The sequence below is a fragment of the Bradyrhizobium sp. Arg816 genome (assembly GCF_029989365.1).
Taxonomy (GTDB): Bacteria; Pseudomonadota; Alphaproteobacteria; order Rhizobiales; family Xanthobacteraceae; genus Bradyrhizobium.
In genome coordinates this window covers 1-110560 of the sequence record NZ_JAPRAQ010000007.1, presented here as the reverse complement: position 1 = coordinate 110560, position 110560 = coordinate 1, and the positions used below count along the sequence as shown (strand labels likewise).

The 110560-nt window shown below is 60.6% G+C and carries 116 protein-coding genes and 10 pseudogenes (1 of these 126 cut by a window edge); 67 read left to right on the top strand and 59 right to left on the bottom strand.

Going from position 1 to position 110560, the window contains the following annotated elements:
- Positions 1 to 197: the beginning of a DUF72 domain-containing protein gene (locus OWC48_RS18980; protein ID WP_282521327.1), read on the bottom strand. The gene continues 526 nt to the left of window position 1, outside the view; the window shows 197 of its 723 coding nt (coding positions 1-197); it begins with the start codon at positions 195 to 197; the stop codon falls past the left edge of the window.
- A 158-nt stretch (positions 198 to 355) separates the two neighbouring features.
- Here OWC48_RS18980 and OWC48_RS18975 point away from each other — a divergent pair, with 158 nt between their 5' ends.
- From OWC48_RS18975 to OWC48_RS18965, 3 genes are all read left to right on the top strand, one after another.
- Positions 356 to 2677 carry an FdhF/YdeP family oxidoreductase gene (locus tag OWC48_RS18975; RefSeq protein ID WP_282521326.1) on the top strand — a complete coding sequence of 774 codons (2322 nt, stop codon included), beginning with the start codon at positions 356 to 358 and terminating at the stop codon, positions 2675 to 2677.
- Between the two features lie 130 nt (positions 2678 to 2807).
- Positions 2808 to 3101, top strand: coding sequence for a hypothetical protein (locus tag OWC48_RS18970; protein WP_282521325.1), 294 nt, complete (start codon positions 2808 to 2810; stop codon positions 3099 to 3101).
- Positions 3102 to 3142: 41 nt separating this feature from the next.
- Complete coding sequence (locus OWC48_RS18965) at positions 3143 to 4060, top strand: cytochrome c (RefSeq protein ID WP_282521324.1); 918 nt, start codon at positions 3143 to 3145, stop codon at positions 4058 to 4060.
- 3 nt (positions 4061 to 4063) lie between these two features.
- Here the strand turns inward: OWC48_RS18965 and OWC48_RS18960 are convergent, their stop codons facing one another.
- From OWC48_RS18960 to OWC48_RS18920, 9 genes are all read right to left on the bottom strand, one after another.
- On the bottom strand, positions 4064 to 4453 hold the full coding sequence (locus OWC48_RS18960) for a cytochrome c family protein (RefSeq protein ID WP_282521323.1): 390 nt from the start codon (positions 4451 to 4453) through the stop codon (positions 4064 to 4066).
- Between the two features lies 1 nt (position 4454).
- Entirely contained in the window at positions 4455 to 5351 is an 897-nt protein-coding gene (locus OWC48_RS18955; RefSeq protein ID WP_271604758.1) for a cytochrome c oxidase assembly protein, read from the bottom strand.
- Positions 5339 to 5680: a hypothetical protein gene (locus OWC48_RS18950; protein ID WP_282521322.1), complete on the bottom strand. Its 342-nt coding sequence runs from the start codon at positions 5678 to 5680 to the stop codon at positions 5339 to 5341. The genes OWC48_RS18955 and OWC48_RS18950 overlap by 13 nt, the downstream gene beginning before the upstream one ends.
- Positions 5677 to 6279, bottom strand: coding sequence for a cytochrome c oxidase subunit 3 (locus OWC48_RS18945; RefSeq protein WP_282521321.1), 603 nt, complete (start codon positions 6277 to 6279; stop codon positions 5677 to 5679). The genes OWC48_RS18950 and OWC48_RS18945 overlap by 4 nt, the downstream gene beginning before the upstream one ends.
- Positions 6276 to 8189, bottom strand: a complete 1914-nt coding sequence (gene ctaD, locus OWC48_RS18940) for a cytochrome c oxidase subunit I (RefSeq protein ID WP_404979786.1) — start codon at positions 8187 to 8189, stop codon at positions 6276 to 6278. Before ctaD ends, OWC48_RS18945 begins: the two co-directional genes overlap by 4 nt.
- Positions 8186 to 9160: a cytochrome c oxidase subunit II gene (gene coxB / locus OWC48_RS18935; protein WP_282521580.1), complete on the bottom strand. Its 975-nt coding sequence runs from the start codon at positions 9158 to 9160 to the stop codon at positions 8186 to 8188. Before coxB ends, ctaD begins: the two co-directional genes overlap by 4 nt.
- 32 nt (positions 9161 to 9192) lie before the next feature.
- Complete coding sequence (locus OWC48_RS18930; RefSeq protein WP_282521320.1) at positions 9193 to 9750, bottom strand: c-type cytochrome; 558 nt, start codon at positions 9748 to 9750, stop codon at positions 9193 to 9195.
- 77 nt (positions 9751 to 9827) lie between these two features.
- Entirely contained in the window at positions 9828 to 10646 is an 819-nt protein-coding gene (gene fdhD / locus OWC48_RS18925) for a formate dehydrogenase accessory sulfurtransferase FdhD (RefSeq protein WP_282521319.1), read from the bottom strand.
- Positions 10647 to 10766: 120 nt separating this feature from the next.
- Positions 10767 to 10940, bottom strand: a complete 174-nt coding sequence (locus tag OWC48_RS18920; RefSeq protein WP_282521318.1) for a DUF2934 domain-containing protein — start codon at positions 10938 to 10940, stop codon at positions 10767 to 10769.
- A 3-nt stretch (positions 10941 to 10943) separates the two neighbouring features.
- On the opposite strand from OWC48_RS18920, the gene OWC48_RS18915 reads away from it, so the two are divergent.
- The 6 genes from OWC48_RS18915 (at position 10944) to OWC48_RS18890 (ending at position 15447) form a co-directional block, all read left to right on the top strand.
- Positions 10944 to 11399 carry a low affinity iron permease family protein gene (locus OWC48_RS18915; protein WP_282521317.1) on the top strand — a complete coding sequence of 152 codons (456 nt, stop codon included), beginning with the start codon at positions 10944 to 10946 and terminating at the stop codon, positions 11397 to 11399.
- 187 nt (positions 11400 to 11586) lie between these two features.
- Positions 11587 to 12453, top strand: a complete 867-nt coding sequence (locus OWC48_RS18910; protein ID WP_282521316.1) for an NAD(P)/FAD-dependent oxidoreductase — start codon at positions 11587 to 11589, stop codon at positions 12451 to 12453.
- Positions 12454 to 12709: 256 nt separating this feature from the next.
- Positions 12710 to 13666 (top strand): DUF3618 domain-containing protein, encoded by a 957-nt coding sequence (locus OWC48_RS18905; RefSeq protein WP_306664383.1) that lies wholly within the window; start codon positions 12710 to 12712, stop codon positions 13664 to 13666.
- An 11-nt stretch (positions 13667 to 13677) separates the two neighbouring features.
- Entirely contained in the window at positions 13678 to 14259 is a 582-nt protein-coding gene (locus OWC48_RS18900) for a hypothetical protein (protein WP_282521314.1), read from the top strand.
- 52 nt (positions 14260 to 14311) lie between these two features.
- Positions 14312 to 14728, top strand: a complete 417-nt coding sequence (locus OWC48_RS18895; RefSeq protein ID WP_282521579.1) for a phage holin family protein — start codon at positions 14312 to 14314, stop codon at positions 14726 to 14728.
- Positions 14725 to 15447 (top strand): hypothetical protein, encoded by a 723-nt coding sequence (locus OWC48_RS18890; protein WP_282521313.1) that lies wholly within the window; start codon positions 14725 to 14727, stop codon positions 15445 to 15447. The genes OWC48_RS18895 and OWC48_RS18890 overlap by 4 nt, the downstream gene beginning before the upstream one ends.
- A 183-nt stretch (positions 15448 to 15630) precedes the next feature.
- Here OWC48_RS18890 and OWC48_RS18885 read toward each other — a convergent pair whose 3' ends face one another.
- The 14 genes from OWC48_RS18885 to OWC48_RS18815 form a co-directional block, all read right to left on the bottom strand.
- Entirely contained in the window at positions 15631 to 16518 is an 888-nt protein-coding gene (locus OWC48_RS18885) for a tyrosine-type recombinase/integrase (RefSeq protein ID WP_306664382.1), read from the bottom strand.
- A gap of 392 nt (positions 16519 to 16910) precedes the next feature.
- Positions 16911 to 17261 carry a hypothetical protein gene (locus OWC48_RS18880; protein ID WP_282521312.1) on the bottom strand — a complete coding sequence of 117 codons (351 nt, stop codon included), beginning with the start codon at positions 17259 to 17261 and terminating at the stop codon, positions 16911 to 16913.
- Positions 17258 to 17425, bottom strand: a complete 168-nt coding sequence (locus tag OWC48_RS18875) for a hypothetical protein (protein WP_282521311.1) — start codon at positions 17423 to 17425, stop codon at positions 17258 to 17260. The genes OWC48_RS18880 and OWC48_RS18875 overlap by 4 nt, the downstream gene beginning before the upstream one ends.
- A gap of 253 nt (positions 17426 to 17678) precedes the next feature.
- Positions 17679 to 18014 (bottom strand): hypothetical protein, encoded by a 336-nt coding sequence (locus OWC48_RS18870; protein WP_282521310.1) that lies wholly within the window; start codon positions 18012 to 18014, stop codon positions 17679 to 17681.
- 22 nt (positions 18015 to 18036) lie between these two features.
- Positions 18037 to 18516, bottom strand: a complete 480-nt coding sequence (locus OWC48_RS18865; RefSeq protein WP_282521309.1) for a hypothetical protein — start codon at positions 18514 to 18516, stop codon at positions 18037 to 18039.
- Positions 18506 to 19033: a hypothetical protein gene (locus OWC48_RS18860; protein WP_282521308.1), complete on the bottom strand. Its 528-nt coding sequence runs from the start codon at positions 19031 to 19033 to the stop codon at positions 18506 to 18508. Before OWC48_RS18860 ends, OWC48_RS18865 begins: the two co-directional genes overlap by 11 nt.
- Positions 19034 to 19106: 73 nt before the next feature.
- On the bottom strand, positions 19107 to 19562 hold the full coding sequence (locus OWC48_RS18855) for a hypothetical protein (protein ID WP_282521307.1): 456 nt from the start codon (positions 19560 to 19562) through the stop codon (positions 19107 to 19109).
- A gap of 882 nt (positions 19563 to 20444) precedes the next feature.
- Positions 20445 to 20687: a DUF2934 domain-containing protein gene (locus tag OWC48_RS18850; protein ID WP_282521306.1), complete on the bottom strand. Its 243-nt coding sequence runs from the start codon at positions 20685 to 20687 to the stop codon at positions 20445 to 20447.
- Between the two features lie 328 nt (positions 20688 to 21015).
- Complete coding sequence (locus OWC48_RS18840) at positions 21016 to 21579, bottom strand: recombinase family protein (protein WP_282521305.1); 564 nt, start codon at positions 21577 to 21579, stop codon at positions 21016 to 21018.
- A 1146-nt stretch (positions 21580 to 22725) separates the two neighbouring features.
- On the bottom strand, positions 22726 to 23730 hold the full coding sequence (locus OWC48_RS18835; protein ID WP_282521304.1) for a terminase TerL endonuclease subunit: 1005 nt from the start codon (positions 23728 to 23730) through the stop codon (positions 22726 to 22728).
- A gap of 1314 nt (positions 23731 to 25044) precedes the next feature.
- Positions 25045 to 25725 carry a 3-oxoacyl-ACP reductase FabG gene (gene fabG / locus OWC48_RS18830; protein WP_282521303.1) on the bottom strand — a complete coding sequence of 227 codons (681 nt, stop codon included), beginning with the start codon at positions 25723 to 25725 and terminating at the stop codon, positions 25045 to 25047.
- 69 nt (positions 25726 to 25794) lie between these two features.
- A complete protein-coding gene (locus OWC48_RS18825) occupies positions 25795 to 27240 on the bottom strand; it encodes a coniferyl aldehyde dehydrogenase (RefSeq protein WP_282521302.1) in 1446 nt (481 codons plus the stop codon).
- A gap of 17 nt (positions 27241 to 27257) precedes the next feature.
- Positions 27258 to 27455, bottom strand: a complete 198-nt coding sequence (locus tag OWC48_RS18820) for a bacterioferritin-associated ferredoxin (protein WP_091955290.1) — start codon at positions 27453 to 27455, stop codon at positions 27258 to 27260.
- 203 nt (positions 27456 to 27658) lie between these two features.
- On the bottom strand, positions 27659 to 28555 hold the full coding sequence (locus OWC48_RS18815; protein ID WP_091954626.1) for a sterol desaturase family protein: 897 nt from the start codon (positions 28553 to 28555) through the stop codon (positions 27659 to 27661).
- Positions 28556 to 28666: 111 nt separating this feature from the next.
- Between OWC48_RS18815 and OWC48_RS18810 the strand changes: the two genes are divergently transcribed.
- On the top strand, positions 28667 to 29572 hold the full coding sequence (locus OWC48_RS18810) for a LysR family transcriptional regulator (protein ID WP_091954629.1): 906 nt from the start codon (positions 28667 to 28669) through the stop codon (positions 29570 to 29572).
- 2075 nt (positions 29573 to 31647) lie between these two features.
- On the opposite strand, the gene OWC48_RS18805 is transcribed toward OWC48_RS18810, so the two are convergent.
- Both OWC48_RS18805 and OWC48_RS18800 read right to left on the bottom strand, forming a co-directional pair.
- On the bottom strand, positions 31648 to 32487 hold the full coding sequence (locus tag OWC48_RS18805) for a hypothetical protein (RefSeq protein WP_282521301.1): 840 nt from the start codon (positions 32485 to 32487) through the stop codon (positions 31648 to 31650).
- A gap of 230 nt (positions 32488 to 32717) precedes the next feature.
- Complete coding sequence (locus OWC48_RS18800; protein ID WP_282521300.1) at positions 32718 to 34424, bottom strand: winged helix-turn-helix domain-containing tetratricopeptide repeat protein; 1707 nt, start codon at positions 34422 to 34424, stop codon at positions 32718 to 32720.
- 478 nt (positions 34425 to 34902) lie between these two features.
- On the opposite strand from OWC48_RS18800, the gene OWC48_RS18795 reads away from it, so the two are divergent.
- Entirely contained in the window at positions 34903 to 36759 is a 1857-nt protein-coding gene (locus OWC48_RS18795; protein WP_282521299.1) for a PAS domain-containing protein, read from the top strand.
- Between the two features lie 364 nt (positions 36760 to 37123).
- Here OWC48_RS18795 and OWC48_RS47170 read toward each other — a convergent pair.
- The 3 genes and pseudogenes from OWC48_RS47170 to OWC48_RS18785 all read right to left on the bottom strand — a co-directional run.
- Positions 37124 to 37363 (bottom strand): annotated as a pseudogene (locus OWC48_RS47170) (hypothetical protein); the annotation flags it as partial.
- Positions 37364 to 37635: 272 nt separating this feature from the next.
- The gene (locus tag OWC48_RS18790) at positions 37636 to 37998 is read right to left on the bottom strand and encodes a hypothetical protein (RefSeq protein ID WP_282521298.1); all 363 of its coding nucleotides are present in this window, start codon (positions 37996 to 37998) and stop codon (positions 37636 to 37638) included.
- 978 nt (positions 37999 to 38976) lie between these two features.
- Positions 38977 to 39141: a hypothetical protein gene (locus OWC48_RS18785; RefSeq protein WP_282521297.1), complete on the bottom strand. Its 165-nt coding sequence runs from the start codon at positions 39139 to 39141 to the stop codon at positions 38977 to 38979.
- A gap of 250 nt (positions 39142 to 39391) precedes the next feature.
- Here OWC48_RS18785 and OWC48_RS18780 point away from each other — a divergent pair, with 250 nt between their 5' ends.
- Positions 39392 to 39652, top strand: a complete 261-nt coding sequence (locus OWC48_RS18780) for a hypothetical protein (RefSeq protein WP_282521296.1) — start codon at positions 39392 to 39394, stop codon at positions 39650 to 39652.
- A gap of 35 nt (positions 39653 to 39687) precedes the next feature.
- Here OWC48_RS18780 and OWC48_RS18775 read toward each other — a convergent pair whose 3' ends face one another.
- Entirely contained in the window at positions 39688 to 39909 is a 222-nt protein-coding gene (locus tag OWC48_RS18775) for a hypothetical protein (RefSeq protein ID WP_282521295.1), read from the bottom strand.
- Between OWC48_RS18775 and OWC48_RS18770 the strand changes: the two genes are divergently transcribed.
- The gene (locus OWC48_RS18770) at positions 39908 to 40039 is read left to right on the top strand and encodes a hypothetical protein (RefSeq protein WP_282521294.1); all 132 of its coding nucleotides are present in this window, start codon (positions 39908 to 39910) and stop codon (positions 40037 to 40039) included. The genes OWC48_RS18775 and OWC48_RS18770 overlap by 2 nt on opposite strands.
- Positions 40040 to 40790: 751 nt before the next feature.
- Here the strand turns inward: OWC48_RS18770 and OWC48_RS18765 are convergent.
- The 3 genes from OWC48_RS18765 to OWC48_RS18755 form a co-directional block, all read right to left on the bottom strand.
- Complete coding sequence (locus OWC48_RS18765) at positions 40791 to 40988, bottom strand: hypothetical protein (protein ID WP_282521293.1); 198 nt, start codon at positions 40986 to 40988, stop codon at positions 40791 to 40793.
- Positions 40989 to 41426: 438 nt separating this feature from the next.
- A complete protein-coding gene (locus OWC48_RS18760; protein ID WP_404979785.1) occupies positions 41427 to 41666 on the bottom strand; it encodes a DUF3551 domain-containing protein in 240 nt (79 codons plus the stop codon).
- 364 nt (positions 41667 to 42030) lie between these two features.
- Positions 42031 to 42303 (bottom strand): AlpA family transcriptional regulator, encoded by a 273-nt coding sequence (locus OWC48_RS18755; protein WP_282521292.1) that lies wholly within the window; start codon positions 42301 to 42303, stop codon positions 42031 to 42033.
- Between the two features lie 242 nt (positions 42304 to 42545).
- Here OWC48_RS18755 and OWC48_RS18750 point away from each other — a divergent pair, with 242 nt between their 5' ends.
- From OWC48_RS18750 to OWC48_RS18735, 4 genes are all read left to right on the top strand, one after another.
- Positions 42546 to 42860: a hypothetical protein gene (locus OWC48_RS18750; protein ID WP_282521291.1), complete on the top strand. Its 315-nt coding sequence runs from the start codon at positions 42546 to 42548 to the stop codon at positions 42858 to 42860.
- Positions 42861 to 42979: 119 nt separating this feature from the next.
- Positions 42980 to 43684: a hypothetical protein gene (locus tag OWC48_RS18745; protein ID WP_282521290.1), complete on the top strand. Its 705-nt coding sequence runs from the start codon at positions 42980 to 42982 to the stop codon at positions 43682 to 43684.
- Entirely contained in the window at positions 43681 to 44031 is a 351-nt protein-coding gene (locus OWC48_RS18740) for a hypothetical protein (protein WP_282521289.1), read from the top strand. Before OWC48_RS18745 ends, OWC48_RS18740 begins: the two co-directional genes overlap by 4 nt.
- Positions 44028 to 46046, top strand: coding sequence for an AAA family ATPase (locus tag OWC48_RS18735; protein ID WP_282521288.1), 2019 nt, complete (start codon positions 44028 to 44030; stop codon positions 46044 to 46046). The genes OWC48_RS18740 and OWC48_RS18735 overlap by 4 nt, the downstream gene beginning before the upstream one ends.
- Before the next feature lie 641 nt (positions 46047 to 46687).
- On the opposite strand, the gene OWC48_RS18730 is transcribed toward OWC48_RS18735, so the two are convergent.
- The gene (locus tag OWC48_RS18730; protein WP_282521287.1) at positions 46688 to 47338 is read right to left on the bottom strand and encodes a recombinase family protein; all 651 of its coding nucleotides are present in this window, start codon (positions 47336 to 47338) and stop codon (positions 46688 to 46690) included.
- Between the two features lie 333 nt (positions 47339 to 47671).
- Here OWC48_RS18730 and OWC48_RS18725 point away from each other — a divergent pair, with 333 nt between their 5' ends.
- The 3 genes from OWC48_RS18725 to OWC48_RS18715 all read left to right on the top strand — a co-directional run bounded on the left by OWC48_RS18725 (position 47672) and on the right by OWC48_RS18715 (position 50945).
- On the top strand, positions 47672 to 48196 hold the full coding sequence (locus OWC48_RS18725) for a hypothetical protein (RefSeq protein WP_282521286.1): 525 nt from the start codon (positions 47672 to 47674) through the stop codon (positions 48194 to 48196).
- A 301-nt stretch (positions 48197 to 48497) separates the two neighbouring features.
- On the top strand, positions 48498 to 49094 hold the full coding sequence (locus tag OWC48_RS18720) for a hypothetical protein (protein ID WP_282521285.1): 597 nt from the start codon (positions 48498 to 48500) through the stop codon (positions 49092 to 49094).
- Between the two features lie 660 nt (positions 49095 to 49754).
- Positions 49755 to 50945, top strand: coding sequence for an adenylate/guanylate cyclase domain-containing protein (locus OWC48_RS18715; RefSeq protein WP_282521284.1), 1191 nt, complete (start codon positions 49755 to 49757; stop codon positions 50943 to 50945).
- A 214-nt stretch (positions 50946 to 51159) separates the two neighbouring features.
- Here the strand turns inward: OWC48_RS18715 and OWC48_RS18710 are convergent, their stop codons facing one another.
- The gene (locus tag OWC48_RS18710; RefSeq protein WP_282521283.1) at positions 51160 to 51999 is read right to left on the bottom strand and encodes a Crp/Fnr family transcriptional regulator; all 840 of its coding nucleotides are present in this window, start codon (positions 51997 to 51999) and stop codon (positions 51160 to 51162) included.
- A gap of 1196 nt (positions 52000 to 53195) precedes the next feature.
- Here OWC48_RS18710 and OWC48_RS18705 point away from each other — a divergent pair.
- Entirely contained in the window at positions 53196 to 53462 is a 267-nt protein-coding gene (locus tag OWC48_RS18705; RefSeq protein ID WP_282521282.1) for a hypothetical protein, read from the top strand.
- Here the strand turns inward: OWC48_RS18705 and OWC48_RS47165 are convergent.
- Positions 53352 to 53603: a helix-turn-helix transcriptional regulator gene (locus OWC48_RS47165; protein WP_368860665.1), complete on the bottom strand. Its 252-nt coding sequence runs from the start codon at positions 53601 to 53603 to the stop codon at positions 53352 to 53354. The genes OWC48_RS18705 and OWC48_RS47165 overlap by 111 nt on opposite strands.
- A 355-nt stretch (positions 53604 to 53958) precedes the next feature.
- Here OWC48_RS47165 and OWC48_RS18700 point away from each other — a divergent pair, with 355 nt between their 5' ends.
- Both OWC48_RS18700 and OWC48_RS18695 read left to right on the top strand, forming a co-directional pair.
- A complete protein-coding gene (locus tag OWC48_RS18700) occupies positions 53959 to 54177 on the top strand; it encodes a hypothetical protein (protein ID WP_282521281.1) in 219 nt (72 codons plus the stop codon).
- Between the two features lie 712 nt (positions 54178 to 54889).
- Positions 54890 to 55120 carry a DUF6894 family protein gene (locus OWC48_RS18695; protein ID WP_282521280.1) on the top strand — a complete coding sequence of 77 codons (231 nt, stop codon included), beginning with the start codon at positions 54890 to 54892 and terminating at the stop codon, positions 55118 to 55120.
- A gap of 242 nt (positions 55121 to 55362) precedes the next feature.
- Here the strand turns inward: OWC48_RS18695 and OWC48_RS18690 are convergent, their stop codons facing one another.
- The gene (locus OWC48_RS18690) at positions 55363 to 55692 is read right to left on the bottom strand and encodes a hypothetical protein (RefSeq protein WP_282521279.1); all 330 of its coding nucleotides are present in this window, start codon (positions 55690 to 55692) and stop codon (positions 55363 to 55365) included.
- A 1302-nt stretch (positions 55693 to 56994) separates the two neighbouring features.
- Positions 56995 to 57225 carry a DUF6894 family protein gene (locus tag OWC48_RS18685; protein ID WP_282521278.1) on the bottom strand — a complete coding sequence of 77 codons (231 nt, stop codon included), beginning with the start codon at positions 57223 to 57225 and terminating at the stop codon, positions 56995 to 56997.
- A 168-nt stretch (positions 57226 to 57393) separates the two neighbouring features.
- Between OWC48_RS18685 and OWC48_RS18680 the strand changes: the two genes are divergently transcribed.
- From OWC48_RS18680 to OWC48_RS18670, 3 genes are all read left to right on the top strand, one after another.
- Complete coding sequence (locus tag OWC48_RS18680; protein ID WP_282521277.1) at positions 57394 to 57603, top strand: PRC-barrel domain-containing protein; 210 nt, start codon at positions 57394 to 57396, stop codon at positions 57601 to 57603.
- 51 nt (positions 57604 to 57654) lie between these two features.
- On the top strand, positions 57655 to 57885 hold the full coding sequence (locus OWC48_RS18675; protein WP_282521276.1) for a hypothetical protein: 231 nt from the start codon (positions 57655 to 57657) through the stop codon (positions 57883 to 57885).
- Positions 57886 to 58058: 173 nt separating this feature from the next.
- On the top strand, positions 58059 to 58268 hold the full coding sequence (locus OWC48_RS18670) for a hypothetical protein (RefSeq protein WP_282521275.1): 210 nt from the start codon (positions 58059 to 58061) through the stop codon (positions 58266 to 58268).
- Positions 58269 to 58344: 76 nt separating this feature from the next.
- On the opposite strand, the gene OWC48_RS18665 is transcribed toward OWC48_RS18670, so the two are convergent.
- The 4 genes from OWC48_RS18665 to OWC48_RS18650 form a co-directional block, all read right to left on the bottom strand.
- Positions 58345 to 59151, bottom strand: coding sequence for an ABC transporter permease (locus OWC48_RS18665; protein ID WP_282521274.1), 807 nt, complete (start codon positions 59149 to 59151; stop codon positions 58345 to 58347).
- A complete protein-coding gene (locus OWC48_RS18660) occupies positions 59148 to 59744 on the bottom strand; it encodes an ATP-binding cassette domain-containing protein (protein ID WP_282521577.1) in 597 nt (198 codons plus the stop codon). Before OWC48_RS18660 ends, OWC48_RS18665 begins: the two co-directional genes overlap by 4 nt.
- Positions 59745 to 59748: 4 nt before the next feature.
- Positions 59749 to 60783, bottom strand: coding sequence for a Cj0069 family protein (locus OWC48_RS18655; RefSeq protein ID WP_282521273.1), 1035 nt, complete (start codon positions 60781 to 60783; stop codon positions 59749 to 59751).
- 319 nt (positions 60784 to 61102) lie between these two features.
- The gene (locus OWC48_RS18650) at positions 61103 to 61993 is read right to left on the bottom strand and encodes a sulfite exporter TauE/SafE family protein (protein WP_282521272.1); all 891 of its coding nucleotides are present in this window, start codon (positions 61991 to 61993) and stop codon (positions 61103 to 61105) included.
- Between the two features lie 272 nt (positions 61994 to 62265).
- Between OWC48_RS18650 and OWC48_RS18645 the strand changes: the two genes are divergently transcribed.
- Genes OWC48_RS18645 through chrA form a run of 7 tightly spaced genes read left to right on the top strand, consistent with a single transcriptional unit; the run spans position 62266 to position 66696 of the window.
- On the top strand, positions 62266 to 63084 hold the full coding sequence (locus OWC48_RS18645) for a sulfurtransferase/chromate resistance protein (RefSeq protein WP_282521576.1): 819 nt from the start codon (positions 62266 to 62268) through the stop codon (positions 63082 to 63084).
- A gap of 49 nt (positions 63085 to 63133) precedes the next feature.
- A complete protein-coding gene (locus tag OWC48_RS18640; RefSeq protein WP_282521271.1) occupies positions 63134 to 63367 on the top strand; it encodes a PepSY domain-containing protein in 234 nt (77 codons plus the stop codon).
- 16 nt (positions 63368 to 63383) lie between these two features.
- Positions 63384 to 64292 (top strand): DUF1259 domain-containing protein, encoded by a 909-nt coding sequence (locus OWC48_RS18635; protein ID WP_282521270.1) that lies wholly within the window; start codon positions 63384 to 63386, stop codon positions 64290 to 64292.
- 28 nt (positions 64293 to 64320) lie between these two features.
- Complete coding sequence (locus OWC48_RS18630; RefSeq protein WP_282521269.1) at positions 64321 to 64914, top strand: superoxide dismutase; 594 nt, start codon at positions 64321 to 64323, stop codon at positions 64912 to 64914.
- A 14-nt stretch (positions 64915 to 64928) separates the two neighbouring features.
- Positions 64929 to 65105 carry a hypothetical protein gene (locus tag OWC48_RS18625; RefSeq protein WP_282521268.1) on the top strand — a complete coding sequence of 59 codons (177 nt, stop codon included), beginning with the start codon at positions 64929 to 64931 and terminating at the stop codon, positions 65103 to 65105.
- Positions 65106 to 65107: 2 nt separating this feature from the next.
- Positions 65108 to 65518 (top strand): hypothetical protein, encoded by a 411-nt coding sequence (locus tag OWC48_RS18620; RefSeq protein ID WP_282521267.1) that lies wholly within the window; start codon positions 65108 to 65110, stop codon positions 65516 to 65518.
- The gene (gene chrA / locus OWC48_RS18615; RefSeq protein WP_282521266.1) at positions 65515 to 66696 is read left to right on the top strand and encodes a chromate efflux transporter; all 1182 of its coding nucleotides are present in this window, start codon (positions 65515 to 65517) and stop codon (positions 66694 to 66696) included. Before OWC48_RS18620 ends, chrA begins: the two co-directional genes overlap by 4 nt.
- Positions 66697 to 66801: 105 nt before the next feature.
- Here chrA and OWC48_RS18610 read toward each other — a convergent pair whose 3' ends face one another.
- Entirely contained in the window at positions 66802 to 67200 is a 399-nt protein-coding gene (locus OWC48_RS18610) for a hypothetical protein (protein WP_282521265.1), read from the bottom strand.
- Between the two features lie 46 nt (positions 67201 to 67246).
- On the opposite strand from OWC48_RS18610, the gene OWC48_RS18605 reads away from it, so the two are divergent.
- Positions 67247 to 67870, top strand: coding sequence for a family 16 glycoside hydrolase (locus tag OWC48_RS18605; protein ID WP_282521575.1), 624 nt, complete (start codon positions 67247 to 67249; stop codon positions 67868 to 67870).
- 29 nt (positions 67871 to 67899) lie between these two features.
- Complete coding sequence (locus tag OWC48_RS18600; protein ID WP_282521264.1) at positions 67900 to 68400, top strand: heme-binding protein; 501 nt, start codon at positions 67900 to 67902, stop codon at positions 68398 to 68400.
- Positions 68401 to 68416: 16 nt separating this feature from the next.
- Here the strand turns inward: OWC48_RS18600 and OWC48_RS18595 are convergent, their stop codons facing one another.
- A complete protein-coding gene (locus OWC48_RS18595) occupies positions 68417 to 69109 on the bottom strand; it encodes a glutathione S-transferase family protein (RefSeq protein WP_282521263.1) in 693 nt (230 codons plus the stop codon).
- A 30-nt stretch (positions 69110 to 69139) separates the two neighbouring features.
- On the bottom strand, positions 69140 to 69382 hold the full coding sequence (locus OWC48_RS18590) for a DUF1127 domain-containing protein (RefSeq protein WP_282521262.1): 243 nt from the start codon (positions 69380 to 69382) through the stop codon (positions 69140 to 69142).
- Between the two features lie 118 nt (positions 69383 to 69500).
- Here OWC48_RS18590 and OWC48_RS18585 point away from each other — a divergent pair, with 118 nt between their 5' ends.
- From OWC48_RS18585 to OWC48_RS18575, 3 genes are all read left to right on the top strand, one after another.
- On the top strand, positions 69501 to 70436 hold the full coding sequence (locus OWC48_RS18585; RefSeq protein WP_282521261.1) for a transcriptional regulator GcvA: 936 nt from the start codon (positions 69501 to 69503) through the stop codon (positions 70434 to 70436).
- Positions 70437 to 70577: 141 nt separating this feature from the next.
- On the top strand, positions 70578 to 70997 hold the full coding sequence (locus tag OWC48_RS18580) for a hypothetical protein (RefSeq protein WP_282521260.1): 420 nt from the start codon (positions 70578 to 70580) through the stop codon (positions 70995 to 70997).
- A gap of 519 nt (positions 70998 to 71516) precedes the next feature.
- Positions 71517 to 71690 carry a hypothetical protein gene (locus tag OWC48_RS18575; protein WP_282521259.1) on the top strand — a complete coding sequence of 58 codons (174 nt, stop codon included), beginning with the start codon at positions 71517 to 71519 and terminating at the stop codon, positions 71688 to 71690.
- A 110-nt stretch (positions 71691 to 71800) separates the two neighbouring features.
- Here the strand turns inward: OWC48_RS18575 and OWC48_RS47560 are convergent.
- A pseudogene (locus tag OWC48_RS47560) lies at positions 71801 to 72094 on the bottom strand (hypothetical protein); the annotation flags it as partial.
- Positions 72095 to 72110: 16 nt separating this feature from the next.
- Positions 72111 to 72515: a hypothetical protein gene (locus OWC48_RS18570; RefSeq protein WP_282521574.1), complete on the bottom strand. Its 405-nt coding sequence runs from the start codon at positions 72513 to 72515 to the stop codon at positions 72111 to 72113.
- 140 nt (positions 72516 to 72655) lie between these two features.
- Here OWC48_RS18570 and OWC48_RS18565 point away from each other — a divergent pair.
- From OWC48_RS18565 to OWC48_RS18530, 8 genes and pseudogenes are all read left to right on the top strand, one after another.
- Positions 72656 to 73548: pseudogene (locus OWC48_RS18565) on the top strand (Ku protein).
- Between the two features lie 14 nt (positions 73549 to 73562).
- The gene (locus OWC48_RS18560; protein WP_282521258.1) at positions 73563 to 73808 is read left to right on the top strand and encodes a hypothetical protein; all 246 of its coding nucleotides are present in this window, start codon (positions 73563 to 73565) and stop codon (positions 73806 to 73808) included.
- A 393-nt stretch (positions 73809 to 74201) separates the two neighbouring features.
- A complete protein-coding gene (locus OWC48_RS18555) occupies positions 74202 to 74657 on the top strand; it encodes an Hsp20 family protein (protein ID WP_282521257.1) in 456 nt (151 codons plus the stop codon).
- Between the two features lie 82 nt (positions 74658 to 74739).
- Positions 74740 to 75061: pseudogene (locus tag OWC48_RS18550) on the top strand (hypothetical protein).
- Positions 75062 to 75077: 16 nt separating this feature from the next.
- Positions 75078 to 75302: a hypothetical protein gene (locus OWC48_RS18545; RefSeq protein WP_282521256.1), complete on the top strand. Its 225-nt coding sequence runs from the start codon at positions 75078 to 75080 to the stop codon at positions 75300 to 75302.
- Positions 75299 to 75478 (top strand): hypothetical protein, encoded by a 180-nt coding sequence (locus OWC48_RS18540; RefSeq protein ID WP_282521255.1) that lies wholly within the window; start codon positions 75299 to 75301, stop codon positions 75476 to 75478. The genes OWC48_RS18545 and OWC48_RS18540 overlap by 4 nt, the downstream gene beginning before the upstream one ends.
- A gap of 314 nt (positions 75479 to 75792) precedes the next feature.
- Entirely contained in the window at positions 75793 to 75981 is a 189-nt protein-coding gene (locus OWC48_RS18535; protein ID WP_282521254.1) for a hypothetical protein, read from the top strand.
- A 278-nt stretch (positions 75982 to 76259) separates the two neighbouring features.
- Positions 76260 to 76526 (top strand): hypothetical protein, encoded by a 267-nt coding sequence (locus OWC48_RS18530; RefSeq protein WP_235544833.1) that lies wholly within the window; start codon positions 76260 to 76262, stop codon positions 76524 to 76526.
- Between the two features lie 204 nt (positions 76527 to 76730).
- Here OWC48_RS18530 and OWC48_RS18525 read toward each other — a convergent pair whose 3' ends face one another.
- Together OWC48_RS18525 and OWC48_RS18520 are read right to left on the bottom strand one after the other, a co-directional pair.
- A complete protein-coding gene (locus OWC48_RS18525) occupies positions 76731 to 76898 on the bottom strand; it encodes a hypothetical protein (RefSeq protein ID WP_282521253.1) in 168 nt (55 codons plus the stop codon).
- Positions 76899 to 77388: 490 nt separating this feature from the next.
- Positions 77389 to 78792, bottom strand: coding sequence for a site-specific integrase (locus tag OWC48_RS18520; RefSeq protein WP_282521252.1), 1404 nt, complete (start codon positions 78790 to 78792; stop codon positions 77389 to 77391).
- A 955-nt stretch (positions 78793 to 79747) separates the two neighbouring features.
- Here OWC48_RS18520 and OWC48_RS18515 point away from each other — a divergent pair.
- Entirely contained in the window at positions 79748 to 79915 is a 168-nt protein-coding gene (locus OWC48_RS18515) for a hypothetical protein (RefSeq protein WP_282521251.1), read from the top strand.
- Positions 79916 to 79975: 60 nt separating this feature from the next.
- Here the strand turns inward: OWC48_RS18515 and OWC48_RS18510 are convergent, their stop codons facing one another.
- On the bottom strand, positions 79976 to 80908 hold the full coding sequence (locus OWC48_RS18510) for a LysR family transcriptional regulator (protein WP_282521250.1): 933 nt from the start codon (positions 80906 to 80908) through the stop codon (positions 79976 to 79978).
- A gap of 118 nt (positions 80909 to 81026) precedes the next feature.
- Between OWC48_RS18510 and OWC48_RS18505 the strand changes: the two genes are divergently transcribed.
- The 3 genes and pseudogenes from OWC48_RS18505 (at position 81027) to OWC48_RS18495 (ending at position 84950) form a co-directional block, all read left to right on the top strand.
- Positions 81027 to 82100, top strand: a complete 1074-nt coding sequence (locus tag OWC48_RS18505) for a 4-oxalomesaconate tautomerase (RefSeq protein WP_282521249.1) — start codon at positions 81027 to 81029, stop codon at positions 82098 to 82100.
- 59 nt (positions 82101 to 82159) lie between these two features.
- Positions 82160 to 83545, top strand: a pseudogene (dctA, locus tag OWC48_RS18500) (C4-dicarboxylate transporter DctA).
- A gap of 277 nt (positions 83546 to 83822) precedes the next feature.
- Positions 83823 to 84950: an alpha/beta fold hydrolase gene (locus OWC48_RS18495; RefSeq protein WP_282521248.1), complete on the top strand. Its 1128-nt coding sequence runs from the start codon at positions 83823 to 83825 to the stop codon at positions 84948 to 84950.
- Here the strand turns inward: OWC48_RS18495 and OWC48_RS18490 are convergent.
- Positions 84882 to 85127, bottom strand: a pseudogene (locus OWC48_RS18490) (DNA ligase); the annotation flags it as partial. The gene OWC48_RS18495 and the pseudogene OWC48_RS18490 sit on opposite strands and share 69 nt — an antisense overlap.
- Before the next feature lie 132 nt (positions 85128 to 85259).
- Between OWC48_RS18490 and OWC48_RS18485 the strand changes: the two are divergent.
- The gene (locus OWC48_RS18485) at positions 85260 to 86660 is read left to right on the top strand and encodes a carbohydrate porin (RefSeq protein WP_282521247.1); all 1401 of its coding nucleotides are present in this window, start codon (positions 85260 to 85262) and stop codon (positions 86658 to 86660) included.
- A gap of 12 nt (positions 86661 to 86672) precedes the next feature.
- On the opposite strand, the gene OWC48_RS18480 is transcribed toward OWC48_RS18485, so the two are convergent.
- Positions 86673 to 87134: an inorganic diphosphatase gene (locus OWC48_RS18480; RefSeq protein ID WP_282521246.1), complete on the bottom strand. Its 462-nt coding sequence runs from the start codon at positions 87132 to 87134 to the stop codon at positions 86673 to 86675.
- A 121-nt stretch (positions 87135 to 87255) separates the two neighbouring features.
- Positions 87256 to 87771 carry a ferritin-like domain-containing protein gene (locus OWC48_RS18475; protein WP_282521245.1) on the bottom strand — a complete coding sequence of 172 codons (516 nt, stop codon included), beginning with the start codon at positions 87769 to 87771 and terminating at the stop codon, positions 87256 to 87258.
- Positions 87772 to 87932: 161 nt separating this feature from the next.
- Between OWC48_RS18475 and OWC48_RS18470 the strand changes: the two genes are divergently transcribed.
- On the top strand, positions 87933 to 89438 hold the full coding sequence (locus OWC48_RS18470) for an FAD-dependent oxidoreductase (protein ID WP_282521244.1): 1506 nt from the start codon (positions 87933 to 87935) through the stop codon (positions 89436 to 89438).
- Between the two features lie 137 nt (positions 89439 to 89575).
- Positions 89576 to 90691 (top strand): annotated as a pseudogene (locus OWC48_RS18465) (NAD(P)/FAD-dependent oxidoreductase).
- Here the strand turns inward: OWC48_RS18465 and OWC48_RS18460 are convergent.
- The gene (locus OWC48_RS18460; RefSeq protein ID WP_212454792.1) at positions 90688 to 90888 is read right to left on the bottom strand and encodes a hypothetical protein; all 201 of its coding nucleotides are present in this window, start codon (positions 90886 to 90888) and stop codon (positions 90688 to 90690) included. The pseudogene OWC48_RS18465 and the gene OWC48_RS18460 sit on opposite strands and share 4 nt — an antisense overlap.
- Before the next feature lie 228 nt (positions 90889 to 91116).
- Here OWC48_RS18460 and OWC48_RS18455 point away from each other — a divergent pair, with 228 nt between their 5' ends.
- The 3 genes from OWC48_RS18455 (at position 91117) to OWC48_RS18445 (ending at position 93780) form a co-directional block, all read left to right on the top strand.
- On the top strand, positions 91117 to 92391 hold the full coding sequence (locus OWC48_RS18455; protein WP_282521573.1) for a DUF892 family protein: 1275 nt from the start codon (positions 91117 to 91119) through the stop codon (positions 92389 to 92391).
- 81 nt (positions 92392 to 92472) lie between these two features.
- Positions 92473 to 92820, top strand: coding sequence for a hypothetical protein (locus OWC48_RS18450; RefSeq protein ID WP_282521243.1), 348 nt, complete (start codon positions 92473 to 92475; stop codon positions 92818 to 92820).
- Between the two features lie 93 nt (positions 92821 to 92913).
- Positions 92914 to 93780, top strand: a complete 867-nt coding sequence (locus OWC48_RS18445; RefSeq protein WP_282521242.1) for an arginase family protein — start codon at positions 92914 to 92916, stop codon at positions 93778 to 93780.
- Between the two features lie 15 nt (positions 93781 to 93795).
- Here OWC48_RS18445 and OWC48_RS18440 read toward each other — a convergent pair.
- Positions 93796 to 94585: pseudogene (locus tag OWC48_RS18440) on the bottom strand (SDR family NAD(P)-dependent oxidoreductase).
- A 122-nt stretch (positions 94586 to 94707) separates the two neighbouring features.
- On the opposite strand from OWC48_RS18440, the gene OWC48_RS18435 reads away from it, so the two are divergent.
- From OWC48_RS18435 to OWC48_RS18425, 3 genes are all read left to right on the top strand, one after another.
- Positions 94708 to 95883, top strand: coding sequence for a zinc-dependent alcohol dehydrogenase (locus OWC48_RS18435; RefSeq protein ID WP_282521241.1), 1176 nt, complete (start codon positions 94708 to 94710; stop codon positions 95881 to 95883).
- The gene (locus tag OWC48_RS18430) at positions 95850 to 97001 is read left to right on the top strand and encodes a DUF305 domain-containing protein (RefSeq protein ID WP_282521240.1); all 1152 of its coding nucleotides are present in this window, start codon (positions 95850 to 95852) and stop codon (positions 96999 to 97001) included. The genes OWC48_RS18435 and OWC48_RS18430 overlap by 34 nt, the downstream gene beginning before the upstream one ends.
- A gap of 86 nt (positions 97002 to 97087) precedes the next feature.
- A complete protein-coding gene (locus OWC48_RS18425; protein ID WP_282521239.1) occupies positions 97088 to 97315 on the top strand; it encodes a general stress protein in 228 nt (75 codons plus the stop codon).
- An 89-nt stretch (positions 97316 to 97404) separates the two neighbouring features.
- Here the strand turns inward: OWC48_RS18425 and OWC48_RS18420 are convergent, their stop codons facing one another.
- Positions 97405 to 98424, bottom strand: coding sequence for an ATP-dependent DNA ligase (locus OWC48_RS18420; RefSeq protein WP_282521238.1), 1020 nt, complete (start codon positions 98422 to 98424; stop codon positions 97405 to 97407).
- 1355 nt (positions 98425 to 99779) lie between these two features.
- Here OWC48_RS18420 and OWC48_RS18415 point away from each other — a divergent pair.
- Genes OWC48_RS18415 through OWC48_RS18405 form a run of 3 tightly spaced genes read left to right on the top strand, consistent with a single transcriptional unit; the run spans position 99780 to position 104439 of the window.
- Positions 99780 to 101240 carry an HlyD family efflux transporter periplasmic adaptor subunit gene (locus OWC48_RS18415; RefSeq protein ID WP_282521237.1) on the top strand — a complete coding sequence of 487 codons (1461 nt, stop codon included), beginning with the start codon at positions 99780 to 99782 and terminating at the stop codon, positions 101238 to 101240.
- A complete protein-coding gene (locus OWC48_RS18410; protein WP_282521236.1) occupies positions 101237 to 102463 on the top strand; it encodes a hypothetical protein in 1227 nt (408 codons plus the stop codon). The genes OWC48_RS18415 and OWC48_RS18410 overlap by 4 nt, the downstream gene beginning before the upstream one ends.
- Complete coding sequence (locus OWC48_RS18405) at positions 102463 to 104439, top strand: cellulose synthase catalytic subunit (RefSeq protein ID WP_282521235.1); 1977 nt, start codon at positions 102463 to 102465, stop codon at positions 104437 to 104439. Before OWC48_RS18410 ends, OWC48_RS18405 begins: the two co-directional genes overlap by 1 nt.
- A gap of 300 nt (positions 104440 to 104739) precedes the next feature.
- Here the strand turns inward: OWC48_RS18405 and OWC48_RS18400 are convergent, their stop codons facing one another.
- Positions 104740 to 105270, bottom strand: coding sequence for an isochorismatase family cysteine hydrolase (locus OWC48_RS18400; protein WP_306664380.1), 531 nt, complete (start codon positions 105268 to 105270; stop codon positions 104740 to 104742).
- A 452-nt stretch (positions 105271 to 105722) separates the two neighbouring features.
- Here OWC48_RS18400 and OWC48_RS18395 point away from each other — a divergent pair, with 452 nt between their 5' ends.
- The 4 genes and pseudogenes from OWC48_RS18395 to OWC48_RS18380 all read left to right on the top strand — a co-directional run bounded on the left by OWC48_RS18395 (position 105723) and on the right by OWC48_RS18380 (position 107730).
- Positions 105723 to 105965 carry a hypothetical protein gene (locus OWC48_RS18395; RefSeq protein WP_282521233.1) on the top strand — a complete coding sequence of 81 codons (243 nt, stop codon included), beginning with the start codon at positions 105723 to 105725 and terminating at the stop codon, positions 105963 to 105965.
- A gap of 1 nt (position 105966) precedes the next feature.
- Entirely contained in the window at positions 105967 to 106539 is a 573-nt protein-coding gene (locus OWC48_RS18390) for an alpha-ketoglutarate-dependent dioxygenase AlkB (RefSeq protein WP_308776798.1), read from the top strand.
- A pseudogene (gene ligD, locus OWC48_RS18385) lies at positions 106539 to 107487 on the top strand (non-homologous end-joining DNA ligase). Before OWC48_RS18390 ends, ligD begins: the two are co-directional and overlap by 1 nt.
- 78 nt (positions 107488 to 107565) lie before the next feature.
- Positions 107566 to 107730, top strand: coding sequence for a hypothetical protein (locus tag OWC48_RS18380; RefSeq protein ID WP_282521232.1), 165 nt, complete (start codon positions 107566 to 107568; stop codon positions 107728 to 107730).
- A 1434-nt stretch (positions 107731 to 109164) separates the two neighbouring features.
- Here the strand turns inward: OWC48_RS18380 and OWC48_RS18375 are convergent.
- A complete protein-coding gene (locus tag OWC48_RS18375; RefSeq protein WP_282521231.1) occupies positions 109165 to 109437 on the bottom strand; it encodes a hypothetical protein in 273 nt (90 codons plus the stop codon).
- 129 nt (positions 109438 to 109566) lie between these two features.
- Between OWC48_RS18375 and OWC48_RS18370 the strand changes: the two genes are divergently transcribed.
- Positions 109567 to 109761 carry a hypothetical protein gene (locus OWC48_RS18370; protein ID WP_282521230.1) on the top strand — a complete coding sequence of 65 codons (195 nt, stop codon included), beginning with the start codon at positions 109567 to 109569 and terminating at the stop codon, positions 109759 to 109761.
- 104 nt (positions 109762 to 109865) lie between these two features.
- On the opposite strand, the pseudogene OWC48_RS18365 reads toward OWC48_RS18370, so the two are convergent.
- Positions 109866 to 110560, bottom strand: a pseudogene (locus OWC48_RS18365) (thiamine pyrophosphate-dependent enzyme); the annotation flags it as partial.

The window sequence follows — 110560 nt, the reverse complement described above, 5'->3', positions numbered from 1 at the left end:
TCGCGGCCAGTCTGCTGCCGCCATGCCGTCACTGCCTCCGGCGTCGGCGTGCGGTAGAACACCCCGTTCAGCTCCGTGGTGTCGAACTGATCGGCATAGTAGCTGAGCTGGTCTTTGATCCGAAGCTCCCGGGGAAAGAACGGACCTCGCCAGGATGCGTAGTGCCAGCCCGAGGTGCCGATAAGAATGCGTGCCATTCGGACGTCGTCCAATTTAATCGGCGTTGCCAATAGGCCGTGCATGACGCCTCCAACGATCTATCGACGCTCCGACCAGAGCAATGTTCCTGATCCCGAGGAACTGGCGATGATCTCTCAGGTTTTCCCCTAACAGACTTGATGTTGAGGAACCCGGCATGCGGCAAAAGGCAAAGATTGAAAGTTACGACGCGCCCGCTGGCGGTTGGGGCTCGCTCAGTGCGGTGGCTCACATCCTCACGCAAGAAGAAGTTGCACTTCTCGGCAGCGAGATATTGCTGAAGCAGAACAAGACTGGCGGCTTCATGTGCGTAAGCTGCTCCTGGGCCAAGCCCGCAGAGCCGCGCATGTTCGAGTTCTGCGAGAACGGCGCCAAGGCGACTGCCTGGGAGATAACAGGCAAGACCGTCACGCCGGATTTTTTCGCGCAGCACACGCTCACCGAGCTACGAACCTGGTCTGACCATCAACTGGAGGAGCAGGGGCGCCTGACGACGCCAATGCGCTACGATCCCAGCAGCGACAAATATCTGCCCGTCGACTGGAACGAAGCTTTCCGGCAAATCGGCACAGAATTGAACGCGCTCGATCCGCGCTCGGTCATCATGTACACCTCCGGCCGTGCCTCGCTGGAAGCGAGCTATATGTACCAGCTGTTCGGCCGGATGTACGGCACCAACAATTTCCCTGACAGCTCGAACATGTGCCACGAAACGACATCGGTGGCGTTGCCGGAAGTGATCGGCGTCCCGGTCGGAACGGTGCTGCTGAAGGATTTCGACGAGACCGATTGCATCTTCTTCTTCGGTCACAACACCACGACGAACGCGCCGCGCATGCTGCATCCGCTCCAGGAAGCCGCCCAACGCGGGGTGCCGATCGTCACGTTCAACCCGCTCCGGGAGCGCGGACTGGAGCGCTTCGTCAATCCGCAAAGTCCCGTTCAGATGATTGCGGGCGGCACACGCATCAGCTCGCAATACTATCAGGTGCGGATCGGGGGCGACGCCGCGGCCATCGCCGGCATCTGCAAATGGATTATCGAGTCGGATGATATCGCGCGAACGAACGGTGGTCCACGCGTGATCGACGTCGCGTTCGTCGAACAGCATACCGCCGGCTTCGAGGAATTTGCCGCGTTTTGTCGCGCCCAGGATTGGGACCAGATCGAAAGGGCATCGGGACTTTCGCGAACCGCCATGCTGGACGCGGCCAACACCTATATGGCGGCCAATGCCGTCATCGCCAATTACGGCATGGGCATCACCCAGCACAAGCACGGCGTCGAAACGGCTAAGATGATCGTCAATCTACTGCTATTGGGCGGCAATATCGGCAAGCCCGGCTCGGGGATTTCGCCGATCCGCGGACATTCCAACGTGCAGGGCCAGCGTACCGTCGGCATCTCCGAAAAGTCCAAGCTCGTGCCGCTCGACAAGCTCGCCGACCTCTACGACTTCGAGCCGCCGCGATGGGACGGCCTTTCGACCGTGGATGCCTGCGAAGGCATTTTGAATGGAGACGTGCGCGGCTTCGTCAGCCTTGGCGGCAATTTTGTGCGCGCAATCCCGGAGCGATCGCTGATGGAGCCCGCATGGTCGGGCCTGCGCCTCTCGGTCCAGATCGCGACAAAGCTCAATCGCAGCCACATCGTCCCGGGCGAGGTGACGTATCTGCTGCCGTGTCTCGGTCGGATCGAGATCGACCAGCAGGCAAGCGGCCCGCAGGCCGTGTCGATGGAGGATTCGACAACCTGCGTTCATGGCTCGCGCGGTCAGCGCCAGCCGGTGGCGGACAATCTCTTGTCAGAGCCGGCGATCGTCGCCGCGCTGGCCAAAGCCACGCTGGGGCCTAATCCCGCGGTCGACTGGGATGCCTGGGTCGCTGATTACGCGCAGGTGCGGGACGCCATTGAACGTACCTATCCGGAGCAGTTCAAGGATTTCAACAAACGCATGTTCGAACCCGGCGGCTTCCCTCGGCCGTTGCCGGCCCGAGAGCGCAAGTGGAAGACGCCCAACGGTAAGGCGAACTTCACCGTGCCCAAGGCGGCATTTGCGTCGCCGCGAGAAGGCGACGGCATCTATGAGCTGATGACGATGCGTGCGGATGGCCAATTCAACACGACGATCTACACGGAAGACGATCGATTCAGGGGCATCCAGGGCAGTCGGTATGTCGTCCTGATGAATCCAGCCGATATGGAGGACGGTGGGCTGAAGTCCGGAGATACCGTCACGCTGGTCACCGAAGCGGGCGATGGTGTCGAACGCAGCCTGAGCGAGCTCCAAGTCGTGCCTTACGATATCCCGCGCAGGAGCCTTGCGGGCTACTACCCGGAATGCAATGGGCTGATCCCGCTGTGGCACTATGCCGAAGGCAGCAAGGTGCCCGCGGCGAAGTCCGTCCCGGTGCGCCTGTTCAAGGATATCATTCCGGAGATCATCGAAGGCGGCGAGATTCCGATCTCGACCGACTGAGCCCAACTGCAGAGCGTGGGCCTTTCGTGTTGTCGATAGGCCCGAGCTCTCCATTGGCGCCACAGGTGAATAGAAACTTCGACGGTCCTTCCGAATTGAACCGTCATCGACTTGATGATTGGAGTTTGAGATGAAGAAGATCGGATTAGTTGGAGCCGCTGTCGCCGTGATCGCAACAGTCGCGGTCACCCCCGCGGACGCACATTGGCGCGGCGGCGGATGGGGCGGCCCGGGCATTGGCTTCGGAATCGCAGCCGGAGCACTCGCGGCAGGAGCTTACGGGGCCTACGGTCCTTACGGATTTGGTCCGGGCTATGGCCCCGGCTACGCATATGGCCCCGCTTACGCCTATGGCCCCGGCTATGCTTATGGCGGACCTTACTACGGTCATCGTCGGTACTATCGGCATTATCGACACTGGTGATCTGACCACGGACTTGGCGTCGGCGGCGAACGAGGAGAAAAATGCGCAGACGCCTCTGGGTGATCTCAGCAGCCTCCGCGATCGTGGCCGCCGCTGCGGGGATCTGGTTCCTGACTGCGCCCGTGCGTTTCACTTCGGCAGAGGTAGGCCGTGTCTCTGACACCGCCGGCGATGCCGCACGCGGGAAGCTCATTTTTGCAGCCGGCGACTGCGCCTCCTGCCACGCCTCGCCGGGACAAGCTGATCGCTTGCATCTCGGCGGCGGATTAGCGCTCACCTCGCCCTTTGGCACGTTTCGCGCACCCAATATTTCGATGGATCCGGTAGACGGCATCGCACGCTGGACTGCGAAGGATCTCGCCAACGCGCTGCTGCGCGGTGTTTCTCCCGACGGTCGCCACTACTATCCCGTGTTTCCGTATTCGAGCTTCACGCACATGCGTTCCGAGGACGTCCAAGATCTCATGGCCTATCTGCGCACGCTCCCCGCCGTGAAGGGGCGTGCGCCTGATCACGAGCTCAATCTGGTTTTTGGCATTCGCCGCTTTGTGGGGTTCTGGAAGCTTCTCTACTTCAAGCCTGGACCGATCGTGGTCGATGCCGGACATGACGAGTCCTGGAATCGGGGGCGGTATCTGACCGAGGCGGTGGCTCACTGCGCGGAATGCCATTCATCACGAGATCTGTTCGGCGGCATTAAACCAGGGACCCGCTATGCCGGGGGGCAAGATCCTGAAGGCACCGGCTTCTATCCCAACATCACGCCGGCACGGATCGGTGACTGGTCGGAGCAGCAGGTGGCGGCGATGTTGCAGACCGGAAATACGCCCAATCATGGCCGCGTCGGCTCGTCGATGGCCGATGTCGTCACGAATACGGCGATGTTGCCGGACAGCGATCGCAAGGCGATCGCCGTCTATGTGAAGTCGCTGCCGCCCCGGCCGACGCCTCGTCCCTGATCCTCACTGCGCATAGAGATAGGCCGCGACATCGCGAGCCTCCGCCTCGCTGATCCCCGTGGCCGGCATCGCTGTCCTCGGCGAGAAAGCCTGCGGCGTTACGATCCATCCTATGAGATTGTCGGGCGAGTTGGTCACCACACCAGCGATATAGACGCGTTGACGCAGATCGGCGAGAGAGCTTCCGACCTGACCGTCGCCGCCGGGGATGCCGGAAATGGTATGACATCCGGCGCAGCCATAGCGGCGGATCAGGGCAGGCGCCCGGGCTGGATCGCCGGCGGTCATGGCCCGGGCGGTATTCTCGGTCTGCTTGCGGTAACTTTGGGCGAGCCCGCCTGCCACGGCGGAGGCAGTCAGTACGCCGGCTGCGACGATCAGGGCGATAAGCATTCTACTGCGCGTGAAGGGCATCGGTTCGCTCCGTTTGCTTGGCGGCACGCGTGATCCAAAGCGCAATCAGGGTCAGGGCCGCACCGGCGTAGATCGTTCCCGCCGGCACCCACATGATGATGCCGGCCAGCTGCTGGTCCTCCAGCGGAGTGAGCCCCCACGCCCCCGCAGCCTCCTGTTGCTCCCGGTAGAGCAGATGCGGCGCAAGCGCCATCAAGGCGCCGAGCACGCTGGTGTGCAGCATGGTGATGAAGACATGCCAGGCGGCGGCCCCGGTTTCACTACGCCTGAACACCGACCACCAGAACAGGACGGCCGTCAGGAAGAAGCTGAGATGCTGCGCCCGGTGCAGGAGGAGGTTGGAAACGGCTGCGTCGAACAGGAGCGGCGCGTGCCAGCCCCAGATCGCCATTCCGTGCAGGATCGTTGCGGTGCGACCGGCGCTGAAAAAGCCCCACACGGCGTCGGTGGCAGGCAGCCGCATCCAGCGGCCGATCGACAGGCGAACGCGGCGGGGCAGGGACCACAATAGCGTTCCAACCGGTCGCGCGATCACCAGCAACGGCGCGGCTACGGCCATCAGGATCTCGTGCTCGATCATGTGAAAGCTGAGCAGCCGTTCGCCAAGCCAGTGCAGCGGCGACACCAGCGCTGCGATCAGCGAGAGCCAGCCGGCGGCGCAGGCAACGACTTGCCAGAGTCCGGCACCAGGAACACGAGCCCGTCGCCGGAGCAGAACAAGCGCGCCGACGCCGTACATGAGACCAAAAACCATGAGAGGGAGGACGATCCAGGGATCGAGCGTCCAACGCGCGCCGCTCACGTCCGGGGTCAGCTCGTGGGCATGTGCCGCACCACCCGCCAGCAGGCCAGCCGTGATTGCCGCTATCTTTCGCATCCCGTCAGCACCAGAGAGGCCCCGCCCTGCATCGCAAGAGCAAAGGTGAAGAGGCAGGCGGAAAGGGCGCTGACCGCTCTGGCGAAATCGATCGTATGAGCGGGCGCGCTCGCGACCCCCAGCCTTCTTGCGCAAGACCACGACGCGACGCCCGACAGAGCCGTCAAGATTGCGCCTGCAAGGGAGATGATGGCGGAGACATGCAGCGTTGATCGGCAATCGACATCGGGCGGGATTTGTCCAAGCTGCATATTGACGGCCCAGATCACGGCGGCGAACCAGAGGCCGGCCCAGATCGTGAGATGGGTCAGGAATTTTGATGCGCTCATAGCCGTGCCAGCCAATAGATGCAGCCATAGATCGGAAGCCACGCCGCAACGACAAAGTTCCAATACATGGCGTTGTCCTGGACGTCGCCGAAGCGGCGGGCATTTTGCGCGTGGCGCGTAAACATCAGCGCGGCGAGGACCAGGGTGTCGGCGAGGTCGGTGATGATGTGCGTGGTGTGGAGGCCCAGCAGGAGCCAAACCACGGAGCCGTAGGCATTGGTGTCCCAACTGATCCGCAACGCAGGAAATTCGAAGACGCGCACGATCAGCGGCGCGATTCCCAGGATCGACATGACGACAAGGCCGATCCTGACCTTGCGCAGGTCTTGCTGCTCCGCCCAGCGCGAGATCAGGATGTTGGGCACCAGGCTGACGAGCAGAATGAGCGTCACCAATGTGCCGGGAAGCAGATCGGGTGGGGGAGCGTCGATCGGCCAAGTGGTCGCCAGGCTCATCAGATAGAGGTAGACGGCGATCGCCAGGGCAAAGCCGGTGCCCTCGATCAGCATGAAGGCGAGCGTGCCCCACCAGGTGGCACTCTGTGTCCCCATCCCGTGTAGCGGCAGCTTGCGGAGATCGAGCACGATCCTTTCCCTCATGCCTCGTCCTCCGGCGTTCCCTTGGGCCAGAACCAGCCGATCAGGGCGATCGCGATCGGGATCGAGCCCCACACCACCGCCCAGGGCGTGAATATCGACCAGATCAGCATGATGCTGGTTGCGATCGCCGTCAGCAGTGGCCAGATCGAATTCCGCGGCGAGGCCTCGCGCGCCTGTGGTTCGGCAGTATTGAGCGACGTCACCACCAGCTCGCGCCGATCGGTACGCAGGCCCTTTGCCACAGCAAGCGCATCGCGGCAATCCCAGAGCGGATGCAAACTATTGACGACGGGGATCATCGCAAAATTGAAGCTGGGCGGAGGCGACGAGGTGGCCCACTCCAAAGTGGCTGCATCCCAGGGATTGTCGGAAGCGACGTCGCCGGCCCACGCGCTCCGGATGACATTAATGAAGAACACCAAGAACCCGGCGGTGAGCACGATGGAGCTGAGGCTCGCGAACACATTAAGAGCGTGCCAAGGCAGGTCGGGCTGATAGGTGTAGATTCGCCGCGGCATGCCCTCCAATCCGAGGATATGCATTGGAAAGAAGGTGGCGTTAAAGCCGGTGATGATCAGCCAGAACGACCACTGCCCAAGCGTCTCGCTCATCATCCGTCCGGTGAGCTTGGGAAACCAATAGTGGATGGCGCCCAGTAGCGGGAAAACGGCGCCGCCGACCAGCACATAATGGAAATGCGCGACGACGAAATACGTGTCGTGCACCTGGGTGTCGAACGGGACGGAGGCAACCATCACCCCGGTAAGGCCGCCGATGACAAAGGTGACGAAGAAACCGATGATGAAGAGGAGCGGCGTCTTGAACACCGGCCTGCCGTCCCACAGCGTCGCCAGCCAGCAGAAGATCTGAATGCCGGCAGGGATCGCGATGGCCATGCTGGACGCCGTGAAAAAGCTCTCACCTAGTCGTGGCAGACCCGCCACGAACATGTGGTGCACCCACAGGCCGAAGGCGAGGATGCCGGTTGCAATCAGCGCCATCACCAGACCGAGATAGCCGAAGGCCGGTCGCCTCGCGAACGGTTCGATCATGGTCGAGACCATGCCGGCCGCCGGCAGGAAGATGATGTAGACCTCGGGATGGCCGAAGAACCAGAATAAATGCTGCCAGAGCAGCACGTCACCGCCCTCGGCCGGATTGAAGAAGTGCGTGCCGACGAGGCGGTCGAGGATCAGGCTGGTGCTGGCGACCATGATCGCCGGCATCGCCATGATGATCAGGAAGGACGTCACCAGCATCGCCCACACGAACACGGGGATGCGGTCGAGCGTCATGCCCGGCGCGCGTTGCTTGAAGACGGTGACCACCATCTCCACAGCGACTGCGAGCGCGGAGACTTCGGTAAAGGTGATCATCTGTGCCCAGATGTCGGCGCGCTTGCCGGCGGCATATTGCGGCCCGGATAGCGGCACATAGGCGAACCAGCCGACGTCCGGTCCCATGTCGAGCGCAAAGGCAATCCAGAGCAGCGCGCCGCCGGCAAGATAGATCCAGTAGGAGAATGCGTTGAGGCGAGGGAAGGCGATGTTGCGGGTGCCGACCATCAGCGGCACCAGATAGACCGCCACGGCCTCCATTACAGGCACGGCAAACAGGAACATCATGTTGGCGCCGTGCATGGTGAAGATCTGATTATAGCGGTCGGGACCAAGCAGGCGCGCCTCTGGCTGCGCGAGCTGGATCCGCATCAGCACGGCGAGGACTCCTCCGAGCACGAGGAAGACAAAGGCCGTGAAGATGTAGCGGCGGCCGATGATCTTGTGATCGACGGTGGTGAGCGCGCCCCAGATGCCGGGCGGCGTCTTCCATGTCTCAGTCAACGCCTCTGTCAGGCACGAGCCTTGGATGTCGATGTCGCGCGTGTCGGACGCTTTGGCGGGCATGTTCATTTCAGGCTCGCCAGATAAGCAGAGACATCGCGCAACTCTTCCGGTGCGAGCGGCACCATCGGCATGTTATTGCCCGGCTTGATGGTCTGTGGATCGGCGATCCAGGCTGCGAGCGAGCCGCGCGTGGTTTCGAACAGCCCCGCCGCGATGGTCCGGCGGCTGCCGACATGGGTGAGATCGGGCCCCGTGGTGCCGGCTGCAATGGTGCCACGGATGGTGTGGCAGGCCGCGCACGGCTTCGTCAGGAACGTCTGCATTCCCGCAGCCGCCTCCTCTTCGACAGGCTGGGCCGCCGCATTCCGCTCCGCGTTCGCCCATTTGTCGAAATCGTCCTGCGACTCCGCGATCACCAGCAGCGCCATGTGCGCGTGCTGCATGCCGCAATATTCCGCGCACTGACCGCGATACACGCCAGGCTGCTCCGCCCGGATCGTGAGCTCATTGGAGCGGCCCGGGATCAGGTCTTGCTTGCCGGCGAGGCTCGGGACCCAGAATGAATGGATCACGTCGAGGCCCTCAAGCTTGAGGTGCACGCTGCGGCCAACCGGAATGTGGATCTCGTTGGCGGTCTCGAATCGCCGGGATGGATCCGGGCCGAGATACTCGATGCCCCACCACCATTGCAGGCCGCGCACCCGGATCGTCAGTTCGTCCTGGCCGGCGACGCTGAGACTGCGCGTGGCAAAGAAGCTCATGATGGTGAAGGTGCCGATGATGACGGCGGTGACGATGACGGCGCCGATGACCGCGATGGTCATGCGCCGTTCGCGGCCAGGCTGAGGTGGTGTCGACAGGCCTTCCCGCCGGTGCCACAAAGCCCAGATCAGCGCGACCATTACCAGCATCCAGACGACGGAGCAGACTGCGACGATCAGAAGGATGAGATGCTTCAGGCTGATTGCCGAGGTGCCGTGAACGTCGAGCGCGGATTGCCAATTGCTGCCGCACGCGGCCAGCGGCACGGCGAGCATCGCGCTCAAACAGATCTTGCTCAGGGCGCGGATCACGGCGTCGGTCCCTGATCCAAATGGACCGGCGAGGGGCCCTGATCAAATCGCAGTTTGGCCGGTGCGCGATTTTCGGCAGGTCGCGTCTGCTTCTCGTCGTTCCGGCTCGGCGCAGCGGTCTTGCCTTCATAGGAGCCGATGGTCTGTACATAGCCCGCAAGCTGCCAGATCTGATCCGTCGTCATCTTGTCTCGAAACGACGGCATGCCGTGGGGCCGCCCATCCCGGATCGAGGCGAAGATGGAGACCATCTCGGGGCCGTAGTACCACCAGCCGTCAAGGAAGCTCGGCCCGCTCCCACCCTGACCGTCGCCGTGACAGCTCTTGCAGCCGAACCACGAATACAGTCGTTTGCCTTGGCTCAGATTGTAGGCATTGGCCTCGTAAGGCTTGCCCAGTGCGAAATAGACCCGCGGTGGGGCGCCGGCGATGCCATTCGGCATCAACGCGATCTTGTCGAGCGCATCGGCTGTCGGCGGGTCGAGCCGCAACTGCCGCTGCTCCCGCTGGCAGCCCGCCAGGGCCGCCACAACTGCGAGGAGAATGCTGGTCATCCGCTTCATCTGACCCGTCAGCTCAAGGGAACTATAAATCGATGCGCTTCGGCTTGGTTCCTGCGAGTTCGGATTCCTTACCGTAAGCTTCCGGGCTGGCTGAAGACTTGGAACTCGCTGCCGCGCGCGACGCCGACCAGCGTGATTCCCGACGCGGTCGCAGTTCGGACGGCGAGTGCGGTCGGGGCAGAGACCGCGATCAGAATGCCGATGCCGATGGCTGCAGCCTTTTGCACCAGTTCGATCGACACGCGGCTGGTGAGAATGAGCGCGCCAGAGGACCCGGTCACGCCCTCTGCTTCCATCGCTCCCGCGAGCTTATCGAGGGCATTATGCCGGCCGACATCTTCACGCAGCAGCAACAACCCTAAGCCAGGCCGATATAGCCCGGCTGCGTGCGTTGCTCGGGTCGCACGATTGATATCCTGCGCCGCTGTCAGCGCATGCACGGCAGACGAAATGTCCTCGGCGGTAAGCGACAGGTGGTTTGTAATGTGGGGAACGGGCGGACAGGCGTCGGCCAGGCTTTCGATACCACAGAGGCCGCAACCCGTTGGGCCTACCAGACGCCGCCGCCGCGTTGCAAGGCGATCACTCCGGTCGGATGTGAGCCACATCCGCAGCTCCACGCTGTCCCCGTGCCGGACGATGTCCAAATCCTCGATCTCGGAAGGCCCGGCAATAATTCCCTCCGTCAGGCTAAACCCTATGGCGAGATCGGTGAGATCGGCGGGTGTCGCCATCACAACCGCAAGCGTCGTTCCGTTGTACGCCAGGGCTACGGGGGTCTCTTCAGCAAGCGTGCGGGCAGCAAGTCGCCCGTCCTGGTCGCGACAATCGACGCCGACGACCGCGTGCGGCAGGTTCGCTTGGCGCCTGAACTGCGAGCCGTGCAACGCGTCCTCCCTCAAAAAGAAGCGACGCCGCAAAGGGAGGATGGTTCCTAAGCCGAGGCCACCCAGGTCCGCGCTGCTGTCGCATGAGACACCGTCGACTGTCGGTTCGAGAGCCGGTCATCACAGCGGTAGATTGTCCGTCATTCCTTGCGGGACCTCACCCTGTTCGGATCGCTCGGCCAACAACTCGGCCTCCGCCTTGTACCAGAGGTCGTCCATCGCCCCTGCGGGTTCGCCAGCCTGCTTCCAAAGAAAATAGGCCCTGCTGCGAATGTCTTCCTCACTCAAGCCCATTTCATGCTCCGTTCGTTCGTCCTTGGCAAAGCAGAGCGGATCGACAGGTTCCAAAGACGCGCAGTTCTTGGCAATGGTGCATTGTCGCATGACCATCGTTGGTGGAACGGGCTGTGCTGGATCACGTTGGCTGACATGTCATCCGCGGATCTCAAGGGCTGGCTTACCAAAATTGGCGTAGCGACCTCGCGGCCGGCGGCATTCGTCGTCTTCCTGGCCTACGGATCTTGCTGGCTCGTCCTGGGCAACGGATTGGAATGGCATTCGTTCGCAACGCTCGCGACCTGGGGGATGACACTCCTCATCCAGCGCGCCGAGCATCGCGACACTCAGGCCATTCATGCCAAGCTCGACGAACTCCTGAAGGCAGTCGGGAATGCCGATGACGACCTCATGGACGTCGACAAGAAGGACGCCGAGGAAGTCGAGCAAGAGCGCGCACAGGTCCAGGCATCCTGATGGCTGCGCGTTGATACGCCGACCCGAGCAACCTCCGATGAGGTACGGAATTGAATCGCACCAAGCAAATCAGCAAAGTTAATATGAGGGCGTTTACAATGGTCGTCGCGGCCGCCGCAACCGTTCCGAACGGTCCCTGCTCGGGGCAGCTTCCAAAGTGGAGCTCGGTGGGATTGTGAGGGGCGTATTGGATTGTCTGATCGTGGGCGGCGGTCCCGCCGGCCTCACCGTCGCAATCTATCTGGCGCGATACCGGAGGCGCGTAGCCGTCTTCGACGAGGGAAAAAGCCGGGCAGCCTGGATCCCCAAGAGCCATAATTATCCCGGATTTCCTTCCGGCGTCTCGGGCCGAGAGCTGCTCGATCTGCTGCGATGTCAAGCCAAGTCTTACGATGTCGAGCTTGTGCGGGAACGGATTTCCTTCCTGGAAAAATCCGACATCGGTTTTCGAGCCGTCTATCGCGATCTCGAGATTCGCGCACGTCGTGTGCTGTTTGCAACGGGCATCGTGGATGAGGCTCCGGATATCGACGGCGTGGAAAAGGCGGTCCTTGCAGGTATAGTCCGCTATTGTCCAGTATGCGACGCCTACGAAGCCATCGATCGGCGTATAGCCGTGATGGGCCAGGGAGCAGGCGCTCTCGCAAAGGCGAGATTTCTGCGGCACTATTCCGACCGAGTCACCTTGGTCGTTACCGGAGCCCCCACCGCCGAGCATTTGGCGGAAGCCGAAGAGGCAGGAATCTCGGTCCAGCTCGCTGATAGCCAATTGGAGATCAAGGCCGGGTCGATCCACGTTTCCAGTGGATCGAACGGTGCGGGGACGTTCGATGTGCTCTACCCCGCTCTGGGCTGCTCTGTCGGATCGGAGCTCGCCGTCCGACTGGGCGCCGCTGCAAACGAGGTCGGTTGTCTGGTGGTGGATGGGCACCAACAGACGACGGTCGAGGGAGTCTACGCGGCGGGAGATGTCGTTTCAGATCTTCACCAGATATCCGTTGCGACGGGGCACGCCGCGGTTGCTGCCACGGCGGTTCACAAATCGCTAGGCTAAGCACGGGCGACAACGAAGGCCAACTGGCCGCCCCGGCTTCCTGGGAGCTCGTCATGCCCCGTCTTTCGGCCGCCGCAGAAGCGGCGTCTATCCGTGGCCACACGAAGGAAGCAAGTAGGAACGAATCAACATAGCGTGAGTTCGTCTCGCAGCCATTCAGAAAATCGAGCGAGGCGATGCGATGACACGATCCGTAGAGGAGCTCCGGCGCGAATCCGAGCGCAGCCGTGCCGAGCTGGCGGCGACGGTCGACCGGTTGAAGGACAGCATCACCGAGACGGCGCAAGACATTCGCCACGCGGTTTCGCCGGAGCATATCAAGTCCGAAGTTTCCGACTTCGTCGGTCGGAAGACTCATACGTGGATCAGCGATCTCAAGGACAAGGCGCTGGAGAATCCCATTCAGAGCCTTGCGGCCGGTGCTGCTGTGGCGCTGCCGCTCATGCGGATGGCGCGCGGCGTGCCCCTGCCTCTGCTCATGATAGGCGCTGGACTCGCTCTCACCTCCAAGACGGTGCGTGCCCGCGTCCAGGACGCGGTCGATCCCCTCAAGGATCAGGCGGGGCAGGTTCTGGATCAATCCAGGACAGCCGCGCAGGGATTTCAGGACAATGTTCAGCAGACTGCGTCTTCAGTCCGCGGCGGAGCTGCGGGACTGGCCGATACCGCCGCTGACGCCGCCGGCGTTCTCAAGGACAAGGCGACCCATACCTTCGACACTCTTGCTGGCAAGGCGTCGGACGGCGCCGACGCAGCCAGGGATGCGGCCAAGGACGCGTTCGAACGCCTGCGTAGCGGCGCAAAAGAGACGGCCGATGCGGCCAGGGATACCGCCCAACAGGCCCCCGCAGAGGCGCGCGAGGTCATCGGTGACAACGCCGCATTGATCGGCGGTCTGGGTATCGCGATCGGCGCGATTATTGCCGCGGCACTCCCGCCAACCGATGCCGAGACCAAGGTTATGGGGCAGGCGAGTGGCAACGTCAGACAGGCCGCGAACGATGCCACGGCGTCAGGTTTCGAGGCCGCAAAGGACGCGGCGCTGTCGGCCGCAGATGCCGTCGCTTCCAGCATCGCCGACGCGGATCTCGGAAGACACGCCAGTCGCATGACGGAAGGCGTCGCAGAGAGACTGAAAGAAGCGGCAGACGGCATCGTCGCGGCCGCCTTTGATCAAACCCGTAAGCCCAATACCACGAACTCGAATACCTGAAGAGGCACCCGATGAGCGATCTCGACCTGAACCAGAGAAATGCCGCCCAAACGCCGGATGCCCCTCTGTCGGAGCGGTTGAAGGACCAGATGCAGGACGCGGGAGCCGAAATGAAGGAGCGCGCCGGCGAGGCCCTTCGGGCTTCCACCGATACAGCGCGAGAGAAATTCGCGGAAGCGGCGGATGCGGCGAAGGACGTGGCGTCCGGGGCCGTCGATCAGTTTCAGGACCGTGCGCGCGGCAAACAGCAATCCAGTGCTGATTTCATCGAGCGTTTCGCCGGCAACATCCGGGAGGCCGCACGCGCGTTCGAAAACGATGCACCTTTCGCGGCAAAGGGGATCAACTCGGCGGCGGAATACGTCGAAGGTGCTGGCGAGAAGATTCGCAACGGCAGCTTCCGAGATCTCGTCGACAACGCCACCGGTTTCGCCAAGCGTCAGCCGGCTGCCTTCCTCGGCCTATCGGTTCTCGCGGGCTTTGCCGCCGTGCGTTTTCTGCGGGCCTCAGACGGCGGTTCTTCATCGCAGGGACACGATCGATCGGCGTCTTCAGGGAACGACAATGCGCGGTCCGGCGGATCCGGCGGATGAGCCATCGCGAGATCATCGCACCGGCAGATCAATCAGAGAGCGGCGAGTTGACATGACCATTCAAGACGACGTCAAGACCGGACGAGACGATCTGCGAGCGGTATCAGGCCTTTTCGGCGATGCGCTTTCACAGGCCGCGAAGCTTTTCCAGAACGAACTCGATCTCGCCAAGGCGGAATTGACCGAAAAGACGCGGACCATGGCTGGCGCAATCTGCTTTCTGGCCGGTGGCGCCATCCTCGTCATCCCCGCCCTGGTGATGGCGCTGCTTGCCCTCTCGGCCGCTTTGATTTCCGCCGGCTGGTCGCAGCCGCTGTCCTATTTGACGTCAGCCGTGGTGGCCGCGGCCCTCGCGGGACTTCTGATCGCGATCGGGATGAATCGGTTGGATCCGAAAAAGCTGATACCCGGTGAGACGATGCGGCAACTCGAGAAAGACAAGAATACCGTGAAGGGAATGGCGCGATGAGCAGCGAAAAGCCCGGTTTTGTCGATAGTCTGTTGGCAGCTGCGAAGGATAATCCCCTGGCGGCGGCCTTGGTCGGAGGTGGCCTGCTTTGGCTGATAACCGGTGACGAGAAGATGCGGACGGCTGCCAAATCGTTCACGGCCGCGATGGCGCCGGCCAAGGATCTCGGTGCCAAGGCCGCGCAATCCGCCGCATCGGTCTTTGAGACATCTCCGCCGACCGCCCCGGATCTGGACGACGAAGCACACGAGACGGCCGGTGCCATGCGCAAGGCCGCGGGCGCCGCGTCCGACGCAGTGTCAAACACGGCGGAGAAGGTGAAAGGGCGTCTAAACGATGGCATCGCCTCTGCGCAGGAGACCCTGAGCGGGATCGCCGATTCATCGGCCGGGAAGCAAACTTACGAAAAGGCGCGATCCTCGCTGGCCGGCGCATTCGAACGGCAGCCTCTGCTGCTCGGAGCCGTTGGCATAGCGATCGGCTCGGCGGTTGCGGGAGCATTCCGGGTGACGGCGCTTGAATCCGAGACGATGGGGAGGCTGAGCGACGATGTGAAGAATGACTTCGGCAGGCGCACGCAGGCCCTGGCACAGAGCCTTCGCGAAGCCTCGGATACCGTGAGGGCGGAATTCACCGATCTTGGCGACGAGGCGCTGGACCGCGTCAGGCAGACGGGGATGGACGCCGTGGACGCGGCGAAAGGGGCGGCCAAACTATAAATGGATGTCTGTTTCAAAGATCATTAGCGGCATGCCTAGCGAGCCCGCCGACACCATCATCGGAAATCTTAGCCAGGCAACCGCGCCCGTCGAATTTAGGTCGGATCGGGTCTAAATCAGAAGTCCGGCGAGATTGACCGACTATTATATTGCGAGGTGGAGGGAGGCCTTGAGGCGCACCGATCAAGACCGCAGGTTATCCCTTACCCCCGTTTTCCCATCGGCTCTCCGCAGCACCAGGGGCACGACCGCCGCCCTGGCGAGGTCTTCCAGGGCGGTCGCAATGTATTTCGCGTAGTGCCGCTCGATCATTTTGACTGAGGTGTTGTGCAGTTTGGCGACCTGCTGGATAGGCAAGCCCTTTCGGAGACCGCGCACGATGCTTGAGTGCCGCAAAGCATAGGGAATCACCTCCGGCATACCGGCGCGCTCGCGAATGGCCTTCCAGGGACGTGCAAGTTCGCCTCTTTTCCACGGACCGCGTTCAGACTTCTTCCAGGCGATACCTCCCGGCTGCTGTTCATGGATCCACCGCTCGAAAAGAGGTGCATCGTTTGGCCGTCCGGCGATTGCGGGCAAAAGCACCTCAATCACATCGTCGCCCACCGGGACCGGGTCTGAGCCGCTATTGCCGCCGCGCCCCTTGTAGGAGCCCGGCACCATCAGACGCCGTGCCGAAACCTGTACGTCGCCAACGCGCATTCGCCTGACTTGGGCATACCGCGCGCCGGTCGCGGCCAGACACACGACGATCCGATATAGATCGCCATCGAATCCTTGCTCCTGATCGACTTCACACGCAGCTTGAAGGACGGACCCAACTTCCTCATCCGTGAGGATCTGGTTATCCCGAGCAACCGAGACATCATCCTCATCATCGATCCGCTCGGCTTTGAAGCCGGCCTTCACAATGGCCAGGAACGTCGGATTTAGTTTCTTCCGATCTGCGGAAAGCCGTGGCCACGCGGCATTTAGTGCGGCCTTGAGGTCATTCACGAACCGCTGCTTGGTCGTGATCTTTAAGTCCTCCGGCAAACCCTCGCGCCACGTTATCAGGTCATCTTCTGTCAAGGAATGCAGATGCACCGCTGCGAGAGGAGCAGCTTCCGCAGCTTAGGATGCGCGGTCCGTCCTGACTGCGCACGCGGAACGAGAGGTAGACTTTGCCCTTTACGGCGTTGGCCTCGACGTGCTGGGGCAGCCGGCGGCGCTTTCTCATGTCCAGCCCTCATCGGAGGCGGCGAGCTCGCCTTGATGGGGCAACCTATGGACGGCGATGTCAAGTTCCCTGACGTCCCAAGCCTGCCGCCGATCGGCCAGCACGCGAGGGCGCGGCATGCGACCCTCCTCCATCATCTTGTCGAAGGTGTTCGGGCTGACGGAGATATAGGCCGCCGCCGCCTCGCGCCTGATCAAGCGCGGCGGCAATGTGGAGGAAGAGCGGTCTGCTTACGCATCTTGGACTAGCCGCCGCCTCCGCCGCCGCTCTTGCCCTTGCCACCGCGATTCTTCTTGCGGGCCAGGGCTGCAGTCCGCGATTGTCTACGGGCACCCTTGGCGCGGGCGACCTTCTTGGCCACAACTGGCCGTTTTCCTTCCTTCAAGGCGGCGTTGGGCGCCAAGCCAAGCTCGACGCATGCTTGATAGACGTCGAGGCGCAGGTTCAGCCATTCAGACGCTTGGCGGCAGAGTTCTTCGCTTAGGTGTTCATCGAACAGATCACGGATCATCTCCTCGATCTCGTCATCGTTCAAAGTGCTGGCATCGCCAGTGTTGGTCTCGCCGTAAAGAGGCTCCTTCGTTGTCTCGCTCATCGCGCTGCCTCTTTCTGCTGCTCGCGCTCGGCTCGCTCGCGCACAGCGCGAACGAGCTCGCACGTCATGCTGCTGACGTTGTGCGCGGCCCACGCCTTCAACAACGTACGAACGTCGTCGGGGATCTTCAGCGACAAAGTCGCCATTTCGTTGGACTGATTCACAAGCGTGCTCCCGTGTAGATTACGCACGCCTAAAATATTGCACGGGTGCAGCCAATTTCCAGCAAATGTCATGTCGCCGCAACAAGGGTCCCTACGCACACCCAACGTTGATGTTGCTGATTAATTTCGGTCGATAATCTTGGGAAGGCGCTGGCGCAGTCTTGGTAAGGAATTATACGCAAACGTGATTGAAAAACGGAAAAGCCCGCCGGGTTAGCGGCGGGCCTTTGCTGCTGTGAAGCGAGCGGCGCGATCAGCGCGCGGCGATGCGCTCGGCGTCGGCCGGCCGGTTGAACATAGGCTCCATCGCCACGATCTCCCTGAGCCTCTCTCGCTCTTTGTCTGTAAGTCCGTCCAGAAATGCCGCCGCGGTCAATATCGAAAAGGCCGTCTCCACCGCCTGATAGTGAGACATCTCACCTTTAACGCCATACACGCACAAACCTTCGGCTCCGGCCCAGACATTGAAGCGGAACGGCCGATCATTGCCGAAATAGTAGCCGCAGAAATCGACGCTCGCCCACGTCGCGGGGTTGGTAGTATACGCCTTATAGGTGGAGCGGATTCGCTTCGAAGGTCGTTTGCTCATTCTGAGCCTCCCTTTGAGAAGATTAAGACAGCACAGAGCGACTGGTGTTGCGCTGACTGGTGATCGGCACGCGGCCTGTTGCGGTCTTGACCGCCAAGACCCTCGCCATTGGATCTGGGCTGGGCTCTTCGCCGATACGCTCGCGGGCCTCATCGATGGTCAGCACGCCGGAGTCGACATACGATGTCAAAATCTCGGCTTGCCGCTTCTGGTCGACCTCGTCTTTCTCGATCCAGGCAAACTCGACGTCATCGAAGCCGGTCTCGCTACGGATGACGTCGTTCGCGAGATCGCTGAACCACTGCTTGGTCGGCTCCACGCCTTCTTCCTCGGCGGTGCGCTCGGCCTGCTGGGCAGTCGCGTGATTGACTTGTTGATCCAGCGCTGAGACGGGGTAGGAGAAGGCCAGGCAAATGACGCGTGCCAACCACGCGTCCATTTCGTTGGTAAGCGCTGATTCCTTGATCGGAATGTATGAGTTGCTTCCGTTATCAGTGGCCAAGAATTTCATCCGGCGACGCGTCGCGAGGTTTCCGCTGTGCAGGTTGTCCTAGTAATCTTGAAATCTCTGCACTTGGTACGGTCCAGCTCGCAGGTAAGGAAAACAACGCCTCCGGCTGATTACCGCTTTCGTAATATTCGCACTGATACTGTGCCCGCCGGATTGCGATGTTGACCGTGCGGAGTATCTGCTCCGTCGGGGAGAAGCCGAAGACGTGACCTGGTCGCAGGTTCATCGGCCGGTAGACCAAGTCCCGCACCGTGAGATTCGCTGCCGGCAAGCCGTGAAGTAATTGCTGATAGGCTGCAGGAAACGCGACATTCCCTTGGATGACATACCTCTGCGAGGACGCGTCCGCGCCATCATCCCAGAGGCGCGGCTCCGGTGTCCGTCCGTGGGGATCGATGATCCTCTTTATGGTAGCACCATCGGTGATTTGAAGTCTGACGAGACGTCCGAGCCCATCGCGTTTGCAGAACAGCGACGGCGCATCGATGACGAGGAGATCCTCAAGCAAGCTCCGCAACCAGGTGCTGAAGGACAAAAGGTAGTCCGGCTCCCTGAAAAACGCTGTCAACGATCGAATGCGCTCACGCTGTGCCGCCGGTAACGCTGATAGTTTCGGTCTCCGGTGTGCTGGACCATCGTGTCGGGCGCGAATGGTCCACGGCAGACGGCAAATTTGATCCTTTTTGCGCTCCAGAACGATCCTGAGCAAATCGCAGTTCTCGGCGAGCGAGCGGAGCATCTCGAAGGTAAGCCCAAAGCTGATATTCGTCGAGGTCGCCCCCGCCTTTGCGCGCCAAAGCCCGTCCAATGTAGATTTTCGATTTTGAATGAAGCGCTTCGTCGTTAATCGCAATGAAGACGTTTTCAGGCATCGATAAGAATCCTCGCAAGGCGCCGGCCAGAGCCGTGGTCTGGCGCCGCAGTTCGGCACTGTCCTCGCCGCGTGCCTCGGCTCGCTCGGCTAGAAACACCAACGCGGCCGTATTCGCGGCCCAAATTCGGTCGCGCATTGACGGCGCGCGATCGGAGATCGGCAAGGAGGCCCTCGGCAATCTCGCGTCGGCGGGCGTCAGCGGCCTTCAACGCGCGGCCGAGAGATGTTCGCCCATCGATCTTCAAACGTGCGGCTATGTCAGCCATTTTGCGTCCTACCCGGCCCGCAATTTCGTTCTATCTCCGTTCTATATAGGCGATCTCATGAACAAATCAATAAGCCATTGATTTTGCACGTGTTTTGTACGTAACTCGTGCATCTTCGCAGGAGAGAGCGCTAGCCGGGGCGGTCGTCAGCGGCGCGTGCGGAGGCCGTCCAGCCGCCGTCCATTCGGCGGGTCCTGGAGGCCGGCCGACTCACGCCACGCGCTGGAAGCGTGCAACTGAATGTCGACCCGAAGCTACGGCAACGAGGCCGGACCCATCAGCGCCAGGGAATAGATCGCGTGTGATCCCGTTCACATGCGGCGCGGCGAGGCTGTGGTACCGCACGCCATTCAACGGAGGGCTCGGTCTTGCCGCCCGCCATTTTCGATTTTCTATACCGGGAATATTGCCGCGCGCGCCTCGTCGAGATGCGCAGACAGCTTCTCCTGAATCGGACGAACAGCCCCGAGTCCACGGAAGCGGATGGCAACATCAGCTCTGACGGCGCGAATGACCGGGGTAGCAACGTAGGCGACTCGCAGCGTGACGACGACCAAGCCGGGCCAGGTTAGCCGCGCTTCCAAATGCAACGGGTCGCGATGAGCAACCCACCGGAAAACATAGCCCGCCAGTCGAATATCGCCGATGCCAATAGTGGTCCTGCCGCGCCTTCTGAGCAGCCCTTTCTGAGACCGAACTTCCGGGCCCGCGGAGGCGCACCAACGCACGGGCGTGGCGCGCTGGCGGGTGGAGTATGGGTTTCGAGTATCTAGCTTTGGCTATCGCGCATCGATCTCTCGCTCTGCCGCCAGCCAAAAATCTAGGTCGCGCCCCGTCATAGGCCGGCCGCCTTGCTCCCAGAGCTCGTAAGCGCGGTCACTGATCTGTCTATGCCGCAAGCGGTTAAATAGTCCCGTCCTAATTTCTTTCACAAACTCCAATGGAGTTGCGGTGATCTCACCGCGGATGTAGCCAGCTGCCCGGGTAGGCAAGATCTGATCTGCTTTTCGAAGTTTTTCCATCGCAGTCGGGTCCGTCCAAACTATCCAGGAAATTATGCCTGTCGTCGTCCGATCATCGCAATAGATTTTGCGAGTTTTCCTCCAGCGGTTGGGGCTAACCTATCGGCTGGGGGCCCCAAACAGACGCGTTGCCAAGTCTGTTGTTCCCCGGAAACCAGCAAAAAGACCATTCTCCACGCGAGCGCGCAAAGGCGGTATGGCCTCATGCGGCCTTCTGACCGCGCTTGGCTATCTTGGCGATTGTCGCTCGCGAGCAGCCCGTGGCGGCCTGGATCGTGCTCCACGACTGGCCGGCGGCGAGCATGTGGCCGATAGCGGCGTTGCGCTGTTAACGATCCGTAGACTTTCGGCTCAGCCGCGAAATCATCGATACGTTGACCGCGTAGGTGTTAGCGATCTCGGCCAGCGTCTCGCCGGCCGCACGGCGCTTCAGGGCTTCCTTCCGCTGAAAGTCGGTCAGCTTGGGCTTCCGGCCAAACCGTTTTCCCTCCGCCATGGCGCGCTTACGGCCCTCGGTGGTGCGCTCGCGGATTAGGTCGCGCTCAAACGACGCGATCGCGGCCAGCACGGCCAGGAGAAGCCGGCCCTGCGACGACGTGGTGTCAAACAACGGGTCGCCGAGGCTCCGGAACGCCGCGCCGGCCGAGCCGATCTGCTCGATCAGGTCCAACAACTCACGGGTCGAGCGGCCGAGCCGATCCAACTTCGTCACCACGACGACGTCACCGGCCTGAAGGGCCAACATGAGCTTCGCGAGCTGGGGCCGATCTGCTCGGACGCCGCTAACCTTCTCGCGGTATATCGTGGTAGCGCCGGCCTCCTTTAGAGCCTCGATCTGCCCGGTGAGATGCTGGTCGCGGGTTGAAACTCTGGCGTAGCCGAGGACAGCCATTTGCGCGCTCCACTTTTGCAAATAAGTTTCGCAAACTGTAACGCGTTGATTTTCTACGTCCATAACTTTTTTGCAAAACTTAGAAAGTTTCGCAAATCGCCAAGGTGCGCTCAAAGATAGGCATTCCGATCAGGAACGGCACCGGCCCGGCGGCCGTTAGATGCGGGAGGGCCGGACTGCAACCGCGCCCCCGGCGCCGCCGCCCTAAACCGCTTTGCCCCGTTGCGGCAGCGGCGGCGCCTCCCGCTGCCCATCGCGGTCGAGCTGATGCGCTAAGGCGGCATCGTAAAAAAAATCTGAAGACGGGCACGTCCCGCGTGCGGAGATGAGTGTTCAAAATCTGCACAATGCAGAAAATGAACACCGTCCCAGCAATCGTGCCGCTGCCGATGTCGATCAGCACGCTCGAATCGATGGCGGTCTCTCCGCGGAATTTCCGCAAGTAGACCACTCCGCTCTGACTGATGCGACAGTCTCGCCACCTGACACCTGAGCAGAGCCGATGGCAGATCAAGCAGGCGATCTTGCGTGATCCGAAGGCGAATGACTCGGAGATCGCGCTGCAGACCAATACTAGCGATAAAACGGTTGCTGACGTCCGTCGGGAGATGGGCGTTCGAGATCCGGAAGCTCCGAAAAACGAACACCGTCCGATCGATCGGCGAAGGCAGCTGTGACGTCAGATCCATCACTGTCCGTGAGGAAGGTCGCAGCAAAGGCCGGGGTTAGTGTCGATACCGCGCACCAGGCAACCGGAACGTCTCGCTGGTCAACGCGCGCCAGAGAGCGCGCCCTGGGACATTTGGGACAAGGTTGGACATTGTTCCCGGCATGTCCCACTTGTCCCGTATTCTGTGACCGGTGGACCCGCGCGGGCGCTTCAGGCGCCGCGCGTCCACGTCCGCAGGACATCAGATCCCTGCATCACGCGGATCGCGACGATACCGAACTTCCTGAAATCGATCGCGGGTAGCTCGATCCTGCTGCGGAGTGGTAAGACCACGTGACGCAAGTCCGTGCCCACCAGTGAATCCCCTATCTTTGCTGGACACGGACTTGCATCAATCTCAGTGCCGGCCCTACGACGACGACGACGCTCCCATGTGCTTCGGGATATGCCATCGGCTTCCCAGGGCTTCGTCCGGCTTAAAGACTTGGCCTCATACTCGGCACGTGAGACGGATCTAGATCGGCGGCGATGTCCTCGTTGCAGGAAATCAGATCGGCGTTCGGGAACGGGCCCTTCAGCAGCTTGCGGGCGTGATCTCTAGTAACGCGAAATACGAACTTGGCGCCATCGAGCTCGACGAGGTAGGAGGTGCCCTCGACTTCGAGATGGGACGGCACCTGCTGCTCCTTGGGCCAGGCAATGCGCACCGTATCGGCGACCGGCGGCGGCGTTGTCGCCGCCTCGCTGGCGCGGCGGTAATGCTCGAAGATGCCCCAGCCAGGTATCTGCTCCTGCTTCACCGCGGCGAGGCTTGCCATCGCGAGCGAGACAACAACATCGATTTTGTGTTTCTGCTTCTCCTTGGCGATCCGCCATCCCCGCGGCGTCTCCACCGCGATCGCCTGCGAGATCGAGGTGCGCAGCGGCTCGTCGGCATAGGCCTGCAAATTATTGGCCTTGACCAGCTCGTAGAGGTTAGAGCTGGCGTCGGTGAGGTTGCTGGTCGTCTGAGGAAATTCCACCATCGGCGCGCCGCGCTTGATCATCCGTTGTGCGACGCTGGCAAGCTGCCATGGATCGTACCGAATCTCCTGCACCGCGAAGTTGTTGCAGAGATCGATGAACTCAGCCTCGATCGTGCCCTCGAAGTCGAGCGGCGCATCCGGTGACGGCTGAAACACGCGATGCCGCACCAGCCTGACACGCTCGCCGTCGGTGGTGACCACTACGATCGCGGTCGAGTCCCGCTTCAGCGAGGCGTCGACGCCGACGAATACGTGCAGATTACGATCGGATTGGACCGGCTGGAGACCGTGATCGACGCACTGGTCCCAAAGTTGGATTTCGATGAACGCCGACTCTGATGTCGTCCACCGGCATTCGATCATGCGCGCATATTGGTTCGGCCGCAGCGACCGCCGCATCTGCGCCAGCCAGGCGTCGGTCTGCCATGGTGCGACCGGTCGGTGGCTCCAGAACATGAGTAAGCCCTCGCCGGCATAGAGATCGGGCGCGATCTGGGGCTGCGCAGTACCGCGCTTGTATAGCTCCTCCAGCAGGATCGATTCGTTTGAGAAGCCGGCGTAGGTGACGGTTACTCGTCACGTTCTTGACTGATGTCCTCAGCGGTCTGCTCGCCCGTCATGAACGCGCGGCACTTGCAAGCGGGACAGACATCCATCCAGATCTCATCGTACCGGCCCTTGAAAAGGCCGGCTTATCAACCCAGTCGACGGCAGTGTTCCCCCTTCTTCACGGAGGACGAAATGGGGGCGATCCTCGACGCCAAAAACGGACTAATTGAAGGTTTGCTTCCGGACTACATTGATTATCTTGGCGATGAGGGGCCCGGATCGCTTAGTAATCTTTACGTCGAAGCGGCGTTCGCATGCCTCATATCGACGGTCTCCGCCGGGAGCTTCATTAGCTCAGCTCCTACTCCTTAGCCCTTGGGCCGGTCGAGCAGTTCGCCCAAACTTGGACACCGGCAACGAAGGAAAGTGGTGTACCATCAATCTTCTCCAGTCCGGTTTCGGCTATCCAGCATCATGGATCTCGCGCAGTTGGAGTTCGTCGTCGCGCCACCAGTCGAGGAGACGCCGCTTCGAGATGATGGGTCGTATGGAGGAATCCGCGAATTCAGCTTCCAATGAAGCCGGCTTGCTTGAGACCGGCTAGTGCAGAAATATCATAACATTCGATGGACGAATTGAAGCGGTCGTCCGCCAAGTTAGACCCATCCGTGCCGGTAGGACATTTCCGCGGACCTTCCTCTGACAAGTGCAATTCACCTCAGTGAAACGGTGATGACCCCCGGCCTAGCAATTCGCTCAGCCACGCTCGAGCAGGTCGACATCGAATGCGTCCGTCCCAAGCTAAGTGGGAGTCAACGGAACCGCTCGAATTCAACGAAAAAGCGGTGCGCCAACAGCACCGTCCCTGCCGCACCGCTTTTCAGAGCGCGCTAGCTTAGCGTTTCCGCCTCCCAACGGCTTGAGACGACGACGACGATAGCGCGCGACTGAACGTGCTAGTTTCTCGGTCTCGCACCGGATGATGCGGCCAAGTGCGTCGCGTGCGACGCTCCAGTCTCCGTCGCGGTTGATGTAGTGCCCAGCCCAATAGCCGACGCTAGGCATAGCTCGCGTTGATACTTGCCTATAGCGTGCAAAGCGGCGCGATCTGGACCTGCCGAGGATCGGTCGCTCGCCCCTTGAATGAGCTAATGACCGCAAACCGCGGCGTCCAGGATTCGCGTGGCTCCCCGTTACGTTTCAATGACTTTTTGTCACGCGTCAAACCCGTCCGTTGACCGGCAGTAGCGCGCCGGTGACGGCACTGGCGGCGTCGCTTGCCAGGAAAAGGATAACATCGGCGAGTTCCTCCGGCGCGACCCATTTGGCGGGATCGGCCTGCGGCATGCTGGCGCGGTTTGCCGCGGTATCGATGATCGAGGGCAGCACTGCGTTCACTGTGATCTTGCCTTTCAATTCGGCAGCGAGTGACTCTGTCAGCTTGTGCACGCCGGCCTTCGACGCCGCATAAGGACCCATGCCGGAGCTGGCCTGCAGTGCGCCCATCGTGCCGATATTGACGATGCGGGCTGCGTGCGAATTGAGAAGATGCGGGATCGCGGCGCGGGTAGCGTTCAGCGCCGTCTCGACATTGAGAGCGTACATGCGCTGCCAGGCTTTGGGATCGCCGTCGGCAATGGTCTCGAAGGTAAACCCGCCGGCAATATTGATCAGCGCATCGATTGCGCCGAAATGCGTCGCCGCGGCATCGACCGCCTTTTTCGCCTGGGCGGCGTCGGTCAAGTCAACGCCGCCGAGTTCGATCCGCTCGGCGGTTGCCGCGAACTGCGGCGCCGCATGATCGATGCCCGCGACGCGCGCGCCCCGCGAATGTGCTTCCTCGGCGACCACCTTGCCCAGCGCGCCCAGCGCGCCGGTGATAACAACGACTTTACCCTTCATGATGGTCTCCGCGCGAATGAGAATGAAGCCGGGCCGCAGCCAATTGGTTAGGAGGATCAAGCGCGCACATCACGTCTTCCACTTGATCATCGTCCGCAAGATGCTCATTGGGCGGCCGGAGTAGGGCGGCTGAAATAGCATTTGGATCGGCGAGAGAGGGCCTTGGTAGAAGATCGGGCGCAATTTTGAAAAGGTGTTGAACCCCTCGCGCGCGTGGTAATGGCCCATGCCGCTCGCCCCGACCCCACCGAATGGCAGGTCGTGCTGGCCGACGTGCAGCAGAGCTTCATTGACCGATACGCCACCCGACATGACCCGCGAGATGTAGAAGTCGCGCAGCTCGGCATTGTGAGTGAATGGATAGATTGCCAACGGGCGGTCGTGACTATTGATATAATCGGCGACCTCCTGCCGATCTGCATAGGTCTTGATCGGCAAGATCGGACCAAAGATCTCGCGCTGCATGACAATCATGTCTTCGGTCGGATTTAGCACGAGATGCGGCGCAAATTTGCGACGCTTCGCGTCTGGCTCCTGCTGTTCCGCAAGATTTATCAGGACTGCGCCCTTTGTGCGGGCATCCTCCAGCGTCGCCTGCAGCCGCGCGAAAGACCGTTCATCGATGATCGACGTGTAGTCCTGGCCGTTGATATCAGGGAAGCGGTCGGCAAACAGTCGACGGCAATGGCGGACGAACTCGTCCTCACTTCCCTTGGGCAGAAACATGTAGTCGACATTCGTACAGATCTGACCGGCATTGAACATCTTCACCCAGAGAATGCGCTCCGCCGCTGTTTTGACCGGGAAGTCAGGCCCAACAATCGCAGGTGCCTTGCCGCCCAGTTCAAGCGTGACAGGGGTGAGGTTGCGGGCCGCGTTGGCCATGACCGAGCGACCGGTAGCACCGGATCCCGTGAACAGTAGATGGTCGAAGGGCAATGATGAGAATCCCGGTCCTCGTCCGCCGCCATCCTCGAAAAAGGCAAGCTTCTCGATCGGAAAATACTTCGGCGAAACGCGCATCAGAGCCTGGGCGAGCGCCTTTGAGTTTTCCGACATCTTGACCATCGCCCGATTGCCGGCCGCCAGAATCGCTGCGAGCGGACAGAAGCTGAGATTGAGCGGAAAATTCCAGGGAACGATGACCCCGACGACGCCGAGCGGCTGCGGGATGACACGATTGCGCGCGAGCGGATAGGACATGAAATCGACGTGTCTGCGCTGCGGCTTCATCCACTTCTTCAAATTTTTGGCGGCATCGGCGATCGTTTCGAGGACGACGAAGTATTCGGCGAACAGGGTCTCGAATTCAGACCGGTTGCCGTAGTCGGCGTTGATCGCCGCGACCAACTCGTCCTTGTTGTCCTTCAGGAGCTGAGCGAGCGCTTTCAAATCGGCCTTGCGCTGAGCGTAGGACGGCTCCGGCGCCGCCAGATAGGCCGCACGCTGCTTGTCAAAGCAGGACTGAAATTCAGTGGCAATGGCGATCGAGCGGAAATTGACAGGCACGTTCATGATGTATCAACTCCAGGTTAGTGCACGCTTGCGTCCGCATGAACGGAGCGGGGTCTTTCATCCATGATCCGCTTGATGGCGTGAGTGCAGCGGCCGCACTGGGCGCTGCATCCGAGGCAGGCATACACCTCGCTCATACGAGGCCGTCGCTCCTCTTTTGCGACCACTGACCGCACCTGATGGTCGCTGAACACGTTGCAAGAACAGACAATCATCGCCTTCTCCCAACCAATACCAACGCGGCGCTCCACCCAGCCGCAAGCATGATAGTTTCCATTCGGGTCACCTCGGCGTAGTCAAGAGGCCGCTCGCGGGCCAGATGGTGTCGCATTTCGGCTCCTTCCGAGGCACCGCGAACGCCTGCTGCAGTGCCTCGAATGCGCTACCCACGGGGGCAAGTCGAACCTGGCTCGGTCGTTCAGGCTGCCTCCCGTTTAGCTTCGGTCTTTAGGTCGGCTTCGGTGAAGCCATAGCCGCCGGGGCGCAGCGCCGAATGCTCGCGCTTGGAATGGACCAGCGGGTAGAACATCTGCGTCGTCCAGCGCTCCGGGCCAAACAGGATGTCGTCCTGCAGGCCGACCTTGGCCGGATATTTGCGCGTGATATGCGCGGTGCCGAACAGCACGTCCCAGAAGAACAGCAGGTTGCCGAAGTTGCCCTTGTAGTGGCCGATGCCATCTTCGTTGGTGAGAGCGTGGTGCGCCTGGTGCGTGGCCGGCGTGGAGATGGTGCGCTCCAGCACCCACATCAGCGGATGCAGCGCGCGGATGCGGTACAACGGCGCGTCCCACGCCCAGGCGCAGTGCGCGCCCAGGATGACCGCCAGCTTGATCACCAGGTACGCCGCATAGACCGGACCGAAACCGAGATACACCGCCACGCCGCCGATCCACAGGCCCGGCATCATCAGGTAGTAGAAGAAGTTGTTGCGGTAGGTAATGCGCACGCTCATGTAGGCCGCGCTGTGATGCGCGCGGTGCAGCGGCCATAGCAGCGGCGAGTGCGAGGCGCGGTGCCAGAGATACTGCGTGAGGTCATCGCCGATCAGCAGCAGGCCGGCCATGGCCCACCACGGCAAATTGGCCCAGGCGTTGTGCTGAGCGGGGATGAGCCAGTTGCACAGCGCGTTGCTGCCCAGGAGTGCGATGGGCTGGGTGATGGCGATCAGGCTGACGAACATCAGCACTTCCAGCCAGGTGTCGTTGGCTGTCGCGTGGTCTCGTACGGTGGTCTGATACCGCCGAGTGATAAACTCCATGGCGGCAAAGCCCAGAATGCAGGCGCCGATTAGCAGGTATTGCAGTTGCGAGCTCATGTGGGTGTCTCCTCTCGCTCACGTGTTTTTATCGTGAGACGATTTTTAGGAGTGCAATCAACATGCGTCCAATGCATAGTTCTCATCATCTTGATGCATGGAGCGCAACACATGGATTTGCACCGTCTGAGCCACGTCGTCGCCCTTGCCGACACCCTGCACTTCGCCCGCGCCGCCGAAGCCGTCCACCGAAGCCAGCCGGCCTTCAGCCGCAGTATCCAGGCGATCGAGAGCGACCTGGGTATTCGCCTGTTCGACCGCGACGTTGGTGATGTCCGCCCCACCCCGGCGGGCGAATTCGTCATCGAGCGGGCGCGCAAGCTGCTGTTCGAGGCACGTTGCCTGCAGCGCGACGTGGATCTTTACCGCGACAGCCAGCTCGGCGACGTGGCCTTCGGTGTCGGGCCGCTGTTGACGGCCACCCTGATGCCACGCGCGCTCGTGGCGCTGCGCCGCCAGCACCCGCAGGTGGCGCTGCGCATGGAGGTCGGCAACTCGGTGCAATTGCTGGAGAGCCTGCGTACCGAGAACATTGAGTTCTTTGCCGCCGATGTGAGCGACATGCCCAGGGAGGCCGCGCTGGACATCCAGCTGATCGGCGGGCAACCGGGCAACCTGTATGTGCGGGCAGGCCATCCGCTGGCTGGGCGTGAGCATACGCCGCAGGAAGTCTGGGCGTACGGTCTTGCGGCACCTACGCTGCTGAGCCGCGCAGCGGTTGAACTGGCCGCCCTGCTGGGTCTGCCTGAGGGCCAGCAGGCCACCATTGCGCTCGAGTGCGACAATTACGGCTTGCTCAAGACCGTCGCGCTCACCACGGATACCGTTCTGGCTGCGACGGACGCGGCGGTATGGGAGGAGCTGGAATCCGGGGCGCTCGTTCGGCTTGTCGTGCAGGGCTGGCTGTCGCCGCCGTCGAGCACGGGCATCGTGCGTTTACGAGGGAGAACCTCGTCGCCGGCAGCCAAGGCAGCCATTGCAGCGATTGTGCGGGCCGCCGGCGAGATCAACGTGTAGACGCCTTTTATCACCCGACGCATGGTCCGGTGCGGAATACCGCCCCCTTGAAGCGGTCAAATAAGCAACGGTGCTCGGAGCCCGGCAAACTTCCGGTTTGGGTCTTGGTCGTGTCAAAACGGCGGGACGGCAGCTTCTGCGCAAAGCGGACATGTATGTCGGCGACAGAGTCGAGTGAACGGTGCGTGCGATCATCGTACAAACTGAACCCGCGCTTTCCTGATCGTTGACGGTACTGGAAGCTATGCAGTGCGAGTACGAGCCGTAGCCGTCCCGGCTAGGCACTTGCGGCCACTCAGGCGATTGATTCCGATACTTGCCGAAGTCGCCATTCTTCCGACCAGAACGAATTTTCCCGTGAATTCGGCATCAAAAGTTAGAGCGGGCATACCGTCGGGATCTGTCTCCCAGCCTTGAAAGTTTGTGCTTGCAAATCAACGCCGTAATGTCGTCCTAAATGACTGAGTGGGAGTAGTGCGGCCTGTTGGTATCGCGTAGTTTAGCGTGGTCTGGTCGAGTTGTTCTCGCTTCCTTCGCGTTGAGAATTCTGACCGAAGTAGTGAGCTTGGCGTATCCCGGTAGAATTCCAAAATCCATTGCATCTTGACTAATGGAGTATCGCAACGCGTTGGATCGTACAGAAGGGCCGGGTCCCAAAGCGTAGCTTCGAGCACCGGCAGTTTTGACGCAAAGCGGCTCAATTTGATTGGCATGCGGTCGATCAGCCAACGCAGACTGACGTCGGCGAGATCGTCGTTTACGACAATTTCGTGCGCGGCGCTTATGAGAACCTTGCCGGCGCACTGCGCGACCACGCTGTTCTAGCCGTTGTTAGCTGAAACTGGCCCATGATGGATTGGACCGAGAGTTTAAGAGTTTCAATTAGTTAGAGGGACGCGTGTGCATGACGTGTGCACCGGGAGATCAAGAAAAATCTCATCACGGCCAATGTGAGATTGTAAGCAGGTCAGGCCGAATGGATTGGGCAGACGCTGGGGAATTATTCGATCGTTGCCGAAGGAGGGGACGATCTCCGGTCTGAGAAAAGTCTCTGGATCGACCGACACGCCGCCGTCAGCCGCGCTCAGGCCACCAAAGCAACGTGCCCCCATTGAGCGCGTTTCGAGCTTCGTCGTGGCTGCGCTCAACGACGGCAATTGCCTGTCGCTGCCGAGAAGCGCTGGTAGCGTTAGTGTCCTGGGCTCGCTAAGATATCGCCGCACGCCGTTGTTGCAGCCGGTTCTTCACACGCATCGCGGCGGCACGCCCGAAGCGCCGCAGCGGCGGCTGAAACGAACGAGGCATTCTCGGCGAAATATGCTCCGTCGGCTACAGAATTTCCGTCGCGCAAAACACCGCAAACATGTCAATCCCATCGTACAAAATATTCCACGCTACCGAAATTCAGAAAATGGCGTATGTGTCGCCCATCCAGGTTCATCCTTGAGGGATGATCATGTGGTCGTCAGTGTCGCGAGCCGGGCTTGCGGTGGACGCGGCAGCGTCGGGTGCGAATGGCAAAAGGCGGGCCGGATTGCTCTGCGTGAGCCCGAGGCTTCGTGCGGACGAACGGCGCTGACAGGCCCGTCTCGCCAGTAGTTTTCGGGCTACGTCGACAGGGCTGAAAATCTGCGGCGAACATGGCGAGCCGCGCGTACGGCAAAACCGTGTGGTCCTGGCGTCCAGCGCTTTTTCGGGCCCGTTGAGAACGACGGAAGTGTCTGAAAATGAAGGCATTATTCGAGTTTTGCCCGGCGAACGAAAGCGCCGCCCGAACCCTCCGGGCCCCGATAGGCCCTAGTTTCACATGGCGCTGGCGCGGCCCGATTTGGCGTTCGGTCGCGACCTCGGGTGGGTCCCTTTCTGCGCTGCCCCGTCGCTGCGACCCGGTCTGGTCTGCCAGTACCCCCCTGCGCTCCTGACGCGGCTGCATGGCCTTCCTGAGGGCCGCTTGGCGCGCTCGTCGTAGCGATGGCGGCCGATGGTGGCGTGCCGACCTATTCGCCGCTTCCGCCAGCATCTTCTATCGAGCCGAGCCGCCCCGTCGAACTCACCTCTGCTTTCGGCACAGCTGACTACGGCGCTCGATCCGCATTCGTCCGTGGCACGATCTGTTTTTCGCATGTCATGTACAGCAGCGAAAACAAGGTGAAGCACATTCGGGAATAGGGTCCGCGAATAATAAAAATGGTGAGGCCAAAGACTATCCAAGGGATAGGCAAGATGATTGCGGCCGCCGCGACGAGGCCGAAAATGTTCGAGACAAGTACCGCTTCAATGGCGAGTAGCCACAGAGCCATCGCGATTGCGCGTGCCGTTCGCCAGAGCGAGTATTGATCAGCCATCAAGGTCAGCTGCGCAGATCCAGACTGGCCAATGTAAGATGTGAAGAAGCTCAATAGACGCTCATATTCGGAGGCTATGCCAAATCCCCACGCGACCTTCGTTGCTTCGAAATCGCGGCGCAATTTCTCAGGCTTCCAAAACTTAAACTCCTCGGGCTTCCAAAACTTAGATGTGAAGATCTGCCCTGCGCGGGGGGTGGGCAGTTCACGGATTACGCGCCGGAAGGTTTCGTAGTCGGCCCCGCAATAAGCTTTGTGGGCTTCAATAAACGAGGTCATCCACTCGCTGTTATGGTCGAGGTGACGTGCGAATATCTTCATTTCCTCGCCGCGAAAAACAGAAGCGGACAGGTCAAGTATCAGTCCAACGACGAACACGGCGATCACAGCGAGAGCGCCGGCAAAGCCTGTGACGATAGGGGTGAGTAGAGTGTTGGGTTCTAACCCCAAACCTTGAAGTCCATCGCGGATGGTTGGCCAATATCCTGCAGCCCAAAGCATGCCCATATGGCCAATTAGGAAGAAGCCACCAGTCAAAGCGTAATCTGCGAACCGGCGATCTATTTGCATGGCTACGATCCTTGCGCCTCCGGACCCGCCGATCACCGGTTGTATCAAAAGCCTCTGTCGCGCGATAGCGTTGCGGATTTCCTACGAGAATTTTGATTGTCCAATCGCGACAAGGGTTTGGGGTCCTTTGCGAGACGTGAAGAGGTGGGGGACCGCGCGACCGCAGCTGCTGAGGAAATCTGGTGCGAGAAACTCCGTGGTTGCAGTTGCAATTCGCACTGCCGCACGTTTCATTCGGGCAACCCCGTTTTCCGAAGCCCCTCAATTAACAGCTTCGAGTTTGATTGCCCGCCCCGAGCGATGTACGCCGATATCGTAAAGCTGGGGTCGACCTCAAGCAGACGTGCCGCCGCCTCACGCGCCTCCGCGTCACGTCCTAGATGGGCGAAGGCGGACGCGAGACAGCGATAAGATGTTGGAAAGGAGGGGTTCTGACGTAGGGCTTTCTTCCCTGCGGCGATAGCCTCGTCAAACCGACCAAGTTCGATGAAGGCACACCCCATCCCAGTAAACGACCGGTGCAGCAGCGGGTCTACCGGGCTCATGCGAATGGCGCGTTCGAAGTTCCGGATCGCATCCTCCGGTAGCCCCGCAACTTTGTAGACCCAGCCTCTGCAGTGCCATGCCCAAAATGAATTCGGATTGAGGACGACCGCCCGGTCTGCCATCTCGATCTCACTTTCACAATCGCCGACCATGAACGCCAAGATTACCGCAGCTCTTGCTAACGTGTCCGGATCACTATCGTCGATGCTCAATGCCAAGTGAGCAAGCCGAACTGCTTCCTTGCGCTCGAATTGAGGATCGACAGCGTAGCCTTGAAGGACGTTCTGCATGTGACAGTTACCTGCTAGAGCTGCGACTGGGCCAAACCGAGGGTCCAGCTCCAAGGCGCGACGGGCCAGCCTCATCGCCTCGGTATTCCCTTCGCGGGTCGCTAGGTTAAACTGCGGTAAGCCGCGGAGAAAAAAATCATAGGCGGTGAGGTTCTCCGGTCGCTGCCGTGTCGCCAGCGCAATTTCTGTTAGAAGCAGTTTGGGCTGAATGGCGGAGACAACAGCGACCGTTACCTCGTCCTGCAGAGCGAAAACGTCGGTCAGGTCACGCTCGAACCTGTCCGCCCAAATGTGCGCCCCCGTAACCGCATCGATCAACTGCCCTGTGATGCGAACCTTCCCTGCCGCCTTGCGCACGGACCCTTCAAGCACATAGCGCACGCCCAGCTCGCGTCCGACCTGCTTCACGTTCACCACCTTGCCCTTGTAGGTAAAGCTGGAATTGCGAGCGATAACGAAGAGCCATTTGAACCGCGACAGCGCCGTAGTAATCTCTTCAACCATTCCATCGGCGAAGTATTCCTGCTCGGGATCGCCGCTCATGTTCTCGAACGGCAGCACGGCGATGGAGGGCTTGTCGGGGAGCGTGAGAGCGCTCTCGGGCGCATCGCTCGGACTTGGGTCCGCAACTTCTCGCGTCTCCCGCACCTGTCCGACGAAACGGAAGCCCTTGCGCGGAAGCGTCTTGATGAAGCGCTGCTCCTCGCCGGTATCGCCGATGGCAGCGCGGACAGCATTCAGGCGGGTCGTAAGCGCAGCATCGGACACAATGCGACCATTCCAAACGGCCTTGATAAGGTCGTCCTTGCTGACGACGCGCTCCCTGTTTCGGATCAGGTATTCGAGCAGATCGAACACCTGTGGCGCAATGGAAACGACCTCTGCCCGGCGATGGAGTTCGCGCCGGTCGATGTCAAATGCGAATTCCTCGAAGCAATAGCGCAAGTTGCCAACCCTCACGGTGTCCTCCCTTCGCAGGAAGGCATCTTCGCACACCCAAAGAATAAGCCGCTGGTATAAAGAATGTAAACCGAAGGTGGAGCGGGTTTTGAGCTGTGCCATCTCATCTGACGCAGCGGAGCCCAACTCGGTTTGGGTCATAAGCGGCAGTCGAAGCAAAGGCGGCCCCGCGTCAGGTTCGCAGCCGATAGCCGACATCCGAATTGGCTCAGCGTTGTTCAGCTAAGGGCCAGAAGCGGTAAAGCTCGGAACGAACATATGTCTTCCGGTTCACCTCCGATTGCGACCGGTCGAGCGGGCATCTCTATCGGCAGCGTGCTTACCACCCGACGTTCGCCCAGCCGCAACTCGGCACGCTGGACGGCTTGAGCGGGCGAACGGCCATCGAAGGTCGGCCGCCGGTGGTCGCCCTCGGCTTGCGCCGCGCTGTTCTGTGTCGCCAGCGCTCCGCGGCTGCCGCTTTACCCGCAGGGTGGATTGGGACAGACTGATGCCGCAAATGGGTGACTGGCGGTGCGAGTCAGCGGCTTTGCTCCATCGCTCTGGAGATGGGAGCGTCAGGTTGCCCGATTGGCCGAATGAAAGGGACCGACCCAGTGGCGGCACTGGGAGCCCCCGCATGTCCGTGGCGGGGCCTAACGCGCGGTCGGAGCAAGAGCAAACCAATCTAAATTCGGCGACGATACCGACGTCGCGTTTTCTCCCGGTTATTTGCGCTGCCATCGCTATCGGGATCTTCGTCGCTGACACAGTTACCCCCGCAGAGTTCGCCTTCGGCGTGCTGTACGTCAGCGTGGTGCTGCTAGCGGCCAAGTTTCTTCAGTGGCGCGGTGTTGTACTCGCGACATTGGCATGCATGGCGCTGACGGTGCTAAGCCATGTTCTGTCGCCGCACCAGGTATCGCTAAGCATCGCCGTTGCAAACGGCCTTCTCAGCCTTGCGACGATCGGCGTTGCGAGTTTCCTCGCCGTGCAAAGCCAATCGAGAGAACTGGTGCTGCGCGAGCAGGCCGGCCTCCTCGACCTCACCCACGACACCATCTTCGTGCGCGACATGAACGACACCATCGTCTACTGGAATCGTGGTGCCGAGGAGCTGTATGGATGGAAGAAAGCGGAAGCCGTCGGCAAGGTCACTCACCAACTCCTGCAGACGGTCTTCCCCGTGCCGCTCGAAGAGATCACGGCAGGGTTGCTCCGCACGGGTCGCTGGCAAGGGGAACTCATCCACACGAAGAAAGACGGCACGCCGGCAATCGTGGCGAGCAGGTGGTCTCTTCAACGGGACGCGCGCGGCCATCCGGTTGCGACCTTGGAGACCAATAACGACATCACCGAACGCAAGCGGGTGGAGGATCTGACCGGCCAGGTGTTCGAGAATTCACCCGATGGGATCTGTGTCATTGGACGCGATTGTCGGTTCCAACGCGTCAACCCGGTGTACGAGCGGATTTGGCAAATACCGGCCGACAGATTCGTCGGCCAGTACGTTGGGGATCTGCTGGGTACAAAGTTTTTTGAGGAGATCAAACCGTATCTAGACCGCTGCTTCGCGGGAGAAGGCGTCGGCTTCGAAGGGTGGTTTGCCTATCCCATCGGCCGGCGCTACCGGGTCGTGACCTATTCGCCTCTGCGGCTGCATTCAGAGGGGGTCGAGGCTGCGCTCTCGATCGTTCACGACCTCACGGACCACATGCTGGCCTCCGAAGCCTTGCGCGCGGCGCAGGCGGAGCTCGCGCATGTCAATCGCGTCACGGCGATGGGCCAACTGACGGCCTCGATCGCCCATGAGGTCAGTCAGCCGATCGCCGCGGTGGTCACCAACGCCGACGCCGCCTTGAACTGGCTCGCCGCTGAGCCGCCCAACCTGGATCGGGTCCGGGAGATCCTCGGCCAAATCGCTGATGACGGCAACCGAGCCGGCCAGGTCATCGGCCGGATCCGCGTCCTCATCAAGAAGGCGCCGCCGCGCAAGAGTCGGTTCGACCTCAACGAAGCCATCCTCGAGGTCATCGCGCTGGCCCGCAGCGAATTTCTAAAGCATGGCGTCTCGCTGCAGAGCGGGCTCACGGCCGGCCTTCCGGCCGTGGACGGCGACCGCATCCAACTCCAGCAGGTTATCCTCAACCTGATCCTCAATGCGGTCGACGCCGTGAGAGACACCGACGAGGGAGCACGGGAGGTGCTGATCAGCACGGAGGCGGATGCCGCGGGCGGCGTGCTCGTCACCGTGCGCGATTCCGGCATGGGGCTGGATCCGAACGATGCGGAGCGCGTGTTCGAAGCCTTCTTCACGACCAAGCCGGAGGGTATGGGCATGGGCCTCGCCATCTGCCGGTCGATCATCGCCGCTCACGAGGGACGGATGTGGGCGAGCGCCAATAAACCTCGCGGCGCGGTGTTTCAGTTCACCCTACCTCCAGAGTCGGACGAGACCGCTCGCGCAAAGCCCGCCGGCCAGATGCCGGCGGTCTGAGGTTACAAGTTTTGCGGGCGAAACCGGTCCGTGCTCGGCGGCGGCTGTCCTTACTGTGCTCGCCATCTGGTCGAAACGTCGGCTTCGGGTCATAAGCCGCCGATGGCGGCCGCTCTGCACGAAGTCCGCTCATCGCCGGCCAGCCGACGTGTCAGTGGGCCATAGAGACCTTCCGCTAAGGGGCCAGAAGGAGACTTAAGGCGACGATTTCAAAATCCAGCAGTTTGATCGTTTTGTTGTTTAGAGCCTCGGTTGGCCCGTAGCATGGCATCGTCGGCATTGGTCGTCTGCCCGCTGTCGGTAGCCAATTGGCCTTCGATCTGGTGTCTTGGGTCCAACATAAATCGTTACGCTGCCATCGTCGTTAGGATTCATTTTGTCGATATCGTAAGGATGACAGCGTGGTCCGGTTGGAATTGCTGTAGATGATCCAGGTGGTCGCGTAGCCGTTCTGGCGCGGAAACCATGCCGGTGCGCTTCGATATGATTGTGGTGTAGCCATCGTAACCGGTTGCGGCGTCAGCGATGCATGGTGATCGCGGCCGGTAAGCAACGCTGCCCGGGTCGGCGAGCATATTGCCGTGGTATGGGACCGGTTGAACCGAACTCCGACGTGGGGTCCGCGGGCGAACCGGGCTCTGGTGGAAGCCGAGGCTCACCTCCAGGGTCACGCAGATCCGGCCGTGCGGCAACTCAGCGAGGCGCGATGGTGCAGCCGTAAGCGCACAGCCCGTCGATGACGACGGACTTGCCGAGCCTGGCTCCGCCGTCGTCAAACGATCTTAACCGTCGCGGCTCTTCTGTCCGCCGAAGCAAGAAAAAATCAGCCAAGACGACGGTTTCATGAGCGCAGCGTCCGTTCGGTGCGGGTCAGCATCAGTACGGGCGATATCCGCCACAGATGTAGTTGCCGTAGGCGTCGTAGCAGTTGCGTTGGTTGTAGTAGGCCGCGGAACCGACGGCGGCCGCGCCGAGCGCCGCCGCTCCGACCGCCACGCCGGGGCGATAGGCATAGGCGCCACGATAGCCGCCCCGATAACCGCCATGGTAGCCGCCCCGATAGCCGCCGCGAACCGCCACGGCCCGACCGCCTCCCGGACCGCGAACCGCGACCGCCCGGCCGCCGCCCGCGCGGTAGCCGCCGCGGGCGTCGGCGGGCTGCGGATCGAAGGTGCCTGCGATCAGCACGAGGCCCGCGATGGCAATAAGGCCTTTGGCAACGAGACCTTTACGTAGCATGCGTCTTCTCCGTGGGTTGCGGGGAACGAGATCGCACGGCGGTTCGCCAGTGTTCGAGTTTCCCTCGATGTCGCCCCCGATGCCGCGTTCTCCCGTGCCGATGCTGTCATCGCGACAGGTCAGCGCGTGAATCCATAACGATGAACCCGCGTCTTCGTTCAGTGCTGATGTTAGCTTTCCTCCTCGGTCCGACAACGGTCCGAAAGATGGTTCCCGCCGCCGGGCGCGGCTCTGATATTCGTCGGATCGACGATCTGGGCAATGCGGTGCTGGGAGCCGCACTGGAAACCGTCCAGATGGCTAGTGGCGGGTTCGTGGCAGCCTGGCATTCGCAGCGCGAATCATTGTCTTCAACAGCGGCCAGATCGACGACAAAAGGGGACGGCTTTCCAAAAATGGGAGGACCGCGAGTCTCGCGAGAGGACTCCGCAACACGGGACTTTCCGACTAATCTTGAGGTAGCTTGGATGGAATTGGAGCCGAAGCCAATGTCCGTTTTGGGTCTTGGTTGTGTGAAAACCCCAGGACGCTCGACGGCGATAGAAGAAGTTATTCGCTCAGGACCGTCTTAGCGGTCAAACTCGCAAGCGCATTCAACTTAGAGAGCTAGCCGAAGATTGGAATTCTAGCCGTGTTTCGATCTTTCGCGTTTTTACACAGCCAGGGTCACTTCCGGACTTCCACGCGGTCCAAATCGAAGTCCGCTCTTACTGCACCAGCAGACATGAGCGGCGGAAGGCCCCAGGATGGCGGTCCGCCCGCAAGTTGTCCGGGTCCTTCTGAGTTTGCTGCATGCGCGGGGACCGCGCGACGGCCCGCCCTAAACGTATTAGCATTTTCGCAATCTCATCTAAATTTGGTACCGTATCGCACACAGAGGAGCTGCCGCGCCCGGCAGCGTGGCGCTGACCGAATACGAGAAGCATCTGATGGTCGATGTCTACCTGCTGTTATGAGTGCCTTGGCGGTAAGGCCCCCTCACTGCGGCCAATCCTTGCAGAGCGTGATGCCGATCATGATCAGGGAGCCGATTGCGACTACCACCGGGCAGACAAACGGCAACTCTTCCAGCACGCAGATGACGACCGCCCGGACGCGGAGGGTTTTCTTCGTATGCGCAAAGCGCCAGCCTGCCACACCCATCGGACATCTCCGTTTGGCCCCCAGCAGCGGCGGTCTTACTCTTCAGCACGCAGCGATTTCCCGCTATCGCTCATTCGGATGTATCCCTGGATCAAGGTGAAGGAACCCTTGCACTAGCCATGGCGCCAGCGGATTGATGCGAGTAGATTGCTGCCCGTCGTGGCAAGCCACGCGGCTTTGATTGGACAACGCGAATCCCTGGTCGTTGATGTGATCGGAACCGCTTCGCGTTGCTAGGAATGTCTGCAGCATGTGGAGCTGGATGATGCTGGGGCTAGAAAGCAATCGCGTGATCGGACTGCGCCTAGCGAAGTTGATGCGCGGCGGCAAAGCAGCCCAACGTGAAGCCCAGCGCATGGTGAGTGAAAAAGTGCTGGCGGCGGCGAAGGCCGGTACAAGCCTGATGGCTGGCGCATCCGGAGACAAGATTGTAGCGCAGTATCGAAGGAAGGTGGCGGCCAACGCCAAACGGCTAAGCCGCAAACAAACACGCAAGCGAAAAACGCGGTGATCCTTCGGCAGGGCTTACTTGCGCGGGCGATCCGCTTACCGCATTTCTAGTTCTTTGATCGCCAGAGCCGATATCTCTGCGGGGTCACGGACATCGGTTTGCGCGATCTTGATGATCTTCTTGGCGATCATTTCCGTTAGCGGGTCGTCCCGATCCTTCACGCAGAGCGTATGCAGCGCTTGCTCGTAGGCTGCGGTGATCGAGCTAATCTCTTCCGGCCTCATGCCAGAGTTTTGTAGTAGCCGGTAAATAGCCATGTCACTGCTCCTCGACCTTCGCAATGAGCAAGATGGCAACGGCCGCCATGTCATCCTCGTCTCGCTCAGGCAGCGAAAGCATCGCGTAATGCTGGCGACCAAGGAAGGTGTCGGGCGCTGGCGTCTTTAGTATTTCCCGCGAGTTTGCCACTGTCTCACGCATACGCGCGCAGATTTACGTCATCTCGAAAGAGCCAGCTCTGATAGTGCTGATATCGCTGTGTGCCAGCATGCGATCCCCTCTTTGTGCAGGCGGGAGCGCAATCGGTCTCTCAGCCACCGACGCCTACGGGCAGTGCCTCGGCCGGTGATGCGAATAGGACCGAACCGAGTAGGTTCCTAGAAGAAAGATCAGTCTGTTTTACCGAATTGTGCGGACGCGGATTGTGTCGCAACGCCCATGCAGATTTACCTATGATAAAAAATCGCGATCTCGCCGGACCTGAGCAAGCCCGATGCGCGTTGTGAGCGCAGCAGCGCGGAAGTTGCCGGGCAACGAAGCCCAAGCCGAGGGTGGCCGCCATGGTTGAGGTCCCTGCAACCCACTTCACCCCTGACCATTCCCCAGACCCTGAGCAATGCCGGGCGATCCGCAAGGAGATTGGCGAGCGGCTTCGTGGTGCCCTCGCGGACGATGCCGAGCCGCTACCGTTGCGACTGGAAGGTTTGGTCGAGCGGCTTGCCGAGTTGGAGGGCGGCGCGCCCTCCATCGCTCCTAACGGCGGGGACGCGTCTGCATCCCGGCCAGTCTGGAAGCTTCTGCGGCGTCTAGTGGCCTTTTGGCGCTTCCCCTAGGCCGCCACACCGGATGCGGGCTCAGAGCTGATCTTGCACGCGCTGATATGCCGGATGCCCACTCAAAGGATAGTAGGGCGAACGGCTCACGCTGAACGGCGGGAATTTCCATGCGGATGGTGCTTGAAGAAGAAATCAAGCTTCACAGGTTCGCCGGTATCTCGCCAGAACAATCTTTTGCCGATGCTGCCCGCCACCGCCAGGCGATGGTGGCCCCCGAGCAGAATATAATCATTCGTTGCTATGGCGATGACCTCGCCGGTTTCATCAACGATGATTTTCATGCAGCGCCTCCAATGCAGCGCGCGTCCGTCGGCGCAGCGCGATGATGCGCAAAAAGCAAACCTTATGTCGGTCCCCGCGTTCCAACCCTGAATATGGCTTGCGCAAGCCACTCCGCGCACCACATTTCTGTGCGAGTTGGTACAAAACGAAAGCGCGAAATCAAAGAAACAGCAAATATCCTCAGACGGCGCGGTCGCGCGTACCCCGCGAAGGGGGCGTTCCTTGGGGGACCCGGCAAGGCCGCGCGGAGGGTGGTCACTTTCGACGGTCCAGCTCCGTTCTCTTTGGAGCGCGATCGTGCTCCGTCCACGCTGGTGCGCGTCGCGTCGTCGCGCATCGAGCGCGGCATCACACTGGGCAAATCCGTCACAGTGACGTTGGGATCTGCGTCACATCGCGGCAGGCGGCGCGCACCGAGAGCAGACGGCATTACGTCGTCACTGATGCGTTCGCTTGTGACGCACTGCGGGCTTCCTGCCTTTCCCGGCATAGTAAGGATTGACCACGCATGATGCCCTGCGCCCCGATGCGGAGGCCTGACACTGGGCCATATTGGTGTAGGCGCACTCGAAATAGTAATCCATGAAGCCGCCCGTGTAGACTTGGAGGCAAACCGGGTAAGCGGGATCGTAGGTCTGCGCCTGCACGGATGTGGCGGCGTAGAGTGCGCCGCTCACGATAAAGGACTGGAAGGCGCATCGGAACAGTCCTCAATCAGGCCAGGACGTTAACTGTGCTCGGGGAAGAGGTGACACCGTTTCGATCTCAGGCGCAAAGGCTATTCCATGAGGACGAATATGAATCGACCATAACGCTGGCTTTGGCGGCCGAGAGCCAAATGCCTAATGTTGACGTGCCTTGCCTCGCCCTCTCTTCGGATCGCGCTCATCATTGTCGTTGATAGCGGTCTGCCACGCGACGACTTGATCGCGAAGCCAAAGTCGTCGGTTGGGCTGACCTAGACCAGGCGCGGGAACTTTGGGCTCGTCACCATCTGGCGCGGCGTGGGCATGGCATTCTCCCGGCCTTCTGACGTTCAGCTCACGATGCAATGCTTTGCCGCCGTCGCCCCTTGCCGCGTCCTCGCTTCGGGTTGCGCTCATCATTGTCGTTGATAGCGGTCTGCCACGCGACGACTTGATCGCGAAACCAGAACCGCCTGTTCGGGCTGACGTAGACCGAGCGCGGAAATTTGCCGGCGCGCTCGAGGCGAAAAAGAGTGGTGCGAGAGATCGGGACAAGCTCGAGAACCATTTGCTCAGTTAGCATGGGCCGCAGGTCGTGCCGGTCGCTTCGCCTGGAGGTGGTCGTCATGCTTCACCTCGATATTCCTTGAAACAGCATGCGGCCACGATAGCGCGAGGCCAGATTCAGTCGAGTGTCTGTTCGATCACGAGTTTGGGACTAACTAAAAGAAAGCTGTTTAAGAAGTACCTGTGTTGCAGGGGTTTTTTAGATTTTGAGATTCTTGAGCTAACCAAAAGTAAGCTCTCGTTTTTCAGAAAAATTCTTTTCACGTTCGAAGGTCGAGCGCACACTGTTCGTCAACAAGGTGAGTGAAGGCACTCGGCATCCTAAAGAGGAGAAGCATCATGGCGTGTCGATCGCGCGAGGAGAATAGTCTGCGCAATCCGGTGCCGCGTGCGTCCTGGACCGTCGATGAGTTCTGCTCCTCAGTCGGCATCTCGAGATCCACGTACGAACGAGCAAAGCGCGAGGGCTGGGGGCCCCGCGAAATGGTGCTTGGCCGCACCGGCATCCGCATCGCGGACGAGGCCGTGGCCGCGTGGATTGCTGAGCGAGAAGAGAAGGCCGCGAGCATCGCTGCCAATAAACGAGATAGGCAGCGCCAGGCCGAAGAGGCCGCCTAAGCAAGACGCCGCCCCGGAGAGTGGGGCGGCGTTTCTAAATCCCGACCGGAGAACGATCGGCGTTTCCAACGCCCTTCCAATACGCCGGTCGGATCTCTCGCGCAAGAGGGGTGACCGGTATGACAAAAGGCAAACTGTCGTGGCGTGACGCGCTGCCGATCCATCCAGCTGCCGAGCTGCTGACGCTCATGTCCGAGCAGGAGCTGCAAGAGCTCGGCGACGACATCCAGAAGAACCGCCTGCATGAGGGCGTCGCAGTGTTCGAGGGCCAGTTGCTGGATGGCCGCAATCGGCTTGACGCGATGGAAATGGCTGGCGCAACGCTGGTCACCGCCAATGGAAAACCTGACTGGGAGAACATCCCGCATCGCAACGCAGCGGGCCGGGACCCGATCAGCTACGTGCTCTCCAAGAACTTCCTGCGACGACATCTCTCCACGGAGCAAAAACAGGAACTGATCGCCAAGCTTTTGATCTTGGCGCCAGACAAGTCGAACCGCCAGATCGCCGCGATCGTGAAGGTCGATCACAAGACGGTCGCTTCGGTCCGCGCAAAGGAACAATCAAGTGGGGAAATTCCCCAGTTGAGGGAGACGATCGGCAGGGACGGCAGGCGCAGGCGAGACGGCAGAGGATCCACTGCCAACTTAAAAGGGGCGCTGCAGCTTGATGTGGCTCAGGGTGACGTGGTCGTCGCGAACCACGGCACCTCGGTCTACGGCGAGTTGACCGAGGCGTGGCGCAGGGCATCCTGCAAAGAGAGGGAGCAGTTCCTGGGGTTCACCGGCCCGGCGTACGTCAGAGACGTCGAGTCCGTACCATGACCGATCCTCACGGCAAATACGCAGGGGCGTTCGACCACTACGATGAGACGTTTGAGAGCGCGATGTCGGCGGCGATCACCAAGGCCATCATAGAGACCTCAAGGGTGGACGACTCCGGCGTGGTTATCTTCAGAACTGCGGAGACGGCGTCTGCCCTGACCACCGCGCTTGCCGGGATGCTCTCCATGTCTCTGGCAGCAACGCACTCCAAGGCCGTCACCTCCAAGACGCTGAGAGAGCTCCGGAAGCGGCTGCACCGTCGTATCGAGCTGATCCGGTCTGATGCGGCGTTCCACGACTTCATGAGCCGGGTCGTCCATGGTGGCGGTGCAGGGGGAAATGCATGACGCCGATGGACGTGCGCCAGATCTTGTTGCGTGGTGGCTATGAGCCGCTGCCGCTGGTCGGCAAGCGCCCGATCATCGAGGGCTGGCAGAAGCGGGACCAGACGTCAGCAGGCGACATTGAAATCTGGAGTAAACTCTACCCCCACGCAACGAACACGGGCTGCCTGACGCGGCGAATGCCCTCGCTGGACATCGACATCCTCAACGCGGATGCGGCTCAGGCAGTTGAAGACCTGATCAAGGACCGTTACGGGCATGTCCTGGTTCGGATCGGGAAGCCGCCCAAGCGGGCAATATTGTTCCGCACTGATCAAGTCTTCAAAAAGATCACTGCGAACCTCACGGCACCGAATGGTGTAAGTGAAAAGATCGAGTTCCTGTGCGACGGGCAACAACTCGTTGTCAATGGCGTCCACCCGGACACCGGCCAGAGCTATTGCTGGCACGGCGGAGAGCCCGGGCGAGTCCTTCTTGCGGAATTGCCGCACATCAGCGGCGGTGAGGCCCAGCAGCTCGTTACGGATATTGTCGCGCTGCTGGAGGCGAACTTTGGCTACCGGCGGCCGCTCCACAAAGGCAAGGGCTCCGACGCTGACCTGGCCGGCCCGAGCGATTGGAAAGAATTGACCGCAAACGTCATCGCGGGCCATGCGTTGCACGACTCCCTGCGCGGCCTTGCCGCCAAGATGACGTCTTCCGGCACGAGCCCGGGGGCCGCGGTCAATCAATTGCGGGCGCTCATGGAGGCCTCGGCTGCACCTAGGGATGATAGGTGGCGCGAACGGTACGCGGAGATCCCGCGTCTTGTCGAAAGCGCGGAACAGAAGTTTCCGGTGTCAAATGGCGGCGCAGGACTTCAGGAGTGGAACGCTGCTCTCGATCGCGACGCGCCGCCGCCGCGCGCGTGGTTGCTCGGCAATAGCCTTTGCCGCCGATATGTGAGCTCGCTCTTGGCCGGGGGAGGCACTGGCAAGTCTGCCATGCGGATTCTCCAGGCCCTCGCACTCGCCACCGGGCGCCGACTGACTGATGAGCACGTCTTCCAACGCTGCCGCGTGCTGATTGTTAGTTTGGAGGATGACGCGGACGAGTTGCGCCGGCGCATCCTGGCTGCCTGCCTTCACTACGACATCGCCAGGTCGGAGCTGGATGGTTGGCTATTCCTCGCCGCGCCGGGCGCGAGCGCAGGTAAGCTGAAAGTTATGAACGCCGCCGGCCATATCATGGACGGGCAGCTCAGGGGCCACCTCGAGGCGGCGATCGAGAGGCACGACATCGATTGCGTTATCATCGATCCCTTGGTGAAGGCCCACCGCATCGAGGAGAACTCGAACTCGGCCGTGGATGGCGTTCTTCAAGCGTTGTCAGACATTGCCATACGCTATGATATCGCCGTCGACGTGCCCCACCATACCTCAAAGGGCCAAGACAGACCGGGCGACGCACATCGCGGTCGAGGCGCGAGCGCCCTCATCGATGCCACCCGGCTGGCCTACACCTTGACGCCAATGAGTGAGGCGGAGGCGCAACAGTACGGCATCTCTGAGGGGCAGCGCCGGCAATATGTTCGCTACGACCGCGCCAAGGTGAACCTTGCTGCCGTTGGCGGTCGCGAAACTTGGTTCAAGTTGATTGGCGTCAGGATCGGCAATGAGACGGACATGTATCCCAATGGTGACGAAGTTCAAACGGTCGAGGTCTGGAACCCTCCGCGTCTGTGGGCGGATTTGCCGGATGCTCGGCTGAACAGCATGCTGACTGAGATCGATCGAGGCTTGCCGGACGGCACCTTCTACACGGCTGCGCCGAACGCCTCCACCCGCGCGGCTTGGCAGGTCGTCAGCAAGCACGCGCCAGAAAAGCCCGAGCGAGAGGCCCGCAAGGTCATCCAGACGTGGTTGCGGAGCGGGCTCCTGGTCGAGTTCGAGTACAACAATCCAGAAACCCGAAAGACTGTGAAGGGCCTCCGGGTCGACAACGCCAAGAGGCCGGGAACAATATGCGCATTGGATTGAAGCCAATGGCGCAGCAATGGCGCAAGCCAATCTGCGCGTTATTGATCGGTGCCCTAAGGGAAAAGCTAATGCGCAAATGTGCGCGCATTAGCCTTTCCCCAACGGAGCACCAATGCGCAAATGAGCGCCACCAAATCAACTGATGAAGCCGATACTCCGCCACGAACTCACCAGAGGAATAGCGGCCATTAGGCCATTGAGGCGCCTTGTGCGGGCAAACTGAGTCTCATCCTTGTGCAAAATACATGGTGGCGCCACCTTTGTTGTAGCCAAACAAGCTAGTGACAGAGGAGCCGGGAGGATGCGTCACAAGACTGCCGGGAGCGGAAACGCGGCATGGAGAGCGTCTCGGATACAAACGGCGATTAAGCCGGGACGCGCCAACAGGCGGCTGTGCGAGGCTATCGCGCGATGCACGGGGCAGCGCTGCCGCAACATCGCCTTGAAGGGCGTTCCGACCTGCTTGAAGCACGGTGGGCGCGGGTTGCAGATCATCAAGCGAAACCGAGAGGCGAAGTACGCACTTTCCCGGAAAATGTTCAGCAAAAGTAAGCGGCCTGCCAGAGGCATCCCTGTGGAATGAGGAGAGGAAGGCGGCAGCGGTCAAGAAGCGCTCGCCGACGTCACTTCGTGGTCAACGCTTAGTCGCCACCAACTCCAAGCCTCTTCATGACGCGCATCACCGTCATTGCATTCCAACCGCCTCCACGAGGTGCGGGTATCCCACGCTCGGTCAGCTCCTGCGCGATCTCCCGGTAGGGAAGATCCCACATGGTCTTCAGGATAGGCTCTAGCCGAGCGTCCCGACTCGCTGCAGCGGCTTTGTTGATTTCGGCCTGTCTTTGATTGCCGAGCCGCTTGCCTCGATGCTTAGCCTCCGCAAGAGCTAGGCGGGTGCGTTCAGCGATGACGTTGCGTTCCTTTTCCGCCACAGCGGCATAGATGTGCAGCATGAAGGGGTCAACGCCCTTGCCCAACTCCGAAACGATGAACGGCACCCTTTTCGCCATCAAACCGGCGATGAATGCCACGTCGCGCGAAAGCCTATCCAGCTTGGCCACAACGACCGGACACTTGAGCTGTTTAGCTTTCCGCAAGGCAGCGGCGAGCTGCGGGCGCCTGTCGAGCGCATCTGCACCTTTGCCGGTCTCGACCTCTGTAAACTCGCCTGCGATCTCCATGTCCTCGTTGCTGGCGAAGACCGAGACGAGGCGCCGCTGGCCGTCGAGGCCGAGGCCTGAGCGGCCCTGCTTCTCTCGGGAAACGCGATAGTAGGCGACGATAGGCTGCAAATCATCAATCTCGTAACAAGCAAACGAGCGTCAGTATGTTACAAGGCGCGAATCTGCGCAAGAGCCGCGCGTGGAAGAGGACGGAAGCATTTGAATAGAGCTCAACGCCCGAAGCCGTGACGGTGTGGGGCAGCGGCTGGTACCCTGGCGACCGCCCCCCTGGCGTCCCCCAACAGTCGCATCTCAAACGTTCGCAACACCGCGCGCCAAAATTTTTCGGCCTCCGACTAGGCGAGGCATTTCGCTCAGCATCGTGCTGCGATACTGTGCTTGAGAGTCGGGCGCAAAAGCACAGTTTTCCTACCCGCCAAGGAATCTATAGGAGAGCCGAAGATGTCGCCTTCTGCCACGCACGTCCTCTTAGAGATGCCAAGAGAGCGACCCGAGTTTGAAGCGGCTTGGCTCGCCAAGGCGAGTGAAGCCGAAGCCTTATGGTCGGCCGCGCAGGAGGATCGGGAGTTCCACGATCAGGCCTATCTGCTTCACGCCGATGGCATTCCAGATTTATCGGCCTTCGCTCGTGAAACGCTCGATGAGCTGAGGCAACAGAATTGTGCCGCCGCATTCGAGCTGTACGCGGATGGCTATGGCATGTTCAGCCGCGAATTCGCGCTCATGGTCCGGCTCGGCTTCTTTGTCCACGATGGTGTTTGCTACCGGTTAGTGTTGCCAAGATTGCTGGCGCCGCGACTTATGCGTCAGGCCGCAGTCAGCCTCTGCGCGGTTGGCGAAGATTGGGGAGATGATGTTTTCGTACTGACGCCGGAGCGTCATCTTCATATGCACTACCAGTCCGACGCAGAGGTGTGGCAGTCCAAGCGGCGTGCGATGGGGAGGTTCGCGGTGATCGGCTCCTAGCCTTTGGGTCAGGTCCGCCTCATCGGTCGCAACGGGGTAAGGCACAAGGCACGGTATGGCGAGGTGGGGGTGGGTGCACTCCCCACTCGCTACCGGGGCCGTTCGCACGACTGGGATCGCGCTAGCTGCCGCCATCTGCTGTTGACCTTCGATTGGCCAGTATCGCCAGCACGCTCCAGTTCAGAGATGCGTCCAGCAGCGTTTCTCGGCTAACTGCTCGAGTGCGAGCGAAAACTAGGTGTCCAGCATATCCCAGTCGTCGCCGAGGACCCAACGGAGAGCGGAGAGCTTTCCGTTTATCATGCCCCACTCAAAATCATCCCAGGGGCCGAGATTTTCCGAGATGCTTGCTAGCAAGAGTAAGGCAGTCGCAAAGGCGGCAGAAGTGGCAATTAATAAAGTTAATATCGACGCCACTATAGCCAGTGAGCCGCTTGAGCAGAATCCTTCTCCGGATCAATCAGCTACAAACCCATCAAAGAATCCAGAAAAATCGGGGCCTGACAAGATCATCGACTTTTATAACGCTGAGCAAGCAGCAAAGAAGGCAGTCTACGCTGCAGCCAACACAATGCTGAATAGTCTGGACGGTTGCAGGATAACACCCGAGAAACCAGCTGCCCAACCGCTCTACGATCCAATTGATGTCATTCAGGAGACCATCAATTTTTATATCACTACTTCGGGCAATCTCACGCCCTCCTGGAAGCTTGTTCGCATAACAGCGCCCACCGCTTCTCCATTTTTGTCTGGGACAATCAAAAATACAGACACCATCATTATAACGATGGGCAGACCGCTGATCCAGGATGGAACAGTGGTCGCGTCGGCACCGATGAATAACAGCCAACAGGCCGCTTTGCTCGGTCAGGCAATCAACTCGCGCCTCGTTCCCTAGGCAGCCGTGTTCGCTTTGACCATCGCTTGTTACGCATTTCGATAAATCCGCGGACTGGCCAAGTCGACCTCGGCTCAGCGGTCGGTGCAGATGGCCCGTACTTGGCGTTCTCATCCCGTTCGCTTTTGGAAAATCCTTCTCCCGAGCGACACTGGGTTTTGCGGGGTGGACCACGAACAATTTGTGGCGGTGGGAAATAATCGTCTACGGCATGGGCCCCCTGGGCTGGTAGCCTGGGCCTAGCTGGAGCGGCAATCGTCCCTGATGTTCGGAGCACTTGATAATGTCAAAGAACATTCCTCGCTTGAGCATCTCAGTTTCGAGTTTTCCAGGAGATGTTCCGACCAAGTTGAAGCAGCCCGCCAAGATCGGCTTGTGACCCAAAGCCGATCTCCGAAAGACCCCGACTGAGGTAGGCTGCGGAGGCGTCAGCCAACAAGGGCAATCTGAGGCTCCCGCCACGCGGCCATGAGCTTATCCTGATCGATTGCACTGCTTGGCCGTTAGTCCTAGGCTACTTCTTTCAGTCCGGCGGAAGCCAATGGTTGTCGAGACGCGGTACGTGACCAGCGGCGAGGTCTTCGTCGCCTACCAAATATCCGGACAGGATGGTCCGGACTTGCTCATGACGCCGGGCTTTGTATCGCACCTGGAACTGTCGTGGGAGAATCCCCACGCCGCTCGTTCCTTAACGGCCTCGGCTCGTTCTCCCGACTGATCCGATTCGACAAACGTGGCACGGGTCTCAGCGATCGGGGCGTCGGTGTCCCGCATCTCGATGAAAGGATCGACGATATCCGCGCTGTCCTCGACGCCGCGGATTCTAAGAGGGCCTACTTGTTCGGTGTCTCGGAAGGTGGGCCGATGTCGATCCTGTTCGCGGCGACCTATCCTGAACGGGTGGCCGGTCTCATCCTGTTCGGCACATATGCGCGCACGGTCGGCGCCTCCGTTCCGTTTGACGATTTTGTGGGATTTGAGCGCGATATCCGGTCCAACTGGGGCACCGGCAAAAGTCTGCCTAGTTTCTCGCCGTCAGCAGCCGCCGTTCCCGGGGCCATAGAGCGCTTCGCCAAGTTCGAGCGCTCGGCGGCCAGCCCGTCTGATGTTATCAACCTAATGCGTATGAACCGCGAGATCGACGTAAGGGCCGTCCTGTCGTCGATCCGCGTTCCTACGCTAGTCATGCATCGGCGCGACGACATACGCATTCGTGCACTCGCCGGCCGCGAGCTTGGAGAGAAAATTTCTCAGGCGCGCTACGTCGAACTACCAGGGAACGATCACCTCGCATGGTCAGGAGATCAGGACCGGCTCGTCGAGGAAATCAGAAAATTCATGGGCGTTTCCGCTACTGCCGTTGACGTTGATCGCGTCCTCTCGACCGTGCTGTTCACCGATATCGTCGATTCGACAAGGAAAGCGTCGTTGGTGGGCGACAAGCAGTGGCGTTCAACTCTGGAAGCGCATCATGCAGCGGTGCGTTCGGAACTGGAGCGGCACCGCGGACGTGAAGTTAAAACGACAGGCGACGGATTTCTGGCCCTGTTCGACGGCCCGGCGCGCGCTGTCCGCTGCGCCCAGGGTATCGTCAGCGCGGTGCGGACACTCGATCTCGAAGTGCGGGCCGGCGTCCATACCGGTGAAGTTGAGATAATGGGCGACGACGTGGGCGGCATCGCTGTTCACATCGCCGCACGGGTAGTTCAGCATGCGAAAGCGAGCGAAGTTCTGGCTTCGAGCACGGTAAGAGACCTTGTCGCTGGTGCTGGCCTCAAGTTCGTCGATCAGGGGCCGGCCGAGCTTAAGGGCCTTGCAGAGCCGTTGCGCCTGTTTGCGGCCGTCATCTAGTTTCGGGGTCGCCAATTGCGCCTTAAAAAGCCGAGACGCTATCACGCGATGTCCCCTTATGGCCTATTCCTGCCATGTTCCACGGCCGAGGATATGTCGGCTGTGAGGGGTAGAGCAGACATAATCTAAAATCGCGCCAAACCGTCGCCATTGCCCCAAGCGGATCGTCGCGCTGCGCGGCGACAGTACTGCCCCCAATGGTAGTCAATGCCATTCAAGCTGTACCTCGCGCAGCTGCCATGTGTCGCGCCGCTTTCTCTTGTGCGAGAGCTGCTTCCAGCCGCGAGATGCTTTCCTGGAGCCGCTGGTTGTGTTCTAGGAGACGCTGGCTGGTCAGGAGGAGGATATGGTAGCCGAATTGCTGATCACTCTGAAAATAGATTTCAAGCAGCCTTTCATAAGTTATGGTCAGGACTTGGGCGTCCTCTATGCACTCGACCGTCGCGGTTCGCCGGTTATCGGGTGTGAGGAAGCCAAGTTCTCCCATGAAGCGCCCTGGCGGAAGCTCGACGCCGGTTTCTATGACGAGAAACTTCCCGGTGCCGATGAGGAACATTTCCGTAGCGGAATCACCTTTCCTGAAGAGTATGTCGCCTCGGCGATATCTACGTTCGGTCATGAATGGTTTGAGCCATTCCATCGACCTGTCACCCCGCGTCGCGTTACGTGCTTTTTTAACGAGCTTGAGCAGTTGGCGGAGGCGAACGACATTGACTGGCAACAGCAGCAGATAAAGCAGAAAGGTGGCGACGCTCCCGGAAAGCGCGCAAGAAATTGCGAAGAATGTACAGCCGACCATGTTCGCAACGCGCAGCGGCACCATTCTCTGCATCAGCAAGGTAGCGACAAAGAATATGGCGCCAACCAAGGCAAACATGTTGGCGAGCGTGATATTAGCCAACAAAATTTCAAACAGCCGATTGAACAGTGCGTCGTAGGTGATGTTGTCGGGATCAAGTCCCATTTGAACGAGGATTTTTGCGATCCTGAAATTGTCGGCCGCTGTATCAAGTATGCGGTCTAGAATTGTCGAAAAATCTGCATTGGAATTCATCGGATCTCCCCTATGCAAACAATTCGGTTATGTGGGAGTTCGCAGATACATGACAGTCGAGGTCGGACAGCACAAGCGGTAGTGATCCACGTTCAATATTACCTGGTTGTTTTTGGTGATCACAGGCGCGTGGCCGGTGGCGTGTCAACGCTCAGACCAGGCGGGGCTCCGGGGGCTTCGTCCTGCGATGCATAAAAGCCGTTCTTAGCCCGTAGCCGGACTCCTTTGAGCCGCCGAGAAGGCCATTCTCAGGGACGGAGCCCGACCTGACGACTGAGCGGCCGGAGCGCCGCTTGTGACCAAGAGCAGTAGCCGGCCTCCACATAGATCAATTATCGAACCAACACCTAATCGGCTCGTTTCCTACAATTAGCTCGGACAGAGCGGATGGAAAGGAGCGTTGAAATGCAAGCACTCTTTGGCACTTCCGTTCAAGCAAGTACGCAAAGGATATCGCTAAAATGATCGATGCAATGCCGGCAAAGTAAGGCCACCGTTCGCCGCTCATTGAGCACTCCGTAGCAGGGGGTTGGCAATCGTTCCCCCCGGCCTTGGGTTCTAAAAATATCCGCTTTCATAATGCCCCCGGCGGCCTCGTCAGATGTGAATTGGTTCACGTCCCGCCAAACATTTTGGCTCGCCTGTTCGCTCCACACTGAGCGGTCCCCTCTGCGACGGCCGCAAGCGGCCCATCGTGCCGCTTGGCGGGAAGATCGCGCAGCGGCTCGATGATGGGGCGGAAACGCTCCGCATGCAGGTACGCTTCCGCTTTGCGAGCTTCTCCGATTCCAGCATTGCCGAGCATCTGCCCGCGAGCGCTGGCGGCTGCGAGGGCCTCCCTGGTGTGCTGAGCGATCCTCTCGCGGGCCGTACCTCTCTGGCCGAGGCACCGGGATTGGAAAATTCGGCCGGGCAAGCATGCTTATTTCGACATCCCCTCGCCGTCACCGCCAAGTTTCAAAACTCTCGCTTGGGGTCAGCGCCTCTGGTCAGCGCAAATTTAAGAAAGATCGGAGGGCGGAGAGCGAGAGCTGTTGCAACAGCCTTTAGCGAGCTTCTCCCCTGTCCCCATAGTGGGGTGTGCTGAAGGGAGACTCACCGCTATCGTTTACTCGACACTTGATGTGGATCAACGGCACCGAGTGTGACGGAAAACTATTCCCGGTCGGTGGACGGTAACTCGGGGCCCTCCGGTGATGATTGAAGAGATCCTTTTTTACACGATGGTCCTCACCGCCATTGGTTTTTTGTGGTTGTGGTACATCGAGCAGAGAAAAAAGCGAATAGCGCTTCGGCACAAGGAAATTGACACCTCCGTAACCCGTAACCCTGCGCTTTGGTTCGCGGTCGATCTACGTGATGCCTCGATAGCGCGGCCAGCTCGCCCACCGCTCTGCTGCATCGGCGATCTCGTCGGGCGAATTGATCTGCAATCGCGCGAGCAACCGGGCTTTCTGCTCTGAGATTTGCTTGGCGGTACCGCCCAGTCGCACCGCGATCTCCGCGTCAGTCTTCCCCGCAGCTAGGCGCCTCAATAGTCGCTTCTCACGCGGACTAAGCAGGTCGCGCATCGGAACATCTCCACTGCCGATAACCACGCGCATTTGTCGCGCCGTTTCGCGGCACTTAAATATTCAACGCGCGACGGCCCCAAACGTCTCCGGGGGCTTGGGACAAAGGAGCCGGGAGGCCGGGGCCGCGAGCGCGCGGCTTACCCAGCGCACTAAAGCCATCCTCGGCTGTCGGTGCATCCGCGCTCTCTCAAATGTTATGTTGCTACATTAAATTTGGAGGTAGCTCGCCTTCCAACACGTCTTCAGTAGGAACGCTGGCGCGCGACCAACATTTGCCTCACGCTTCGGGTCCGTGTCACAGCTTTGCTCGAAGTGCGGCTCCAGCTAGCAGCAGGCACCGTAGACGGGAGCCGCCCTTTTAGCAGGTGAAACTCGGAAGACAGAGATGACGTACACCATCGGGTTTCGAAAGCGAAGCAATGTCGCAGTTTTAACGACTGAAGTCCCGACGGCCAATCATGCGCTTGCAGTCATCGCAACCGTCGAACAGTCCGTGGGCAAGCTCGACTTCATCAGGTCGCCGCAGGAAGGCGACATCGGCATTGAAATGCTTAAGGTGTTGGCAAAAGAAGAGGCCGAGGAAATGTCTCAGACAGCCGTCTAAAGCCGCCGCCCGCGCTCTGTTTAAGCGGGCGGCGTTTCCGGCATGCGTTTTTTGCCACGCGCCGCTTCGCCTTGCGCGTCTTGGTGTCTAGTAAAAGAACCACAGCGCGATGATGATCAGCGATCCCAAAAACATCACCGACACCACCGCCGCTCCGAGGCAACCACTCTGGTTCAATGCCGACCTGCCTTATACCCTCAGCCTCAACCGCCTCTTTCAGCTGTTCACTTGTACACCCCAGGCGTCCTGCACCGGGTCTATTCTCGTCCCGCGAGGGCCGCCGTGAACGAGCGAATTTTCATCGTGCTAATTATCCTGCTAGGCATGATTGCACCGGCTTTGATGGTCCTCGCACTGCTCTATCGCTGATGCAGCGCGCGACGGCCCCAGCGTCCGGAGGCTGGGACAGGAGCCGAAACGCCGGGGCCGCGAGCGCGCCGAGATAGGCCCAGCGCACCGAAGCGAGCATGTCCCACCCCCGCCTGTTCGATCTGTTCACTTGTATACCCTAGGCGTCCCGCTTATTCGCGGGACGGTTGATCCAAATCAACGTCCTAGATGCCAGTTCGCCGCGAATTCGTTGTGGGCTGGACAGCATCCAAAGGAAACTGGAGATGACCGCAGAAATCCAATCAGGACCGATTTCGCGTCGTACAGCGGCCCTTCGCACTGGCTGTTGTGAAACGCGGCCGGCTCTGTAGGATTCTGACGCATGCCGCGCTATTTCTTCCACGTCACCCACAAACGCCGCGAACTCGACCGCGAAGGCTATGAGCTACCTGACGAGCACGCCTCTTGGTCTGAGGCCACGGTAACGGCTGGGCAGATGCTCCAATGCCTCGGCGGGAAGCTCACACCCCACCGCGAATGGCGGATGGAAGTCGTGGACGAGTCCCAAAACACGCTCTATGTCCTGCGTATTAATGCCGAGAAGCGAACGTAAGCCTTGGCTCAGTTGGCGGATTCATCGTGCTGTTCTAGTAAAAGAACCACAGCGCGATGATGATGAGCGATCCCAGAAACATCACCGACACCACCGCCGCTCCGAGGCAACCACCACTCTGGTTCAATGCCGACCTGCCTTCACGGGAGCAAGCAGGTCGGAGACAAGGAAAACGGCGAGCGAAGCGCCGCTGATTTCAGGCCCCAAGCCTGGCTCGGTATGGCACCGCCGGTCGGGCCAGCTCATTTGCGTTCGAGCAGTTTGGTGAAGGTCAGCCCCGGATTGATCGCCAGCATATTGATGATGTCGGGCAGCGGCATCTCGGGCGCATCCACCATCACCTCGAAATGACAGCCGGGATGCGCGACGTCGAAGTCGCGCAGATGTTGCAGCCACGCCTGTTGCAGGGATTCCGGGACGTGGGCGATGGTGAGGATCTTGACGTCAGCGGGGGCATAGTCGCGCGCTTCGGCATCCTCCGGTGACAGACCTTGCTGGCGATGGACTTCAGCGCCTCGCTTCACTTTCTCCATCCAGCCATCGACCCACGCTTTGAGATCGGGATTCTCCATATGGTCGCCTCCGTTTCATGAAGTGGTCTTCGGGGCCGGGCGCACAGAGCGAAACCAGATTGATAAGACGGGCACGCCCTTGAGCGCACCCGTCCCTCCAACGGCGCCGGAACCTTGGGCAAGGCGGCCGTGGAGACGCGACCCTAACGGATTACGCCGGGTTCTGGTTTCAAATGGGTCGGGGCGGACGTGCCACTACGGGACGCTTGCCCCTAGAGCCGCAGGGTTGCCTTCGGCAAGGCCGGGGCGGCGGTGGCCGTCGAAGCCATGACGTGAGCGCAGAGCTTTTCGAGCGCGCGGCACCTGCGCGAAGCTGACGCAGCGGGCCGAGCGCCTCGTCGGGAAGTGGCCCCTCTCTTAGGAACGACCGTCCGGTTGCCGGGTTTTCCCGAGCCCCCCACAAGGGGTGGCCCGTCGTGACTAGCCTCAGTGCACTGTCCGGCAACAGCGCGCTGGGGCCGTTTCGCCGGTCACCCGATAACGCACTCGTATTCGCTCACTTTAGGCAGATTGCGACTGACCGAGGCCAAGGTGAACAATCTGAACAAAAATCCCGATTGCGACAGTGACAAGTGCCGCTACTCCCGAGGCGAGGTCAGGACCTACCCCGGCGCCCATCCACCGCTGACCCTGTGCGCAACCTGCTGGGCTCATGAGAGCGCGCGACGGCGATTTAAGTCCGGCCTGCCGGTGCTGAAGTGGGCAGAGGGGAAACCTATCAGCGCTCTGTCCTCATATACGGACTGAACTCAGGCGCCGGCTGCGGAGCGGCATTCAAGGAGAATGCTGCGCCAACACGCGGCTGCGCGGGTCTCGGTGGCGAATTTCCAAAGACGCTCCAGATAAATACGCTCAACACCATCGAAACGGCGACGAGGAGCAAAAGGTCACGGACCATGGTGTCCTCCCTTTCGCTGTATTCAATGGTGGAATAAGCCCGACGTTCCTAGATGGAGCCGTTCGCGGCCAAGCTGCAACAGCTACGAATTCGAGGGCTCGCAGTCTGGGGGCGGCGGGGCTTATCTTTGCTGGACGGCTATGAAATCACCCAGTTGATCAGGCACCAACTGGTCCATCCGATGGCGCCGATCCACACGACCGAGGCCGCTCCGCCGACACATAAGAATACGACTGGGAAGAGATAGCCATCAGTCCATCGACGGCCGTTGACCGGCGAGGTTTGCTCAGTCCTACTAAGCAAATCGTCCCGTCTCGGAAAGACGGACATATCGGCTGAAGAATGACGTAGAAAATTGCTCATTAATGAATTTCCCGTTTAGGGGCGCGATTGCCGAGATCTCGCTACAGTTTCTCGATCACGACAGCGGCTGACACGCGCAGAAAAGGCCCGTTCTGATCTCGCAATTCGACCTTGGTTACGCCCGCAATGCCACGGCGCGATCCATCCAAAATCGCCTGACCTAGCAATTCCAAAGCCAGCTGTGGGGCCTCGGAGGTGTTCGGCAATTCGACGCCCTCGTCGTCGATGATCGTGTCGGCGTCACTGAGAATGTCGAAATAGATGGTGGGCATGCGGCGGGAAGAACCCGCGTAACTAAGCGAGGTTCCTATTTTTCCCGACTGCCGGTTGTCTGCACGGTTGGAGCAGACGTGGTGCTGATCTGGACGAGCTGTTCATGAGGAACGCAGCTCAATTCCCCTCGTTTGCAGTTTGCACCAAAAACGAGATGCCTGAAGGCAATGCCTCGAGCTAAAGCGCATGCCACCGTTATCCTGCGGGAGTATCACAAAGCCGAGTCAGAATTGATCGGCAAGGCCGTGGTGCTTACGGACGGCAAGGCGGGGACCGTCGAAGGATTACACTTGGACGAAGCCCACGGTTTGCGTCTTTCCGTAGCTGGGCATCCCGGGAAATGGCCCGTCTCAACCATCAAGCTGGCGCAGAAGTGACAAACGCCGTGTTGCGCGCATGCGCGGCGCAGACCTGGTTACGGAACCGCCGTGCAAGCACATGAAGGAAACTCAGAAAGAAATTATCAGCCTGATCGCCAAGACGGTCGTAAATGCGCCAAGGGCGATGACAGCAATTTTGAGATGAAGATCATTATCCAAGCCCATTTGCCTTTACTCACACAGCGCCGTCAGTCCCTCGCCACTGGCAAACCGGAAAACCCGGCGGCCCTGGAGGAGACCGCCGGGCTGATCCGCCGATCACACCACTGCAACCGCTGACAGGCTGAATAAATGGCGCTGACGCGTCTGTGCGAATCCCGACACTCCGTCTCGGTTTAGTCGGACGTGTGGCCGACAAGCCACGTCCTCTAGCGTGCAAGAATTCCTTCGCTGGATTTTACCGCGATCTCACCGGCATAATCGTACATTTCAAGACGTCCGCTGCGCACTGCATGCGCCATGTCATCACCGAGGTCGGCAAGATCGTGAAGGTGTCGATGGCGACGGCTAAGAAGGGCATCCTGACCAAAGACGCCGTCCCTCGTGTGCTGCAATCGGCATCTGGGCGGCAATCCAGAGCGCAGAACCTAGTTGTCGCTACCTGCTCCGACGACAAGGGCGACCGCGACGTCCGCGGAGAACTCAAGTGCGTCTATCTGTAAACACTGGTGAAATCTACCGACAGAAAGCGCAATTCGGAATCCCCTTCTTCGGAAAGGGCAATGGCGACCGAAGCTTTTAAGTAGACGTTTCAGCGGGTATTCGATCGAGTCGCAATCGATGCCTTTGATCGGTGAGCAGGCGAGCGCCTCCCATAACGGCAGCGAGAGTTCCTAATCCCGTCCCCCCGGCGATCAGGAACATGACCAAGAGCTGATATTTGACCGCGTCTATCGGTTCGACGCCCGCGAGGATTTGACCGGTCATCATCCCCGGCAAGGAGACAAGGCCGATTGCGGCCATCGAATTGATGGTCGGCATTAGCCCGCTCCGCATTGCATCCCTTAGAACCGGCAGCAGCGCCTGATACCGGGTACCGCCAAGGGCAAGGCAAGCTTCTACGGCAGCCCGTTCGCGCACCAGGCCATTGGTCAGCACGTCCAAGCCCAAGCTTATCCCAGTCATGGTGTTGCCCAGGATCATGCCCAACAGAGGCAGCGCGTAGCGCGGGTGATACCAGGGATCCGGACGTAGCTCGGTCAGGAGCGCAAACATCGTGACGGTACCGGCGGCGAGCAGCGTGCATCCTGCGCCCAAGCCGTAGCTCCAAGTGCCTGGTAGGCGCCGCTTCTGCCGCGCCACGATCTCCCGTGAGGCGAAGAGAACCATGATGAAGGCCGCGAGGGCGGTCCAGAGCGGCGAGACTGCGGCGAACAGGAACGTCAGTGCGTATCCAACGAGCACCAGCTGAAGCACCATCCGCACGGTCGCGATGGCCAGTTGTTTTTCGAGCTTGAGACGAAGAACAAGCGAGAGAACGCCGTCCATGACGACAAGGAGCGCGGGCAGGAACAAGTCACCGTACGCCAGCTGGATGTAAGTCACGGCCCATTTTCCTCGATTCTGCCGTCGGCACTCATCACGAAGATCCTCGACCCGACGCGGCGGGCCTGGGCGTCATCGTGCGTGCTCCAGACGACGCTCGTTCCATTGGAAATGCGTTCGGCGATCAAGGATTCGACGGCCGCAGCTGATGCCGAGTCGAGGGCCGAGGTCGGCTCGTCCAACAGAAGCACCCGCGATCGCAGCATCAGCGCCCGCGCAAGCCCCAACCGTTGTCTCTCTCCAGTGGAAAGCCTTTGGATCGGCCACGGTCCGCAGCCGGGTGGCAATCCCAATCGTGTGACCAGCGGTAAGGCATCGTCCCATTCGCCGAAGTGCTCCTGCACGGTGTCCGACCACCAGCCAGGCTCGGCAGCGAGGTAGGTCACTTGCTTTCGCCAGACGGGGGCGGGCATCGCCTCCCTTAGCGTTCCGTCCAATTTGACCGTTCCGTCGTTGGGGTCGAGATCCGCGATGGAGCGAAGCAGCAGGGTCTTCCCGGCGCCGGAGGGTCCTTGCAGGGCGACGCATTCTCCGTCCTGCAAGTCGAATGAAACGGAGATATGCAAGCGCTTGAGCACGCTGACCGTCAGCATGGTGTCAAAGCTTAAGCTGCAGCCGATCGGCAACACGCCGAGCGATCTCCGCCGGCGCCTCGTTCGGGTAGGGATGCACCGAGCTGACGTTGATCTCGCCGAGCACATAGCTGTCGCTCCCATCGGCCCGGACGGAGCCGAGCATGAAGTCGGCGTCCCAGATCGCGGGCAGGTCACCTGGCGCAATATCTAGCAGCGACGTTAGCTGGGGCGTCCACTCGTCCTCCATCAACCGCCGCAGCCGCTGGAAGCAGGGGTCTGCGTTCGACGTGTAGAGCCGCGGCCCGGCCTCGGAACGCGCGGCCGGCGAATCGACCAGGGCTCTGACCTTGTGATGGCCGAAGCCGGCACAGCGGTCGCCTGCCATGTAGCAGCGGACGACGCCTTCGCTCAAGCGAGACTGATATGGCTGGTCGACGACGCTGCCGTTCTCGAAATACTCCGCGCAGCGACTGAGAAAATCATCCAGCGTGAGCTCCTCGGGCGCGTCCTTGGTCGCGTCCATCACCCTTATCATGGAGGAGGTCGGCAACCTCTCGACCTTCCAGACACCCTGGCCGCCGTTGCCCCGGCTGCGTTTGATCACCCGCGGCCCGGCGGCGAGCCTCGCGGGCAACTCGGCACGCATGGCTGCTGCGGTTTGATACAGCGCCGTGTCGCTTCCCCAGCCCATCGAGCGGGTGCGATAGAGGACCTCTTTGGTGCCCATCTTGAGGATGACGTCCGGATGAGCGCTCACCCACACGCCCTGCGTGGCGACGTCGCGCAGCAGGCCATCGAGACCGGCGCGGTTTCGGCCGTCTTGAATTGGGTTGACCCAGACGAGCACACCGTCGACCCCGAGCAATTGTTCGCGGACCTCGTCGGCGAAGCTTTCGTCGTAGATCGCTGGGTGCCCGTCGACGCCGACGGCTGCGAGCGCTTCGAAGACGTCGACGAAGCGGCCGCTTTTCGAGGTCGCATCGCGACGCGCGGCGGCATCTCCTCGCGAGAGGATGGCGACGGTACGTCTGGGAGAGGGTTGTCGTTCGGTATCCATGCGCAAGCTCCACGTGTTGCGTGCTGCGCAGAACTTGGACCGAAGTCTCACGGGGAGTCTGCTTGTCCCCTCGGCGACACCTTATGCGAACTCCTCGGCCCTTTTCAAGGCGGGAGCCGAGGCCAAGAAGTAGGGATCCAGCGATGGACTCTCGGTCCGCCGTGCTCACGCTTCCGACCCTGCTATTGCAGGCGCATCGCTGGCAGGACTTCGAAGACGAACATGGCGACGGCGAGCGCCGCTATGACGTAGCCGAGGAAGGTGTTGAGTGCAGCGTATCGATCGTGCGGAGGTTCAGTCATGAGCGAAGCTCTTACGGTTATCCCGGCCCGATCGGAGCAACCAACGTCTGTTGCGAGCGATTTGATGCAGATCGCCTTTTGAAGAAAATGTACAACAAGCAGCCGTCGATCAGCAAGGTGAGGATAAGGACGGCGTAGGCCCAGGGGCTGCCCAGCAGATTCACCTCGATCAATACCCGGGAAAAGCCGAAGCCCACGACCCACGCATCGAAGCTCATGCAGATCCGGCGGAAGGTCTCGGCATCAAGTCGGCTGATGGCGTAGGAGCCGAGCGGAACTCCGATCGCGATGCAGGGAAAGAAGACCCACAGAAGCTGGCCGCTTTCGGCGGTGAAGAGGCCAAGCTGATAATAGACAATGGCTGTCACGCTGGACTCGGCCACGCGCACCAATGCGAGGCCAGCTCGAAATTCAGTTTTGACCAGACCTTGGTTGTTGAACAGGATCGCGAGCGGCGGTCCCGAGATCGTTGTGACGGAGTACAGGACGCCCAGAGTGGTTCCGAAGGGCAGGCCGACCAGCCAGCTGGAGCGGATCGGCCTGCGCCACCCCGCTGCCTGCAGTAGGATGAGGGGCAGAATGATCGAGTAGGTCACCAGCTTGATCCAACCCGGCTGCACGGAAGTAAGGATCAGAGCGCCGATTCCGATCCCCGGGAGGAGGCCGAGGACGATTGGAAGAACCCTTCTCCACACGGCCGCGACGCCACTCAAATTGATAAACAGAACGTAGAAATTGGTGACGACCTCAATCAGCACGATCGCGGGATTTAGGATGCGGTTCGTGTAGAAAACGAGCGCCATCGGCACCGTAAGGGATGAAAAGCCGTAGCCGAGCGCTCCGTTGACGAAGGCCGCGAACAGCGCGATGCCGGCGACGACGATCACCGCAGTATCAACGGGAGGCATTGCGGCTTCTCCAACAAACCGGTCGCTGAGAGCTCATCCTACCACGACGATCCGTTTGCCGGTGAACAGAGCCGGGACCTCTGTAACGCGGCCGACTACTCGGACTGGACGAGTTCCGAATGGTGAAGTCTTCGTGACGTTCTGGCGCTCTCGCCAACGGCGTGCGGGTTGACAGGTTCGCCTGGGAGAGTTTTATTCGGGGCTCGGGGAATTGCGATCTCCCCGCGAGGCGTCATGCCCAAGAATCGCGTCCTGATCACCAAGGGCGCAGCATGCCAGCTTCATACACTTCTATTTCTCCCGATAAATTGGCTCGATTGATAGGCACGGCCGCTGCGCCGACGCTCATCGACGTGCGCATCGACGAGGACTTTTCGGCCGACCCGCGCCTGATTCCTGGCGCCGTGCGGCGCTCGCATCTTGACGTCCAGGATTGGGCGTCCCGCCTGACGGGGCAGTCCGTGGTCGTGGTCTGTCACAAGGGCAAGAAGCTCAGCAAGGGTACCGCAGCCTGGCTGCGGTGCGGCAAGGTCGCCGCTGAGGTCCTCGAGGGCGGCCAAGTGGGCTGGAAAGAGGCGAACCACCCGACCGTGCCGGCCGACAAGATCCCCAAGCGCGACGGGCGTGGTTGCACGGTATGGGTCACGCGCGCGCGCCCCAAGATCGATCGGATTGCGTGCCCATGGCTGATCCGCCGGTTCGTCGATCCCACAGCGGTATTCCTGTTCGTCGCGCCGTCCGAGGTCGAGGCCGTCGCCGAGCGGTTCGAGGCCACGCCGTTCGACATCGAAAACGTGTTCTGGAGCCATCGCGGTGAGCTCTGCACCTTCGATGTCATGGTCAAAGAATTCGGCCTTTCGTCGCCTGCGTTGGAGCGGCTGGCGACGATGGTCCGCGCGGCCGATACGGCGCGCCTCGATCTGTCCCCTGAGGCGCCGGGCCTGCTTGCGGCATCACTCGGTCTGTCGCGCATGTTCGATGACGACCTTGAGCAGTTGAACGCCGGTCTCCAGCTCTACGACGCGTTCTACCGATGGTGCCGCGACGCGACCAAGGAGCTGCACAACTGGCCAACCAACAAGGGCAAGTGACGCCAAAGGCCTGATGACTTCTGGGGCAGGGACAACCAGGAGATCAGACATGCGAACATCCACGATCTATCGGGCAGTGCTCTTCGTGGCGCTGGCGGCGGGACTCTCGCCCGCTCACGCCCTGACCCAGGACGAGCTGATCGCCAAGATCCAGGCGGCCGGCTACTCGCAGGTGCAAGACGTCAAATCGACGGCCGAAGGCATCACCGCCAATGCAATCAAGGACGGCAAACCCGTGAAGCTGCTCGTCGACAGCAGTGGCCAGATCAAAGAGCGGAATTGAGGCAAGGAGCAACACCATGAAAAGGACCATCTTGGCTCTGGTCGGCCTCGCCGTCTGCTTTTTCGCAATCCGCTTCGTGCCCTTCTTCCCGGCGTATGCTCAAGACGCAGCATGGCAGAAGGTAGACGAGGTGCTTGGCCGCAAGCCGGCGGTTTCGGATGACGTACGCCGCTACGGCTTTCCCCGCAGCGACCTCTCCGTGACTTTGGATGGGGTCGCGATCAAACCGGCGCTGGCATTGGGCGGCTGGGTCGCCTTCAAGCCCGCGCACGGCGGCGCCATGGTCATGGGCGACCTTGTGCTGCTCGAGACCGAGATCAACCCCGTCATGGCGAAGATGATCGCGAACGGTCTCGAGATCACCGCCGTGCATAACCACCTCCTGCGCGCGAGCCCGGCGACCTTCTACATGCACGTCGCCGGCCACGGCGATCCCGTCAAGCTGGCCTCGGCGATCCACGACGCACTCGCCGAAAGCAAGACCCCGCTGACGGCCGCAGCACCGTCCAGCCCGCCGCCGGCCGTCGATCTCGACACGGCAAAGCTCGACCAGATCATCGGCGTGAAGGGCCAGGCCAACGGCGGCGTCTACCAGTTCAACGTCAAGCGGCGAGACCCGATCACGCAGGAGGGCATGCTGTTGACCCCCGTCGGCCCGATGGGCGTCGCGATCGGCATCAATTTCCAGCCGACCGGAGGCGGGAAGGCCGCCATCACGGGCGATTTTGTGCTGACCGGCGACGAGGTCAACCCAGTCATCCTGGCGCTGCGGGCACACGGCATCGAGGTGACAGCGCTCCACAGCCACATGCTCGACGAGCAGCCGAGACTGTTCTTCATGCACTTCTGGGCGAACGACGACGCCGTGAAGCTCGCCGAGGGCCTGCGTGCGGCGCTGGACAAGACTGCCAGTACGAAGAGTTGAGCCAAAGATTGAGCGAAGGAGCCGCCTGATGCCCTACGAAACCAAGCCGCTGCCGTTCGACCCGAAATCGATCCGCGGCATCTCTGAAAAGGTGCTCGTCAGCCACTATGAGAACAACTACGGCGGCGCGGTGAAGCGGCTCAACGCGATCAGCGCGCAACTCGCCGAACTGGACTTCGCCAAGGCGCCGAACTTCGTCATCAACGGCCTGAAACGCGAAGAGCTGATCGCCGCGAACTCGATGATCCTGCATGAGATCTACTTCGATGGTCTCGGCGGCGCCAACCAGCCCGGCGGCGCTCTTGCCGAGGCGATCGCACGCGACTTCGGCAGCATCGAGCGGTGGCGCACGGAGTTCGCGGCGATGGGCAAGGCGGAGGGCGGTGGATCGGGTTGGGTGATTCTTTCCTACTCCCCCCGCAACAAGCGGCTCGTCAACCAATGGGCCGCCGATCATACGACGACGCTCGCCGGGCGTCCCGTGCTGGTGCTCGACATGTACGAGCATGCCTATCACATGGACTTCGGCGCAGCCGCAGCGCGTTATGTCGACATCTACATGGAGGCTATCCGCTGGGACAACGCCTCCGCACTCTACGATCAATACGCGAAGGAAATCTAAAGGAGATGAGAAGGATGAGAAACCTTGCCGTCGCCGTGTTCGCGCTGGCCGGCCTGCTTGCTGCCCCACAGGCGGCTCGCGCGCAAACTTGTAAGGTCTGCGGCGACCAGCGGGCCGCTTGCATGAAGAACTACGCCGGCCCCGCCTGCAAGACCGAGTATGAGATCTGTCGGAAGGCGTGCAAAAAGTGAGGGTGGCGGAATCGAAGAGCCGACTTGCGGGGTGTCTCATCGCGGCCCTCGCTACCGGCATCGGGGGACTGGTCACCTTCGATGCCGGCTTTGTCGCGGCCGAGAGCGTTCGGACGTTGACCGGCGCGCAGATTCGAGCGGCTTTCACGGGGAAGCAACTGACCGACGAGGTCCACTATCGATTTGTTTATGACGGCGACGGGACGCTGCGAACTTATTCGATGGGTGTGAAGCAGGTCGGAAATTGGCGCATCCGGATGGATGAAATTTGTCTCTACATCAAGGACATGGGCGACGACTGCTACCGCGTGACACAAAGCGGTAAACGGTTCGAGCTGATGCCGACGGGGCCCGGCGGTCCGATCGACGGCATATTGGAGTCCGCATATCACGGGGATGGGGAAAAGCGATGACGACAACGACGAACGCCGAGCGCGGAAACATGGGCGAGCTGGTGCGCTATTTCCTGCGCCTTGGCTTTCTCGGCTTTGGGGGTCCGGTCGCGCTAGTCGGCCAAATGGAGCGCGAGCTCGTCAACGACAAGAAATGGCTCACCAAGGAGCAGATGCGCGAGACAATCGCCATTTGCCAATCGCTTCCTGGGCCGCTCGCGATCCAGGTCGGGATCTTTATAGCCTATTTGCGCTGCGGCTTCTGGGGTGCGTGGGCCGGTGGTTGGTCCTTCATCCTGCCGAATTTCGTCATCGTCGCAGCCCTCGGCGCGCTCTATGTCCATCTAGGGGATCTCAAGGCTGTCACCGGCATCTTCTATGGCGTTAGTCCGGCCGTGATCGCGCTGATCCTGCACTCCTGCTACCGCCTCGCCAAGCTCGGCATGGAGGACTGGCTGCAATGGGCGATTGCCGCGGTCTGCCTCGCCGTGACTGTGATCCTGCAGGCGGAGGTCGCCCTGCTGTTCATCGGTGCCGGAATCGTCGGGATCGTCTACTACGGCCACATCAAGCGCCCTGCGGTCGCTCTCCAACTCGCGCTGATTCCGGCGGCGGCACCCGCAGTCGCGCCCGTTGCGACCGGATCGACATTGGGCAAGCTACTGCTGTTCTTCCTCAAGGCAGGCTCCCTGACCTTCGGGAGCGGCCTTGTGATCGTTCCCTTCCTCGAGCAGGGGCTGGTGCAGCAGTACGGCTGGCTCAACGAGCGCGAATTCCTGGTGGCCGTGGCCATCGGCATGATGAGCCCGGGACCGGTCGTGATCACTGCGACGTTCGTCGGCTATCTTGTGGCGGGCTTCTGGGGATCGCTGGTCTCGACGGTCGGCATCTTCCTTCCGTCCTTCCTGCTCGTCCTGATCGTGGCTCCGTTGCTGGCGCGCCACCGCAAGAATCCGAATGTGCAGGGCTTCGTGAAGGGGGCCTACGCCGCCGCGATCGGAACCATCGTTGGTGCGAGCTTCCTGCTGGGCAAGATCGCGATCGGAGACTGGCTGACCGCGCTGATCGGCATCGTGTCGCTGGCCGTGCTGTTCCGTTGGAAGGTCAGCAATCCTTTGCTGATTGCGGTCACGGCCGTCGTCGGGCTGGTCGCCTATCCGATCCTGCAGCCGGCATGGGTGCTCACCGGGCTCAAGTGAGGAGTGACGATGCGCACGGCGCTCGAGAATGGCCTGGCGGTGGAGCGACGTGTGGCGATCGTTCCTGTCGCCGCACGTCCGCCATCTCGGGTCTGGCCAGGAAGCCTATTGGCGATTCTTGTCTGCAGGACGAGCGCGCCAGTCGCGGCCGACGGTCTGATGGTCGTCGTTCGGCGCGGCCTGGCTGGCGTGATCGGCCTCGCCGCCCTGAGCCTTCCAGTCGCGTCCGATCGTGACGTCCTCGGCGCGGCTGCGATCCTGCTCGCGAGATTGTTCCGACTGCTGCGGCGACTGAGGCTGTTGGACCGAAGTGGACTGTGCTTGGGCCGCGCCTCCGCCAATGGCGAAGGCGGCCAACAGGGCAGCCAATGCAGAATTTCTCATGATGGTCTTCCTTCCTCGCTGGAGGTGTCCATCAACTCGCCCAGGCGAGCTTTGTTCGTAAAGCGCCCGCGTAAAACACAGGACGTTGATCATGCGAAAATGGATGATCGGCTCGGCCATCCTACCGTCCAGACCTTCTGCGCGGGTGAGCCTCGCCTTGACGTTCATGCTGATTTTGATGATGGGAGGGAACGCCGTGGCCAAGACCTTGGACTTTGACAACAGCCCTGTCGGAATGCCGCCGGAAGGATGGACTTTGACGAAGACCGGTCAGGGGCAATCGAAATGGACCGTTGAGGCCGACGCGACGGCGCCGAGCAAGCCGAACGTGCTCAAGCAATCCGGACGGGCGACCTTCCCCGTGGCCATCAAGAGCGATACCAGCATCGGTGACGGCTTCGTGGAGGTCAAATTCAAGGCCGTCGCGGGCTCGGAAGATCGCGCCGCGGGCATTATCTGGCGCGCGAAAGACGCGGACAATTACTACGTCGTCCGGGCCAACGCGCTGGAGGACAACGTGGTGCTCTATAAGACCATCAAAGGCGTTCGAACCTCGCTGGATATCGTCGGACGCAAGGGCGGCTATGGCGTCAGCACGTCGGTTGCGGCCGGGCAATGGCACTCGCTGCGTTGCGACTTCACGGGAAGTCGATTCAAGGTGGCCTATGACGGAAAGCCACTATTTGAGGTGGAGGACACCACGATCGCGGAGGCGGGCATGATTGGCTTGTGGACCAAGGCGGATAGCGTGACCCTGTTCGACGACCTGGCATATGGTGAGGTCAAATAGCTCTCTGTCCAGCTCTGCCGGAGATAGCCATGAACGTTCGAGCTCTGTCGGTCGCGACCGCACTGCTGACCCTGCTCATCAGTCCAACCCGGGCGGAAGACGCTCTCGTCGCTTACAAATCGCTTAGCCCAGAGGTGGCGCTCGATCTGGCGCGTGCTGCGTTGGATAGCTGCCGCGGCCGCGGCTACCAGGTTGCGGTCGCTGTCGTCGACCGCTTCGGCGTCGCGCAGGTGATGCTCCGTGATCGCTTTGCAGGGCCCCACACACCCTCAACTGCTTCCGGCAAGGCGTGGACGGCTGCGTCGTTCAAGACGAGCACGACCGAGCTGAATGCGGTCAGCCAGCCGGGCATGATGCAGGCCGGGATTCGCAGTTTGCCGGGAGCAGTCATCATCGGAGGAGGACTGATCGTCGAAGCTGGCGGCTCTCTGGTCGGCGCGGTCGGGGTGTCCGGCGCCCCCGTCGGTGATGCGGACGAAGCATGCGCGAAAGCGGGGAGCGACGCAGTACGCGACAAGCTGGAGTTCTGACGGGTGGGTAGGCGAACTAGTATTTCGGGCGGTGTGATGTCGCCCACTCTCGCGCGTGCTGAATAGGTTCGCGTGGTGGGAGGATTGCGCGAAGCTTTTGTGTCGTCGGAAGGCCTTCCATGCGCTCGCGCCATCGGCAGAAGGCTGGATACTTCGGGTACATGCGCCGTCCTTCCTCGGTCAAGCTGAACGCAAATGTACTGGGCAGGAGGAAAAAGTCGGCAATCGATACTTCGGAGCCGATCAGATAGTTCCGGCCATCAGCGAGTTCGCGCTCAAGGACTGCGAGCACGGTCTCAACTTTCGGCAGGGCATGCGCCACGACTGCTTCATCGGAAGGGATCCCAAGTTCCGGAAAGACCAGCCGCTCATGGGTCACGTGATGGATCATGTATGGGTAGACATAGGAATTGACGACGCCGATCCATTGGTTCATGCGCGCCCGCGCCTTGACGTCTTTCGGTGTCAGCGACACCCCGACGAAGGCCTCGTCGACATAGGCTGCGATTGCGCTCGTTTCATAGATGGTGAGGTCGCCGTGTCTGAGGATCGGGACGCGGTTGAACGGGTGGAGCACCAGATGATCGGGCTTACCCATGACCGGCTCGATGTCCTGGAATTGGTAGGCCACGTCCTTGTGCGTCAGGATCAGGCGGACGATGTTGACGAAGGTGCTGCGTGGGAAGCCGTAAACGATCGGATCGGACATCTATTTTCTCCCTCTGAATTGTTCTCAGCGTCAGAACGGTTTGGCGGCTTCGCGCAGCGCCTGCTCGCGCGTCAGGCCGATATCGCGAAGCAGATGCGGGTCATCGGCGATCTCGCGCAGCGCCAGGCGCTGGAACGGCCGGTCAAGCAAGCTCCACCATCCGGGGCGCGGGGCGCCTGGTGACACTCCTGAGCTGGATTGATGAAGTGGGGTGGCCGGGTCCGCGGCGTGCACCCGCGGGATCGACCACGTATCGGTCAAAAGGACGGACATAAGGGGCTCCAAATTGCTTGAAATGCTGCACTGGAGCTGTTCAATAATGCGGCGGGATGCTTCCCCGCAAAGCATCGTTTCTCGCGCCTGCCCTAGTTTTTCTCATGAAGTAGGTACGATGCGCCCACGCCTGCCGCCGCTCAATGCCCTGAAGGCCTTCGAAGCCGCCGCGCGGCACGAAAGTTTTACGCGCGCGGCTGAAGAGCTTTGTGTCACCCAGGGCGCGGTAAGCCATCAGGTGAAAACACTGGAGACAGAGCTTGCGTTAAAGTTGTTCAACCGAGAGCGGCAGCGGCTGATCATCACCGAGGCCGGTCGCGACTATCTTGCAGTCGTCCGCGACGCGCTTGATCGCATTGCCATAGGCACCGAGCGGTTGTTGCAGCGGCAGAATGCCGGCGTGCTCACGGTCTCGACCTCACCAGACTTCGCCGCCAAGTGGCTCGTGCATCGGCTCGGCCATTTCGCGGAGACGCAATCGGGCATCGACCTCCGCGTCTCGGCCACGATGCATCACGTCGATTTTGCCCGCGAGGAGGTCGATCTTGCTGTACGTCACGGTGACGGCAATTGGCCGGGTCTGGATGCCGTTAGACTTTGCTCGGAGCGGCTCTTTGCCGTGTGCAGTCCAAAGTTGCTGGTGGGGCGCCGCCGCATCAACGGGGCAGCCGACATTCTGAAGTTTCCTCTGATCCACCTGGACAGCCGGTCAGACTGGGCGAATTGGCTGCGGGGCGTCGGCATCGATGACGCCGACGTCACGCACGGCCCGGTCCTAAATCGTGCGAGCATGGTCATCGATGCGGCAATCAATGGGCAGGGTATAGCTCTTGCTCGAACGACTCTGGCGGCTTGGGATCTGATCAACGGTCGGCTGGCGCTGGCTTTTCCGGAGTCGTTGCCACTGTCGAAGAGTTATTGGATCGTTTGCCCCAAGGCGACCACGTCGCTGCCAAAGATTGGCACCTTTCGCGAGTGGCTGCTCACGGAGGCGTCGAACGATCTACGCCAGCTCAAATCGGTTGCCGGGGCTTCGAAGACGAAGCGGCGGTAATACCCAAGCGCTCCCACCTTGCCCCAACTATCGTTGCTCGGGAGGCCGGTGCGTCTCGGCCGCGCGTCAATGCCGCCGCGATCGGAACAGAAGGCCCATGCCTTTGTTCAATTGTCTGGAGCCTAACTAAGGAAAAGGGCCATGATTGCTTACAGACTTATGACCTTGGGAGCGGTGCTCGCCTTCAGCGCCACGTCCGTGTATGCCGGCCCCTGCAACACGGCGAGCCGCGATGCAGGATCAGGGAATGTCCCGGGGTATACCGGGCAGACCACTGGTGCCACTGCAGCTGATTCCAAGCAGCATCCGCCGACATCTTCGATGGGCAAAGCCATAGAGCATACCGCGACGTCGTCGGAAGACGCGCAGCGCCAGATGCAGAGCCAGCCGACCGCTTCCGAGCAATCGACGGCGACCAAGCCTGCCCCTTCCGCACAGCAACCGGATAAGACGGCAGGCACGGTCGAGCAGACACGTCCCGCGCCCACTGAACAGTCAAAGAAGGCGACGGCTGGTGCAGCCGAGCCCGCACCGTCCGAGAAAAAGGCAACGGACTGCTAGAGGCGCGCAGTCGGTTCAGATGGAACGTATTGAGGGCCGGCCGACCGCCTTGGCCCTTGAGCAGCCCCGCTGCGATCGTCGGCGCTGCTCTATTTGTCTATTCCGTGCAGTGAGGTCGCGAACGGCCGCCTGGCTAAGAGCCTCGATTTCAGTTTTATTCTGGCGTCGCTCCGGTCCAGGGTGCATAGTGGTTCCATCACCGCACGGCACCGTGGCTTTGATCGGTGACGAGAACGCCGGTTGCGCTCCCGCCCAATTCGCTAGGGGAAGGAGAGTGCTATGAGACGACGCCCACAACCCTACATTTTTGACGAGAATCTGCACGCGGAGAGAGCCAGCATCATAGCGGAACTGAAAAACACGCAGCCAGGACCGCAGCATGATCTTCTAGAAAGCAAACTGCGCCAGCTCGAAACCGCTTCTCATGTAGACGGGTGGCTGACGTCGCCAGGCCTGCAACCTCCTGAAGAATAACGCCGCTTCAGTTGGTGGCCTCTCGTTTGCGAAAAGGGTCAGCAGATGGAAGAGTACCGCGCACATATCATGGGTTTTGACGGGCACATCGCGCGCAGCATCCAACTGATCTGCGCGGACGAAACTGAAGCTAAGAAGCGCGCTAGATTGTTGGCTGACGGATATGACGTGGAGCTATGGCGTCAAGATCGAAAGGTCGCAGAATTTAAAAGCGAGTAAGGCCGCCTCGATTGGCGGTCTCTTTCGTACTCGACATTGCACACGGTCAAGTCTCCAAAGCGGCGTGGCGTGGCCACTGCGCGAGTTGGAGCAGTAGCGCCGCAAGATCGATCCCGCGCAGTCTTGCAGCGGGAGCATCGGATTTCCGGCCACGGGTAACTGCCATTAATCGCTTGATCGATTGTGGGCGAGGGATCGATTGGCTCGCCGTTCGCCCACATGCGTTCATTCCAGCTCTCGCACAGGAGGCGATCAGCCTGTTTGATCAGCGCTTTACCTTCGGCGCGAGCCGGGGAGGACTTCGCTGCCAGAATAGTGGTCATTGCGCGTGACTTGCCGAGCTCTTTGCCAAGGGCTTTGCGGTCGCCGCCGGATAGCGGCGTCGGGTGGTGCTTCGGGGCCATTCGGGCGAGTGTTCGATCAAACGGGCGCGAAGGCCGGCCAGCAACCGTCCTCCTCATGGCGGCCGGTTCGGTTTTGACACGTGTTGTCCAGCAATCGTTGTGCTACCTCCTTCCAACTGGCCTGCTGCCCGTAGAGACGGACCGCGTCCACCTTCTGGATCTCGACGATGCGCTCGCACCTGCGGCAGGAAACGCGCAGGACATGCTGCGGGATCTCGCGCAGGCGCAGGCTAGGTCCCATATGTCCCCCCTCCGCCGTTTGGACAGAGGCATCGTCGAGGAGAGCGCGCCAGTATTCATCCGGCATCTCGTCCTGCGGCCCCAACTGACGCTGCCTCGCTGTCTCTCTACCCATTGATGTAGCAAGCTTTTCCATCTGTTTTTGGGTGGGCATGCGCCAACTCGCAGGTCGATCGGTCATGGCCCCAATAAGAACAGAAAGAGAACAAAAGTCGAGTCCGGCCAAACGAGGTGGGCCCGAATTTTTTGACGCCGACCTTGTCGGAACTGGCGGCGTTCAATCGTCTTGAGTCCGAGCCGCCCGAATGGAGTTCTGCGTACATGGCCCCTCGCGCCAACTGGAAAGGCTTCCTGCGCCTGTCCCTTGTGACCTGTCCCGTGGCCCTATACCCGGCGACCTCAGAGTCCGAGAAGATCTCCTTCAATCAGCGTTGATGCTGACACAGGGCGATGAGGTGCCCAATGAGGACATCGTGAAGGGCTATGAGCTGGAGAAGGGCCAGTTCATCGAGGTCACCAAGGAAGAACTGGAAGAGCTCGCGCTGGAGTCCACTCGAACGATTGAGATCGACGAGTTTGTCGATAAGTCAGACATCGATCCACGCTATCTGATCCGCCCCTATTATTTGCGTCCCGACGGCAAGGTTGGGCACGACGCATTCGAGGTGGTCCGTGAAACCATACGCGAGATGAACAAGGTCGCCATCGGTCGCGTGGTCCTGACCAATCGCGAGCACATCATCGCGCTGGAGCCAATGGACAAAGGGCTCGTAGGCACGCTGCTGCGATACCCTTATGAGGTCCGCGGCGAGCAGGAGTACTTCGACGAGATCCAGGACGTCAAAGTCACCAAGGACATGCTCGACCTCGCCAAGCACATTGTAAATCAGAAGGCAGGCACGTTTGATCCCGAGAAGTTCGAAGACCACTACGAGAGCGCACTGGTCGAACTGATCAACGAGAAGCGGGCAGGCAAAGTGATCCGGCCGAAGGAGCGGCCGAAGGGCGAGAACGTCGTCGATCTGATGGATGCATTGCGCAAGAGCGTGGGCGGTGCGGCAGCCGATGCAGCCGCGCAAAAGAAGCCCGCCAAGAAATCGAAGAAGGCTTCCGCCGGCCAGAAGGAAATGCTGATGCCGATCAGCGGCAAGAAACCCGCGAAGGAAGCATCGGGGAAGAAGCCGGCGGCCAGGGCCCAGCGGAAGTCTGCTTGAGAGAGGAGAGGGCCATGGACATGAAAGACGCCTCGGCGATGACGGAGGCATCCGGCCTGGTGAACGATCACGATGGCACAGAACTGGCTGCCGGCGCCAGGCCGGCCGGGACTGAGGCGAGTGCTCGCCCGCTTGCTATGTCCTCGCAAGACGAGCTCATACGTTGGACCGATCGCTTGCGGGAGGTGACGGTGAAGGCGCCGCTGCGGTCGCTGTTCGCGGCGTTCCTGGTCGGCCTCTGGGTCGCCCGCCGTCGCTAGATCCGTGAGTTCTGCTGAGCATGCCGCGGAAGCTCAGGACGTTCCAGTCTTGGCTGCTACGACCTCGCCGTGTACCCCCGATGAAGGCGGCTCTGGAGGCCTGGGGCGGCGACAATCTCTTTCTGCGCAGGCCGAGGACGAGCGGTGGAAAGAAAGGGAGCGGCTGCGCGCCGCTCTCAGAAAGGCCCGAGAATGGCCCCGACGCCCGCGTTAACCATCGCGCTTCCTTGCGCAAAAATTTTGTCCGGGGGTCTTGAAACTTTTTCCTGGCTTCCAAATTTTTTCGGCGTCGTCGTACGACGATCGGGATGCCGTTCGGGTCCCGCCATTGAGACGGGCACCGGTCGTGTCCGGTGCCGCTCGTAACCATTTTGCTCCCAGGAGGATCTGGCTATGCGCACTGTTGATTTTTCGCCCCTCTTCCGGTCGGCCATCGGCTTCGACCGTCTGTTTGACCTCGCCGAAGCCGCCCAGCGCGCGGGCGAGGAGACCTATCCCCCCTACAACATCGAGCGCCTCGACGAGAACCGCTTCCAAATCTCGGTCGCGCTCGCCGGTTTTAGCCCGGAGGAGGTCGTCCTGACCGTCGAGCAGAACGTCCTGACGCTGGAAGGCCACAAGAGCGAGAAGGAGGGTAAGACTTTCCTGCATCGCGGCATCTCGACCCGCAATTTCAAGCGCCAGTTCACGCTCGCCGACCACGTCGAGGTCAAGGGCGCCAACTTCGAGAACGGCCTGCTGGTCATCGACCTGCAGCGGGAGATCCCCGAGACGATGAAGCCGCGTCGCATTGCGATCAACGGCGCCGTGCCGAGCAACATCACGCAGATCGAATCCAAGGCGGCCTAAGGCCATCCTATAGAACAGCGACCAAACCGCGCGGGTTGTCCCGCGCGGCTATCCTCAACTCGTCTTGGAAATGGAGGAAGTTATGCGGCCGACGACCGCTCTTCACGACAATATTATCGATCTCAACGCCATCATCCATCCCGGTACGGTTTTCGAGCATCCCCGGGATGTGGTCTCCCATCCTTCTCTCGGCCTGTCCGAGAAGCGCGCCATCCTGGCTTCGTGGGCATCGGACGCTTCTGCAATCGCATCGTGCCCGTCGCTGCGGGCGCCCGCGGGACTAAAGGCGCCTGTCACGATCGACGAGATTTTGGAGGCGCTTTGCGCGCTGGACGAAGGCCCACGGGCACCCGCCTGGCGGCAAGCCGATACGACTGCGGTCGGTCGAGCGGGCAGCAGCCTAGGACGGGAGTGACGAAGATGCTCGATGAGAACCTTGCCCGCATCCGGGTCCATCGCAACAACATTCACCGCTATCGCAGCCTGCTTGCGACGCGGCTGTCGGACCTCGAGCGACAGTTCATCGAACGGCGCCTGTCGGAGGAGAGCTCGGCCCTGGAGGCCTTGACGTCCCAGACCTTTCCCATCGCGCTCACCATGTCCCCGAGACCGGTCTTGCCCGCGACAACGGGGGCCGCGCCATGATCGATGTGCGGGACGTGCTGATCCGCGGCAGCGAGAAGGTCATCGCTCACTACCGGCTGCTGCTCGCCGGCGCCAAGACCGAGAGGGAGCGAGAACTTTATCTGAGTCGGATCGAGCGCGAGCAGCGGCTGCTTGACCAGCTTCAGGACGGCCTGCCGGAAAGGTTCGCTGCATGAACTTCGAGACCGATGGGGAGCGCTTCCCCGGCTACGACATCGTTTTGAAACAGCGCGGGCGCGGCCGCTGGAAGTGGGCCGTCTGCGGGGCTGGTGGCGAAGCCCTGATGTCCGGGTCGGAATGCAGTCGCGCGGCAGCAAGGTACAGGGCGGAACGGGCGCTGTTTCTCCTCCTTTGCGCAAATGCGTCCCGCGCCACGTCCGCCGCGGGACGGCATACAGACGGATTGTAGGAACTCTGGACGTCGCTGGCCGGTTATCCCAACTGAGGACGAGCATTTCGCTGGGAAGCAGCTTGATGAGAAGGAGCTACAATGGAAGACGAACGAAAGTCATCGAATGCGGGAGAACGGGCCGCTGAAGGCTTACGCGAAGCAGCTTCCAACGACGAAGCAAAAAACGAAAGCAAGATGAGGCACGATCTAGCAAAGGGCGCTGATCGTTTCGAAGAGCGCTCTAAGAGCTCGGATGGAAAAAGCGCAGGCGAGAAACAAAAAACCTAAATCCACCCGCAGACCCGTTGCGGCCTCCGGCAAAAGACCCAGCGGACGCTATTCCGCTCACGTAGAGGTTCGCGCGCCGCGTCTTCGCCTTAGGCACGGCGGGATGCCCATCGCGCCCGCTTTGGTGCTCGCTTCCAAGTGCCAAAATAGAGGAACTGTCCGCTCTTAAACAAGTTACAAAGCCGCCGACAGAAAGAATGAGAGGTCGTGTGCGCGGTAGCGCCCGGCATTCTCTTTTATCGCATCGTTCGGCAGCACTTGAACAGAGAGAGGCGACAATGAAAGCACCACTTCTTCTTGCTGGCGCATTAATCATCGGATGCACCGCCCCAGCACTGGCCGATGAGTACTATGTCGTGCAAGGTCCGAGCCGCCAATGCACGGTTACCACCACACGCCCGGCGGACAAGGAGGTCGTAACACAGATCGGTCCGATGGCTTTCAAGAGCCGCGTGGAAGCCGAAGATCGCATTAAGCAGACCAAAGTCTGCGAGGAAGGGACAGTCGGTAGTAGCAGCAGCACGACCGTTATCAAAGAGAAGTAAGTAATCAACAGCTCGTTTCCGACCGAGTTTGTCGTCGAGAAAAGTCGCGCCCATTTTCTGACGGCGCGACTTTTTGTGTTTTCCAGATCAACTGACCAGCGGGGTTCATTCCGGCGGCCTTTACCGAATTACAACCGCGTGAGCAGGTGCGGGGATGCTCAAGATCCAACGCCGCTGCGATCACTGCAGTTCGCGCCAGAAGAGCTAACCGTTCTTGCGCCACCGGCAGGGACGGTGGTTGAACAAGTCCGTGCCATCCGCCGCAATTAAAGGAAACACCTTGTTCAAATCTGGCCCGCTGGGTCGGTGACGAAACACGATCACGCCCGCTGGATCAATCTTCTTACCCAACAGCAGGTCGTTTAATTCCATGTGCTCCGCTCTATCTCGGCTTTGGCCGCCTCACTGGTCGCCGATCTACTCAACTTCGACCACCAACTCTCTTGTGGGTACTCCCGCAAGAGGTGGCGCAAGAGCAGAAGAAGAATTCTGAAGGTGAGCTGCCCCCCATGTATTGCCCATTCTCTACCGGGAATAGCCATGATTCGAGGCTGCTACCTAGGTGGTGGGAGGCAGCGGCAGGCGTTTTCAACCGATAAATGAACGGCGTTCAGCGAAGACGCTGAGGAACTTGTTCCTGCTTCATTTCGCCGGGCGTCATCACCACCCGACCGTCCCGGCCGGTTCGTGTGCGCCATCGCCTCGAACGCATCGCCAACAGTTCCGCCCGATCAGGCGCAGGGTGAGCATGCCGCCCAGATTTGAAATTGTGTGCAATCTTCGCCGTCCGCGAACCCCTGCGCAGGGGAATGCAAGCACAGGTCGGCTGAGGGATCTGATCGAGATCCAATGGGCGACGCATTCAGGCCGCGAGCCTCGGCTGGTGCTTTTCTGGATCTATGCCAGGTGCAGGCGCGCCGACGATCCGCCGCAACTCGGCTGCCAGGCCATCCAGCACCGCGCGCTTCTCCTTCATGCGCTTGGAATGGTTATAGACCTTTCCGGTGACGGTCGGCACGACAACCTCGGACTTCTTGCTGGGGGCATGGTCGAGGCATTTCGCGATCCAGGCATCGTCGAAGCCGAGATCGCCCGCCAAGGTGGCGGCCGTCCGGCGCAGGTCGTGGGGGGTGAACGGCTTCAGGCCAAGCAGCGCGCAGATGCCGCGCGTCCTCACTTTGCCCTTGCGCTTGTCGCCACGCAGCGCATCGGCCATGGCCTTCCGATGCAGCGGCTGATCGCCGAGCGGGGAGGCGAAGACGAATTGCTTGTTCGATCCCCGCAGAGCTTCCTTGACGATCTCGACGGCCAAATCGGACAAGGGCTGCTGGATGACGCGTCGCTTTTTGACCCGCTTCAGCGGAACGTCAAAGCGCGGATTGTCGCCATCGAGGTCGGCCAGTTCGTCGCGGCGCGCGCCGAGCAGTTCGCTCGACCGCAGCATGGTCACAAGCTCGAACTTCAAGGCAAGCCGCGTGCGGCGATCCCATGACGCCAGCAGAACGTCATCATCGAGACCATGCCAGAACACCCTGATCTCGTCCTCGGACAGGACCCGGGTGCGGGGGTGCTCCGGATCGAGCTTCGGCAGATTGATGCAAGGCGACGCGCTGACGTAGTCGCGGCCCGCCTCGGCGGCCCAATTGAACAGGGAGCTGGCCGCCTTTCGCATATGCCTCGCGTTGCTGACCGAGGGCTTGCCGAACGCCCCAGCGACGATGTCGTTCGAAAGCGTCGCGATGTCGTTTTTGGTGACCTCGCGGGCGAGCTTCTTGCCTAGCCGGGCACCGAGGAGGCGACGCAGTTGGCTGGCGGTGTTCTCCCACGCCTCCAGCCGGGGCCGCATCTCGCCGTCCGGCTTGCGGACGGGCGTCTTCATCCAGTCGATCCGCTCCTCGATGATCTCGGCGACGGTCTTGCCGTTCTGCGCGGCCTTCGCCTTCTGGTCGCGAAAGGTCTCGCCAAGCGCGGCGCCGCCCATGCCCTTCAGACCATAGACCTTGCTACGGGCGTCCTCGACCGTGAAGGTCTCGGGATTGTAGACGCCGAGCCATCCGGTGCGCTGCTTGCCCGTGGTCCGATCGGTGAACTTGAACGAGAAGGTCGCCGGGCCGGCCGTGGTGATGCTGACGTAGAGGCCGGGGCATTTACGGTCGTAGATTTTGGTGCGCTCGGTCACCCGCTTCTCACACAGGCGGTCGGTCAGGATGACGCTGCTCTTGCGGCCCCTCTTGCCTAAGGGGGCGGCGGCAATGGTAGTCTCCATGTGGTTTCGGCTCCTAAAGGCTTGAGACCAAAGGGCCGGGACTTGAGCTTTCAGTTTGTCGTGCGGACGCTGAAGCGTTTAGGTCCCGGCCCTAGATTTGGCGAACTCCGCAGGAACAGCCCGAAACAAGCCTACGCATAAAGTGCTTATTTCAAAGGGTTTTCTTAGTTTCACGGTGTTTCACCGAACGCCAAAATATAGACGTGTGGTCCTGGCCGTCGTTGCAAGCTCTTGCGGAGGCGACAATCGCGTCAACCGGCGCGATGCCGGTGAATTTCGCTGGGGCGAGGGAGGCCAGAAGGAACTCGGCTCCCGGGAGAGCGCGGCATAAGCCGTCCGACCACTGCGCAGGGAAGGCTGTGTGTTGGGCTTCACCTGTATGCTGCTGTGCGGTTCTTCCTGCGTGTCCTTTCGCGCAGCGGACCGCGGGTGCCAGCCGGCACCGACCTTCCCTGCGCCCTCTTGACTGAGAGGGCAGGCGGAGATGCAAAGCTCGGGGGAAATCCGCCGCGAGAACGCGGGGGTGTGTCTCATTCGCGCCAGGATACAGCTAGCCTGCTTCCCTGTGGTCATACGTGCGGCTACCCTCGGTCGGCCGGTTGCCAAGCACGTTCTCGTGGCGGATCCCCAAAAAAGCTGCCAGGTGTCGATGCAAGGCTAGCGACAGAGCGCGGACTAGCCGCCGTTCGTCTGAAGCTAGCTCAAACTTGCCCATGATGGATTGGAGCGAGAGTTCAAGTGTTTCTATCGGTTAGAAGGCGGCGTGTGCACGACGTTTGCACCGGAGGTCAAGAATAATCTTTTCACAGCCAACGTGAGCAGGCTTGTGGAGCATGTGCGGGGTCTGAATTTCCGCCCACGCGCCGATCGCGAAGCGCGCTGGTCTTAGCGACGAGAAGATCGAGACTCTCAAACAGGATGGCATCGCGGCAGCGTTCGCTTCCCGCGAAGCGCTGTGCTCGAGCTTACCGATGCGATGACGCGCGATATCATAGTGTCGGACGCACTCTTTGGGAGGCTCAGGGAAACGTTCGACGACGACGGGATCGTGGAAGTCGTGGCGACCATCGCTGCGTACAACATGGTCTCACGCTTTCTCGTCGCGCTCAACGTTTCTCATTGACACGCGGCCAAGACGAACGGCCGCAGAGATTGTAAGCGACGTTGGTGGTCGTCTTTGGCTCTAGGGTCGGGGGCGCGGCCTACCGCGAATAGTCGTCCGGGAAGGCGAGCGCCATGCCTCGAGGAGCATCTTGAGAAATTGGCTGGCATGAGGGGATAGCGTCGACCCGTGCCTGCGCACGATTCCGATCGTCCGCGACACCTCCGGCTCGGTCAACCTGATGGTGTGAATGATCGGATGGCCGGCGGCCGGCGTCGCAAGCCTCGGCAGTACGGCGATGCCCAGTCCCGCTTCGACGAGACCGAGTGAACCGGAGAGGTGAGCAACTTCATAGGACCAGTTCAGCTGCAGGCCGTGTCGGGCCAGCGCATTGTCGATCAACGCGCGGTTACCACTATTGCGACCGACGGTAATAACACGGTGCGACACGATCTCCGACCAGCTTACCTGTTTGCGCGATGCCAACGGATGGTCGTGGCGGCAGGCCAGGACGAAAGGATCTTCAACCAGTTTCTCGAATTCGATTTCGGCATGCGAAGCGCCGATGAAATTGATGCCGAAGTCGGCTTCTCCGCGCGCGACCGCTTCCAATCCCTCATTGGCCCCGATATCCAGAATCCGGATGCGAATGCGCGGATACGCCTCGGCAAAACGGCCGATCGCACGCGGCAGGAAATAAAACACCGCTGTCGGCACCGCAGCCACCGAGACCAAGCCCGAACTGCGCGCGCCGATATCATGGATGGCGAGCACCGAGGTCTCGAACTCGTCGATGAGACGGCGCACCTTCGGCAGGAAGTCGCGGCCGGTCATGGTGAGATTGACGTGACGCGTCGAGCGTTCCAGCAACGGCGCGCCGAGGCTTTCTTCCAGCTTCTGAATGCGTCGGCTGAGCGCCGGCTGCGACAGGTTCAGCGCCTTGGCGGTGCGGACAAAGCTTCCAGTCTCCGCGACAGTAATGAACGCCTTGAGGTCGAGCAATTCTGCGTTCATGGCTGGTTCCTATTATACCGAATGACGCATTAATACTTCAGATATTTGCATTTTACAGAAGAGTTGCAAGACCCCATGCTCTGTTCGTGCGAAGATGTCGCCGAACGGAACAGCTCCAATGAACGATCAGATTGCCATTCCCTGTGTGGTCATGCGCGGCGGAACCTCGCGCGGGCCGTTTTTCCTGGCCAGCGATCTCCCGGCCGATCCCGGGGCGCGCGATGCGATCCTCCTGTCGGTCATGGGGGGCGGGCACGATCTGGGCATCGATGGAATCGGCGGCGGCAATGCCGTCATCAACAAGGTCGCGATCATCGGACCGGCATCGGTGCCCGGCGCCGATGTCGATTATTTGTTTGCCCAGGTGCGGGTTCGCGAGGGGATGGTCGATACCTCACCCAATTGCGGAAACATGCTGGCAGCGGTGGGACCGTTCGCAATCGAAGCCGGTCTGGTCGCCGCTGCCGCAGATCGCACCCAGGTGCGCATCCATAATGTCAACACCGGCAAGCTGATCGATGCGACGGTTTCCACCCCGGGCGGGCGGGTGACCTATGAAGGCGAGGCGCGGATTGACGGGGTGCCGGGAACGGCCGCGCCCATCGAACTGTCGTTCCCTAACGCGGCCGGCGCGCGCACCGGTCGCCTCCTGCCGACAGGACGGCCGGTCGACCGCATCGAAGGGATCGAAGTCAGCTGCATCGACGCAGCCATGCCCGTCATGCTGGTCCGCGCGGCGGATCTGGGATGGACCGGTCGTGAGGCACCTTCGGAGTTCGTCGACAGCGGCTTCCGCGCGCGGCTCGAGAGCTTGCGCGTCGAGGCCGGACGCCGGATGGGGTTTCCAAACTCGGCGTCGATGGTGATTCCGAAACCGGTCCTGATTGCTCCCGCGACGGAAGCGACGTTGAACACGCGGTATTTCATGCCGCACGACTGCCATAGCGCTCTGGCGGTGACCGGCGCGGTGGCGATTGCGACGGCGTGCGTGACGTCAGGGACGATCGCCGCAGAGATGGTCGGGCCGCTCGCGCCGCCGGTGCCGATCACGCTCACCCATCCCTCCGGCCAGCTCGTGGTTCGGCTGGAGCCCGGCCCGGTTGCGCGGGTGCAGCGGACGGCCCGTCGAATTTTCCAAGGTCACGTCTTCGCCCGGCGAGCGCACGTGCCTCATTCGATCCTGGCGGCCTGAACTCGGTCCGCCTTGAGAAAAATCAGAGCCGAAAAAGCGGAATTTTGGGAGAAACGAGAATGCACACGCAAGCGCTGGCTGCATCTGCGCGCATCGACATGAGAAAGCCATTCTACCGGGTCCTCTACGTCCAGGTGCTGATTGGCCTCGTCTTGGGCGTCCTCACCGGCCACCTCTGGCCCGAATTTGGTGCCGCGCTGAAGCCCCTGGGGGATGGTTTCGTCAAGCTGGTCAAGATGATGATCGCGCCGATCGTGTTCTGCACCATCGTCAGCGGCATCAACAGCATCAGCGATTCCCGCGAGGTCGGCCGCACGCTGGTGAAATCCATGGCGCTGTTCTACCTGCTGACCGTGCTCGCGCTGCTGGCCGGGCTGGTTGCCGTATTGCTGATCCAGCCGGGCGTCGGCATGCATGTGTCCGTCAGTACGCTGGATCCGTCGGTTGCTGCGAAATTCGCCAAGCAGGCAGGTGCGAGCGGATTTGCGGACTTCATGCTGCACATCATCCCGCATTCGTTCTTTGGCGCATTCGCCGATGGCGAAGTGCTGCCAGTCCTGCTGGTCTCCATTCTCATCGCCTTTGGGCTGAGCCGGGTCGGCGACGACGGTATGGTAGTGACCAAGGCCGTCACCTCGTTCTCTCATGTGCTGTTTGTGGCCTTCGGTTTCGTCATGAAGCTTGCCCCGCTCGGCGCCTTTGGCGCCATGGCGTTCACGGTGGGCCGCTATGGCATTCGTTCGATTGGCTCACTCGGACTGCTGATCCTGACATTCTATATCGCCTGCTCCATCTTCGTGGTTGTCGTGCTTGGAACGCTGGCGCGGCTGAACGGCTTCAGCCTGTGGAAGACCATCCGCTACTTCAGGGAAGAACTGCTGATCGTGCTCGGCACGTCGTAGTCGGAGCCGGCGCTGCCTGGCGCGCTGCGCAAGCTGGAGCAGCTCGGATGCCGGAAAGGCGTATCAGGACTCGTGCTGCCGATGGGTTACTCTTTCAATCTGGACGGCAGCGCCATCTATCTCACTCTGGCGTCCATCTTCATCGCGCAGGCCTGCGACATCCATCTGTCTTGGGGACAGATTGCGGCAATGCTCGGACTGATGCTGCTGACGTCAAAAGGGGCGGCCGGCGTCACTGGCAGCGGGTTCGTCGCGCTTGTCGCAACTCTCACTGTCATGCCGGACTTGCCCGTAACCGGCGTGGCGCTGCTCGTCGGTATCGATCGTTTCATGTCGGAAGCGAGGGCGCTGACCAGCATGATCAGCAACTGCGTGGCGGCGATCATCGTGTCGCTGTGGGAGAATGCCTGTGACCGTCAAGTGTTGGCCCGTGAGCTGGGACTGAGAGACACTCTCAAGGAGGCGGCCCGACCGAATACCAGCGAGGTAACGGCGGCGCGCGAGGACACGTGCTGGACATCGACAACGCAATCGGCTGCTTGACGGGATGATATTTGGCCGTGTGAGCTTTTGCGGATGCAGAAGCTTGGCCGGTTGATCGAAACTGGGGCGATCCAGATTGTCCGCTGGTTCAGCTGTCATACATCGCCGATACCTGCCCCGAGTGTCCGCCCAACTGACGGCCATCAGCCGGCCTCCTCGGACTCGGAGAGCAGTGCACTCGCCGAACTCCGGGTTCGGATCGGTGAGCCAAGAACGTTGACCCATTGTTTCCGACAACTGGCGAGCCGAAAAGGTGGCCAAGGCTTGGGTTGGAACGATGTCGATCGCCGCATGTTCATCCTGCTCCGAAACATTTTCGGACGCCGTGCGGATTGCCGGCCACTGCAGAAAGCTTCCGATGAAAGTCGTCCAAGCGGCCTACGCGCGCCGACCCCGTTCGGCCGCGCCCAGCGGCTTCCTGATCGCGTCCGCGTCCATCATCGTTGCCTCCATGGTGGCAATCGCAGCAGTCAATCGGTACCTCGCGAAACGGGCGGAAGCAAAAAATCCGCCCAAGGGCCGCTTCGTCGAAGCGAACGGCGTCCGGCTGCACTACATGGAGCGCGGCGATGGCGATCCGATCGTCCTTCTGCATGGCAACGGCAGCGTGGTTCAGGATTTTGAGTGCAGCGGGCTCTTCGACATTGCGGCCAGGCAATACCGCGTCGTCGCATTCGACCGCCCAGGGTTCGGACACAGCAGGCGCCCGCGTAGTGTCGTATGGACACCGGATGCTCAAGCTAAGCTATTGAAGCTTGCGCTGGAAAAGATCGGCGTTTCCACAGCGATCGTTCTGGGTCACTCGTGGGGCGCACCGGTCGCCGTCGCAATGGCCCACCAGTATCCCGCCTTCGTCCGGGGACTGGTTCTCGCCTCGGGATACTACTATCCTTCTGTCCGGTCCGACACCTTCATATCCCTGCCGGCCTCGCTGCCCCTGGTCGGCGACATTCTCAGCCATACCCTTTCGCCTCTGGTCGAGCGGCTCGCCTGGCCGATGATGATGGCGAAGATGTTCGGACCGCGACTTGTGCCCGCAAAGTTCAATGGTTTTCCGAAGGAAATGGCGCTCCGGCCGTCCCAACTGAGGGCGGCCGCGGCGGAAGCCACGCTGATGGTACCGGACGCGCTGAGGGAGCGCGGGTACTACGGCGATCTCAAAATGCCGGTGGCCATCATCGCGGGCGCGCAGGACAAACTCGTCGATACCGAGGCCCAGTCGGCCAGGCTACATTCCGACATACCGCACAGCAGTTTTCACCGGATCGCGGGAAACGGCCACATGATCCATCAGACCGCGACGGAGGAGGTCATGTCGGCCCTACGCGAAAGTTACGAACGGGTCGACGGCCGCCGCGTCGTAGCCGATCGGGATTTTCTTCAGTGCGGCCTTGCGCTCGAATAGCGGCACCTTCCGGATGTCCCTGCCGTTGAGATAAAGCAGGTCGAAGGCCACGAGTACCATCTTGGTCGAGGTGCCCTTTAGCTCGGTCTGCAAGACGGAGAAATCGGTGCTGCCATCGGCGGCCGGCACCACGACCTCGCCGTCGATGATGGCCGAGCTCGCCTTGATGTGCCAGGACGAGGGAACTTTGCGCGCGCTTAACATAGGTTAGTCTTGCGATTGCAAAGCAAACTCTTCGATCAACGGGCTTGAATTGAAGCCGATCACATGGCCCGATGTGCGGGCGTCCCGCCGTTCAGGATCGAAACTGTGAGCCGTACCAAAAGACGACTTGGCCGATTGCTTCTTGCCGCCACTCTCTTTGCGGCGGGAACGGCGGCCGCCCAGGAAAACAAGAAGACCGACGACGATAAACCCGCCGATCCCGACACAGGCGAAAGCACCGTGGAGGAAAAGACGCTTGGTCTTCTGCCCAATCCCTTGCAAAAGTACGGCGTCAAATTCGCAGCCACCTATATCGGCGAAGTGTTGGACAACCCTTCCGGCGGACTGAAACAGGGTTCTGTCTACGAAGGTCGGTTGAACCTCGCCGTGGACCTAGACCTGCAAAAGCTCGCCGGCCTCGACCAGCTGACATTCCATGCCAACATGTTCCAGATCCATGGCGGCGGGTTGTCGCGCGGAAGTCTACAGAATTATCTTGTGGTCAGCGGGATCGAGGCGTTGCCCTCCACGCGTCTTTACGAGGCGTATTTTGAAAAGCAGTGGGGCAACAAGAAAGTCTCGCTCAAGGTGGGGCAACTCGCTGCCGACAGCGAGTTCTTCAATACCAAATACACCGACGTCTTGACCAACGCCTCCATGGGCTGGCCAGCCATTACCTCGCTTGATCTGCCGAGCGGCGGTCCGTCGCCTCCCTTGGCTGCCATGGGAGCCCGGCTTCTGGTGAATGTCACTGAGCAGTTGTCCGTTCTTGGCGGCATCTTCGATGGCGATCAGGCTGGGCCCGGCCCCGGGGATCCGCAGGAGCGTAACCGCTATGGCGTCAACTTCCGCGTCAACGATCCGCCCCTCCTGCTCGGCCAGATCCAGTATGCCTGGAATAACACGAAGGGCGATCCGAACCCGGCCGGCCAGATCAAGTTTGGCGGCTGGCGACATTTTGGGTCTTTCGCCGATCAGAGATTGGCGTCCAATGGCGTCTCACTCGCTTCACCCGTTAGCAGCGGCGAACCTCTGCTCTTGTCCGGTGATGTCGGCGGCTGGATGGTATTCGAGCAGAAGCTCTATCGTGTGCCGAAAAGCGATGATCGCGGCATCGGCATCTTTGCGCGCGTCTCGGGTGCGCCCGCCGACCGCAATCTCATCGATCGCTACGCCGATGCTGGCATCGAGTTCATCGGACTCAACGACCGCCGTCCGGACGACAAGTTCGGAATCGCGGCCGGCTACGCGCATGTGTCGAAACGCGCGCAGACGCTCGATGCGGACTATCGCACATTCGTCGATCCAACCTGGCCGATGCGAAGTTTCGAAGGCCTTCTGACAGCCGTGTATCAATATCAGATCAGAGACGGGTGGACGTTACAGCCCAATCTTCAATACATCATCCATCCGGGCGGAGGCGCCACCAGCCCTTCCAGTGCAATGCCCGGTAAGGTTCTTCACAATGCGACCGTGCTTGGCCTGCGAACGACTCTGAAGTTCTAGTTTGCGTGCGGTTCAGCGGGCCAGCCGTTTGATGGCCTTGGTCGCACGGTTCGGCCCATGCCATCCGAGAAACTTCAGCTCCTTGTTCTCCAGGGCATTCGTTGCCCGGAAGAACTGTTCGAGATCATCGCGCGCATGCGATGGAAGACTGCGGATATCCTTAAGATTCGTTTCGAGCGGGGACCGGTCCGGCACCGCAAAAATGCGGTCGTTTCGCTCGCTCTTGCCCTTTTTCTTCTGCTCGACTTCGAGAATGCCGATCGGCCGGCAGCGTAGCACAACACCGGGATAGGTTTGCGCGTCGTGCAGGATCAGCACATCCAGTGGATCGCCATCCTCGGCCTTGGTCGAGGGAATGAAACCCCAATCGTAGGGATAGGTCAGGCCCGCCATCAACGGCTTCGCAAGAGCAAAAGCACCGAGCTTAGGATCGAATTCGAGCTTGCACGAACTGCCGCGCGGCGTCTCGACCACGGCGAAGATGTTGTTCACGTCGGCCCAACTCGGCAGTTTTGTGAGATTAGTCATGACGGATGACTTGGCCTCGAAAGGAGTAGCAGGCCCGCTGGAAAACGATCCGTCGGGCCCTGCCGGATCATGCGGCGGTGGAGGCCTTCTTGTTGACGCCCTTGCGCAACGCGACTGTGTTGAGCTTGGTGTTCGCCGCCTTCTCTTCGTTGAGGTTCGTCGCCAGGAAGCGCACGATGTCGTCGTGGCCGAGCTCTTCCGCCCAAGCGATCAAGGTGCCATAGCGGCAAATCTCGTAGTGCTCGACGGCCTGCGCGTTGGCTACGATCGCCGCATCCAGCACCGTCTTGTCTTCGATCTCGCCGGCCGTTTCATCGGCTTCCTTGATGATGCCGTCGATGGCCGGGCATTGCGTGCCGCTTGGCGATTGGCCGAGTTTCTCGAAGACCTTCTCAAGCCGTTCGATCTGCTTGTTGGTCTCCTCAAGATGGTTCTTGAGGCCCGTGGCCAGATCACGGTTGGTGGCCTTGTCGATCATTTTCGGCAAGGCCTTGGTGATCTGCCGTTCGGCATAATAGATGTCCTGCAAGCCATGCAGCAGCAGGTCGTCCATCGTCTTGATGTCTTTGGTGAATAGTCCCATGGCTTACTCCTTGCTCCAAAGCGGGGGAAACGCACGCTCAGCGTGACAGTTCCTATGCGACAACGCCGCAGCCGGCCGGGAAGATGATGACGTGGCGTATCGCGCGTCCGCCGGAACCCGCGCGAACAGGCCGCGTTTTGCCTCTTTGGGTGGAGTTCAACATGGTCAGCACATCGCTCTGGATGGAGACCGAGATCCTGCCGGAAGCGGGAGCGCTCAAAGGCGATGTGCACTGCGATGTCGCCGTGGTCGGCTCCGGCATCGCCGGGCTCTCGACGGCGTACGAACTCATGAAACGCGGCCTGTCGGTCATTGTCATTGATCGCAAAGGCATCGCAAGCGGTATGACGGCGCGCACGTCGGCGCACCTTGCGCCGCTTTGTGATGATCTGATGTGCGAATTCAAGAAGATGCGCGGCGCCGATGCCGCCAAGCTGTTCTACGAAAGTCAGGCTGCCGCCGTCGACCGGATCGAGGACATCCAGGCCGGCGAGAATATAGCCTGCGATTTCCTCCGTACTGACGGCTATCTTTTTCAAGGCAACGGCATGCCGGCCGATATATTCGATGAGGAGCTGGAAGCGGTGCGCGAGGTCGGCGCTCCCGTTCACCGGCTGGTCGGCGTGCCGCTCAACGGCTGCGAGAACCGGCATGTCCTTCGATATCCACGCCAAGCAAAATTCCACCCCCTTAAATATCTCGCCGGACTTGCGGCCGTTTGCGAGAGCGGCGGCGTTCGTTTCTTTGCCAACAGTCCAGTGGAAGAAGTTGCCGAGCAGGACGGCGCCGTCACGCTGCGAACATCGCAAGGGCAGGTCACGGCCAGCCACGCCGTGATCGCGACCAACGCATCCATCGCCGATCGCTTTCAACTGCACACGAAGGTGGCTCCCTATCGCACGTATGTCCTCGCTTTCGCCATTGAACGGGGCGAACTTCCCGATGCGCTCTATTGGGACACCGAAGATCCCTACCACTATGTACGGCTGCAAACCGGCCCAGACGATCATGATTTCGTTCTTGTCGGCGGCGAAGACCATAAAAGCGGCGAAGCCAACGACGCCGACAAACGCTTTGCCGGGCTGGAAAGCTGGGCACGCGAATTGATTCCGGCTTTGGGCCGCATCACCCATCGCTGGTCGGGTCAGGTTCTCGACACGATCGACTATGCCGGCTTCATCGGCCGCGAGCCCGGCAGCGAGCGTATCTACCTCGCGATGGGAGATTCAGGCCAGGGTCTAACCCATGGCGTGATGGGCGCGATGCTGAACACGGCGCTCATTCTGGGCGAAGATCATCCCTGGAAGCCCGTCTATGCGCCGGATCGCAAGCCGCTCGCAGCGGCGCGGAACTTCCTACGCGAGAACATGACGATCCTGCAAAATCTCGCGGAATACGTGGCACCGGGTGAAATCGCTTCCCTCGAAGAGCTTGAGCCGGGTGAGGGCGCTATCCTGCGCCGAGGTCTCGAAAAGATCGCCGCCTACAAGGACAAGGCCGGCGAACTGCATCTTCATTCGGCCAGTTGCACCCATATCGGCTGTCATCTGCACTGGAACAGCTTTGAGAGCTGCTGGGACTGCCCGTGCCACGGTTCGATCTTTGCCCCCAACGGACAGCCGATCAATGCACCGGCCGTGTCGGCTTTGCGCGCGGTGAAGGTCTAGCGGATCAAGGCACTTGGGAGCGTTCCATCTTCAAGGGCGATGACATCGAGCAGGATGATCTGCGCAGCCCGCGTACACCGTGGGCCGTCCTGCCGCCGCGGCCGATTGAACCGATCGCTGAAAGCTCTCGTTGCGGGATTCTGATCATTGGCGCCGGTATTACCGGCGCACTGGTGGCCGAGCGCCTGACCCGGCAAGGCCACCAGGTTGTTGTTATCGACCGCGAACTTCCCAGTCTCGGCAGCACGGCGGCCAGCACCGCCATGCTGCTCTGGGAAATCGACCGGCCATTGTTTGAGCTCGCGCAGCTCTACGGCTTCGAGAAAGCCGTGCGCTGCTATCGGGCCAGCCACCATGCCGCGCAAGGCCTGCTGTCTCTCGTTGCCCATCATGGAATAGCCTGCCAGATGCGGCCTCGTCTTTCGCTCTATCTCGCTGTCGATGACAGTCCGAAGCTTGTTCAGGATGAATATGCGCTGCGAAACCGCGCCGATCAGCCATCCCGCTTTCTCGATCATGCCTCGCTGCTGAAGCGCTTTGGCATCGCGCGGGCGGGCGCCCTTTTGTCAAGGGACGCGGCTGATGCCGATCCCGTGCTGCTCACGCATGGCCTGCTCGATATCTCCGTCCAGCGCGGTGCACGCCTTCTCAAGGCCAATGCGGTTGCCTTTGATAGCGCGGCTTAAAGCGTAACCGTCGGCCTCGAAAGCGGGCTTTCGATCGAGGCGCGCCATGTCGTGCTCGCGACCGGCTATGTGGTACCCGACATCGTGAAGCTCACAGCCCGACCAGCCTCCAGTTGGGCTATCGCGACCCGGCGGCAGCCAGGCAATCTTTGGCCCGAACAGGCGATGATCTGGGAAGCGAGCCGGAACTATCATTATGCGCGGACCACAGCTGATGGCCGCGTCATCCTTGGTGGCGAGGATGATCATGCGCTGATCGAGCCCGAGGCTCGCAATGACGCCACACCGGCAAAGGTTGCGGCGCTCAAGGATTGTCTGAAGGCCCTTTGGCCGCAGGCATCGGACCGGGTCGACTTCACCTGGTCGGGCGCTTTCGATACCACCCATGACGGCCTGCCGTTGATCGGCGCGGTGCCCGGCTGCAAGAATATCTTTGCCGCCTTTGGCTATGGCGGCAACGGCATTACCTTCAGCTTTCTTGCGGCGGAACTTCTGGCCGCGTTGCTTGCCGGAGGCTCTTCACCCCTGCTCGATGATCTTGCGATTGACCGCGATATTGCTGGCTAACGACGCGCGATCAGGCAGCCCAGCATGAAGGCGACGAGCAGCGAGGGCAGCGGGGCCTCTCGCACCACGTCGCGCAGAAAGGCGAGCGCCTGGCCCGGCGGCTGCCCTTCTTCCAGGCTTTGCCGCACCGTGCGGGCGGTCTCACGTACGCCTTCCGAAACGTCCTTCACTTTTGCCAAGGCGTCTTCGCTGTCCATTTGATCCTCCTACGGAAGGCCTCCCGCACAATGAATGTGCTGGGCAACCATCCGTTCCTGCAAGCATGAGGTCCGGATCGTTTTGGCCCATGAATCGGGAAGCCGAAATCTGATCAGCGAATTGGCGCGACCACCTTGGACCGCCACAGAGACACTTCCGCCTCGATAGGAACAACCGCAGCGCCTGGCTGTTCGGGACTCATCTCCCTTCAAGCCCGAGGCTCTTCCATGTATCACCACGTCAAGAAGTTGATGTTCACCGTCCGCGTCGATGAGCCGGACCCGCGCTTTGGCAATATGCTTCTTGAACAGTTCGGCGGCGCTAACGGCGAACTTGCAGCCGCGATGCAGTATTCGATCCAGGGCCTCAATTGCGAGGACCCCGATCGCAAGGACCTCCTGATGGATATCGGCACCGAAGAGCTGAGTCATCTGGAAGTCGTCGGTACGCTGGCCCGCATGCATCTCAAGCCGGCGAAGTTTGATCGCCAGGCGGCCGAGGCCGATCCGCTGATCGCGATCGCGGGTGGGGGCGGCGTGAACCTCTTCAATTCGCAAGGCAATGCCTGGACCGCCGATTACCTGAAGATCACGGGCGAACTGGACGTGGATCTGCGCAGCAATATCGCCGCCGAAGCGCGGGCGAAGATCGTCTACGAACGCCTGATCAACTTTACTGACGACGCCGGCACTAAGGACGCCTTGCAGTTCCTCATGACCCGCGAAATCACCCATATGAAGGCATTCTCGCTCGCCCTCGAGAGCATGAGCAAGCCGGCCTTCAGCATTGGCCGCATCGCGCCCACACCGGGTCTCGTCGACCAGTTCTTCAACGACTCCACGGGCACCGGCGATCATGGTGAGATCGACACCCGCGGGCCCTGGAACGAGGGCGGCGAATGGGTCTTTACGGAATCGCCGGCCATTCAGGCCGGGGAACCAGGACCCGCGTCGGCTATCGTCACCGAAAGCTCACCGCCGGTCGACGAGACCGGTCTTGGCGACCTGCTGATCGACGAGCTCCGCGACATCCTTCACGCCGAGAAGCAGTTGACGAAGGCGCTTCCCAAGATGGCGGAAGCGGCGCGGTTCGACCAGTTGCGCGAGCTGTTCGAGCTGCATCTCGGCGAGACCGAAACCCAGATCGAGCGCATCAATGAATGCTTTGAGTTGCTCGGCAAGTCCGCGCGCGCCAAGCCCTGCAAGGGCATGATGGGTCTTGTCGAAGAAGGTCAGGAAGTCATGACCGAGGGCGAGGAGAAGGAAGACGCCGCGGCCGACCTCGCCCTGATCGGCGCGGCGCAGCGGGTCGAGCATTATGAGATTGCCGGCTACACGACAGCGCGCAACCTCGCCCAGCAGCTACGCCATAGCGCCGTGGTCAGCCTCCTATCGAAGTCACTGGCAGAGGAGGAAAACGCTGACCAATTGCTCAACCAAGTCGCGCGGTCTCTGATGTCGGTCGCCAAGATGCCGGCGGCCGTCGAACAGACCGAACAGTAGGCGGATGAGGGCGGTGCCACAGCAACTGCGCAGCTTTGCTTCTGCGTCGGTCACCATGCGCTGTAATCGGAGGCGTTTCTGATGTCGTCCATCGTCCCTCAGCATGGCGAGCAGGACATCGATCTCGTTGAGGACGATCATGGCGCCTCGGCCCCTGTCTGGTGCGAGGCGCCGGTCCTTGGCAGCGACTTCGAAGCCGTTGTGATGGATTTGCTGGAGGGGAAATGCAAATGTCGGCGCCGGGTCGCAGTCTTCAATCTCGCTCAAGGCTGGGTGCGCGATGCGTCGGCTGAAGTGGTTCACGAATTGCGGCGACGCTGCGACCTCCAGCTCCGCGATATACCGGAGGCCCTGCATGCCTTTACCGACCGCTATGAAGGATGCTTCGCGGACATGCAATTGCCGTTGCCAATACCAATAGGCATTTAGGCCTTCCATACATGCCATGACACATCCGGTCACCCCGCCACCTTTCTGGGCCTCCCTGCGGCGGCGCCCGACACATTCTCAAGCGCGGATGTCGTGATCTTTGGTGCGCCGGACGCGACGCCGCATGTGCCAGGCGTTAACAGCCATGCCGCCTGTGCTCCTTCAGCCCTTCGCGAAAGTACCCAGCAAATTGCGCGTGATCCCTTGCGGTGGGATTTCGATCAGAATGGCCCCTTGGTGGCCGAGGGGCTGCGGGCCGTTGATCTTGGCGATCTTCCGACCAATCCGGCGACACCCCAGGAGAACCGGTCGCTTGTCGCATCGACAACAGCCAGCATTCTGAAGGCGGGTGCCGTGCCACTGCTGCTTGGCGGCGATGACTCGGTCCCCATTCCATTCTTCGCGGGATTCGAGCAGTTTGGTCCGCTCACCATCCTGCAGATCGATGCGCATCTCGACTGGCGTGACGAGCGCGCTGGTCTCAAGCACACATTCTCGAGCACGATGCGGCGGGCCAGCGAGATGCCATGGGTGGAGTGCATCATTCAGGTGGGGCAACGCGGGATTGGTGGCTCGCGGGCGGTCGATCTCGCCGATGCCCGTGCTTGGGGCGCGACACTGTTCAGTGCGGCGACAGTGCGACAGAACGGCGTGCAACCCATCCTCGATCACATCCCGCCGGGCAGCCGTTGCATCACAACGCTCGATTGCGATGGCCTTGATCCCAGCGTGATCCCTGCTGTTCTCGTTCCTCAACCGGGCGGGTTAGGCTATCTCGACGTGGTCGAGCTGTTACATGGCGTGACAAGGCGGGCGCGGATCGTTGGTTTTGATCTCGTGGAGCTGGTGCCGGATGCGGACGTACGAGGCTTAGGCGTGCTCGCCGCCTCGCGCATCGTCTGCGTTGCCCTCGGATGCATGGCGCGACAGCGATCCGCTAAGGGGCCAACGGATCAATGACAGCTTGAGGAGCCCTCAGGATTTTGCGGTGCCGGGCTCCGCCTGTTTGCGATGCTGCTTGGCGAGATTCGGCCGGCATCACATTGGCGACCGCCGACTGGATCTTGTTCTTGAGACCGGTCACGACGTCGCCTTCGCCCGACATCATCGCCTCGAAACCCTTGCGGGCGACCATCGCGGCATCGTCCTTGTCCTCGGAGCCGACCTTGGTATCGAGCATATCTGCCCGTGCGAAGAACTCGGTCTCGGTGGCACCCGGCATCAGGCAGGTGACCGTCACCTTCGTGTCGCGCAGTTCCTCGCGTAGCGCAAAAGAGAGGGAGTTCAGGTACGACTTAGAGGCATTGTAGACGGCCTGAAAGCTGCCGGGGATAAAGCCGGCGATCGACCCGGTAATAAGGATCCGTCCCTCATTGCGCCGGCGCATGTCCTGGCCCACGCGATGGAGCAGATAGGTCGTGCCCATGACGTTGGTGTCGATCACCTGCCGGATACGCGCCCACTCCTGATCCAGGAAAGCATGGCCCAGACCGCGGCCTGCATTGGCCATCAGCACGTCGACCTTGCGGCCTTGTGCCACCTCGTAGAGTTTGTCGACGCCTTCAATGGTAGCGAGATCGGCTTTCAGCGCCACAACGGCGATGCTGTTGACTTCCTTGCGCAGCGCCTCTGCCGCCGTCTCGATCTCGGGCTCATCCGCGGCGATGAGAAGGTCATATCCTTTGGAGGCGCAGAGCCGGGCGAGCTCAAAGCCGATGCCGGTCGAGGCGCCCGTTAAGATTGCAAACTGTCCGGCCATAGGCATTCCCTCTCGGTTTTTTGCGTGGCTTTGAGCCTAATGGGGCACAGGCGAGAGCGTTCCTAAGCGGCTAGGAACCAGCCGCAAGATTGAGGCTTGGTCTGGTCGCGCAACCCTTGGAGCGGTCCATGAAAGCCCTCACCTGGCACGGCAAAAGCGACATTCGCTGCGAAACGGTTCCTGATCCGAAGATCCAGGACGGACGAGACGCGATCATCAAGGTGACAGCCTGCGCGATCTGCGGCTCGGATCTGCATCTGTTTGACGGGATCATGCCGACCATGGAAAGGGGCGACGTGCTCGGCCATGAGACCATGGGTGAGGTCGTCGAGGTCGGCAAGGACAACAGCAAGCTCAAGGTTGGCGATCGCGTCGTGGTGCCGTTCACCATCGCCTGTGGCGAGTGTTTCTTCTGCAAGAACGGCTTTTATTCCGGCTGCGAACGCTCCAACCCCAATGCCAAGCAGGCCGAGAAGATGTGGGGTCATTCGCCCGCCGGCCTCTTTGGGTATTCGCACATGTTGGGCGGCTTTGCCGGTGGCCAGGCCGAATATATGCGCGTCCCATATGCTGACGTCGGGCCGTATAAGATCCCCGAGGGGCTGACCGACGAGCAGGTGCTGTTTCTCTCCGATATTTTCCCGACCGGCTATATGGCGGCAGAATTCTGCAACCTCAAAGGCGGCGAGACGGTCGCCGTCTGGGGCTGCGGGCCGGTCGGCCAGTTTGCGATCAAGAGCGCGTTTCTGCTAGGCGCCGAACGCGTGATCGCGATTGATACAGTGCCCGAACGGCTAACGCTCGCCATGCAGTCGGGCGCGCTCACGCTGGATTTCATGAAAGAAGATGTCTACGAGCGCATCCAGCAGCTGACGCAAGGCCGCGGAGCTGATGCCTGCATCGATGCGGTTGGCACCGAGCCGGAGACCATGGCGAGCAAGGAGTCCGTGATGGATCGCATCAAGGTAGCGACTTTCATGGGAACCGATCGGCCGCATGTGCTGCGGCAGGCGATCCAATGCTGCCGCAACTTCGGCACCGTCTCGATCGTCGGTGTATATGGCGGCATGCTCGACAACATTCCGATGGGCAGCGCCATCAATCGCGGGCTGACCTTCCGCATGGCCCAGACCCCCGTCCAGCACTATCTGCCCAAGCTGATGCAACGCATCGAAAAGGGCGAGATCGATCCAAGTTTTGTCGTCACCCATCGCGCGACGCTCGAGGAAGGCCCGGATCTCTATAAGACGTTCCGCGCTAAGCAGGATGGATGCATCAAGGTCGTGATGAAGCCGTTCGGCTGATGGGAGAGGGCGACGCTAAAGAGGCAAAGTCAAATTGGCTGGCGGCCGCGCAGCTCGGCCTCGTCAGCAGCACATTTTCGACGCTCATCAGCCAGCTTGCGGCAGCGCAGTTGGGCCGGGACGCGGCGGTCGACTGGATGACGGTCGCTGCTATTCCCGGCCGCGACGTCATGTTGAGCGCTGCGCCCTCATATCAGGCCATCGCCCTTGGCATCGCCTTTCATCAATGGGCGGATTTCTCCTGGGCGCTGGTATTTTTTGGCCTGTTCGGGCGCTGGACGAGCCGTCTCGCGCCCGGCACTCTCTTTTGGCTGGCCATTCCTTGGGCTGTCTTTACCTCGGCGACCGAGTGGTTCGTGCTTGTGCCGCTGTTCCCGTTCTTTCAGCCGATCTTTACCTTGCAACAACCCTATTGGATCGGCTTTCTCGTCCACCTTTCGTCCGCCTCGATCTACCCCCTGTTCGCTTGGCTGCGCTGGCCGCTGGGGCGTGCGCCGCCGACGCCTGCCGTACGCTTTGCCAAACGCTGGGCGGCCGGAGCACTCCTCGTGCTTGCAACGTTAGGCCTGGTTGCCATGGTCGAAAGGTTGGGTTGGCCACCGCCGATCCTGAGCCGGGATGTGGCCAGCGATCAGCGCTACATGCGCCATATGGTAACGCATCATGAGCAAGGTATTGAGCTTGCAAGGGTTGGCCAACAGCGCGCGCAAGATCCGCGTTTGCGTGCGCTCGCGGCCCTGATGGCGGCCAGTCAGGTAGGCGAAAACCGTATCTTCGAGCATTGGTGGCGCGGATGGTTTAGCGAGCCGATGGCGGTCTGCACCGGCGAGGAGCGGGCGGCTATGCCCGGCTATCTGACGCCGGCACAAATGGCGGATGTGCGCAACGCGGTCGATGGGGAGTTCGATGCTGTCTTCATTCGCCTGATGAGCCTGCATCATGCAGGGGCCGTCCAGATGGCGGATAGCCAATGGCATTCTTCCGGCGATCCGCGCCTGCGCTTGATGGCGCATGCCATACGACATGAACAACAAGGCGAGATCGCTTTGATGAAAAATGTGAGTGGCATCGAAGCCGTGCGGCAAGCGACCCGCAGTATGCTGGCGAATAATCTCTGACCAACCTTCGTCGTTTGTCTAAGGAACGAGCCGGGGATCTCGCCACTAGCCTTCCATGGGCCGGGCAACCAAGAAGGAGAAGACAGATGGCAGATGAACAACGCGGTGGCTCAGGAAACTTCGCCAACGATCCGCAGCGCGCATCGGAAGCCGGCAAGAAGGGTGGCGAGCAGAGCCACGGCCAGCAGGGTCAACAGACACAAGGCGGAAGCAAGCCCGGCCAGCAGGGCGGCAGTTCGTCGGACAATCCCGGCAACTTCGCCAATGATCGCGAAAAGGCCAGCGAAGCCGGACGCAAGGGCGGCCAGTCCTGAGACTCTACTGACCCTGCAGGCCAGGACCTCGACGAGATGTCCTGGCCTGCATTCTTTTGGAAACGTCCGTGGGCCTTCCACAACCCCCGCTATGCCCTGGCTTTCAACGGTCGCGTGGCTGCCTTCTGACGAAGCTGATCCATGCGGCATTGTGAGGGCTTCTTGTCGGGTCGCCAGCGGATGATCTTCGTGCCGTGCCGAAACCGATCGCCGGTTACGTGATCGTACGACACTTCAATAACGTAAGTCGGGCGCACGGCCTTCCACTCGGCTGATCGCTTCGTCGACCAGCGACTTGGGCCGCCGGGTGTATTGCCGCTGAAGCTCTGCGATTTGATAATCTTCTCCAGACGGTCCGTGAAAGCCAGCCGATCGGATGACCGGATGCCGGAGCTAAACCCGACATGGTGCAGAAGGCCTTCCTCGTCGTAGAGACCGAGCAGCAACGAGCCGACCACCTTGCGATTGCCCTGCTTCTTCTCTGCATAACGAAACCCACCGACAACGCAATCGGCCGATCGCAGCAGCTTGATCTTCTGCATGCCATCCCGGGTACCGCCTCGATAGGGCAGGTCGAGGCGCTTGGCGACCACGCCGTCATGATCCTCATTTACGCTGTTGAGCCAAGCGTCGGCATCCGCATAGTTGCGGCTCGCCGGTGATAGACGAAAGAGGCCGTCGGTACGGAAAGCTTTTCGCGAAAACGCTTCGAGGGCGGCGCGTCGCTTCATGAGCGGTAGAACCGAAAAATCTATCGTGCCCGATCGCAGCAGGTCGAAAACCATGAAGTTTGCGGGCCTTTCTTCGGCAAGACGCTTGACCCGGCTGGCCGCCGGATGAATGCGCTGAAGCAGCGCGTCGAATGAATATCCCTCCGCGAGCTGGACAATCAACTCACCGTCCAGGGTGAGCACTTTCGGCGATAAGGCGGCAGCGGCCGCGGCAACCTCCGGGAAGTAGCGAACGAGATCGCGGCCGCTTTTGGATTGCATGCTTATCTGGTTGCCGTCGCGGATCAAAAGACACCGGAAGCCGTCCCACTTCGGCTCATACTGCCACTGGGCTCCGCGCGGCAATTGGTCGACAGATTCGGCTTCCATCGGATTCATGCGCGGCTCAACCTCTCGAAGCGCGTTGCACGACCCGCCGTCAAGTCCTTTGATCTCCACGGCATCAAGCGAAGCTGCTCAGAAATGTTCCTCCGCCACGGTTATGTGGCGACCGCAAGGCTGATGCGACCAAATGCCGGTTGAGGGCAAGGGGCGGCCCGCATGGTTTACGCGAACCCAGCCGATTGTCCCAAGCTCGCGAGCTCAAGTATCCGCAAGACATCAAGTCCAGTGGACCCCGTACCGGCCGTAGACATTTCAAGGCCGCGAGGAGTGGTTGGTAAGTCAGTCTGAGTTGGGGGAAGGTTATTCAAATCTTTTTCGAGCTCGTTGCGAGCAAGCGCAAAAAATATACTCAGGCGGTCCACCGCTAACCGGATCTTCGTCCGCCTTCCCCTGTCGTTGACCGGGAAAGGAATGCCCTGATTGCATCGTAAACCTCCAGCAGAGGTGGCGTTAGGGAAAAGAAGGCGCCGAGCGCAATCGCGATGAGAGCGTGGCGTAGCGAGAAGCGGTCGTCGTCTTGGTCTGGAGAGTGGATACTTCGATTGATCAATGCAGGCCAGAGGCCGCTCGGCCCGCTCTCACCGTTCGACCTCCGAGGCTTCCGCGGCGGAAGCATGATCACGACGAAGAGGGCATTTATCAGCAGCCAAATGCCCAAGATGATGAATAAGGTCCGCATGAGAATTTTCAAAAAAGAGAGCTGACTAGCATCCGGTAGCCGTCAGCCTTGATCCCGTGAATCCAATCCGGTCCATCGGAGATCTGCCTGCCGACGGTCGCAGACAGAGTTTATATACGATACGCATCCGCCGTCGACGTACAATTAAGGACACGGGAACTTTCGGCAACGCGCGCACCTTTGAAGTCAACACCAGGCCTAAAAGGCCGCGCGAAATTGCGTTGCGACGCCCGGCTGGCGGCTCCCCAAGCTTTCAGCCCCGTATTCTTACGGGTACAGCAAACAACAACGCTGCCCGCTTGAGATGACCGCAAGGAGCGTTTCCCATGCAGGCGTGCGCTTCATCAACGATGACAAGGGATGCGCAGGCCCGGGCAAATTCGTCGGGGCGACTGTCGGCCTTGATATAGTCGAAGCTGACGACAGTGTGCGGATCTGTTCGCTCGCGGCAACTGACCGCACCGCGCGGAAATCGGGAACCAATCGGCTAGCTACCGTTCACGTCCGTTGTGCGTCTAACGCTCTTCCTGCAGGGCGTTCACCCGCCTTCATTTTCGGCAGCAACTAAACGGGCTCTGCATTGTTGCAGTCTTTAGCGAGCGTCGGGAAAATCCAGCAATTGATCGCTAGTTAAGCGCTTTTTAGGGCACGTCCAACCGAGAGAATGCTGATGATTGATAGATCCAAAACCGGCAGCCCTGTCCGGGGGCATCCCGCATTATTGAGAATATTCACCATAGGCGTGGCGGGCATTCTGTCTGTACTGATGCTGACAGCGGTAGCGCCGCCGATCGTCGCAGATCAATCCGACCGCGCGGTGGTTAACGCCCCTGTCACTCTTCTGACCGCGCCAATCAGCGGCGAAATTGGTTTGTTGACAGTACTTCCCGGGCGGGACGTCCGCGATGGCGACACGCTGGCGCAGATTAGGAATCCAAGACTTGATCGGGGGACGCTCATCTCGCTGCAGGAGAAGGCGTCTGATGCGCGTCAAAAGCTCGACGCTACGCGCGCAAAGCACGAGTCCGATCTCAACTATGTTTCGTCCCTCGACGACGAACTCGCTAACCAGACCAGCCAACTTAAGGGTCAGTTCCAGTCGCAGATCGAGGAGCTTCGCGCCCGCGTTGCTCAATCCAACGCTACGAGCGGTGAAAAGAAGGCCTTGGTGGACCGGCAGAGCAATATGGTGACACGCAATGCCGCAAGTATCGAGATGCTTAGGCCGACGACCCAGCAATATGCTGCTGCCATGCATGGTGCGGAAGCAGAGGTCGCCAAGCTGAATCAAAAGATCTCACAGCTCAATGCCCTGAGCAGGGGGATCTATGTTGGAGACGAACTGGTTGCTCTCAATAATCTGGCTCAGAAGCGCAGGGACATCGATCTGGACGCCAGGCGGATGAAAATCGAAGAAAGGCAGCAATCTGCGGTACTCGCCGACCTGGAGTACTTGATCGACGCCGAACAAGGAAGGCTAGCAACTTTGGCGGATGCCAATGTCCTTTCGCACGGCCAGGGGAAGGTGTTGACCGTCGGGGCCGCGATGGGACGGCATGTGAACGCCGGCGATACCATCAGTTCCATCATCGACTGCGACAAGCGCTTTGTTGTTGCCATCTTCTCCTACCGGCAGGGTCAGAGCATGATGCCCGGCACCCGCGTTCGCATCGACGGAAGTTCGTTGCAGTCCGGCGTCGTCAGCGCGGTGCTACCGAAGACCAGCGACAAGGTCGACGAGCGCTTTGCGGTTCCGTTTCCGCAAACCGAACGGCGTGAGCTCTACGCCATCATCACGCCGGATGGTGCCGGCGGAGACCGCACATCAGCGCAGCAAACGGGGACTGCAGACCAATCCTCTTGTCCGGTCGGCCAATGGGTGACGGTGACGCGCGAGAATGGTGTGGTCCCCTCAATGTCGGTCACCTGGCACCGGTTAGGCCATTCTGTCGCTTCGTGGATTCGGGACGACGCAGACAACACCGACACCGCGAAAAATGTGTCTTTGGATGCGGATACCCGCCGAGCCGGAGTCGCTCGTCTGCATGATGCTTTCCGCGCCTCGAAGCCGCAGGAACCAATGGCCGACGATGACGGAGCGCCCGGAATTCGCAACCTCGTATCACGATGAAGCCTCTCATCCTTATGGCACTGTGCGCGGCAGTCGTGGGCTCGCCGGCGGCCGCAGGCCAAACGGCGCAAACCGCAAGCACTTTCTGCGCCGGGTTGGACAAGGCGGTCGCGCCGCACACACGCGCAGCCGACGCGGCTTTCATCCGGAGTTATGAACCCGGCACGGATGAAGCGAACCTTCCGGCTGGTCTCGCCACAACAGCGTTCGTCTACGATAATGCGCTCGCCGCCATTGCGCTGATTGCTTGCGGCAATGTGTCGGATGCAAGATCCATCGGCAATGCGCTGAGCCGCGCCGCACGCAAGGACCGAAGCTTTGATGACGGCCGCGTGCGCAATGCCTATCGTGCCGGTGCGGTGAAGCAGGATGCTCCCAATCTACCCGGCTGGTGGGATGGACATGCCAAGATCTGGGCGGAGGATGCGGCACAGGACGGCACTTCGACGGGAAACGTTGCCTGGGCCGCATTGGCACTGCTGACGCTCCATCAGGCGACCGACGATCCTCAGTATCTCGTCGACGCGAGACGTCTGATCGATTGGGTCATCGAGGCGACCGCTTCCTCGGATGGCTTTTACGGCGGCTTTCACGGCTACGACCCGAAGCAGGTCAGGCTCACCTGGATGTCGACCGAGCACAATGCCGATGTTCACGCGGCCGCGCGCTGGCTGTTTCGTTTGACTGGCGAACGAAAATACGACGGCGCGGCGGGGCAGGCCAGGCGACTGCTCGATCGTGCCTTTCGCGGAGACCATTTCCTGCTTGGGACGAAGCTTGACGGCAATCTTGCGGACGAAGGTCTGCTCGCGCTCGACGCTCAGCTTTGGCCCTGGATGGCCATTCCTGAATCGCCCGAGGTCTGGAAGAGCGCGCTCGGCTTCGCGAAAGCTCAACTGGCAGTCGCTGGCGGCTTCGATTTCAACGGCGATCGCGACGGCCTCTGGGTTGAGGGCACGGCGCAGGCGGCACTGGCCTACCGGATCAGCGGCAACGCACAGGAGAGCGATCGGCTACTGGCAAACCTAAATGAGGACCGGACACCAACCGGCCTGCTCAATGCCTCACGCCCGGCGCGACTGACAACGGGTTTATCGATCGACCCCACCGGTAGCGGCGATCCCGACTTCTTCTACTACCGCCGCCCGCATCTCGGCGCGACCGCGTGGGCCGTACTGGCCGAAACAGGTTGGAACCCGTTCACCGGGAAAAGGATACGTTGATGGCACCAACCGCCGCCGATAATTCATCCATCTTGACCATCGACATCGGAATTCTGCTTGGACTTTTGGTTATGGCGCGACTGCTGGATCCGTTGCGTGCCAGAGACCGCTTTCTGTTCGGGGCGACGACCGCAGCCCTTCTCGTCCTTTATGCGCTGTGGCGGTGGAACGATACGCTGCCGCCGTTTGAGCCGTCAGCGCAAAGCCTTTGGCCGCGGCTCTTCATTGCGTTCGAATTGCTCGCAATCCTGTACACGCTGATCTCGATCGTCATCCTGTTCCGCAGTACCGACCGCACCGCGGAGGCCGACGCGGCACAACAGCTTTTGTCCGGGGAGGATGGTCATCCCGCCGTCGACATCTTCATCTGCACCTATGACGAACCTCTCGAAGTCCTCGAGCGGTCGATTCTGAGCGCACTGGCGCTCGACTATACCAATGCGACAGTCTGGGTGCTTGATGACACGCGGCGCGACTGGCTGCGGGAATATTGCGAGCGGGTCGGCGCGCGTCATCTGACGCGGCCCGACAATAAGGGCGCCAAGGCCGGCAACCTCAATAATGGGTTGGCCATAACCGCCCGCGCGACCAACGCACCCGTCATTCTGGTGCTCGATGCGGATTTCGCGCCACGGCGGGACTTTCTAAAACGTACCGTTGGCCTATTGCTGTCCGATCCGGAGGTCGCGATCGTGCAGACCCCGCAATTTTACTACAACGCCGATCCGATCCAACACAATCTGCTGGCCGCGAAGAGCTGGATCGACGATCAACGCTTCTTCTTCGACATCTTTCAACCGGCCAAGGATGCGTGGGGCTGCGCGTTCTGCGTCGGCACCTCCTTTGTCGTTCGCCGCGACCGGCTTGACGAGATCGGCGGCTTTCCCGACCAGGCAATATCGGAGGATATCAACCTCACCTACACCATGCTGGCGCACGGCTATCGCACGTCCTGGTTGAACGAGCCGCTCAGTTTCGGACTTTCAGCCGAAGGAATTCCGGAATACGTTACCCAGCGCGCTCGCTGGTGCCTCGGCACCATACAGGTTGCCCTGCTGCGTGGCGGTCCGCTGCTCGGCGGCGGCTTCAGCTTCACCCAGCGCTGGCATTATCTGCACGGTGTGCTGAACTGGTTCTCTAAACCCTTCATGGTGCTGCTGTTGATCGCGCCGACGATTTATTGGTTCGGCGGGCTGCCGGCATTCGAAGCCGATTATCATTCCTTCCTGCGCTATGGCGTGCCGGCGCTGCTCGGGCAGATTATCTATATGGGCTGGATATCGCGCGCGCGGACGCTGCCTTTGTTCATGGAGGCCACCCATGCCGTCACCTGCTTTGCGGTGACAGCAACGCTGCTGAGCGCCATCGTTAAGCCGTTCGGCCGTCCCTTCAAAATCACGGACAAGGGCGGTGACCGATCAGCGCCGCGCATCCACTGGAAGCTCGCCGCCATCTTTGGGTTGATCACAGCAAGTTCCGCCGCAAGCATCATTTGGGCGTTCATTTCCCCCTACGCGGCCAGCGAGATTTCCGCGCTCGATTTCTTCAACCTCCTGTGGGCGGCCATCGCGATGCTGATCGCCTTCATCGCGTTTGTGGTCTGCTTTGAATTGCCTCGCCCCGGCCACATGTTCGAAACGGACGAGCCTGTATGGCTCTCAGGCGAAGGAAAACTCATGTCGTGCCGCCTGCTTGCAATATCGCCGACCTCCGTGCGGTTCGCGGGCGCGGGAGGCGAGGCGCTCGAGCTTGCCGGTTGGCGCTACAAAATTCACCTGGAAGGGGTGGGATGGACCGATATTTCGATGGTCTCGCGATCCTGCAACACGATACTGGCACGCCTTGAGCTCAGCGCCGAACAGTATCAGCGTCTGGTGGTACAGCTCTTCAGCGCGTCCCACGGTAACATCGCTGGCGTCGCCAGTTTTCGCGGCGCGCTGGCCGGCTTGCTACGCCGCGGATTTATCGGCGCGTAGCGCAAGGCACGGTGACAATCAGCGTCCACCACAGAAAACATGAAGGTCAGGCGCATTCCGAGAGCCGCATCCTCGAACTCGACGATGGCTCGCACTGGCAGACTCGACATGGGCTTCGCCGGGACCATGTATTGGCAAATTGGCTCAGATGGAAGTGCGGACCGGCCCTTAGCGGGCCTTGAGACCGCCACGCCAAGTCGCTTAGCGGCCTCGGCCGGAATTCCTCAAACCAGCGTTGCGAAACCGGCTCTCCGTCTCCTCGCTTTTTGGGCAGGAGAATCTGCATGAGGTAAGATTTACTCATGATACAAGCCTTGACCTGGCGCTGCCGGCCCAGCTGCCGAGAAGCGTTTCGGTCGTGACGCACTCCACCTGCTGCCCGAAGCGGTTCAAGTAGATATTCATCATGGAGTCGTGCGTTTCGTCAGCCGAGCTGCACAGGGCGTCGGTGACAAGAATGACGCGGTAACCCCAGTCGACGGCGCCGAGCACGGTCGCCAGCACGCAGACATCGGTCTCGCCGCCGGTGATGATGATCGTATCGACATGAGCCGCGCGAAGCTGCTCGTGGAAATCGCTCCCTGTCCAGGGCGAGTAAACGTGCCTGTCGAAGATGCGTGCGGGCGGAACGAACTGCGCGAGATCCTGGACCAGACCGATCATCTCCGGGCCAAGCTCGTCGATGGTCATCGATCCCCAGCGCTCATAATAGCGCCGCCACATGGCCGGCACCCTGGCCGGGCTTCTGGGCCGGAACGAACCGGGGGTGCGCTCGGGATGGGCAGCGGTGACCGAAACGACATTGGGCAGGACGCGCGGCAGCCACGGCATTTTCCACTCCGTGCTTTCCGCGAACATCCTCTGCATGTCGACGCAGATATGAATCGCATTTTCTCCGGGTGCCCCGTAGCGGAGCTCATCGTTCTTTGACATCGGCGGCGTCCTCGAAAGTGAGCTCAAACGGAGCGGCCCGGTCTTGGTTCCTACCTAGAAGGTTGCGGCCAGCAACCAGGCTAGCCACGCGGCAATGAGCAGGGAAGGCAGTCAAGGGTACGGCGATGCACCCGCGCTCGCGCGGGCTTGCCCTTGACGGCTAAAGCGGCGGCATCCCCGTGGACGCGCGGGGGATCGTGACCGTTTGGCCGGACGAAGACCCGGGCGCCGGACTGCTAAGGAACGCGCTAGAGCCCGGTCGGCTGCGCAGCAGGAGGACGCGCCCGAAACGGAACCGTGCGCCTTTGCGGAAAGTTGGGATACCACCAGACCAAAAGCGGGCAGATCACATGAAGCGAATTACGAAATGGCGGGCGGCAGCGAAGCGTGAGCTGATCGCGCCTCGAGGCGACAAGCGATATGTTCGCCGTGATGCGCAAGGCAGTATCAAGGAAAGCGATGATGTGAGCCGGTCGCTTTCTCAGGATCGCCGCATAACAGCGAAGAAAAAAGTGAAAGCGGGACAGGGTGACCGGGGCGACCCCAAGCCCGTCAACTCCAAGGCGTGGAAAAAATCGAGTGCCCGTAAGTAACGTGACACTCGATCTCTTCGGAGCCGGTCTCCTTCCAGAAGGTATGAAGTATCAGCCGGAGTTTCTCTCTGCTGATGAAGAGCGTGCGCTTCTGACTGATATCGAGACGCTTCCATTCAGGGAATTTGAATTCCGCGGCTTCACCGGGAAGCGCCGTACCGTTTCTTTTGGCTGGCGCTACGATTTCAATGGCGGTGGTCTCACCAGAACTGAGGACATGCCTGAATTTCTGACCCCGGTTCGGGCCCGTGCCGAGGCATTCGCCGGCATTGCGCCCGGCTGCTTCCAGCAGGTTCTCGTGACCGAGTACGCGCCCGGCACCGGGATCGGCTGGCATAAGGATCGCTCCGTTTTTGGCGATGTTGCCAGCATTTCGCTGCTGTCTTCCTGTATCTTCAGGCTTCGCAGGCGAACGGTTAAGTCGTTCGAGAGGAACACCCTCGTTGCCGAGCCGCGCTCCGTCTACCTTCTCCGCGGTCCGTCGCGCACCGAATGGCAGCACAGCATTCCCGGCATCGAAAGCCTGCGCTACTCGGTCACGTTTCGTAACGTGCTCGAAGAAGGTGAATACTAGTGGCGCGCGTATCTACATTGCCGAAGCGCCTCCAGCCCATGCTCGCGACGCTGACCGACGCGCCGTTCGACGATAAGTGCTGGATATTCGAGGATAAGTATGACGGATTCCGCATGGTCGCTAGAATCGACGGTGGCAAGGTCACTCTCTACAGCCGCAACGGCAAGATCATCAGCCACAGCTATATCGAAGTCGCCCAGGCGCTCGGAAGGTATCAAAGGCGATGCCATCATAGATGGAGAACTCGTAGCGATCGGCAAGGACAGCGTGTCGCATTTCCAGCTGCTTCAGAACGCGCTTCGCCATGAAGCAAAACTGCAATACGTCGCCTTCGACCTGATGTTTCAGGATGGCGAAGACCTTCGTGGCCTACCCCTCACGGAGCGTAAAAAACGCCTTAAGGCTATCCTGCCGAAACACAAGCTCATCGGGTTCAGCCGCGACCGAAAGACCTTCGGCGTGAAATTTTCTGAGGAGGCCGAGCGCAAAGGTCTTGAAGGCATCATGGCAAAACGCGCCGACAGCAAGTACCTGTCAGGCGCGCGAACCGACGACTGGCTGAAGATCAAAACCTCGAAACGCCAGGAAGTGGTGATCGCAGGTTTTACGGCACCGCGGAGGACGAGACCGTTTTTCGGAGCGCTAACACTTGCGCTGCGAGAAGGGAATGGCTGGCGTTCTATCGGCCATGTCGGGGCCGGCTTCAGCCGCGAAACGCTCGGAGAGCTCCACGAAAAGCTCATCAAGCTCAAAGCCGCCAAATCTTTTTTCGGCAAAAAGGTGAAGGACGAAGCGGTCACCACCTGGGTGAAGCCGCAACTCGTCGCCGAGGTGAAATTCACTGAGTGGACGAGCTCCGGCGAGATGCGGCACCCCGTTTATCTCGCCCTGAGAAAAGACAAGCAGGCAAAAAACGTCGTCATGGAACGCGAAAAGCCACGCGGATGACGCGGCATGTCAGCCCGGCTGACCGCCGAGCACCCTGGTCTCGTTAAGCCCAATGAATAGGAACGAGCACCTTCGCGCATGATTGTCATCATCCACGAAGTGAAAGAACGTTCACATGGCAGACGAGCAGAATCCCAACAAGCAGCAGACCCCTGGACAGCGGCGCGCGAAGTTGCCGCGCTGCATATTTCTGACGCCGTGCTCGCTGCTTGCTCGGCCAATCAGATGAGAAGATTTTCCTGATCGGCCACAGTCATGGCGGAAGTGCAATTGCTTACTTCCTCAAGAACCATCGAGAAGCCGCCATCGTGGAGGGATGCGCATTCCTATCGACCCCTTCGTTGCAATTCGTCCAACAGCAAATGCGATGGCTCTTACCTCTTAACGCTTTTTGTTGCGTTAAATTTCGCTACGCTTTGCCAGGTGACGTTCGCCTACTTCGAATATCCACGCTTAGGCCTTACGGTCGGCGTTGCGATAATCGTTACGGAGTTTCTGGCGGGTAGAAGACTCAGCAAATCCGATTGGCGAAGCGCGATGGTCGAAGAGACCATAAACCAGCAAACGGCCGACATGCCCAGCGGGAACTATCTATTCCTGCGCTGCTCAGGCGATGAGGCGGCGGCTGCATTGTCCGCGGTCCAGTTTATCGCGTGGCTCGGCGTAAAGGTATCTAAGCTCTTAGGCTGTCCGACCCCTCTCAAGCAAGAGTGGTATTCTCGTGGGACTGTTCACTTGCTTAGCCTCAATTCTTCTCTCTTTATTGATTCAGACGGCGTTGATCTTTCTTTCCAATAGTTGGTATCTGTGTCTTTCTTGCAGGCGTCTTTGACGTGCACAACGTCTCTGATTTCCTTTTCTGGTTTGGGTTTCGTTTTGTAATGTTCGTGCTTCCGTGTGTTGTTTTTCTATTTTTAGGGGCGTCGGTCGGTGTTTACGTCACACAAGCCATCGCTTCCTGGTCCTTTGGTTGGACCGGGCTATCGACGGGGTTTCTAGTCGAGTTGGCTGTTGAACCCCTTCCGTTCGGCGGGCATTCGCTAACGCATATCGACTGGACCGAAGGCAGCGGGCTTGGGGGAATTGTTCATAGCTGGACGTACGCCCATCCAGTAGCGGTAGAGCGAGTTCGAAACTGGGTAGAAGCGTCCCTTAAAGCTTCGCCGGAGCCGGCGCGGTAGGATAAGTTGTCGCGCCGGCGCTGCGTGCAGTTAGCCAATTGCGCCAGACCCTTACAATTTAGGTGTTCGCTGACAGGTGCCGGCGCGACTCCGTACAAATCCTTTGCTGCGGCGAGACAACTCGAGATGTCGCCGGATACACAGTCCGGACCGTGCGCCGTCGATCGTTGCGTGACAATATTCCATCGGCGGCGATCGCCGATGTGGAAGTGGCGGCGACGGCGATTCCTGGAAGGATGGCCTTGAGGCTTCACGGATGGATGGCGCGAGGCGCGCGCGTGACGATGTGTTGCCCCAAAACCCGCATAATGAGAACCCGTGGGTCAACTCGGAGCAGAGTGGCGGCTTTGAAGCGGGAAGGGTCCGTTATCGCACTCAATTTGGTCGACGCAGAAAACGAACCTAGCAACGGGCAAGCGCTTATGACGGCGTGACGTGAGATCGCCACGCCGCCTTAGCGGCGCGGTCGAGAAGTGGACCAGATAGGAGCCTTAGCTTAATTCATGTTACCGGGCGCCACTTTCGTGCCGCCCTGGTCGCTGCCGGGACCGGAGCCTCCTTGGCCGGACGCGTCGGGTTTCACCATTCCGCCTTTGGCCATGCCGTCCTTGCTCATGCCGGTGGTGCCCTTGGTCATCGAACCCTTCTCCGTGTTGTGCACGCCGGGTTTTTGCATGTTGCCGGATTTCGGAGCGGGACCGGAAGTCTGAGCGAAGGCGTAGCCGCACATTAGACCGAGGGCGGCGGTAGCGATAATGATCTTCTTCATCGAAAACTCCTGTTGGCTTCCTAGGCGCCAACGAGAGCGCGGAAATCATGTTCCTATTGCTGAGTTCTTATTTTGTTCTCGTGGGCGATGCCCGCGCCTGGCCTCAGCTTCCACTCCGAATTAGAGCGCATGCGTATGCAAATCGGCCGCCAGCACGCCGGCATCTCGACTGCCTCGGCTGAAACCCTTCTTCAGCGGATGCAGGTTAAGGTCGAGGGCTTGTGTACTGAGCGGGATCGGCTTGTGCAGGAGGAATGCCCGGAAGGCCGGTCCTACATCTCCGGGATGCCCATCAAGGGCACGCCAGCGCACCGCGGGATGTGATGGATAACCTCCGGCGATTTGCGGCGGGTAGGTGATCGTGGAAGAAGAGGAGTGCTATCTATTGGTTCACGTCGACGCCGTCCTGGATGTCACTAAATCGCTCTTCACTCCTTTCCGGGTAGTATGGATTCCAGGACCTGCCTTGCCGCTCCCTTAATCACCCGGTCTCGTTGGGGGCGCCTTTCACTAAGGCCAGTGAGAAATTCTTCGCCTGCTGCAAGGTGATGTGCGGCGGCAGCGGCGGCACCTCAGGATCAGTCTTCACGTCCAGTACCACGGGCATCTCGCTCGCCAGCGCCTGCTCCCAGGCCGAGCCGAGCAATTGCGGGCTATCGACATAGATGCCGGTCAGGCGGATCATCTCGGCAAAGCGCGAATAGGGTACGTCGGGAATACGCTGCGAGGCCTCGAAGTTTGGGTCGCCATTGATGATCCGCTGTTCCCAAGTAACCTGGTTGAGGTCTTCGTTATTAAAAACACAGACGACGAAGCGCGGATCGCGCCAGGATCGCCAGTATTTCGCGACGGTGATCAGCTCGGCCATGTTGTTCATTTGCATGGCGCCGTCGCCGACCAGCGCGATCACAGGCCGGTCCGGATGGGCATATTTCGCCGCGAGTGCGTAAGGGACCGCGGCGCCCATCGAAGCGAGGCCCCCGGAGAGCGAAGCCGTCATGCCCCGCCGGATCTTGAGGTCTCGCGCAAACCAGTTAGCACAGGAGCCGGAATCGCTGGTGATGATGGCGCGTTCCGGCAGACGCGGCGACAGTTCCCAGGCGACGAGCTGGGGATTGATCGG

Bases quoted from the DNA above. Each gene is read 5' to 3' on its own strand.
- OWC48_RS18895 (WP_282521579.1), top strand. From the start codon at position 14,312: ATGACCATTCAAGACGACGTCAAGACCGGACGAGACGATCTGCGAGCG.
- OWC48_RS18425 (WP_282521239.1), top strand. From the start codon at position 97,088: ATGGCAGATGAACAACGCGGTGGCTCAGGAAACTTCGCCAACGATCCG.
- OWC48_RS18710 (WP_282521283.1), bottom strand. From the start codon at position 51,999: ATGAATTCCAATGCAGATTTTTCGACAATTCTAGACCGCATACTTGAT.
- OWC48_RS18870 (WP_282521310.1), bottom strand. From the start codon at position 18,014: ATGAGCAAACGACCTTCGAAGCGAATCCGCTCCACCTATAAGGCGTAT.
- OWC48_RS18705 (WP_282521282.1), top strand. From the start codon at position 53,196: ATGATTGAAGAGATCCTTTTTTACACGATGGTCCTCACCGCCATTGGT.
- OWC48_RS18635 (WP_282521270.1), top strand. From the start codon at position 63,384: ATGAAAAGGACCATCTTGGCTCTGGTCGGCCTCGCCGTCTGCTTTTTC.
- OWC48_RS18725 (WP_282521286.1), top strand. From the start codon at position 47,672: ATGTCGCCTTCTGCCACGCACGTCCTCTTAGAGATGCCAAGAGAGCGA.
- OWC48_RS18650 (WP_282521272.1), bottom strand. From the start codon at position 61,993: ATGCCTCCCGTTGATACTGCGGTGATCGTCGTCGCCGGCATCGCGCTG.
- OWC48_RS18820 (WP_091955290.1), bottom strand. From the start codon at position 27,455: ATGATTGTCTGTTCTTGCAACGTGTTCAGCGACCATCAGGTGCGGTCA.
- OWC48_RS18920 (WP_282521318.1), bottom strand. From the start codon at position 10,940: ATGGGCTTGAGTGAGGAAGACATTCGCAGCAGGGCCTATTTTCTTTGG.
- OWC48_RS18450 (WP_282521243.1), top strand. From the start codon at position 92,473: ATGTCGTCCATCGTCCCTCAGCATGGCGAGCAGGACATCGATCTCGTT.
- OWC48_RS18685 (WP_282521278.1), bottom strand. From the start codon at position 57,225: ATGCCCACCATCTATTTCGACATTCTCAGTGACGCCGACACGATCATC.
- OWC48_RS18645 (WP_282521576.1), top strand. From the start codon at position 62,266: ATGCCAGCTTCATACACTTCTATTTCTCCCGATAAATTGGCTCGATTG.
- OWC48_RS18740 (WP_282521289.1), top strand. From the start codon at position 43,681: ATGACCGATCCTCACGGCAAATACGCAGGGGCGTTCGACCACTACGAT.
- OWC48_RS18395 (WP_282521233.1), top strand. From the start codon at position 105,723: ATGAAGCGAATTACGAAATGGCGGGCGGCAGCGAAGCGTGAGCTGATC.
- OWC48_RS18695 (WP_282521280.1), top strand. From the start codon at position 54,890: ATGCCGCGCTATTTCTTCCACGTCACCCACAAACGCCGCGAACTCGAC.
- OWC48_RS18950 (WP_282521322.1), bottom strand. From the start codon at position 5,680: ATGAGCGCATCAAAATTCCTGACCCATCTCACGATCTGGGCCGGCCTC.
- OWC48_RS18945 (WP_282521321.1), bottom strand. From the start codon at position 6,279: ATGAGGGAAAGGATCGTGCTCGATCTCCGCAAGCTGCCGCTACACGGG.
- OWC48_RS18780 (WP_282521296.1), top strand. From the start codon at position 39,392: ATGTGGAGCTGGATGATGCTGGGGCTAGAAAGCAATCGCGTGATCGGA.
- OWC48_RS18720 (WP_282521285.1), top strand. From the start codon at position 48,498: ATGCCCCACTCAAAATCATCCCAGGGGCCGAGATTTTCCGAGATGCTT.
- OWC48_RS18545 (WP_282521256.1), top strand. From the start codon at position 75,078: ATGCTCGATGAGAACCTTGCCCGCATCCGGGTCCATCGCAACAACATT.
- OWC48_RS18660 (WP_282521577.1), bottom strand. From the start codon at position 59,744: ATGCTGACGGTCAGCGTGCTCAAGCGCTTGCATATCTCCGTTTCATTC.
- OWC48_RS18470 (WP_282521244.1), top strand. From the start codon at position 87,933: ATGGTCAGCACATCGCTCTGGATGGAGACCGAGATCCTGCCGGAAGCG.
- OWC48_RS18540 (WP_282521255.1), top strand. From the start codon at position 75,299: ATGATCGATGTGCGGGACGTGCTGATCCGCGGCAGCGAGAAGGTCATC.
- OWC48_RS18745 (WP_282521290.1), top strand. From the start codon at position 42,980: ATGACAAAAGGCAAACTGTCGTGGCGTGACGCGCTGCCGATCCATCCA.
- OWC48_RS18600 (WP_282521264.1), top strand. From the start codon at position 67,900: ATGAACGTTCGAGCTCTGTCGGTCGCGACCGCACTGCTGACCCTGCTC.
- OWC48_RS18625 (WP_282521268.1), top strand. From the start codon at position 64,929: ATGAGAAACCTTGCCGTCGCCGTGTTCGCGCTGGCCGGCCTGCTTGCT.
- OWC48_RS18380 (WP_282521232.1), top strand. From the start codon at position 107,566: ATGATTGTCATCATCCACGAAGTGAAAGAACGTTCACATGGCAGACGA.
- OWC48_RS18495 (WP_282521248.1), top strand. From the start codon at position 83,823: ATGTCGATCGCCGCATGTTCATCCTGCTCCGAAACATTTTCGGACGCC.
- OWC48_RS18410 (WP_282521236.1), top strand. From the start codon at position 101,237: ATGAAGCCTCTCATCCTTATGGCACTGTGCGCGGCAGTCGTGGGCTCG.
- OWC48_RS18700 (WP_282521281.1), top strand. From the start codon at position 53,959: ATGACGTACACCATCGGGTTTCGAAAGCGAAGCAATGTCGCAGTTTTA.
- OWC48_RS18840 (WP_282521305.1), bottom strand. From the start codon at position 21,579: ATGGCTGTCCTCGGCTACGCCAGAGTTTCAACCCGCGACCAGCATCTC.
- OWC48_RS18970 (WP_282521325.1), top strand. From the start codon at position 2,808: ATGAAGAAGATCGGATTAGTTGGAGCCGCTGTCGCCGTGATCGCAACA.
- chrA (WP_282521266.1), top strand. From the start codon at position 65,515: ATGACGACAACGACGAACGCCGAGCGCGGAAACATGGGCGAGCTGGTG.
- OWC48_RS18460 (WP_212454792.1), bottom strand. From the start codon at position 90,888: ATGGACAGCGAAGACGCCTTGGCAAAAGTGAAGGACGTTTCGGAAGGC.
- OWC48_RS18890 (WP_282521313.1), top strand. From the start codon at position 14,725: ATGAGCAGCGAAAAGCCCGGTTTTGTCGATAGTCTGTTGGCAGCTGCG.
- OWC48_RS18530 (WP_235544833.1), top strand. From the start codon at position 76,260: ATGAAAGCACCACTTCTTCTTGCTGGCGCATTAATCATCGGATGCACC.
- OWC48_RS18690 (WP_282521279.1), bottom strand. From the start codon at position 55,692: ATGGAGAATCCCGATCTCAAAGCGTGGGTCGATGGCTGGATGGAGAAA.
- coxB (WP_282521580.1), bottom strand. From the start codon at position 9,160: ATGCTCGCCGTGCCGCTGGCCGCGTGCGGCAGCAATTGGCAATCCGCG.
- OWC48_RS18805 (WP_282521301.1), bottom strand. From the start codon at position 32,487: ATGCAAATAGATCGCCGGTTCGCAGATTACGCTTTGACTGGTGGCTTC.
- OWC48_RS18585 (WP_282521261.1), top strand. From the start codon at position 69,501: ATGCGCCCACGCCTGCCGCCGCTCAATGCCCTGAAGGCCTTCGAAGCC.
- OWC48_RS18640 (WP_282521271.1), top strand. From the start codon at position 63,134: ATGCGAACATCCACGATCTATCGGGCAGTGCTCTTCGTGGCGCTGGCG.
- OWC48_RS18790 (WP_282521298.1), bottom strand. From the start codon at position 37,998: ATGCTACGTAAAGGTCTCGTTGCCAAAGGCCTTATTGCCATCGCGGGC.
- OWC48_RS18850 (WP_282521306.1), bottom strand. From the start codon at position 20,687: ATGGAAAAACTTCGAAAAGCAGATCAGATCTTGCCTACCCGGGCAGCT.
- OWC48_RS18505 (WP_282521249.1), top strand. From the start codon at position 81,027: ATGAACGATCAGATTGCCATTCCCTGTGTGGTCATGCGCGGCGGAACC.
- OWC48_RS18655 (WP_282521273.1), bottom strand. From the start codon at position 60,783: ATGGATACCGAACGACAACCCTCTCCCAGACGTACCGTCGCCATCCTC.
- OWC48_RS18560 (WP_282521258.1), top strand. From the start codon at position 73,563: ATGGACATGAAAGACGCCTCGGCGATGACGGAGGCATCCGGCCTGGTG.
- OWC48_RS18420 (WP_282521238.1), bottom strand. From the start codon at position 98,424: ATGAATCCGATGGAAGCCGAATCTGTCGACCAATTGCCGCGCGGAGCC.
- OWC48_RS18405 (WP_282521235.1), top strand. From the start codon at position 102,463: ATGGCACCAACCGCCGCCGATAATTCATCCATCTTGACCATCGACATC.
- OWC48_RS18370 (WP_282521230.1), top strand. From the start codon at position 109,567: ATGCGTATGCAAATCGGCCGCCAGCACGCCGGCATCTCGACTGCCTCG.
- OWC48_RS18630 (WP_282521269.1), top strand. From the start codon at position 64,321: ATGCCCTACGAAACCAAGCCGCTGCCGTTCGACCCGAAATCGATCCGC.
- OWC48_RS18375 (WP_282521231.1), bottom strand. From the start codon at position 109,437: ATGAAGAAGATCATTATCGCTACCGCCGCCCTCGGTCTAATGTGCGGC.
- OWC48_RS18915 (WP_282521317.1), top strand. From the start codon at position 10,944: ATGCTCCGTTCGTTCGTCCTTGGCAAAGCAGAGCGGATCGACAGGTTC.
- OWC48_RS18680 (WP_282521277.1), top strand. From the start codon at position 57,394: ATGCCTCGAGCTAAAGCGCATGCCACCGTTATCCTGCGGGAGTATCAC.
- OWC48_RS47165 (WP_368860665.1), bottom strand. From the start codon at position 53,603: ATGCGCGTGGTTATCGGCAGTGGAGATGTTCCGATGCGCGACCTGCTT.
- OWC48_RS18825 (WP_282521302.1), bottom strand. From the start codon at position 27,240: ATGAACGTGCCTGTCAATTTCCGCTCGATCGCCATTGCCACTGAATTT.
- OWC48_RS18610 (WP_282521265.1), bottom strand. From the start codon at position 67,200: ATGGCCGAGCCGATCATCCATTTTCGCATGATCAACGTCCTGTGTTTT.
- OWC48_RS18580 (WP_282521260.1), top strand. From the start codon at position 70,578: ATGATTGCTTACAGACTTATGACCTTGGGAGCGGTGCTCGCCTTCAGC.
- OWC48_RS18965 (WP_282521324.1), top strand. From the start codon at position 3,143: ATGCGCAGACGCCTCTGGGTGATCTCAGCAGCCTCCGCGATCGTGGCC.
- OWC48_RS18415 (WP_282521237.1), top strand. From the start codon at position 99,780: ATGATTGATAGATCCAAAACCGGCAGCCCTGTCCGGGGGCATCCCGCA.
- ctaD (WP_404979786.1), bottom strand. From the start codon at position 8,189: ATGAACATGCCCGCCAAAGCGTCCGACACGCGCGACATCGACATCCAA.
- OWC48_RS18525 (WP_282521253.1), bottom strand. From the start codon at position 76,898: ATGGAATTAAACGACCTGCTGTTGGGTAAGAAGATTGATCCAGCGGGC.
- OWC48_RS18800 (WP_282521300.1), bottom strand. From the start codon at position 34,424: ATGACCCAAACCGAGTTGGGCTCCGCTGCGTCAGATGAGATGGCACAG.
- OWC48_RS18960 (WP_282521323.1), bottom strand. From the start codon at position 4,453: ATGCTTATCGCCCTGATCGTCGCAGCCGGCGTACTGACTGCCTCCGCC.
- OWC48_RS18765 (WP_282521293.1), bottom strand. From the start codon at position 40,988: ATGAAAATCATCGTTGATGAAACCGGCGAGGTCATCGCCATAGCAACG.
- fabG (WP_282521303.1), bottom strand. From the start codon at position 25,725: ATGAAGGGTAAAGTCGTTGTTATCACCGGCGCGCTGGGCGCGCTGGGC.
- OWC48_RS18835 (WP_282521304.1), bottom strand. From the start codon at position 23,730: ATGTTCTGGAGCCACCGACCGGTCGCACCATGGCAGACCGACGCCTGG.
- OWC48_RS18900 (WP_282521314.1), top strand. From the start codon at position 13,678: ATGAGCGATCTCGACCTGAACCAGAGAAATGCCGCCCAAACGCCGGAT.
- OWC48_RS18775 (WP_282521295.1), bottom strand. From the start codon at position 39,909: ATGGCTATTTACCGGCTACTACAAAACTCTGGCATGAGGCCGGAAGAG.
- OWC48_RS18595 (WP_282521263.1), bottom strand. From the start codon at position 69,109: ATGTCCGATCCGATCGTTTACGGCTTCCCACGCAGCACCTTCGTCAAC.
- OWC48_RS18475 (WP_282521245.1), bottom strand. From the start codon at position 87,771: ATGGGACTATTCACCAAAGACATCAAGACGATGGACGACCTGCTGCTG.
- OWC48_RS18755 (WP_282521292.1), bottom strand. From the start codon at position 42,303: ATGACGACCACCTCCAGGCGAAGCGACCGGCACGACCTGCGGCCCATG.
- OWC48_RS18670 (WP_282521275.1), top strand. From the start codon at position 58,059: ATGCGCCATGTCATCACCGAGGTCGGCAAGATCGTGAAGGTGTCGATG.
- OWC48_RS18555 (WP_282521257.1), top strand. From the start codon at position 74,202: ATGCGCACTGTTGATTTTTCGCCCCTCTTCCGGTCGGCCATCGGCTTC.
- OWC48_RS18930 (WP_282521320.1), bottom strand. From the start codon at position 9,750: ATGACCAGCATTCTCCTCGCAGTTGTGGCGGCCCTGGCGGGCTGCCAG.
- OWC48_RS18605 (WP_282521575.1), top strand. From the start codon at position 67,247: ATGCTGATTTTGATGATGGGAGGGAACGCCGTGGCCAAGACCTTGGAC.
- OWC48_RS18815 (WP_091954626.1), bottom strand. From the start codon at position 28,555: ATGAGCTCGCAACTGCAATACCTGCTAATCGGCGCCTGCATTCTGGGC.
- OWC48_RS18535 (WP_282521254.1), top strand. From the start codon at position 75,793: ATGGAAGACGAACGAAAGTCATCGAATGCGGGAGAACGGGCCGCTGAA.
- OWC48_RS18955 (WP_271604758.1), bottom strand. From the start codon at position 5,351: ATGCGAAAGATAGCGGCAATCACGGCTGGCCTGCTGGCGGGTGGTGCG.
- OWC48_RS18510 (WP_282521250.1), bottom strand. From the start codon at position 80,908: ATGAACGCAGAATTGCTCGACCTCAAGGCGTTCATTACTGTCGCGGAG.
- OWC48_RS18570 (WP_282521574.1), bottom strand. From the start codon at position 72,515: ATGACCGATCGACCTGCGAGTTGGCGCATGCCCACCCAAAAACAGATG.
- OWC48_RS18770 (WP_282521294.1), top strand. From the start codon at position 39,908: ATGTCACTGCTCCTCGACCTTCGCAATGAGCAAGATGGCAACGGCCGC.
- OWC48_RS18735 (WP_282521288.1), top strand. From the start codon at position 44,028: ATGACGCCGATGGACGTGCGCCAGATCTTGTTGCGTGGTGGCTATGAG.
- OWC48_RS18795 (WP_282521299.1), top strand. From the start codon at position 34,903: ATGTCCGTGGCGGGGCCTAACGCGCGGTCGGAGCAAGAGCAAACCAAT.
- OWC48_RS18400 (WP_306664380.1), bottom strand. From the start codon at position 105,270: ATGCCGTGGCTGCCGCGCGTCCTGCCCAATGTCGTTTCGGTCACCGCT.
- OWC48_RS18520 (WP_282521252.1), bottom strand. From the start codon at position 78,792: ATGGAGACTACCATTGCCGCCGCCCCCTTAGGCAAGAGGGGCCGCAAG.
- OWC48_RS18785 (WP_282521297.1), bottom strand. From the start codon at position 39,141: ATGGGTGTGGCAGGCTGGCGCTTTGCGCATACGAAGAAAACCCTCCGC.
- OWC48_RS18430 (WP_282521240.1), top strand. From the start codon at position 95,850: ATGCATCAAGGTCGTGATGAAGCCGTTCGGCTGATGGGAGAGGGCGAC.
- OWC48_RS18880 (WP_282521312.1), bottom strand. From the start codon at position 17,261: ATGAGCGAGACAACGAAGGAGCCTCTTTACGGCGAGACCAACACTGGC.
- OWC48_RS18435 (WP_282521241.1), top strand. From the start codon at position 94,708: ATGAAAGCCCTCACCTGGCACGGCAAAAGCGACATTCGCTGCGAAACG.
- OWC48_RS18590 (WP_282521262.1), bottom strand. From the start codon at position 69,382: ATGTCCGTCCTTTTGACCGATACGTGGTCGATCCCGCGGGTGCACGCC.
- OWC48_RS18810 (WP_091954629.1), top strand. From the start codon at position 28,667: ATGGATTTGCACCGTCTGAGCCACGTCGTCGCCCTTGCCGACACCCTG.
- OWC48_RS18575 (WP_282521259.1), top strand. From the start codon at position 71,517: ATGGAAGAGTACCGCGCACATATCATGGGTTTTGACGGGCACATCGCG.
- OWC48_RS18975 (WP_282521326.1), top strand. From the start codon at position 356: ATGCGGCAAAAGGCAAAGATTGAAAGTTACGACGCGCCCGCTGGCGGT.
- OWC48_RS18455 (WP_282521573.1), top strand. From the start codon at position 91,117: ATGTATCACCACGTCAAGAAGTTGATGTTCACCGTCCGCGTCGATGAG.